Here is a 115,343-nt window from a genome sequence, read left to right as displayed (position 1 = left end):
AGCCCAGCTAGCCCCTGCCAGTATTACCAAAATTGTGCGCGAGTTGATGGAAGCGCATTTGGTCAAGGAAACGGAATATCAGGAGATGGGTAGCCGTGGCCGCCCGGCAATCGGCCTGGTGTTAGATACCGAAGCCTGGCATTACCTGTCCGTGCGCATTAGTCATTTGATAATGACGCTGGCTTTGCGCGATTTAAGCGGGCGTTTAGTGGTTGAGGAAACCGTAGACTTACCACGTGAACATCCGCAGCCGCTTCAGGAGCGGATTTTAAATGAAATCGACCATTTTTTTATTCGTCATCAGCGTGAACTCGAGCGCCTGACCGCTATAGCCATAACCTCTCCTGGTATCGTTGATTCCGCGACCGGCGTTATCCATCGTATGCCATTTTATGATGTAGAAGAGATGGCAATAGGGCCCGCCCTGGCGTTACGAACGGGAGTACCGGTCTATTTACAGCACGATATTTGTGCATGGACGATGGCTGAGGCACTGTTTGGTGCTTCGCGAGGATGCCAGAACGCGATTCAAATCGTCATTGATCACAATGTCGGGGCCGGAATTATTACCGGAGGAAGACTGTTGCACGCCGGTAGCCGCACATTGGTTGAAATCGGTCACACTCAGGTTGATCCCTACGGAAAGCGCTGTTACTGCGGCAATCATGGATGTCTTGAAACGGTTGCCAGTATCGACAACATACTGGAACTGGCACAGCAACGCTTAAAAGGCTCGATGAGTTCGCAGCTTCACGGTTCGCCACTCACCGTGGAGTCGTTGTGTGAAGCCGCCTTGCAGAATGACCCGCTGGCAAAAGATATTATTGTTGATGTGGGGAATAATGTGGGTCGTATTGCCGCTATCATGGTGAATTTGTTCAATCCCGAAAAAATTCTCATCGGCTCACCGCTCAATCAGGCTGCCGACATTCTGTACCCCGCGATTATTGACTGTATCCGCCGTCAGGCCCTGCCTGCATATAGTCATGATCTTCAGGTCATCTCGACCTATTTTTACAATCAAGGCACCGTGCCTGGAGCCGCATTGATTAAAGATGCGCTCTATAACGGTTCACTGTTGGTTAAATTGCTGCAAGGTTGATTCTTTGACGCTCTTCACATTTTCCTGTTCAGGGTCATCGCTAGGCCCTGTCACCTCACTGACCGACAAAACCTTGCGCTAACGCAAGCTGCATTACCGGGGCATCCCCTAGACTTTATTCTTCATAAGCAAGTTTTTTGAGGTTTGTCTTTCAGGTGGGGCCTGCCGGAGTGGTGTTTTCATGTTAAAGCGTATGTTTGTTACAGGAACTGATACGGCTGTAGGAAAAACTGTGGTATCGAAAGCGTTATTGCAAGCGCTGACGAACACAGGCAAAACGGTGGTCGGTTATAAACCTGTTGCCAAAGGCAGTGTAGAGACAGAAGACGGGTTACGCAACAAAGATGCGCTAATCCTATTAGAAGCGTCATCCGTGCCGCTGCGTTATGAGCAGGTCAATCCGGTTGCGTTACCGGAGGATGAAATCAGTGCCAGTGAGCTGAAAATTAACTATTGCGCCATGACCGAAGGGCTAAATGAACTCAACACTATGGCGGACATGGTCATTGTTGAGGGGAGTGGCGGCTGGCGTACTCTAATGAATGACATGCGCACTTATTCTGAATGGGTCGTGCAAGAGCAGTTGCCCGTTGTGCTGGTGGTGGGGATTAAGCTTGGGTGTATTAACCATGCGTTACTCACCGCGCAAGCAATTATTAACGATGGTCTGCCGCTGGTCGGGTGGGTGGCGAATCGCATCAATCCCGGTCTTGCCAATTATGCGGAAATCATTCATGCGCTACGTGAAAAAATTTCTGCACCGCAATTAGGCGAGCTGCCGTATCTACCGCGCGCTGAACAACGAGATTTATCGCATTATATTGATCTATCGGCTATTTCCGACTCGTTTTAACACATGATTGCGTCTGTTCCTCAAACAGGGGCAGACGTCAGAAACGTATGGCCATTCCTTAGCAAGACAAGCCCGTTATGTTATTGATTGTCTTGTATCTTCGATATTCCACGCTAAAGAAAAAGATTGCAGTGCATACTGCGGCACTGCAATCTATTCACTACATTATCGCAAAACTGTCGCGAAATTAAGGCGTTACCTGACGACCGGTGCGGCGATCAAGGCAGCGTGAGGAACTGGCTTCCCAATAGGCGTTGAAGTTAGAGCTGGCTTTACATTTTTCTTCCAGCGCTTCAGCCATTTCAGCTTTATCAAAATCTCTGTCTGCTTTATCTACACGCTTTTCAAGATGTTTGTTGATCTTGCTGCGTAGCGCGCGTTTTTCATTCCAGTCTTCACTGTTTTCACGAGCTTCCTCTCTTGATAATGCACTGTTGCCATTATCAATAATGATGTGCTGTGCGGCCTGAGCTGAGTGCCAGACACTCAGGCTAAACAATGACGAAGTAATGAGAAGAAAGAGTTTACGTGTTTTTTTCTGCATGTTTCACCCAGACTGGACTATCTCGATTAGTACAAAAACGATCGATGCATAAAACTATTAATATTCTTCATTCAAGTGAGGCTGCTTCACTTACACTGTGGCGATATACCCACCGTAAGTCGCGGATGCCCCGCAGAATAAATAGTATAGTCTCACTGAAATCGAACGCTGAACATAGGGTACACCGGAGCCACGACAGTGCAATAAGACTTTCACTGCAACTGAAGCGGACTTGCCCTGAAAAGAGTAACAAATTGAATAATCAGGGAAAATCAATAAATCTTCGATGTATCTCCAGCGAACCGCCTGCCATAACGTTGATAAACACCACGTATCTATGACGAAAATCGGTTCATTATAACTTTTTACCGTTCATTTAGAACACCGTTGTGCGCCGGTGTTCTAAATTATCTTTTTATTACGGGGGCTTAAGCAATTCGCCCGTTATTCATCACGGTTTACTTTCAAACCACCATATGTCTGATTAACAGGCATCATTTCCAGTGTATTGATGTTGACGTGAGCGGGGAGGGCAGCTACCCAAAATACAGCTTCCGCCACATCTGTCGCTGTCAGCGGGTCCGTTTTGTCATATGTCTGGCTCACTTTATTTTCATCACCTTTAAAACGTACGGAGGAGAACTCCGTACCACCCACTAAACCCGGCTCAATATTGGTGACTCGCACTTTAGTACCAGAAAGATCGGCGCGTAAACCTAAGCTAAACTGGCGTACAAACGCTTTGCTGGCCCCATAGACATTTCCCCCCATATAAGGCCAGTTCCCGGCAGTGGAACCGATATTGATAATATGACCCTGGTTGCGTTTTACCATCTCTGGCAATAGCGCATGTGTCATAAAGACCAAACCTTTATTGTTGGTGTCAATCATGGTTTCCCATTCGTCAACACTGGCTCTGTGTGCCGGTTCCAGGCCAAGTGCCAGGCCCGCGTTATTAACCAATACATCAATGTTGCGCCAGTTTTCGGGTAACTCGGCAATGACTCGTTCGATAGCCAGACGATCGCGCACATCAAGGCATAATGGCAGTAACGCCTCACCGAACTCCGCTTGAAGCGCATCCAGCCGCTCTTGACGGCGACCACCGGCGATCACTTTATGGCCTTCCTGAATAAAGCGTCGGGTAATGGCTTCACCAAATCCTGCCGTAGCACCAGTGACAAAAATGATCATTTCGTTTCCCTCATTGATTTGACTGCATATTCTGTTATATCTCCCGGCATCGCACTTTCTGCAAGCCTTGCCGGAGGTATGCTGCAACAATTATCGCAGCATACCGCAACTTGCGGGTTGTCTCTATGTCTTCGCCGTTTTTTCGTCATGCTTCACGTGATAATTCATTGTGTTGCAACATTTACAATCTGTCCTGGCGAGGCTGCGGCCGCCATTAAAAAATGGGGTAGGGGTTGCTGTCCGTGCTGCAGTCGCTGCAATATGAGATATCCAGTATTCGTGGCAATATTGAGTCATATGATGTCAGGACAAAATAGATCAGACAACAATTCGCATGGATTGGCAGACCTCTCTTTTCTGCGGCTTTCAATAACCAATGAAAATGAGTTTCGTATGATGGAGCGCTTAAGTCAGCATAATATGATGACGTATTATCAACAGCATGCGCTCTTGTGGGACGCAGAACACTACCGCGAGACATTAATAACGAATAACACCACCACGATTTACTACAATGATGAGATTGTCGGATTTTTTTGCCTGAAAATTGATATCGATGCTTCATTTTGCTGGATAAAAGACTTACAGCTTTATCCTAAATGGCATAATTACGGTATAGGTAAATGGGCGCTAGAGACGATTGAGTCGACATGTCAACAACAACAGCTATGCTGGCTTCGACTTTGTGTTTTTATTAATAACCCGGCATTAGCACTGTATTATCGCCACGGCTTTATTCTGGTTGATGAAAAGACAGGTATTCTCAGACTGGAAAAACGATTGTCCTCATATTAACCCATCAATCTATAGGAGAAACGGTGATATGGCATTAACCAGTAAAATCACTGCATATAATGCGCAGTGGCCTGCAATGTTTATTGCTGAATGCAAACGCATTACCCCCGCTTTTGGTGACAAATTGGTCGCTATCTACCATGTGGGTAGCACAGCAGTTCCGGGGCTTGCCGCCAAACCTGAAATAGACCTTTTAGTTGAGATAACTCCGGGTCTTTGTGATGTAGCGCTTGATGACTATTTGATGGGGTGTGGATATGTCAGAGGACGCGATCTCTCGTCCGGGCATTATTTTTATAAACGAGATTTTCGTGGTGTAAGAACGCATAAAATCCATGTCTGCCTTACAGGACATGCGCAAATACATGCCATGTTAAAATTTCGCGATGTGCTGATCGCTAACACGGATATCCGGCAGTCTTATCAGGCACTGAAATTGAAACTCGAGTCAGAAAATCAAGATGGCATAAAAGAGTATCTAGACAAAAAAAAGCCATTTATTAGACGCATTCTTGAGATGTCACTATAGCGATATTATCGGTGCCGTTCGATGAATACAGGAATGGTGATACGTACAGTTATAATTACTGGCCTTGGGGCTAATCCGGCGCGGCAGTGTCATAGTGCCGTTCAAGAATATCTCCGGTTATTTATTAAAGGTGAGGAAACAGTGAAGCATAAAATCCGCCGCCGTAACCAGCGTTGGTTGTCAGAGCAATACCGGTACGCCATGCTCAATGATCTGCCGATGTCATTTTTTACTCATATCTCAACGCAACGTGCCGAGATGGATAACGCCATGCGGTTAAAACGTCGCGGGAAGCTGTTGCCGTGTTGGGAGCGTGCTGCGTTTTTTCCTGGCAGCGTATCGTTACCATTCATCAGCTCACGCGGCAAAACTTACTATCATCAGATGTTTTTTGAGAAAGCCGAGATACCTGAGAACTATCAGGCACATTGGCTGGAACCCGTTGATGACGAGGATGATTAACCAGCCCGAATACCAGAACCTGCCTGACCTTACCATGGTTCGCATAATGTATATTATGTTAAATCTTGTTTAATGCACAATTACTTCACGAACCAATTCTCACCACTAAAAATCATGTAGTTAAAGCGCCACTCACCTTTTCATTGCAGTAGTTATGTTTAAGAGTTACTTTCTTCATATCCATGCATTTGATGAGGACTTTATGATGTTTGTAGTCACTCAACTCAATGTTGTACCGCATAAGCGACTGTGGGTTTTGGTCGATTCAGAAACAAGCCTGCCACTTTTGTTTCCACTTAGATTTCTTGTCGATCGCCTGTCTTTGCGTTCTGTGTCCACTCAAGCAACTACCCTCCAGGCGCTAAAGTTTTTCTATGATTTTTGGTTTAATAAATATGGAGTAACTTTTTGCTTCAGTTTTTACCAGTCGGGACATAATCCTCTGATTGCTATTGAAGAGTTGGAAGCTTTTTTCCATTATTTGGAATGCGGAAAATCTAGTGTTCCTATACTTAGGATCGCAAGCCACCAAAAACCTGCTACTCAAAGTTGCACGAATGCAAAGCATGTGCATGCTGTTATTCGCTTTATCACATATATGATTAATACTTATATTTCACCACGGTATATGGATGAATCTCCCAAGGAACTGTCTCGTCTTTCCTCAAGATTGACAAATCGAGTATCGATGATCCGGGAGGAGTTTCAAACTAGTAAAATTAAAAAATCTCATAAACAATTCCGTAGCTTAACGCCAGAGATGGTAAGGTTTTTTTACGAGATTATCAGGCCAAATTCACGTTCCCGAGCGAATCCTCTTAATCCCTTCCCTATCGGCGAAATTCAGTTTCGTAATTATTTAATTTGTCGTCTTTTGCTAAATTATGGCTTGCGTGTTAGTGAACTCCTACTTCTGGAAATAAATTCAATAAAAACCAATATCAAGGGAGACCAGTTCAGTATTATAGTATCATCTGTCGAAGATGATGTCAGGGATCCTAGGCTGTGTCCCTTAACTTAACAACCGCTTTAAAAATAACCTGATCGCTCCCAGTTTTAGGCCGTGTCCCTTAACTTAACAACCGCTTCAAAAATAACCTGATCGCTCCCAGTTTTAGCATACTCAGGTAGTTTCTGGCGGTTTTTTCCGAGCGGGTGGCAATACGGCGATTTTCTTTGAGTATCGCAAAGCAACGCTCCACGACATTGCGTTTTTTGTACAGGCGCGTGTCTCGAGGGGACGACGTCCGTCCCGACTGGCCTTCTCATTCGATTTAAACGGAATAACCGCTTTTATTCCTTTCATTTTCAAATGAATGCGAAGGTTTTTACCTGAATAACCCTTATCCGCCAGCACCGCTTTCGGACGTGATTTCAGGTGCCCGCCTTTTCGGATAATCCCGACCCGGTTGAGCAACGTTTCCGCGTATCGGCTTTCGTGGGCCTGTCCACCGCTCAGGCAAAAACTCAGCGGTAATCCTGTGCCATCTGTCGCCAGATGGATTTTGGTGCCAAAGCCGCCGCGAGAGCGACCCAGCCCATGGTCCTCGCATTCATCGGGATGTTTTTTCGCACCAGCGGCCGCTTTCAGGGCGCGAACGTTACTGCCATCCAGCGCGATAACATCCCAGTCAATCAGCGCTTTTTCATCCAGAATCTGGAGTAATTTATTGAAAATGCTGTTCATTATTCCGGCTTTAGACCACCGATTGAAGCGGTTGTAAATGGTTTTCCATTGACCATAACGCTCAGGTAAATCCCGCCACGGCGCGCCAGAGCAAAGCACCCAAAATATGCCATTCATGACATGTCTGTGCGCAAAGTAAGGACGCCCGCCTCGGGAAGAGCCTCTTTCAGGCGGCAGCATGGGAGAAATCAGCGCCCAAGCGTCATCGGGAAAATCATAACGAGCCAAATTAAAGCACTTCTTGTGATGAAATCATGTCCCTGATTGTACAAAAAACAGTTACGGGACACACCCTAGCATACTCAGGTAGTTTCTGGCCGTTTTCTCCGAGCGGGTGGCAATACGGCGATTTTCTTTAAGTATCGCAAAGCAACGCTCCACGACATTGCGTTTTTTGTACAGGCGCGTGTCGAGGGGGCGACGTCCGTCCTGACTGGCCTTCTCATTCGATTTAAACGGAATAACCGCTTTTATTCCTTTCATTTTCAAGTGAATGCGAAGGTTTTTACCTGAATAACCCTTATCCGCCAGCACCGCTTTCGGACGTGATTTCAGGTGCCCGCTTTTTCGGATAATCCCGACCCGGTTGAGCAACGTTTCCGCGTATCGGCTTTCGTGGGCCTGTCCACCGCTCAGGCAAAAACTCAGTGGTAATCCTGTGCCATCTGTCGCCAGATGGATTTTGGTGCCAAAGCCGCCGCGAGAGCGACCCAGCCCATGGTCCTCGCATTCATCGGGATGTTTTTTTTCGCACCGGCGGCCGCTTTCAGGGCGCGAACGTTACTGCCATCCAGCGCGATAACATCCCAGTCTATCAGCGCTTTTTCATCCAGAATCTGGAGTAATTTATTGAAAATGCTGTTCATTATTCCGGCTTTAGACCACCGATTGAAGCGGTTGTAAATGGTTTTCCATTGACCATAACGCTCAGGTAAGTCCCGCCAGGGTGCGCCAGAGCAAAGCACCCAAAATATGCCATTCATGACATGTCTGTGCGCAAAATAAGGACGCCCGCCTCGGGAAGAGCCTCTTTCAGGTGGCAGCATGGGAGAAATCAACGCCCAGGCGTCATCGGGAAAATCGTAACGAGCCAAATTAAAGGACTTTTTGTGGTGAAATCATGTCCCTGATTGTACAAAAAATAGTTACGGGACACACCCTAGAAAACGGCTGCCAACTCTAAAAAACATTTGGGCAAGTCGAGTGTTGGCTCTTGAATTACATGATTATCAACATTTAATTATCTATATCAATAAGATACGACGTCAGGTGGCGCATGATTTTGTATTTGTTTCTACTGTAAATAATAACGCCCCATTATCCTATCACTCTGTATATAATCTTTTTACTAAAATAGATAAGGTCATTGAGAATAAATTTTCAAAATACAAAAAAACAGAGTATTTTGATTCTGTCTATAATATAACCCCTCATGTCACTCGACACACATGGGCTTACCTGACTTTGCAAAAAATATACCGTGATAAATATCATAAAATTAAACATAACTCACGGCTTTCTGGATTTGATTTCTCCATTGCTGGCTTGATGAGTGAAGCCAAGGATGAGCTAAGAATTCTAGGAGGTTGGAGCCACGACAGTAACATGCCAGATCTTTACGCACGTCGCTTCCTGTCAGAACGAGCGAATATAGCAAATATCAACAGAATTATCACAGATACCTCAGATGACAATCTTTTTGATATTACTGCTAAGGCATTTACGGAAATAAATACATGAATAATAATCAGTTGGAAATTGGTGAGTTTGAAAATAATTTTTATGACGTTAAACAGGTTGAGAAAATCAAGAAACTTAAAATCCCATCAGAAATATACCTGAAATCGGCTGACGTATTTGACGATAAGCATATAATTTCAGAAGGTAACGACTGGATTTTCGACTATTCTGGTAGCCGTTTGTATATTCACTTCAAAAAAGATAAAAAAAGCAACAGATTACTTAAGTACATTCTGTTTCATTATGCTTCAACTAGATCTCCTGCATCATTATATCGAGTATATCAGGCATGGTCAGATGTTATTGAGTATTGCAATACTCAGTCAGCTTTTAACTTTCAGGTCATAAAAAATTATCTTGAATGCAAAGATATTCATTCCACATATTTTTTCTTCATCATTTTTGGTCTCAAGGTGTTCTGTATCGAAGAATTTCCAGGCTTTACCATCGAAGACTATGAAGACCTTGAATTCATTGCTCGTCCACATTCCAACGGCTGGGGAGTCTACCAAGAAATCGATAACGTCTTAGATCCACTCGAAAAAAACATGATCAGTAAGGGACTGTTTGAAATAGACGCTAACATACGCCAAGGCAAGCCCTACAGCCGAAAATTTCTGCGCAATGTCGCCATCCTTGGATTGATCTATGTCACCGGTGCTCGGCCAGTTCAACTGGCTAAACTTGCAGTAAGGGATTTGCGTATTGATACCCGTAGTCTTGATACTGGACTAATTCGCTATAGTATTCTTCTCCCCTACGCAAAGCAGCGTCGTGTCACCACTGAACGATTGTTTTTGGCGATCCCACCGGAAATCGGAGGGCTTATTCGGCACTATATTGAACGTACTCAACTCAAACCAGACGACAAGCTATTTGAGACAGGCTGTTCAGCACCTGAATTTGTTTCCAATGCTATCAACCGCGCCATACTTAACTTCAGTCCGCCAGATTATCAGGCGGCAGTCGCTCGCGGAGATGCTGCCGAACCCATAATTACACCTACTGATTTACGTCACAACGTTGGTCACTCTCTGGCCATGCAAGGTGCAAGCGCTGAGGAAATAGCCCATGTACTTGGACATTCCTCATTGGTGGCCGCAAAACATTATATTTTAGCTACACCAGCGCTGGCATTGATCAGAGCCAAAGCGCTCGGTGTTAATCCTGTCTGGCAAAATATGGTTGCCATGATGTTGACAGGAAAACTGACATCCGCTCAAGATTGGCAAGGTTACCGAGTGACAGGAGTGGTTGGCGACCAATTGCATTATGATATAGGTGGTTGTTCCAGAACTGATGGTAAGTGTCCTTTCTGTGAAGTGCGATGCTGTTACGGCTGTTTGTATTACCGCCCTTTCACTGACGGCGATCATCAGGCAGTTCTGGATAGTGTAATCAAAGAAGTTGATGAATTAATAACCATTTCAGATAGTGTTGGTAACGCGCGTAATCCTCTCATTTCCATCCATGAAACCACGCAATTTGAAATCCAGTCTGTTATTGCTCGTTGCCGTTTTCATCTGAAAAAAGAGGTACATGATGAAAAAAAACTTTGAGCAATTTCAAATGTTCATTACCGAACAACAAACCTGGTTTGAACAACATCTTGCAACTGACTTTGCCCAATCATGGGATGACTCTGCATGGACATGTGGTACTAAAGGTAGCGGTTGGTTACGTGGCAACGGTAAAGGTTCGTTGCAGTTTGATAAAATTGGCCGTTTAAAAGGCATTGAAGGAAGTCTGGCAATAGATGATGCCTATAGACAGTTTATGAAGTCGATGCTGATTCTCGTATATAAAGGAAAAAACCGAAGCATATCTGCTGCTGTAGCAACTGCAACGATGATGATTTTGAAACGCTGGTACCACGCATTGGTGGAAATTACCGGACAAACTCACCCAGTCTATTTGACCACAGACGTTATTCTCCGTGCAATGGATGTCCTCAGTGCCGCATCAACACCAGGCGACCCTAATACGGCTAATTACAAAGGTCGCTGTGTGAGTCTCCAAAAATTTATAAATCATCAGGCATTTACCCTCGTCACTTTGCAATATGTTTCTGATAACCAATATACCAACCAAACGAATTTGACTCGTAAGGCTCAGGAAACCATTGCACTAAAACGCCAAGATAAGCTGGCGGATATGGCGACCGATGGTGAGGATTCATTGATTACTATTCGTGGCTTCTTGAACATTGTTGCTTTAATCCATCAAGTAGAAAGTGATGCCGAGAAGATAGCTCTGAATTGCTTGTTATTACTAATTATTACTGGTTTTCGTTCTGTTGAAGCATTCAACCTCAGACAGGATGCTCTGGTTAAACGCCATATTGATGACTCAGCAGCACGTAAGCGACTTCAGGACAAGGGACTTCCTGATTATTTCCTTGGCATACGTTATGTTGGTGTTAAAGGCGCTGGAGAACGCACGCACTGGATAGAACCGTTAGCGGTACCGTTGGTTGAGAACATATTCAAAGTGGTCAAACAGTTGACCGCTCCGATGCGTCGCCATCTGATCTATTTGCGGGAAAAATCGTTTAGTGATTTTTTGCCAATGGGCATCAGCAACCTGTCCGGTGAGTTAGTCGAATTGGATAATGTGGTAAGACATATCGTCCAAACTTCATCAAATCATCGTGGCCGCGCTGGACGGCGAGATAAGGCTATCAAGGCGCTGACAAAGCGTAGCATTTTTCCTGCTAATGAAATTTTGGAATCGCAAAACAGTAAATCCATTTATTATTTCAAAACAGATCTAGACCGGTACCTAAAAGCTGAATTTGGAGGGGACAATACTCGTTCTCCCTGCACTCACGCTTGGTCCGAGGGCGGCAAGAAGTATACGATCAACTATGAAGAATTGCTGTTCATACATGTAAAAGGATCATTGGCGTTGCGTCGTACCCTAGCATTACTAGCTGTACCCATACCGCTCAGTAACCAGTTAATGAATAAATTTCTGGGCAATGTTGATGCTAATGGGTCGATATTCAGTAAATACAAGTTGCTGGAAGATGACGGCATCCCTACTCATATGCGTACCCATATTCCCCGGCATAATATTAATACCTTCCTCGCTATTGCGGAGGTTTCTGATCATTTACAGGCTATGTTGATGGGACGTGTAGATATTACGCAAAACAGCCATTACCAACATCTGGCACTTGCTGAACGTAGAAAAGTGGCTTCACTGATTGGCTTTCAGTCAACATCCACAGCATTAGCCACTGAACCTCATTCCTCCTCAGTTACAACGCCGCTGGATATTGTAAAACACACGGGATATATGGTGGTCACAGAGAATATGGTGCTTGATAACAACATTAAAGCCAATCTACACACCTTTGATGATCGCAACGATGTGGCTGGGTTTATCGAGGCGTCATTTGCCGATGGTTTATTTGAGGATATTGCCGCAGCTTTTGAAGAAATCAGTAACAATGAAGGCCCAGAACAAGCAACCGAGATGGTGGAAAGACATGCTGTACTACATCCACTGAAATTCGGTTCCTGTACGCGTGCAGTTAATCTCTGGGGGTGTCCTTATCGGCTGAAATGCCAGAGTGTGGCTTTTTGCGAGCATTTCACCCTTACAGGACGCATTGATGAGTTGTCCAACCTCTTCGCGAAAAAACAGGCACTACTGCAATCACACTCAAAACTGACTCAGCTTGCTAAACACCAAACGGATTACCAGTCCAAACTGGCTCAGATCGAACAAAGTTTGCAACATCTGGATACTATTCAATCTCAATGGTTGAGTCGCGCTGAAGCACAACGGTTAATCTCAACAGAAAATGTGCTGTCAGGAGAGATAAAAGTTGAAGGAGAAATAAAGACATTGTCACAACTCTTTGCTTTAGAGCACAAAAAACTGACTAGGGGGAACCTCTGATGCGTGGAAAAGAACTGGACACACTGATTGAACATGAACTACAACTGATGATGATTGAAGGCTTTGATAAATCGCCTATTTCTGCCAAAGCTTTGCATACCCGCCTTAAGGAAAAGGGTATTCTCAACGGAGGTTTAAGCACACTGAGCAGCTTGGAGCGAAAGCGGCTTATTGCAGCCTACGTTGATCAGCAGCTCAATCCCCTGAACTTACGTCCTAAAGAAAAACAGCAATATGTTAACCGTAAAACCCGCCAGGCGTTATTGGCACGAAATCAGCAATTACAGAAGGAAATCAATGAGCTACGCGATCAACTGGCACAAAATACCACTGCCCTGATTGCAATTGTTAAAGCGGTGAAAATTAATACAACGATTCCGGTGGAAAGTCTGCTCGCACCGCACGTAATCAAAGAGTTGCATAAATCGTAATGAAACAATTGGATGAAGGCTATCACTAATAACATGGTGGCTAGTTGTGATGCGCCGAAAGTGCAGTAACTGTTTGAAAAATGCTCTAGTTTTTGATATTCACGACTGTTTAGCTCTGATTTTTCAACCTTTCGATCAACTGGATACGTTCTTCTGGCGTCATCTTAGATATGAGCAATGATAACTCTGCTGTTATCTGGTCGTCGCAAAAAAAGTAGTTCAGAGGAACTCCCAGTTCACTTGCCATACGGCGCAATGTGTCAATGTCAGGGATATGTCTCCCCTTCTCATAATGATTCATGCGACTGCTGGCTGAGGCTGGATCAAAACCGACAAGTATACCCAACGCTCGTTGCGAGATGCCTGCTTTGATACGGGCTTCTTTGAGTCGTTCTGGTATTGGGTTGGTTGTGGACACGTAATCATCTTGAATAGCCTAGTGTTGCTTAGATTGTCTAAGTATCTTGCATTGCTGTATACTTAGTAATCCTAAGCAACAATTTTACAGAACCACATCGCTATGAATACTCGGGTAGCCAATGCTGAAGCTTATATTTATGCTGCAATCAAAAAGGTAGATAGAGATAGCTTCACAGTCAATGAAATTGCATCTATTGTTGTTGGTGAATTCTTAGTCAAAAAAAATGCTGGCAATGCCAGAAATTTTGTATATCACCAATTCCAGAAAATGATCAAAAAAGGTTTACTCGTTAGAAAAAAGATGAAAAGTATCAACCAATTTGAATATACATTAACTAAGCAATTCTTTAACATCGTTTCTGAAATGAGGAGCTCTTCCTTACTTCTAAAGTTTGAATCAGAAAGCCTAAATAATGAACTAAAAACTAACGGAACCGATGAAATATTAAAAAGAAGTTATGCAATTAAGTTGAATCGACACAGAATTAGATATGAAACGGAACTCGCTCATGTAATTGGTGAGAAAGAGGCTTTTGATGAAATAATCACCGATTTTCCAGAGCATAAGCTGGAGTTCACGACAATTTCAGATGAACTTAATAAGCAGGTTTTTCGTTTAATGGGTAAAATTAACGCAATTGGTAGAATAAAATCTCAGATTTCTGACGTTGTATAAAGGAAAACGCGGCTATCCGTTGAGGTCATAGCTTAACTGAGCGATTAGTATACTAATAAGTATAACGTTATTTTTAGTATTAAATTATTATAGGTGTTTTCTATGAAAAAATCAGTGCGAAATTCCACGATGACTGACATTGTCAGCTTGAAAAAAATGACGCTGATTCAGAGGAAAATACACGAAATGACGCTGCTGAAAAAATCATTTGATGACGCATATAAAAAAGACACATTGCGGTCTTCATTGATATCAGAACGTGCGATAGAATTATTTGAGGGCGATGCTGATCTGGCTAAAAAATGGTTAGCGGAGCCAAATCGGGCATTAGGATGGATATCTCCTAATGAAATGTTGCCGGCCCCAACTGGAATAGATACCGTTCTCAGGTTGATCGCTCAGTTGCAGCATGGCGTTTATCCATAAACAGTTTAGACGTAAATAACGTTGCATATAATAGAGTTTGGCCAGACCTTCTTCCATCACTGGCGCACCGACTTTGGTAAGCAAAGATTGATACCACCCCGGGGTACTTAGTTCAGCTTGCACTATGGCAAAGACAATTTGCTCTTCGGTGAATCGTGATTTTTTTCATCGGCACCACCTCCGTTCAAGGGAGTATGTATCATGCCGGAATTCTGTTTCTGAATTACGTAGGATTTTAAGTCAGGGTCATTTTTTGTGGTCAGCTCCCAATATCGGTTTGAGCCGTCAAAGGGCAGGGATTAAATTGATAGAACCATGCTGTTATACGCCTCGTAGACGCCCGCATGGCTCCGGGCACAGGCTTGTAATATGGTCAGAGCATGCTGCATCAGAAGCTCACTTCGTTCTGGTTCAAACCAGCGACCATTAAACTTCCCTCCATGGAAAAGGTTGTTTCGTATTCTGCGAATCAGCAAAAAAACCTGCTGCGCTCTGTTTCTGCCCTGTATGGGCGTTTCATCCCATGAGAGCACACCTCCTCTGACGATCTGCTTTTTAGGAGGATAAGTCAGAATATAATCAATTGCGCCGGCCAGTTCAGTTGTGCCGGGCGAAGCAATGATTTTCTCAACCTCTAACGCGTAGCGATCCCAGTTTGCTTTTGCATTCCCGTCACCCTGCGTAAGACCCGTCATTTTGAGGCAAAATTCATAGCGTGCAAACTCCATGAAAAATTCAAAGCACAGGTCATTCAGTTTGGATCTATCTACGGACATTAACTTTCCCTTTCCATATAACTGTTTCCCGATGTCAGCGAAACGAAGCAGCATAATCAAATATATACCTATGCCGCCCATCCCAAGTAAGTTTTGACAGCATGACAGATTGCTGCAAACAATCTCTGCGGGCGCAGAGATTAAATCACGTCCTTAACTTTGCCTGACAGTTTTGTGGCAAGTGATGACTCACCCAGCCCAAAAAATATCCCGGTTGCCAGCGCAATAATGCCGTTACCCGGGATCATCGCCGTTGAAACTTCTCCGAGTTTGATCTCAAAGAATCCTGCCAAAAGGCAGAATGTGACAGCCAATGACAGCGTACAACAGTAAATCAGCCTCAGTAACAGGCTGCGGTGCTGGCTGATGTTCTCGTAGATTTCATCAAATACGATGTTTCCTGTTTTGATTGAAACAAACAACCATGAACCCAGGCAGGTCCCGATGAGCACTGCGGGGACGTTCTTCAGTTCAGCATGAAAAAAGTACTGCGCCGCACCCAAAATAATTATTAGAAGCAGTGCATACAGACCGTATATTCCCATTATCCGATTTCTGACAAGGATCCATGACGAACTGAGGATGGTTTTTTTCAGCTCATTGAGTGCCTGGCTTGCTGGAACAAAATCACCCTCCCGGCCTGAGAAACAGACCTGCGCGGCCTGAAATATCTGCTCGTAGGCTTCAAGCCGCTTATCTTTATCCTTTTCAAACAGCGCATTGACAGTCTGAACAACACGCTCCACATCAAGACGGAACGCCAGATATTCTTCGGGTACCTTCCCGTCACCAACAGGGGAAAAGCCAATCCCCTTAGGCTCAGAATTATTCGGATATCGCGAGACGATAAAATAGCGTTTCTGTTCACTCATCGCAGAGCACCTGCTTTTTACAGATCGAGCATTCATCGGTTTCTTTGCGGGCAAGCAGGATTGAGGGCTCCAGTGAGAAATCAGGTCTCCCCTTCATTATTTCGATCTGTGCAAGGATCGCACTCACATTTTCCCGGTGCTGCGGCGCTGATTCCAGCAGATCATTAAAATAGGAAGTAAGAACCTCAAGATTTCTGGTTAACATTACTGGCCTGCCCTGATATTGAGATGTTGTTTAACGGTAATATCTTCAAATTCAATGCCATAGGCGCTGAGCTCCTGCCTGACTTCGTTGAAAAGGTCATTTGTTCTGTTCTGTGTGTCTTCGATCGTGAGCAGCGCGGTAAAGCTGACTTCCTCATCGGGGAATTCCCCAGGAGTCCTTTCTATTGAACTGATTTTCAGCCGCCACTGGTCGGAAGCACCGACACCAGCCTTCGTTTTGGTTTCAAATTCATATTTTTTGACGGGCCACCACTTCAGGCCATGTTCAATCTGACTTTTCTCATAGTTAACGTCTTTACCGAGCCGGACTTCCCAGACTGACTGACAGTTTTTCCGGTAAGCCCATTCATTTTTCTTGGTGTCTCGTCTAAATTGCTGAAGCACAGCGTCAACGTTGATGCGGCAATATTCGGCGCCGTAGTTCTGGTTTATGACGGGATCGTAGGCAATGGTCAGCGTGGCTTTACCATGGCATTTTCCGCCTGTTGTGGTCAGGCTGCGAGGCCAGTTGAAATCAAACTCTAGTACTTCGCTGCGCTTGAGGCTTCCGCTCAAAACCAGCGTAATGCTGCTGTCGTCACTGTTAAGCATATCGCGGGAGGTCAACGGCATGCCGAATCCGGCAAATCGCCTCGCTGAAGAGATATCAACGCTTTTGTCCTTAAGCGGCGGCGTCAGGTCTGAGTGATGAACCAGCATGGCGGCAAGGGAATTACGTGACAATTTGCCTGATGTCCTCTGATCCAGACTGGCGAGGATTTTGGAAACCAGAGGCGCGGAGAAGCTGGTACCCGCCTCTTCCACGAGTTCCCCACTGCCGTCAATGGAAACCAGCCCGGTTTTACCCGATTTCAGGGAGGAATACCCTCCATAGTGGATCACATCCGGCTTTACCCCCATAGCTACGCCGGGTCCGCGACGCGTATAGACAGTCGGAGCGCCGTGAACGTTGATGTCACAACCAGGCGGGTTTACCGCACCCACAGTGATAGCGCTGACGGCCTCCGCAGGCTGAGAAAGTCGATCGACGTCCGAAAACTGCAGCGCTGCCGGTCTTGATGCCCAGGAGCCTCTGAAGTCAATGCTGCGTAGGTTCCCGGATGAAACGACAAAGAGCACATCGTATTTTTTTGAGATACGGTCGATTTGCGTGGCGGCAAAACTGTAGGAATCATCGCGGACAAACTCGCGGAAATTGAGACTGAAATTAAAGATGCGGAACCCCTTCCCAACCGCATCGCCAACCTCAATATCCAGCCAGTCAAAGAAATCACCTGGGTCGGAAAAATAGGTGGTGAACGTATTGGATTTACTGTTGTGAACGGGGATCCAGATATCATAGAGCAGGCAACCGTCATCATCGACCTGGGGAAGATCCGGGTTCAGCATGCCCCCGCAGACCAGAAGGCTTGCCACTTGGGAGCCATGGTTTGGATCGCAGTCATCGGCTTCAAAGCCATTGGATACTTCCACACACCACTTGGCCAGTTCGTCATGGTGAATGCCGCTGTCAATAACGCCCACGCGGGGATAATTCTCCCCCTCCGTTCTGACGGGTAGTGAGAAGTCCTGCGCTACCGGGGAATTCGACGGGTGCGCACGGGAAATTTTAGGCGGCAAAGAAATGCGCTTTACCAGCGGGCTGGCGCTGAGAACAGAGAGCAGGATCCGGTGTCTGTCCGAAGAATTATCAACGTCAGATGGTGAAAAATTCAGCTCCAGCCGCTTGTCAAAATCAACCTGAAAATCGTGGCCTGATTCAGGTCTGAGAAGCTGGATCATGATGGTTTTAGATGAGGTCGGGTGACGGCTTAGCTTCGTCGCATAGACGCCAGACCCAAGTGTCTTCAGTTGCTCTTTCAGAGATCGCTTCATTGAGAGTATGGCATCGCTGGTGACGGTAAACTGCATGGCGTCAACGGGTCTGAAATCAACCAGCTCAACCTGGTAGCCGGCAAATCCCTCATCTTTATCGGCATGCCAGGCTGCGTTATCCTCTGGGGAAAAGGCTATTTTCTCTTCGCTGCCATAAAAGCTGATGCGATCTATGGCCCCCGTCTCACTTTTTGCTTCGCTGGGCTTAACAACGATTTTGCCTTGTCTCTCGTCGTACACTTTATTGGTAAATTCTTCAGCGCCATCAATCTTGCTGAACAGATGAACCAGATTTTTGTCTGTCACCTGAATCAGCAGTTCCCCTATTCCCAGTGCGCCCACAACAGGCGCTTTACTTACGGGGAAGAGTCTGTCAACCGGTCGATGGGATTTCGCCAGCGCCTGAGGATTTAGCTCAACTTTCACCAGACCAAGCTCATAGCCTGACCGATGAAGCTGGCTTCTGACATTCCCTACTTCATCAAGGAGGTTCTTTTTATGCTTTTTGAAGGCGTCATCCCGATCGGCGTAAAAATCAGTGTTGCTGCCCCCAACTCTAGGTGGCGGTATACGTTTAAACTGTTCAGATTTTAAAATAACCTGAACTGGATTATTTCTTTTCATATATTACCCCATCCTTAGCAATCAACCTCCCGACGACAGTCAGGATTCTTTAATATTTCTGGAAACTTTTGACTGAGTAACGTCAAAAACAAGCGCAATCTCTTTCTGGGTAAATTCATGTTTTTTGTGCAACAGGCTCATAATTGCAGCATCCTGATTATGCGATAACAACTGCATGAATTCATTGACCTCACTGCCTGCATGAATAACTGCAAAGGACTGAACCATCTCAATAAAAGTCTGAGGGCTTTTACTGATTGCGGCCATTCTCTTGAAATTATTAAGCATTAACTGAATATCAGAACCGTTAAATCCGTCAGTCAGAACGGTCAGAAATTTTATCTCTTCTGGCGTAAAGCTCAAGGGATGAATATATTTTTCAATAATCTTCATTCTCGCCGGATAATTTGGCTTAGGAACCAGTATCCGCATTTCAAATCTTCGCCATACAGCAGGATCCAACAATACCTCGTGGTTAGTAATGGCTAGCGTCATACCACTTTTTGATCTGGCATCGATACACTGCAGCAATGTATTAACGATGCGCTTAATTTCACCGACTTCATGCTTGTCATTTCGCGCCTTTGCTACGGCATCAAACTCATCCAGAAGCAGGAGACAGTCATACTGTGCAGCAAAATCAAACAGGTTATTGATATTTCGGGCACTTGTGCCCAGTAAAGATGAAACAAGTCCATCCAGCCTAGCAAGCACGATAGGTAATTCGAGCATTCTGGCGATATAAAAGGAAAGCATCGTTTTACCCGTTCCCGGCAATCCGAAAAGCAGGCAGCTCAGTGAAGGCATCACGCCATACCGAGCCAGTTTGTCCAGATTGTTCCATTGCTCAATCAGTTGGCTGACTGCTGAAGCCAGCTCATCGGGCATAACCGGGAGTTCTGCCGTCACGAGCTCTTCAGGAAAGATAATCTGTGCAAGTGGCGATCCGCTTTCTTTGTCCACAGGCACTTTGACGTTTTCCCGGAGTTTCTGCTTTCGAAGAAACGAGACTCGAGAGAGTTCAACTCTGGCTGGCTCCAGTGTGTTGAGCGTACTGGCTCTGTTGATGAGCCCTCTGAGCAATTTTGCTTCTGCAGTCTGTTGTCCTTCTCTGAGGGCATCATAAAGGCGCTCCATCTGCTGTAAAGCGCCTGCGGAGGCCCCATCCTTGATAATCTGCCGGCATAAAGCCGCTACGATTTTAAAGTTCTCCACATGACACCTGTATATTTATCCAGTTAAATGGTGTTTTGATTATAGATACCCCTTGTGTCGCATGCAACCGCTTCAGAAGAAAGTCGCATAAAAATCTCTAAATGTGAATCTTCATTAGATAAAAATGCATCAAAACGAAGAAAATTGATTTTTTTTTAGCAAAAATGAATAACCCTGACACTTTCTGGGCATTTTTTCGAGTTTCAAAAATGATAACCGCCCTCATCTGTCAGGTCTTACAGACTTTTCCAGCGCGTTTGAGATAAAAACACAGCGTTTGTGGAAGGTGGCTAAAATGTAAAACAGCTCAAAAACTGGTCGAATTGCATTAGTTCATGAAGTGAACTAGTGAATGGTGATTGCGTAGGTTACAAAATAACATAAAAAAACAAAGAGGTAAGCGCCATGGCATCTATGAACCAAATATGTACTCAACATAAGTTAAATTAGCGATGCCGCTAGCTGAGTCCATGGAGAATCAGCTGTTATCTCATAAAATCAATGCATTGAGAGTTTTAGCCTGTTCTTGCTAAATCCTCTAAATCATGTCTGCCACCCTCTTCCTGTAACCGGCGACAAAGCAGCAAGTCTGATGTTTCTGGGAGCATGGTTGCCCGTTCTACCATCCATCGATAATTCAGCGAAACAGCACCGTGAAAATGAAACGAGTAAAGATGGCCAAGGCCGCCTCAATATTGTGATACGCATGCAACGGAGCCCATCATGCATGCAGCAGAAATTATTATTATACGTAGCGATACGTAAAAATTTTTTCGTACCGGGATACCCGCCCGTTTCCAGAGCGAACATGCCGATGCAGTTGTTATCGCGTCATTGGCAATCGCCGCCATCGAGATCGTCTAGCTGGCCAGGCTTCCGTCTGTTCAGGTCACAGACCACTATTTTTACTGTGGATATCACATATGCAAAAAAATTTTCTTGCGATGTTGATTCCAATAAGTACCCACCAAAAACAGATTGTTTTTCGAACATGTCAAATGGATTCTTATTTTTAATCAACTATATCATTATATTAAATGATTTTTGTCTACTACCATTACCATAAAGAGGTCTATTTATTATTTATTATTGGGTAAGATCAAACCTTGTTAATTAAATAAAATTACCTCTCCCCCCTTTGACATTTCTTTACCGTGCATTTATAAAAAATACACGTTTGGCATTAAATGTTTAATGCTTAAACGTTTAAAGCGATTGGGATTCTTTCACAACAAATCATATATATGGATATAATTATGATGAAGATGAAATTAAAAACCGCTCTGTTAGTATCCTCTGTTTTATTGTCTCCTTTTAGCCAGAGTGTTCAGGCAGCCGCCTGGCAACTTGGCGATATCTGCTACGGCTATGCAACAGCGACCGGCTCTGGTTATTCAGGTGGTGCCGTATTACTGGACCCGATTCCAGCAGATATGGAAATCACTGCACTTAACCCAGCACAGTTAAATTATAAAGGCGTAAAAGCAGCATTAGCCGGTGCTTATTTAAAAGTCACCGGGCCCAAGGGCAGTACAACTGTTTATGTTACTGACCTTTATCCTGAAGGTGGTAATTGTGCACTTGATCTGTCATTTAATGCGTTCAAGAAGATTGGTAATCTTCAGGATGGAAAAATCAATATCCAGTGGGAATTAGTAAAAGGCCCGGTGACAGGAAATGTGGTCTACCGTATTAAAGAGGGTTCTAATCCATACTGGGCTGCGGTACAGATCAGAAATGTTAAGTACCCTATTCTCTCACTGAAATATTTACGTGATGGTAAATGGATCAGTACGCCAAAAACAGATTACAACCACTTCATTTTGGAGAATGTGGGCAAAAACTATACGCCTATTGAATTCACGGATGTTAAAGGTAACATCTTGAGCGATACGTTACCGCCCATGCCGGATAACACATCATCAGCCTATCTTATTAACGGAAAGGTACAGTTACCGTAAAAACAACGCTAGGGTATTACGGTAACGGTGTATTACGGAAATACTGAGTAAATAATATTCACGCTATAAATAACGGGGGTTATCTTAATCGATACCCCCGTTTTAGTTTTTGGTGTGCGGTTAAGGTGTTTTTGCACATAAGAATGCCATGCGCTATACGATAGCTGGAAATATCGATGGCATCACGTCTGAAAGGAGATAACCGTCTACACTGTGATTGCACGACTCCACCTACACACTCACCGGGATGTGCATATGACTCCTACACAGCAAGACAAATCGCCAGGTTTACTGGCAATCTCCGCATTAGGTATTGTATTTGGTGATATAGGAACCAGCCCGCTTTATACCTTTAATACCGTCATTCAATTAGCGGGAGGTAGCGCCCAACCCGAAACCGTTCTGGGTTTACTTTCGCTGCTGTTCTGGACATTGATTATCGTAACATCAATAAAATATGCTCTATTCGCGATGCGTATTGATAATCGTGGCGAAGGTGGCATATTGGCTTTGATGTCATTATTGCTGAATAATCAGTCAAAACGTCAAAAGTGGATCATCGCAACGGGCTTATTTGGCGCCGCTTTCATCTATGGTGATGGCGCAATTACACCTGCCATCTCAGTATTATCGGCACTGGAAGGCGTTGTCCTCGTGGTCCCTGAAATGGCCGACTATATATTGCCGATGACGCTGATAATCTTAATTGTCATCTTTACTATCCAGCCCCTTGGCACCGCCAAAATCAGTCAGTTTTTCGCACCGGTTATGCTGCTGTGGTTTGCCACTCTGGCGATACTCGGCATACGCAGTATTGTGTCGTACCCAACGGTGCTGTTAGCCCTTAACCCCCTCTATGCCGTTGCTTTTTTCTTGCATCACGGGCCGATCGGTTTATTGATTTTGGGTGGCGTATTCTTGTGCGTAACCGGAGCGGAAGCGCTGTATGCCGATATGGGCCACTTTGGCCGTAAACCCATCTGGATAGCCTGGTATGTGATTGCCCTGCCCTGTCTTTTTCTAAATTACGCGGGTCAGGCTGCATTTATTCTTTCAGGCCCGGAGGTAACGACCAATATCTTTTACCGTTTATGTCCCCCCGCCTGGCAAATGCCGCTCATTGTGCTGGCAACGTTAGCAACCATTATTGCCAGCCAGGCGATTATTTCCGGCGCGTTCTCTATGACACGCCAGGCTATCCAGCTCGGGTGGCTGCCCAGAATGAAAATCACCCAAACGGCTGAACAAAGTTATGGCCAGATCTATCTGGGTACGGTGAATTGGCTGCTGATGGCCGTCACCCTTGCTCTGGTCGCGTACTTTCAGTCCTCCGAACGACTGGCGGCGGCTTACGGTATCGCCGTATCGATAACAATGTTGATGACCACACTCTTATTATACGTAGCGATGCGTAAAATTTGGCATTGGGGCAAAGTGGCAAGCCTTGGTGTGACTGCGCTATTCCTTATTATTGATGTTGGCTTTTGCACGGCCAATATGCTGAAATTTTTTGAAGGTGGTTATGTTCCGCTGTTACTGGCATTACTGGTGTTTTGCATCATGTTTATCTGGCGACGTGGCGTTAATCGTGTTTCAGCGAGCGTTGCGGATAAACCATTAAGTGTGGACGAATTTCTTCAGTCATTGCCGCAAAATGGCATTTCGCGCGTGCCCGGTGTCGCCGTATTTCTCACCCGGGTACAGGATGTCGCTCCACCGGTCATGCGCTGGCATGTTAAACGAAACCACGCTTTACACGATAAAATTATCTCACTCACCATTCAGGTGCTGGATGTACCAAGAGTCCGTCATGACGATAAACTGGTACTGACAGAGAAATATGCCGGATTCTGGCAAGGTGTGGCGTATTACGGTTTTATGGAAAAACCGGATATCCCTGCCCTACTACAAAGCGTGACCCCGTTACGACAATGTTCAGACCATGAATCAGTGACGTACTATATTGGCCACGAATCCATTGTGGCTAAAAATAGTACAGATGCGTTACCCCGTTGGCAGTCGTATTTGTTCGCCTGGATGATGCGAAATAGTCTGCATGTGACAGAGTATTATCAATTACCGGGCAATCAGGTCATTGAAATTGGCCGACGTATCGCCATCTGATGTTTTTTACAGCACTCGCTTACCTCGCGAGGAGGAAAGCTGCCCTCCTCGCATTTGCCTTTTCTCCCTTGTTGAAATGCGACAGAGATGATGTTTCAGGCGATCTTTTTCCTTTACATACTTATGTATGTTGTAACTAAAATAAGAGAAAAAAAAGGGCCTCAATAGAGTGCCCTTTGGTTACAACGTTATTTACACAACAAAATCAGCCGTCTGCGATACCTGGCCGACAATCTTCACCAGGAATTCTGGCGAGGTATTATTGTCTAAATTAAGGTATAAATTGCTCACGTTGGATGCTGAATCAAAGTTAAGCAAGACCTCGCCACCGGCACCACTGAACTGATTGACAAAGTGCAGATTGTTGCCCGTGTTCAGTGCAGACAGGTCGATTTTATCCACCCCTGACTGAAAATCACGTATCCAATCCGGCGCGGCCACCTTCGAGTCAGATACAGTGGTATAGACAAAAGTATCGCGTCCACTGCCGCCATAGAGCTGATCGGCACCAGCCCCACCGTACAGAACATCGTCACCGGCTCCGCCTTTCAGAATATTATCGGCATTATTCCCAATCAACAGATCATTGCCTGAGCCGCCAATCGCATTTTCGATAGTGACACCCTGAGCGATAGACACGTTACCTTTCAGCCCCCCTACATCGGAGAAAGAGCCTTCCGTCAGGTTAATGCGCTGATTGTTGCTATAGCCGGAAAAATCAAAGGTGTCATTACCACCCGCGTCCCACGCTGAGAAAATCAGCGCTTTGCTACTGCTGGTCGCAGTGTAAAAATCGCGGTCGGTATTCGAGTTAAAACCGTAGGTCGTGTCGCCGGTACGGGTGGTGGTATTCGCACCATAAAGGCGCTGGATAGCCTCGATATCATCCAACAGCGGGCCGCCCGCATAGTGGCCTTTGAAATCACCGCCGGTATTTTTCTCACTCCAGTAACTCATGATACTGAACTGGCGGGTATCTTCAGCATACGTCACGTTGTTATAGGTCGGGTTGCCTTGTCCGGCATTATAATCGCCGGGATGGCTCAAACCGAGAGCATGTCCGATTTCATGCGTCAACGTTTGGCGGCCATACTCCATCGTATCAGGGCTGCGAATGTTATCGACATTATAGTTATACCAGGTCGTCCCTGATGCACTTCCGCTCCCTGGCAAATACGCGTATGCCTGAGTGCTATTATCCAGACGACCACTGGAATCACGAGTATAGTTACCAAAGGTGACATTAGCAGATTGATTGCCCGTCACTTCGGTAAATTTAATATTAGCCACATCCGCCCAGGATTGTAATGCCAATTTTGCCTGAGCTATCTGTGCTGCATTAAATTTTACAAACCCTGTATCGCCATCCGGCGTAGATTTCGCAGACTGGAGAAATTTGAATGTCAGATTGGCTGATTTACCAAAAACATTCGATCCATTCCAGCTAACATTTTCCCGAGTAATTTGCACACCAGCATCATCAATTGAATAAGATGGTTTGCCATTAATTGTCAATCCATTGCCACGCTCATGATAATGCAACAGGCTATATATAGAATCATAGCTACTGCTCGGCGCAGATAATGCATGTACCGCGTCATCATCATGAGACGACAAAATCTTCTCCATAACACCCTCACTAATATAGATAATTTAAATAAACCATCGCCATTAAGTCACAGGTAAATAAGTCCCTATCAATTTAATGACATTCACGTTAGATCATGGATGAAACGATATACCCAGAGAGAAATGAATTTAATCTCGCTGCTGGATAGCACCAGAAACAGTGCTACCTATTTATATAAGGCAATGTAATGTTTTTGTAAAGAATGAAATTAGTTATTTTTATAAAAATGGACGAGAAATTAGTGGCGAAGTGAAATAGTTTATTTAATACATAACTTATTCAGATAGGAGAAAAGCCTTTGCTTATTAATGAAATCATCAAGAGAAGAAATTATTCGAAATGGAAAGACAAATAAAAAGGGCAGATAAACTGCCCTGAATAATAATCAAGAAAAATAATTACACAATAACATCTGCCTGCGTTGCCTGGCCGACAATACGCACCAGGAAATCAACCGAGCTATGGCCCGCCTCGTGCAACCACAGGTTCGTGATACTGCTGGCCGCATCCCATTGCAGCATCACTTCCTGCCCTTTGCCGGTAAACTGATCCTGAACAAAACTCAGTTGCCCTTCGCTTCTGAAGGCTGACAGGTCAATTTTATCCACACCCTTTTGGAAATCGGTTATCTGATCATAAGCGGAAACGGTTGAGTCCTGGCCGCTGCCATAAACAAAGGTATCTCGCCCGGCACCACCGGTCAGAGTATCGGCACCCGCAGCGCCATAAAGCACGTCGTTTCCGGCGCCGCCCTGCAATACATTATTCGCGCTGTTACCAACAAGAATATCGTTGCCTGACCCACCAATGGCGTTTTCAATGGTCACACCGTGTGCAATAGACACATTGCCTTTCAGCCCGCCAACATCGGAAAAAGACCCTTCATTCAGGTTGATACGTTGATTATTGCTGTAGCCAGAAAAATCGAACGTGTCATTGCCACCGGCATCCCATACGGAGAAGATCAGCGCTTTACTGCTGTCTGTCGCGGTATAAAAATCTCGGCCAGTATTCGAGTGGAAACCATAGACGCTGTCACCGGTTCGAGTAGTCATATTGGCACCATATAACCGCTGGATAGCGGCAATGTCATCGATCATCGGTGCACCGCCGTAATGACCTTTATAATCGGCACCGGTCTCGTTTTCGCCCCAATAACTCATAATGCTGAACTGATAGCTGTCTTCAGCATATACCGCATCGTTATAGCTCGGCTCACCTTCACCGGCATTATATTCTCCGGGATGGGCCAACCCTAAAGCATGCCCGATTTCATGAGTAAAGGTTTGACGACCATACTCTTCCGTCCCCGGATGAACGATATTCGACTGGTTGTAGTTATACCAGCTACTTCCCGCCCCCGAATAATTCCCAGGATAATAGGCGTATGCCTGGGTACCGTAATCCAAATTCCCATTAGCATCACGCGTATAGTTACCGAAAGTAATATTCGCTGATTTATTCCCCGTCACTTCAGTAAAGGTCAGATTAGCCACATCAGCCCAGGATTGCAGTGACAGTTTTGCCTGCTCAATCTGCTCGGCATTGAATTTAACGAACCCCTTATCACCCGCTGGCGTTGCCGTTGCTGACTGGAGAAATTTGAATGTCAGATTAGCCGATTTACCCAGAACATTTGCCCCATTCCAGGTTGCATTCTCCCGGCCAATTTGAACGGCAGCCTCATCAATAGAATAAGATGCCTTTCCATTGATAGTTAATCCATTGCCCCGATCGTGATAATGCAACAGATCATACACAGAATTATAAGCGCTGCTCGCACTGGTGGAAGCCGCTAAGGCCTGTGCATCACTTGAACGTAAAGATAGATTTTTTTCCATAAAATCCTCTGCAATCATTATTAATCACGTTGTCACTCATCATCAGGGCGAAATAACCCCTGCCAGAATGACATCGGCATAAAGAAATTTTCAAAATGCAAAAATGCATTTTTTTCAAAACACAATGTTTTCAAAACGTAATATTTTAAAAAGTAATATTTTAAAAACGTAATGTTGAGCACGTTAAAAACAGGCTCGCGATATACATCGTGATTTAGACGATAATATCCGCCTGTGTTGCCTGACCAACAATACGCACCAGGAAATCAACCGAGCTATGGCCCGCCTCGTGTAACCACAGGTTCGTGATACTGCTGGCCGCATCCCATTGCAGCATCACTTCCTGCCCTTTGCCGGTAAACTGATCCTGAACAAAACTCAGTTGCCCTTCGCTTCTAAAGGCTGACAGGTCAATCTTGTCGACACCTTTCTGGAAATCGGTTATCTGATCATAAGCGGAATACGTTGAATCCTGGCCGCTACCATAGACAAAAATGTCACGGCCTGCGCCCCCCGTAAGGGTATCCGCGCCAGCACTGCCATAAAGCACATCGTTTCCGGCGCCACCCTGCAATACGTTATTCGCGCTGTTACCAACAAGAATATCGTTGCCTGACCCACCAATGGCGTTTTCAATGGTCACACCGTGTGCAATAGACACATTGCCTTTCAGCCCGCCCACATCGGAAAAAGACCCTTCATTCAGGTTGATACGTTGATTGTTGCTATAACCGGAAAAATCGAACGTATCATTACCACCGGCATCCCATACGGAGAAGACCAATGCTTTGCTGCTGTCTGTCGCGGTATAAAAATCTCGGCCGGTATTTGAGTGGAAACCATATGTGGTATCACCGGTACGGGTTGTCATATTAGCGCCGTACAGTTTCTGGATAGCGGCAATATCATCCATCAGCGGCCCTGCGGAGTAGTGCCCCTTAAAGTCGCCACCGGTACTTTCTACATCCCAGTAACTCATGATGCTAAATTGACGGGAGTCTTCAGCGTAAGCAGCGCTATTTTTATAGCTGATATCAGACTCACCGGCATTGTATTCTGCCGGATGACTCAGCCCCAGCGCATGACCGATTTCATGCGTAAATGTCTGACGGCCATATTCCTCGGTATCAGGGTTACGCACAGTGGACTGGTTATAGTTGAACCAGGCGCTACCGGAGACCGGGTGCGTGCCAGGATATGCAGCATAAGCCTGAGTATCGGTATTCAGACTACCATCGGCATTACGCGTATAGTTTGCAAAAGTAATATTGGCTTTCTGTGACGGGTTAACTTCAGTAAAAGTCAAATTCGCCACATCAGACCAGGATTGTAATGACAGTTTCACCTGCTGCATCTGTACAGGGGTAAACTTCACCGGCCCGGTATGTCCGTTCGGTGTTGATGTAAAGGTATTGAGAAACGAATATGTCAGATTCGCCGACTTACCAAATACATTGTCACCGTTCCAGGTGGTGTGAGGACGGGTTAACCCCTGTTCAACGGCTTTGTCCGTCGTGTAAGACGGTTTGCCATTAACGGTTATGCCATCACCACGCTGATGGTAATACCAGAAATCATAGACATCCGCATAGCCGGTATAACCTCCCGGTGCTGCGGCGGCAGAGGTGCTCAACGAAACTTTATCATTTTGTTGCATATTACTTCTTCCATAAAGTCTGACCCGCGAGGGCCAGAATGCCTTGCTTAGTCATTCATCCGCAAAAAACATCCTATCGGGAGAATGACGCCAACTCCTCTGTGACGCTGCACAGAGGAAATCTTGTAAAAATGCAGCTTTTCCAAAATACAGTTCTTGTTCGAAATGCAGTTCTTTTCCGAAATACAATTCTTATCAGAGATACAAGGTGCCAACGGTCTGGCTGGCACCCAAGACTGCACTGTGGCTGTTTGGGCATACAAAACTAATAGGTTTTACGACTGAGTTGTGTGGGCAGATTAGCCTGCTGCCTGGCCGACGGTTGTGCGGGTTGAAACCATGCAGCCAGTTGTATCATGTCTTGTTCGCTTAACGTGCCAGCGGTATAGCGCAAATTGAGCCATGCCTGTAGCCAGCGATACTTGACTTCTGCCAGTTCACGGCGAGCGTTATACCACTCCTGCTCTGCCATCAGCACATCCAGATTAATGCGCTCTCCCCCGGAAACACTCTGTCGCGTCGCGCGAATCGCCTCTTGCGCTGAGGCAACACTCATCTGCCAGGCTTTGATTTTCGCTGAACCATTAGCACATAAATTGAACTGCCGACGTAATTCAGCGAAGGTCTGACGAGTCTGGTTATCCAGTTCAGCCTGACTCTGCTGATATTCGGCAGTGGCCTGACGCATTGATGCCGACACCGCACCGCCTGAGTACAGCGGCACCCTCACCTGCAACCCCACAGTTTGGGTGTCGTACTTCTGGTTATAGTTATACTCAGACTCCGACAGACTGCTACGCGTTGAGGCGACCAGATCCATGGAGGGCAAATGTCCCGCTCGGTTACGCTCAATTTCATAGCGGCTGTACTCCACAGTTTCACGCTGCGCCGCAAGTTTGGCGTTATGCCTGACAGCCAGCTCACGCCATTGCACCAATGAACGATTTTCAGTGACGTTTTCAGGCAAAACGTCCAGCGCCAGCGGCGATAGATCCTGAACCTGTAACGGTTGCCCGGTCATATTCTCAAGCACGGTCATTGCCGCATCTAACGTATCTTGCTGCTCAATACGTTGTGCTTCTATAACCGTATAACGCGCTTCCGTTTCCCGCAGGTCAGTTTGCGTGCCTTCGCCTGCGGCCAGCAGACGGCGATTAAGCGCCAATTGCTCCTGATACGCGCGTCGCTGCGACTCCAGCAGTGTCAATTTTTCTTGCGCCAGTAACGCATCGCTCCAGGATTGGTACAGACGTATCATCAACTCCTGACTTTTATCGCGATAACGCTGATCGGACACCAGCTTGCGTACAATCCCCTGTTGGTAACGCGCCCATGCCGCATAATCCAGCAGAGGCTGCCGTAGCGTCAGTGTCGAAACATAGTTGTCATAATTACGTTTTGTGGTGTTGTCTGTCGTGCGATCGCGCTGCGTCACTTTTGAGTGGCTATAGTTCGCGCCATAGTTATATTGCACAGAAGGCAGCAACCCTGCCCGCCCTATCGCAATCTCTTCCTGACCCGCATCGCGCTCAAAACCGGCTGCACGTAATTGGGCGTCATTACGTAACGCCATTTCCCAGGCATCAAGCAAACCGACGGCATGGGCATTTATCGTGCACAGACCACACATCACCAATATTAACGCCTTCCTTCGCATCGCTTCTTTCCGTTACTCTTCTGTTAACGCCAAATGCATACGATCCATCAGCGGTTTGAACAGATAATTGATAAACGAACGCTCACCGGTACGCACAAAACCTTGCACCGGCATACCCGGTTTAATTTCCAGACCATGCAGCGAGCGTTTACCTTCATCGCTCACCTGAATACGCAGGCTGTAATACGGCGTTCCCTCTTTCTCATCCACCAACCGATCGGCCGATAGCAGTGTCACGGTTCCGGGCACTCGGGGCGTCGTACTTTGGCTAAAGGCGGTAAATTGCAGCTCTACCGGTAAACCGGATCTGACCTTGTCCACCATCTCAACGGGAATGCGCCCATCAACCAACAGCGGCTGATCATCCGGTACGATATCCATCATGACCTGTCCTGCACCAATCACACCGCCTTCGGTAAACACTTTCATATTCACCACGGTTCCCGATACCGGCGCACGAACCTGAACATTGGCCAGTGTGAAATCCGCCTTCTCTCGTTGGCTGACCACCTCATTGAGCCGCGCCTGCACATCAGACAGTTCACTGCTTACGTCCTTGTCGTACTCTTGCTGACGCTGTGCAATGCGCAGTTTCTGCTGTTGTATATCGCGTCGGGTACGCCCAAGATCACCACTGGTTTGCGCAATTTCACCGCTAACCTGTGCAAATAACCGCTCAGTTTCCAGCATCTTGTTACGCGGCACATAATTATCCGCCGCCAACGGCCGCAACCCGCCTAGCTGCTGGCTTAACGCCGCCTGCTGGGATTGCTTACTCGCCAGCATTTTTTGTAACGCACTGACTGAGTTTTCCATACCGTCGATATTGGCCAGAATGCCATCCGTCTCCAGCCGTTGTGCCTGCTGGCGGCTTCTCAGGAGTGACTCTTGTAGCGTAATAATACTTTTCATTTCAGGGCGATGACGTTCTTTTGCCAGTCGCTCCGTTTCCACCAATGATGGCTGGCGACGCTGCTCTGCCAACAGCCGTGCTTCCCGGGCGATCAATTGATCGTATTGTGACCCCAGCCCTTCGCTGGTGGTACGGGCATCCACTTCATTAAGCGTTAACAGCACCTGCCCAGCCGTGACACTGTCACCTTCTTTGACCTGTATCCGCTCAATAATGCCGCCCTGCATATGCTGGATGACTTTGCGATTTCCCGACACAACAACGTTGCCTTGTACTGCAACACCTTTATCAAGCGGCGCTAATAACGCCCAAAGCAAAAAGCCGCCAAACCCGGCAACAACCAGCCACCAGCCTAAGCGCAAAGCATGCGCCTCATCACGATTAGCGTGCTGGTGTATCAGGCTATCGTCCCAGTCATCTAACGTTTGCGTCGATTGTTTTGTTACTTCCATGCTTGTCATTCACGCGCGCCTCATCATTGTGGCATTGCAGCCGACGGTTTTATCTGGGCCTGATTCGCTGCGGTACGCGGCTGCAACTCGGCCAACACATCTCGCGCCAACCCCATACGCTGCTGATTGCCTTGATTCAAAATCAAAATCTTCTGCGCCAGTGTTGTCAGTGCTGGACGGTGGGTTATCAGAACAATGGTAGCGCCGCGTTTTTGCATCGCCACCAGCGCCCGCGTCAATGCCTGATCGCCTTCGCTATCAAGGCTGGCATTCGGTTCATCAAGCACTAATAAACAAGGGTCGCCATACATCGCACGCGCCAGGCCAATACGCTGGCGCTGCCCGCCAGACAAACCACTGCCGCCCTCGCCAAGCTCGGTGTCATACCCATTTGGTAGTGACAAAATGAGCTCATGCACACCGGCAAGACGGGCTGCTGCCACGATTTTTTCCGGGTCAGCGACGCCAAAGCGGGAAATATTCTCTGCCAGCGTTCCTTTAAACAACTGCACATCCTGAGGCAAATAGCCAATGGCCTGACCAAACACGCGCTTATCTACCTGATTGAGATCGGCACCATCTAACCTCACTTTGCCCTGAGAAGGTGCCTGCGCCCCTACCAGTAAACGGGCAAGCGACGATTTACCGGAGCCTGATGCGCCAAGGATGACCAGCGTTTCGCCCGCCTGAAGCGAAAAATGAATGTTTTGCAGGCGAGCATGGCCCTGGGGAGTACGCAGCGAAACTTGTTCAACGCTCAGTTGCCCTTCCGGTGCCGGTAGTGCCATGGACGTGGGCTGAGGAGGATAGGCAATCAGCAATTTGTTCAGGCGCAGCCATGACGTTTTGGCGCTGCTCCACTGTTTCCAGACTGCAATTAACTGATCGATAGGACTTAATACTCTTCCGACCAGAATCGATCCGGCGATCATCATTCCTGGCGTGACTTTCCCCTCAATAGCCAGCAATGCGCCCAACCCCAGCACCAGCGATTGCAAAGCAATACGGCTGTATTTAGATGCACCGCCAACTGCGGCCGCTCGTTCACTCGCCAAATTCTGTAGTGAGATAAAACGGTAATGACTCGCCAGCCAGCGACGCCGTAAATTGCCCAACATGCCCATCGCTTCAATCACATCGGCATTACGCAACTGGGCATCCGCCAGATGGGTCGCCTGTTGCGACTGCTGATTAGCCTGTGTCAACGGTTCTGATGTCAGCCGCTGGTTTAGCCAGGTCAAGGCGACGAGCACGACAGTGCCGCCTAATGCCAACATGCCAAGCCAAGGGTGGAGCAGAAACAATACCAGCAGAAATAAAGGGAACCAGGGGGCATCAAAGAAGGCAAACAGCGCATTACCGGTAATAAACTGCCGCAACACCGTCAGATCGGTTAACGCCAACCCGGCACGGCCATCTCCGGCATCAAGATTACGCGCAAACGCCGCATTAAAGACATCCTGATTGAGCGCCAGATCGATACGTGTGCCAAGCCGCACCACCAACAGGCTACGCACCCACTCCAACGCCCCCATAAAAGCGCACAACCCCACCATTAACAGCGTGAGCATCAATAGTGTCACACCATTACCTGAAGCCAGTACCCGATCATAGACTTGCAGCATGTATATAGAGGGAGCCAGCATCAACAGGTTGATAATGGCGCTGAAGATACCGACGCTCCAAAAACTACGGCGAAACTGCCGCAGTACGGCAAAAAGAGAACGTTCTCGTTCAGAGGAAGCATTCACGGCAGTTTACTCTCCCTCAGATTTTCTTCTTAAGTGTGCGCACGCTGCCATCAGCCAACTGATGTTCATAATGCTGTTGCTGACGACTGAAAAACGCCACAGCAGACCCATCGTGTTGCGTCAGCGTTAATCCATCAGGCGTTGGCCGCCATCCCTGAGGGACGTCTGGCAGCAAATGACGTACACAATCACTGTCTGTGGTTAATCGCCAGGTGGTGCTATCCAGCACATCCGTTTTTAATTGCAACTCACACTGTTTTTCACCGCTACTTAGCACCCATTGGCCGCTCAACTCGGCTGCCGAAGGTAATCTCAGGCTGCTTGCCATACATCCTCCGCTCAACACACTCAATAGTGTGATAAAGATTATTTTTTTCATGATGTTTTCATCATATCGATATCAATACTGACATTTAAACGGGATAAAACAGCAGACATTTTTAATCATCAAATGCCTGCTGTTTTCACTAAAACACTCCGGCTATGAGAATAGCATTTAAACGATAAAGTCTGATGTTTGTAACGGGGCACCTGTTACTTTGATCATAAAATCAGCATTTTCATGCCCATTTAAATGTAGCCATACATTTGTCTGATGGGCTTGTTCATTCCAGTTTAACAAAACCTCATTTTGATTCCCGGAAAATTGGTTAACGAAATTGAGATTATGATTTTTATTAAATGCTGACAAATCGATTTTATCTTCACCACGTTGAAAGTCAGTAATAATATCGGGTGATGAAGATAACGAATCTTTATCAAGTGCATAAACAAAGATATCCTTGCCTTTTCCTCCCGTCAGAATATCAGCGCCGCCGTCACCGAAGATAACATCATTACCCGCACCACCATCAATACGGTTATTTGATACGTTGCCGACAATAACATCATTGCCAGATCCGCCGATCGCGTTTTCAATCACCGCACCAGCGGCAATTGAAACGTTACCTTTTAACCCACCAACGTCTGAGAGTGTGGTGCTAATTAAGCTAATACGCTGATTATCCGCGTAGCCGGAAAAGTCAAAGGTATCATTGCCACCGGCATCCCAGACGGAGAAGACTAATGGTGTTTTGCTGTCCGTTGCCGTATAAAAATCGCGTCCGCTATTGGAATGGAAGCCATATACCGTATCACCTGTACGCGTTGTCAGGTTTGCACCATACAATTTTTGTATAGCAGCAATATCGTCGAGTAATGGTGCCGAGGCGTGATAACCATGAAAATCGCCCCCGGTATAACTTTCATGCCAGTAACTCATAATGCTGAATTGTCGGGTATCTTCTGCATAAGTGACATCTTTATAACCAGGATTGCCATCTGAAGCATCATAATCACCGGGGTGAAATAATCCGAGTGTGTGACCAATTTCATGCGCCAATGTATTTCGGCCAAATTCATTGATATCAGGGCGCTGGTTATCTGCCTGATTGTAATTAAACCATGCAGAACCGGCCCACTTGCTATTACCCGGATAAAAACCAAATGCCTGACTGTTATTATCTATTTGGCCGGAACTGGTGCGCGTATAATTACCAAACCGAATGGTCGCGTGCTGAGAATCAGGCACTTCTTGAAACGTAACATTGGCAACATCAGCCCAGGTCTGTAAGGCAAGCTTTGCATACTGCATTTGTGCGTCATTGAATTTTACAAAGCCGGTAAATTTAGGTGCGCCATTATCCTCTTTCGGCATGTCTGCATCAGAAACAGACTGAAGGAATGAGTACGTCAATGCGGCAGGCTTACCAAAAACCTTCTCGCCATTCCAACTCGTATTACCACGGGTTATTTGATCACGAGCTTGCTCTAGACTATAAGAGGGTTTATTACCAATATCACCGTTACCGCGAGCATGATAATTCCATAGCTGATAAACATCCTCGACACCCGTATGGTTATTTTCTGCACCTAATGATGTAACCACTTTTTTTGCTGATAACGCCATTCTATTTCCTCCATGAAATTATTCCCCACATTAGATGATTATCACTCAATGTCATCATCTAATAATGTAATATCTTTACCCGATACCCAACAGCCACTTTCCATGCGCTGATTTAGCCGGTAAACAAATAAGGCGCTGTTACCGATGTATTCATCTACCGATTGACTCATCGCGAAAAACCGCGCATTCATCAGGTAACTCCCACAGGTTAGTAAAATAGAAATAAAATGACAAGATTCCGTCAAGAAAATTGATTTTTCATTACAACAATGCTCTTGGACGCAAAAAAAAACCAGATAATACGCGTTGCTAGCAAATATCGGCAGGAGAAAAAATGGCACACAGCGGCGTCTGGATAAGCCATAACACGCAGAAAACGGCGACAAAAAAGAGAGTTTAAGACAAATCACAGCGAATATCGCGCATCAATCAGGCTGCGCTACCCGGCGTATTTTCCCATAAATAGCCAGCTTGCCGCCGCTAAATAAAGATTAAATCACCAAGAGTCGATGATAACGTGCCAGCCGAGAGGGTCTGTGGGCAACGGCATTTCCGTTGCCCCAGTTATGACAAGGTTATGATAATTGTGACAAGGTTATGATAATGATGAAAGCGCTGCGCGAATCACTTCAGCATAGGGCGTAGCCGGTCGGCCTAACAACCTCGCCAGATCATTGTCTGAGGCAAATAATCCGCCCTTTTGCGCGCCAGCATCAGAGTCAGCCAGCATTTCGGCCAAGCCATCAGGCAACCCAGCCTGTTTCAGCGCAGCAGCAAATTCATGTTGAGGCAGATTGACATATTGCACCGCCTTACCGCTTTGTTGCGCGATTTGTGCCGTAAACTCAGCCAGAGTGTAACTGTCATTTCCCGCCAGCTCATAGATTTTTCCTTCCTGGCCCGATAACTGTAATACGAGGGCCGCCGCATACGCATAATCACGTCGCGCAGCAGAGGAAATGCGCCCTTCTCCGGCTGCACCAATAAAGGCGCCATGCGCTAGTGCCGGTGCAATGCTGGCGGCATAGTTTTCGGTATACCAGCCATTACGCAAGATAACGTGAGGAATAGCCGATGCTTTTAACGCGGCCTCCGTCGCACGGTGCTCCAGCGCCAACCCCAGCGGCGACGTATCCGCATGCAGCAAACTGGTGTAAGCAATCAGACTCACGCCAGCCTGCCTGGCCGCATCAATCACCGATTTGTGCTGCGCTTCACGACGTCCAACCTCACTTGAAGAAATCAACAATAATTTCTCTACGCCTTGCAGCGCCGGAGCCAGCGTTTGCGGTCTATTATAATCACTGTATCGAATGTGAATGCCGTGCGCGGCCAAATCACTGGCTTTTGCCGGATCGCGCACTAATGCAACAATCCTCTCCGGCGGGATCGACTGCATCAGTGAATCAATGACCAAACGCCCTAACTGCCCGGTTGCCCCTGTAATCGCAAACATCACTGACTCCTGTTTAGGTTGAATACAGCGTTACGCTGAGTATCTGAAAAGGGGCGACTCACTGGCCATACCCCATTGAGAAAGCAGCATACGACCAAAACTAACTTTTAGTAAGTACGAACAAAAATGTTAGCGTACAGCCAGCTATCTCCTGCCACGAAAAATAAAATAGCACGGCGCGAATGCTGTCAGAGGATGTTCCCCGCTCATTAGGCGAAACGCGCCTCCAAAGGCTTTCCCGTTTGCTTTTAATGTTTCAGTCAGTGACAGAGTTATGCGATATTGCTCACTCGGTAAGCTGATGAGGCAAATATTTGTCATATTTGTCACTTCTTTATGTATTTGATTGGTGATCATCAGAATTATAATTGCAGAATAGAACAGCATTTTCTGCTTTGACGGTTTATCACAAAGGGTCTCTTTGGCGTGGCAAAATTATTTTTACGCAGTGGAAATTTAGACGATTTTCTTGCGTTGGGAGAGAACGGCCAGCCCGTTTATGCCTCGGCGCTACAATTACGGGAAACACTGCGTCTTCGCCAACAGCAGCACATTGCTGACTGTCTGGCAATTCCCCAACCTAACGACGAGGGCGATCGCATTGACTGGTATGCCCCGTTTACCGGCAAAATAACCTCCTGGATGGCGGCCAGTGACGAGCAACGTACGGCTGCATTGTCACAACTGGAGCAGTATCTGGTAACGGTAGATGCTCTCAGCGAGCGCGCCAGATTGTCGGATAAACCGGCGCAAAAACGGTTCGGCGTCTTGCTCTCAAAAGCGTTCCAGTTTCCCGGCTCAAACCATGTCTATCTGGTCGATGATAAACCGGTGGTTACGTTCTGGGGGTTCGTCAGTCTGGGGAAAAAATCCCGCAGCGATGTGCTGGAATGTCTGCGCCCTGCCGAACCGGTCATGGCCCCGGAACCCGCCGCCGACCCGCTGCCCATCGTGACCACTCACGAGGCCGAACCGGAGCCGGACGTCAGCGTGGTTGCCGCTGCGGTTACGCCAATCGTCAATGAGGAACCGCCTGCGACCGAGCCCGCAACCAGCCCAGCGCCTGTCGCCGCCAGTACCGATACCAGCACAAGTGGTAGTACAAATGGTGGTACAGGTAGCAGTTGGACGCGTTTTTGGTGGGTAGCGCCAGGGGCGGCATTATTGGTAACGCTGGCCTTCCAGATTCGCAGTTGTGTTTCCAAACCCGACACATTGCCCGGCATTGTCAACGCGATAAAACCGGAAAAACGAGCCCTAAGCCCCTCAGAACCCGCGAGCACAGACAGCCTGCCGCCGCTCAAACTGCCATTAGAGGTTGCGACCCTGCTGCCCTCAGCCACGCCAGTGACGGACGCGCAAAAATCATCGCCACCAGACTCACAGAACACCCCTGCGGCGACACCACAAGCCACACCGACTGCCGCGCTCATTCCTGCGCCCAAAGGCGCGCTGGTGATGCCGGCGGATGCGGTGAAAATTGGCTCGGTACGCTTCCTTGACGGTAACTGGCAGGCGACGCTGATGGCGAAAAACCCGCTGACCGGCGCGCCGCCCGTGTTTCATTATCAGATAAAAGGCGGTAAAGGCCACGTGCGGTTTACCTATAGCGAAGGCGTGATTTGTCAGGCGGAAATTGAAGCTGGCCTGCATCAGTCAGGCAATTTGGCTATCAACAGCCGCTACCGTGCGCGTTGCAGCGATGGTTCCCGCTACCCGATGCCGGAAATCATCTGTACCCGACAAGACGCGAGCGAAGCCGCCGAATGTAATGGCCGCTACGACGCCGATACCGTGTTACCGATGACGATTAAGCGTGAGAGCAAATAACCATGCTGGCAACTCTGACTGACTATAAACACCATATTACGCTTATCCAGAATAGCGGTATTCAATTCCTTGATTTTGCACTCAAGCTGCCGCCATCACGGGCCAGTTTTGCCAATCGATTTGTGCGTAAAAGCGCCAATGGCCCGCTGTTACGGCTCACCTACAATGAAAATAACGGCAAATACGCGCTCCCGAATGCAACGCAGGTGCTGCCGGAGGCGGTCAACCCGGAATCCAGCTATACGCTGGAACAATCCCTGAAGTTGCTGAACAAAGTGTGGCTACCGCTGCCGTTCTTCCGCTTTAACCCACCCAGAACGTTTATGGGCGGGCCGAATAACTGGGCCCGGGTACAGATTCTTGAGCTGGCAGAGCCCGATGATGATGGCCACACTCATCGCCTGTGCCTGGCGTTTGATACCCGAGTCTATGCAGAGCATCAGGATCTCGAACTCCTCGCCCCCTGTGAAACCGATATTCACAGTGGCCGGTTATTCACTCTCGCTCATCATAATGAAGAGCTTGAGGAATTCCTCGACCAAACGTGGGTGGACGGCTGGTTGCGAGAAACATTTTCTCAGCAGGCGATGCAGGTGGAAAACCGTAAACCCCGGGATATTCGCCAGAACCTGCGCGAATTTGAGTATCAGGCACACTACCTGAATCTGCTGGATATCATGGTCACGCTGTTGGATATCCCCGAGATTCGTCTTACCAGCAGCACCTTGCAGGAGCCTGCGATCAACGTTGATCTCATTCTTGATGTCGGCAACTCGCACACGGCGGGTATTCTGGTCGAAGATCATGCCGATGAAAGTAACGGGCTGAAGCAAACCTATGAATTGCAAATACGTGACCTCAGCCAGCCGCATTATCTCTACAATGAGCTGTTTGATAGCCGCGTGGAGTTTGCCCAGGCAAACTTCGGTAAACAGAGTTTTTCCTTCGAAAGCGGCCGCGATGACGCCTTTGTCTGGCCATCGATTATTCGCGTCGGACGTGAAGCCAGCCGTCTGGCGTTGCAGCGTCAAAGTACGGACGGTTCAAGCGGCATTTCCAGCCCGCGTCGTTACCTGTGGGATGAAGAGCCTTACGGGCCGGGCTGGCGCTTTAGTCAAACGGTCAATAGTCGCCAGCCTGAGCCGCTGGCAACGGCAATGCCGCTGACCATGTTAGTCAATGACGAAGGCCAACCCTTGTTTAGCCAGCCTCTTGAGGAACGGCTACCGGTCTTTGACCCTCACTACAGCCGCAGTTCCGTCATGACATTCATGCTAGTGGAACTGCTGGCGCAAGCGTTGATGCAGATGAACAGCGCCGCACAACGCATGAAAATGATCCATACCCATGCGCCGCGCCAGTTGCGTAATATTATTCTGACGCTGCCCTCTGCCATGCCAAAACCTGAGCGCGAGATCTTCCGCCGCCGCATGATAGAAGCCATTGGTCTGGTGTGGAAAGCGATGGGCTGGCATCCGATGGATGAGGATTTCCTCACCCCGGAAGGTCGGCATAAAAGCAGCATGCCTATCCCCGACGTACAGATGGAGTGGGATGAAGCAACCTGTGGCCAAATGGTCTATCTCTATAACGAAGCGCAGGTCAATTTCGGCGGCCGTGCCGAAGCCTTCTTTGCCAGTATGGCAAGGCCGGATAAGGAGTTAGCTGACGACGAGCTGCCGGGTAAAACCTTGCGTATCGCGTCTATTGACATCGGCGGCGGCACCACTGACCTTGCCATCACCCAATATTGGCTGGATGACGGTGTCGGCAGCAACGTCAAAATCATTCCGCGTTTGCTGTTTCGCGAAGGGTTCAAAGTCGCAGGCGACGATATTCTGCTAGATGTCATCCAGCTCTATATCCTGCCTGCTTTGCAGGCCGCGCTGAAGAAAGCGGGCGTCACCAGCCCGGATGGCGTCATGACGCGTCTGTTCGGCAGCGAAGGCCGCATGGACGGCCAGCTCACACTGCGCCAGCAGGTGACATTGCAGATCTTTATCCCAATAGGTCAGGCGGTGCTGGAAGCGTATGAACAGTTTGATCCGTTAGATCTGAACGCGGAAATCGACACGTTGTTTGGCGAGCTGCTGGAGCAGGAGCCTACGCGCAAAGTGCTGGAGTACGTAAACAGCGAAATTCAGCGCGAACGGCCGGATGAAGAAACCCCGTTCGATATTTTGCAGGTGCCGCTGATTTTACGCCTCAGTAAACTGCACGGCGAGTTTCTGTCTAATCGCATGAACATTACTCAGCACCTGCGCCTAATGTCGGAAGTGGTGTCGCTGTATGCCTGCGATATTTTGTTACTGACTGGCCGCCCTTCTCGTTTTCCCGGCATCCAGGCGCTCTTCCGTCATCTGCAACCCTTGCCGATTAATCGCATGATGTCACTTGACGGCTACCACACCAGCGACTGGTACCCGTTTAATAAACGCGGACGTATTGAAAACCCGAAATCTACCGCTGCCGTAGGGGCGATGCTATGCCTGTTGGCACTGGATTTGCGCTTGCCGGGCTTCTATTTTAAAGCGGGCGATTTTGAGCCCTACTCCACGGTGCGCTACCTCGGCATGCTGGATAACGGCAATACCCTGACCACCGATAACGTCTACTATAACGATATCGATCTTGACGACGCTGACTTCACCCTTAACGCCCAGCCGGGCTTTGAAGTCCGTGGTTCGCTGTGTCTGGGCTTTCGTCAACTGGATAACGAACGCTGGCCGGCCTCACCGCTCTATTCGCTCTCGATCGTTGACCCAGAACTGGCTCGCAAAGTGGCAGGGGATAGCGTGTTGCGCGTACGCCTTAATGTCGTTCCGGGCGATACGTACTTTTGTGGTGACAACGTAACGCCGGAGCGGTTTGAAATCGCCGAGGCCGTGTTAGGTTCAGGGCATACCCTTTCGCCACATCAGTTGCGCCTAAAACTCAATACTCTGTCCAGCACGGTATCAGGTATCGCCCATTACTGGATCGATAGCGGGAGCGTCTTTAAGAAATGAAACCATTAACGCCCAAACAGTTATCGGGTCGCCTCAGCCGTCAAGTGTTGTCGGTCGCTCAGGGTATCGACCAAGCGATCGGCTGGGTTGAAGAAACGCGACGTAACGTGCCTCGCCTTGAAATGGAAGCAGACAGGTTAATCATTAAACTACGCCGCTGCCGCAACAAGGCTCGCGGTTTGTCTGACGCCGCGCTCAAAGAGATAGCCATCGGGATGTTCGGGCTGGCCCAGAGTGGTAAAACCTATCTGCTGACGTCGCTGGCGGCGGGAGAAAATGGCCGTATCGAAACCTCCGTCGGCGGGGTCACGCTTGACTACCAAAAAAACCTCAATCCAGATAATCAGCCGCCCGCGTTTGTCACGCGCTTTACCCGGCAGACCGAAGGGAAAAACACCCCCAATCCGGTGCAACTGCAACTGCTAAACGAGGCCGATATCGCACGTATTCTGGCCTACGCGTTTATCCTTGATACCAGCGCCAATACGCACGCGACCACCGGCGCGCCAGAGCTTGATGAACAACACATCACCGATCACCTTAAAACGCTCTCTTTGCACCGCCAGCAAGAATCGGTACCCGGTTTAGACAGCGATGATGTCGTGGCGCTGTGGGACTATCTGGCTCGCCATGATGGTCGGCGTCAAAAACCGCTGGAGCGCAAGTTCTGGCCGTTGGCCGTTGAACTGGCACCGCATTTGAGTCTCGATGACCGCGCCAGCCTGTTTGCGCTCTTATGGGGGGAGCGTTCTGACTACACGGCGCTCTACCGCCATTTTGCACACACGCTGGCCCAACTTTCCGGGGCGCGCAAAGTGCTCGCGCCAATCAGCCTGCTGGTCGATGATGCACTCTTGCCTGACGGCGGCCTGTTTAATACGCAACTGTTTGACAGACTCAATAGCGCATCAGATTTAAGTACCCAGGTTCGCCCGATGATCAATGGACGCGCGGCGAAAGGCGTTGAGCTGTCGATGGCGGAAATGATTATGCTGGTAGCAGAAATCCAGATACCGCTACTGTCCGCACCGAAAGAAGCGCTATTTGAGCAGGCAGACGTACTGGATTTCCCCGGTTTCACCCTGCATGAGGACACCGCTGCGGCTGTTGAGGACGACAACCCTGAGCGACTGTTGCGCATCAAACCCCATCCATTATCGCGCGCTTTGCTGCGCGCCAAACGCGCCTATTTGCTGGAGCGTTATACTGATAATCAGGAAATGAACCTGCTGATGGTGTGTACCGCCGCCGCCAGTAAGATTGATGTGCGTCACGTTGGTCGCGCACTGGATCATTGGGTGCGCCATGTTCAGGGCGAAAACCCGCAGATCCGCAGCCGCAGAAAACCGGGGCTTATCTGGGCCGTCACGCGTCATGACCGCCGCTTTACCCATGGGCAGAACCATGATGAAGCGGTTCAACGTTATGTGGGCACACCTGGCGATGCGTGGGGAACCATGCTGGCGATGGATAAACGGGGCATCAACCGTATGGCGACCTGGCTGGAAGCCGAAGTCCGTCGAGAGGTGAAGCTTGGCCGCATCAGCGAGCAACTCAGCGAATTACAGCGTGAACTGGCGGATAATTTGTTGGGCTGCTGGTATCAACCCGCCGGTGCCGATGACCCGGCGCGTAAACAGCGAATTGCTGAATCCATGCTCAAAGCCTTGCAAACCCGCACCGGTGTACACGGCGAGTTGCTGGAGCGCTTGCTGCCTTCGCGTGATGAGCTGCGCCATTTGTATCTGCAACAGCAGGTGCAACCGCCCCGCGCGTTCGCCCCCTACACTGACACGCAGGATAGCGCCGCGCCGCTGGCCAGCTATGAGCCGTTTGGCGTTGGGCTTGATATCGACCTCTTTAGTACCGATAACGACGACCTCCCGGAAGACCCCTCATTAACCATCGCCATGCCCGATGACGAAGAGGTGGCGGAAAACCACAGCTACGAATCGGAGTTCGCACGACGCGTCTATCACTATTGGGTGAATCATCTGCGTAATTTGCCGGATAATGTTGCCGTGATAGAGCTGCTCGGTATCAACCGCCCCACCATTGAAATGCTGGCCGAAGAGCTGATTACAGCCAGTATTCGGTTGAGAATTGAAGATGATTTGCAAACCATGCTGGTGGATTCAGGGCAATTGGGGCTGAACCGGGAAAGCAAAGCTGACCGTCAGGTTTCCCGCGCACTGAATGTCTTGGGCGATTTTGTCGCCTGGCTCGGCTTTCAACAAATGACTGAAAGCCTGCGGCCTGACAGCCGCGTGAATAAAGGCCAGAAAATCTTCGCTAAACCTGAAAAGCAAGTCGCCAACTTCGGTACGTCGCGCAGGCTCACCAAACTGTCGGCCACGCCGGTGAACAATACCGCGTACTATATCTACGACTGGCTGATTGGGCTCAATGAGATGATTATCCAAAACGCAGGCTATGCCGCCGGGCGTGATATCAAACCCAAGCAGCGCGAGCGACTGGGCTCGATACTGTCACTCATTAAACCGGAACATTGACAGCGGCGACGAACGCCGCCACACCGCCAGCGTGCCACTAAGCGACGCGGCGGTGTTTCCCGCCAGCCAACAATCCGCTCCAATCCAATCCAGCCATGTCACCCCGGACATGTCGCCCCGAATGCCATATCTCAACAACCTTGCAAAAACCGAATGCCCACGCCATAGTTTTTTTAAACGCCATAGTTTTTTAAGCGCAATAGTTTTCCTTTAAGCACACGGGTTTTTCTTTAAGTGCCGTAGCTTTTCTTTGGAATGGTTTTTTTTGAATAGTTTTTCTTTGGAATATTTTTTCTTTGGAATAGCCTTTCTTTGGGTTAGCCCTGACGCCTCTCGCTGTTATTGTCAGGTTTTTTACTGAGATTTCGCCCGGTTTAACACGATATTGTCTACGCTAAAAAGGTCAGGCGCATTTGATGCATAAATATCTTAATTCATAAGCATTGCTATTCAGTTTGTGAGGGAGGACGGCACTGCCGACATCGACAGGCGCGAGCCAATTGCGAGCCCAAATAGCGGTGCCCGTTGTCACCCATCGAGAGCAAGCGATTGTTGTTAAACTGGACAGAATGTGTGCCAGTACACGTTAAATACGAAAAAAACGCTACAAAAGATGATGATATTCAAGATTCATGCTAGGAATAAATGTATAAGACTGATTACAGGCTTCGTCGCTGCTGCAACTGACCAAGACGGAATAACACCATGAACTTAAATCAACAAAATATACAGCAAGACCTGGAAAAGACGTTCAGGGAACATGGTTATGTCAAATTAACCAGCCATAAAGATCTGGCGCATGAACTGGATGACATTCGTGACTTATTGCAAAAGGCAATGGTGCTGGAACATGCGGTTATTCCCCCTTACCTGACCATGCTCTACACCGTTAATGATGATATCGACCCGCGCGTGCCTGAAGTGATTCACTCGGTCGTGGTTGAGGAAATGCTGCATTTTGTGCTGGCAGGTAATTTGCTCAATGCCGTGGGCGGGACGCCGGATATCAGTAGCCCGGCGTTTTTGCCCGACTACCCATCCGCATTACCCTTTGGTATCGAAGATCTTGAGATACAGCTGCACCCCTTCTCTCAGCATGCCATTCATCAGGCTATGCAAATCGAACATCCTAAATATGTTCGCCCGGAAGTGGTTGCCAGCCACGTCTGCAGCGATATGTCGATTGGCGAATACTATATCTACATTGAATCGCGCTTGCGCGCAGCGGTGGAATCCTTTGGCGAGAAGGCCGTATTCTGTGGCGACCCAACCCGCCAAATCGTTACCGAACAGTTCTGCCATGGCTCGTATGGCGAATTGCACCCGATAACCGATCTGGACAGTGCGGTAAAAGCACTGCGCCAAATTTGCGATCAGGGTGAAGGCTCGCCGCATAATATCTGGCAAGGCGATGAGAACGATGTGCCACATTACTATCGGTTCAATGAAATTTACTGTGAGCGGATGTATACCCATGGCGATACCATCGCCAGTGGGCCGACAGGCGATCCGCTGACGATCGAATGGGATAAAGCCGTACGCACTCACAGTGCGGCAAAAATCACCGACTACCCCGAAGGCGAGCTGCGCAAAGCCATCACACGCTTTAACCGTCGCTACTGTGAGGTGTTGGAAAACCTGGAGTTAGCGCTGCGGGGCCGGCCGTTAAAACTGACGCCAGCGATTATGGCCATGGGCGCATTACGTGAAGATTTCCGGGCGATTGTCAACCATCCGTTCCCAGGCGACAGCGCTTATCACGCCGCCCCGACCTTTGAATATACACCGCCGCCGCCGCCACGTTTTCAGGCCAAAAGTCAGGCGGTGACGTTTGCCAATAACCAGTCCACGCTTGAAAAACTGGCTCAGGCTTACGCCGCAGGCGATCTGCAAATGGCGCTGGCTTGTCTTAGTGAACAACTGGTATGGGACATGACCGGCCCGGTTGATGTGCCTTATACCGGCGTCTTTTACGGTCATGAAGGATTCACCCGTTTCTGGTCGCTGATGAGCCAAACCGTTGAATTCAGCAGTGAGGTCGTCGAGAAGGTGTTCTTCAGCGACAACCAGGCGATGGCTTACGGCAGCCAGCAAGGGATAACCCGTTCAACGCGCGTGCCTTACAGTTATGACTGGGCTATTCGGTATGAATTTACCGAAGATCACCGCATCCGCCTGATGCGTAACTACTTTAACCCGATGAAGATTCAGGCAGCGCTAGCCGCTACCCCGCCAAAACCACGTTCGTTTATCAACAAATAACGACGTCCCCCAAGAACTACACCGCCATCTGGCGGTGTAGTTTTATGCATTTTACGCCCTCGAGGTCGTTTATTTTTTAAGTGTCTCTGATGCGATTGCTTCTGATGAGATTGTTTCTGATAGCGTTGCCTCTGATGGAATCGTCTCTGGTGCTATGGCCCGTGGCGCACCGGGAGACGCCGCCTGTATCAATAAATTCGCCAGCATGACAACGGCGGCATCACCCGGCTGGTTTTCTTCCTCTACCACCAGATAGAGCGGCGTAAAACGCCTTCCCCCCTGCGCCAACGCCAGCGGCCTGAGCTCACCGCTGGCAAGCCATGATGCGATGCGCGGCTCTGGCAACCAACCATACCCAACACCGTGCATCACCGCCTCAATCGCCGCTTCAACCGTTGTGAAAGTCCAGTTCTCGGCGCTGACAGGTTTCCGCTGGCTGTCGTTTTGCTGTTGTCTATCCAAAATTTCTATCAGCGGATAGCGTTTTAACGCCTGATACGACAACGGTGACGCGAGCTGGTGCAATGGATGATCGGCCCTGGCGACCGCGACAAATGCCATTTCCATTAGCAGACGTCCCTGATTTAACCCATCCCACGGGTGCGACAGCAGCCAGATATCCGCCTGTCTGTCCAAACGCTGCGCCTGACTTTCACTGCGCAGTACCTCGCTCAGGTGTACCTGGGTATGAGGATAATGTTGTTGGAACTCGCGCAACGCCGCAAACAGCGCCGATTTAGGAAACACACTGTCAACAATTAAATCAATTCTGGCCCGTTCTCCGCGCGTTAACCCTTCCGCCCGCATTTCCAGCGCCTGAAATGCGATCAGTAACGGCGCGGCCTGCGTCAGTAACTGTTGCCCTGCGGCGGTTAATACCGCCTTGCGTCCAGCAGGCTCCAGCAATGACACCCCCAATCGCTCTTGCATCAGCGCCAGCTGATAACTGACCGATGATTGGCTGCGATTAAATGCTTGCGCAGCGGCGGCAAACCCGCCGAGCTCCACCACCGCTTGCAGCAGTATCCATTGTTCCAGTGTGGTCTTCATTTCCCGGCGCTACCTTTGAATATTGATTTAATTTTTGAATTAATTTATGCCAAAAACTGCGTTATTCATCAATTTAATCTCTCTTTATACTGTATCCATAGCACACAAGGAGAAAATATGAACAGTTTCGATAAGCAGGATCTCAGCGGATTTGTCGGCAAACACTTGGTCTACACCTACGATAACGGCTGGAATTATGAGCTGTATGTCAAGAATGACCATACGCTGGATTACCGCATTCATAGCGGTATTGTCGGCAATCGCTGGGTGAAAGATCAGCGCGTCTTCATCGCCCGTGTGGCACGCGACGTGTATAAAATGTCATGGACTGAGCCGACCGGCACCGATGTCAGCCTGATAATCAACCTGGCCGATAATATTTTCCACGGCACGATCTTTTTCCCACGTTGGGTTATCAATAACCCGGAAAAAACGGTCTGCTTCCAGAATGATCATATTCCGTTGATGGAGTCCTACCGTGCCGCAGGCCCGGCCTATCCAACCGAAGTGATCGACGAATTCGCCACCATCACCCTGGTACGTGATTGCGGTGAAAACGATGATACCGTCATCAACTGCCCGGCCAGTGAATTACCGGCAAATTTTCCTGACTCGCTGCGTAGCTAATTCCCACTTCACCACGACATAAAAAACGCGCTGACGCAGGCAATGCCGGTCGGCGCATTTGCATTTCTGCCGCCCTTAAACTGGCTTTCCCGTATTCATCATTTTTATGTGCATCGTTTTTATTGCCCACCTCCAGCGCCGCAAACTTAACTGGAACGAAATGTTAGAAAATGTAAAAATCCCCCGGATTCGGTGACGTCGTCATGATAGCGACACCGGAGAAGGGATTCTGATTGATACGACATCATATAATGGATTGAAAATATGGACATTTTACTCAGCCTGGTCAAAACGCCCGCTGTCATCATCGCCATTGTGGCGTTCCTCGGTTTACTGTTTCAACGCGCGCCGCTCTCCCGCCTGATAACCGGGACTTTTTTATCTTTTATTGGCTTTACCATGATAAAAGTCGGCGGCAGTATTTTGATGAAAGTGCTCACCGCCTTCAGTTCACTGTTTTCTCATGCCTTTCACATTGCGGGCGTTGTTCCCAGTAACGAGGCGATTATGGCGGCAACGCTGGACAAAGTTGGCGCGACCGCCGCGCTTATTTTGCTGTTCGCCATGCTGGTTAATATTCTGCTGGCCCGCTTCACACGCCTAAAATATATCTACCTGTCGCTGCATCTGGTGCTGTTTATGGCCTTCGCGTTCACAGCGGTGCTCATGCCGTTTCATCTCACGCACACCACTATGGTGGCCCTCTCGTCATTACTGATTGGTTTATATATGGCGGCATCGCCGTATATTCTGAGTCACTTTAGCCGCCGCATAATCGGTTCCAATGAATATGCGATTTCTCACGCGGCCATTTCATCGTACGTATTGGGGTCATATCTCGGAAAATGGTTCGGCAATAAAACCCGCGACACTGAACAGTTGGCATTGAGCCAGCGGGTGGATTTTCTGCGTGAGCCAAACGTCGCGACGTTGTTGACCATGCTGGTGTTACTGCTGCTCTCTTGCCTGTTTGCCACCCGCCCGCAAATTCATGAAGCAATGACGATGGTGTATGGTGCAGGCGCGGCAGATAAAAACGCGGTTATTTTTATTCTTGAACAGGCGGCCACGTTTGCCTGCGGGCTCTATCTGGCCAAGGCGGGCGTCAATTTGTTCACTGCCGAAATCGTGCCAGCCTTTAAGGGGTTTGCTAATGTATTCGCCCCCGGCGCTGTCCCCGCCGTGGATGTGATGGTGCTGTTTACCAAAGCCCCCAACGCAACCCTGATTGGTTTTCTGGTGAGCTTTAGCGTCGAACTGGTATGTATCTTACTGTTTCCACTGGTCGGCCTGCCTATTATCGTACCGGGTATCATGGCAAGCTTTATTACCGGTGGCGCGGCAGCCATTTTCGGTAATGCGACCGGTGGCGTCCGTGGCGCTATTCTTGCCAGTAGCGTGAACGGCCTGCTGTTATGCGTGCTACCCGCCTTGACGCTGCCGCTGTTTTCCCACCTGGGCGCACAGGGCGTCACGTTTGCCGACCCCGATTTCACGCTGCCTTCGCTGCTGCTAGACGGGATACTTCGCCTGTTCAGATAGCGGACACGTGGGGGGAAATACACCGGCGGCGAATGCCGCCGGTGTTATTTTTACCGCGTTACTTTTACTGTGTAACGCTTACCGTGTAATTCTTACCGTATTACTTTTACCACTTTGCTTTCAGCGTGCTACCTTCGCTGTGTGTTCGGCCCTGGACGCCTGCACGCACGTCAGTCCGGCAACACTGCACGGGTCAACATAATGCACGGGTCAAAATGATGACCAGTTATCTTTATCTTGCAAACCGGACGCCGTCGAGGCCGGTAGTGAGGCGGTGCGGGTGGCTGAGGCCACGCGATGCGGCGCACGGGCGCTGACAACGCCGCTGGCCTCTTGCGGAGAGACACGGAATACCGCCACCCGCTCAGAGAGTTTCGCCGCTTCCTCTTCCAGCGCATTAGCCGCCGCCGATGATTGTTGCACCATCGCCGCATTTTGTTGCGTGGTGGTATCCATTTCCGCAACCGCTGCGCCAATCTGGGTGATTCCCCGGCTCTGCTCATCCGATGCAGAGGTAATTTCCCCCATAATATCGTGTACCCGCTTCACTGACGCCATCAGTTCATCCATCGCGTGACCGGCATCAGACACCAACACCGTCCCGGTATTGACCCGGGTAACGGACTCTGAAATCAAACTTTCTATCTCTTTGGCGGCCTGAGCGCTGCGTTGCGCCAAATTGCGCACTTCGCCAGCGACAACGGCAAAGCCACGTCCCTGCTCGCCTGCCCGCGCGGCTTCAACGGCGGCGTTTAGCGCCAGGATATTGGTCTGGAAAGCGATGCCGTTTATGACGGTGGTGATATCGGAAATTCGCTTCGAACTACCGGAAATGTCTGCCATGGTCTGAATCACATCATGGATAATCGCACCGCCGCGATCGGCATTGTCGGATGCCTGTTCAGCAATCTGGCTGGCATGCCGCGCATTATCCGCATTGTTTTTCACCGTTGCCGTTAATTGCTCCATACTGGCAGCCGTTTCGACTATCGCTGAGGATTGTTGTTCGGTACGTGAGGACAGGTCGTGATTACCGGCAGCGATTTGCGACGCAGCGCTGGCGACACTGTCAACACTGTGACGAATATCGGCAATTAACTGACGCAATCGGTCTGTCATCACCATCATCGCGTGTGTCAGTTTCCCCAGCTCATCATGGCGAGCAACCACCACGGTTGTGGTTAAATCGCCTGCGGCTATCTGCTCGGCAAGCTTCAGGTTGGCCATCAATGGCCGGGTTATCTGGCGCGTCACCGACCAGGCTATCAGCACCCCAAGTACCATCGCCGCCAGACCAAATAGCGTGGTATATAGCACGGCATTATTGATGACCTCGTTATTACGCGAAGAAAGCGTATTGAGCATCATAGTTATGTCATTAATCAGCTTATCGCCGGTGGTTCTCAACGCGGTATCCGCCTCTTTTAACTGCGTGACACTCTCGTTGTATTTCACACTGATCTGGTTATAACGCTCAATGTGATAGCCAAGCTCACGAACACGCTCACGTTCTTGCGGTGGCAATTGGGCGTTTAACTCATCAAATGCTTTTTTTGCCGCAGTATAAGCGCCCTGCATCGCCTTAAAAGACGCCTCGCTGTTGTCTTTTTGTAGCTGATGGGCGTAATCCACCAGTTGCCAGTAACGCACGCTGGTTTGATGATAGTGACGTAATAGCGCCGGATCGCTAACCGTGGCATAAAATGCCGCGTCCACCCCGGCCAACGGGTCTGACGCCGTTTGCTCACGCGCCTGCGCAACCGCCTGCGCACTGGCTTTAATACGCTCCAGTTGACGGGTATAGTCGCTAAAATCCTGCGCTACTGCGTTGAGCTGTTGCTGATAATCCCCCTCCCACCGCAATGCTCTGGCTTTTTCATTAAGCTGGCGTGCCTGTTCAAGGTACTTGTTTAGGTTCGCTAAATTGTCATTATTCAGCGTGTAGGTGAACTTGATCCGCGCAATACGGGTGAGATCGATGAAATCACCCATTTCATTCATGATGGCGCTTTTGATGTACAGATCGCGAATGGTAAAAAAACGAACCGAACTCAATGCTGACGCCAGCATCACCAGCAGCAGGACAACGCCAAATCCACCATACAGTTTGTGAGCTATCTTGAGATTTCTCACATAATTTACAAACGCACTCATCCTTGCATCTCCAACAGTGAACAAACGGCAACAAAGGTAAACACACCTGTTGGCTTATCGGATTAAAGTGCGTTTTTTTTAGCAAAAAATAGTGATATTAATCACAAATTAAACCAAATTATGCTTTATATTGATCATAAGTGATTTTATTTATTCAGATTGAGCACAAAAAAACCCGGCGAGTGATGCCGGGCTTTCCTTGAGAAGCGAATTGAAAGGCGAACTGAAAGGCCCATTGAGAGGCTGATTGAAAGGCCGATTGAGGAGCAAAAGCCGTTATTTGGCTGACAGCAAACTTTTACCGATAGCCAGTACCATGTCAGCCTGATGCTGTTGGGCGGGCGCGAATTGCTTGTTATCCACCAACGTTACCGGCTGAATTTCCACCACCCGCCCCTTCACTATCGCCGCGCACAACGAATGCACAACCTGATCGTTTAGCAAGGTGAGCAAGCAGCGAAACTTCGGCGCGCCTTCCGCAACCAGCTCTTTTTTCTCAGGCCGTATGCGCTGGCGTAACATCTCTTTTTCCGAGCTGGCTATCACCGCATCTAAATCGCTATCTCCCATCGCAGCCTGCACTTTATCCGCTGGTGACGGCAATGTATAAATCGTGACCAGCGCTTTGCGCCGGGTAGCCGTATCGACATATTCAGCCTGAACCGAATGCGCTTTAGCATCGGCTTCGACGCCCCGACGTTTTAAGCCATCCACCACCGATGGCAGCGCATCCGCCAGTTGTTGAGAGGTATAACCGGCAATTAAATCCGGGTTCGGGTCAGCCTGGCTTGCCAGCGGCATGGCCAGCAGCAAGCCACACAGTCCCCTTTTCATCATGCTGTTAATCATTTTTTTCTCTCCTTAACCACGCATTATTCTGATGTTATTCCATCCCCTCTTAACACTATACCCTAAATTCACTGAATTGCAGGAAAACGCCAACTGTATGAATTTAAAGGCGCATAGCGGCTATCGTCGGCAGCGCGGGCACGGCATGCGACGTCTGTTTTTCGGCGAATTAATTTGTACAAAAATAAAAGTTTGTATAAGTTTGTGCGATTGACTAAGGTTTAAACGGTGAGGGAATTCGGGGTACGACAACGTATGACCACTTACAGTATCAGTGAATTTTCGGCCCGCTGTGGCGTGAATGCCGTGACATTACGGGCCTGGCAGCGGCGCTATGGGCTACTTAGCCCGAAACGTACCGAGGGCGGCCATCGCGTTTACGACGACGCTGACTTGATAGAAGTCGGCATCATTCTCTCGTGGATTCAAAAAGGCGTGCCGATAGGCCAGATAAAACGCCTGCTGGAAGGCCAATCCGTGAGTACGGGGCAAGGCAATACGGATTTACAGGATGCGCTCCTCACGCCGTTACAGTCAGGAGAGCTGTCCCGCTTACGCAGCCTGCTGTATGAAACCGGGCGCGAGTATCCCAGTGATTATCTGGTAGAGAAGGTACTGCGCCCCCTGCGCGCACGTCTTGCCAGCCCCCAGGAGACCATTCAAACGCTGCATCACCTGCTTGATAGCGTCATTATCAGCTATTGTGCGTTTTGTCTGGAAGGGGCGCGTAAACGCGCCGGAACAGATGTCATTGTCGCAGGCTGGCAACTTCAGGACACCACCGAAGTCTGGCTGGAAGCATTACGTCGCACCCCCTCATCACAGCGCTGTAGCGTGGTTCCCCAATCGTTAACCTATCCACGGCCAGAATTGATGCCCGGTTGCAGTTGGCTGTTGGTTAACGCCCAACCCCTGACCGCCGAGCAACATCACCAGCATCAGCAATGGCTGGCCGCTAACCACCGCATCGAGCTCGTTATTCTGAGCCAACAGGAGGTGGCATGACCACGTCCCCGGAGTTGCAAGCGATTATCCAATTCTATCGCCAGCTTGATATCTGCACGCCGGTACAACTGGCGGCGTTCTATCATCAGGATGTGGTGTTACAAGACCCGCTCGGCCAACACCACGGCCTGATGCAGTTGTGCAATTACTTCAATGGTTTACTGGCGAACACTGCCTATTGCCGCTTTGATGTACACCGTGTTCTCAGCGAGGGGCAGCGAGCCACCCTGTTGTGGCGTATGGACTATGCACACCCTCGCCTGCGGCGCGGTGCGGCGTTGACTCTGGAAGGCTGCTCATGGCTGGAATATGACCATGCGCGCATACGCTGGCAGCAAGACTTCTACGATATGGGTGCCCTGCTGTATGAACAGTTGCCTATCATCGGCCCGGCGATCCGCATGCTAAAAACGAGGCTGACACCATGAAGCGCGTCCTCATTACCGGCGCCAGCTCCGGTATCGGTAAACAACTGGCCTGCGATTACGCCGATGACGGCTGGGAGGTGCTGGCGTGTGGCCGCAACGCTCAGGCACTGACAGCGCTCAATCAACCGGGGCGTCATATTCAGCAACGGGTTTTTGACGTCAGCCAATTGGCGCAAACCCGTCATCATTTGACCGACGCCGCCTGCGATTTGGTGATTCTGAATGCAGGCACCTGTGAGTACCTTGACGGCGGGCAAATAGAGATAGACAAAATTCACCGCGTGTTCGCCACTAATCTGTTCGGGCCAATCTATTGCCTCGAAACACTGCTGCCGCAGCTAAACCCAGGGGCGCGAATTGTTGTTATCGGTTCTCTGGCCGGATTGGTGGCGCTACCACGCGCGCAGGCTTATGGCGCATCTAAAGCCGCGCTGACCTATTTCGCCCACAGTCTGCGGCTGGATCTGTCTTCTCGCGGTATCGCCGTGACCGTCGTCATGCCAGGCTTTGTCGATACGCCGCTCACCCAACGCAATGATTTTCCGATGCCAATGCAAATCAGCGTGCAGGCAGCCTCGCGCGCCATTCGCCGTGGCATCGCCGCCGGGCGCGATGAAATCCGCTTTCCCTGTGTCTTTGCCTGGCTACTTGGTCTGTTGGCACGGCTGCCCCTATCACTACAACAACGCATTACACGACGCATGGTGAGATCATGAAAATAGCCATTATCGGCAGCGGTATTGCAGGCATGACCTGCGCCTGGAAACTGGCCGAGCAGCATCAGGTAACGCTATTTGAAGCCAACGACTATCTCGGCGGCCACACCGCCACCGTCGATGTCGCCCTCGATGGACAGACATACGCTATCGATACCGGTTTTATCGTCTATAACGATCGTACCTACCCGCGTTTTATTAACCTGCTTGATGATCTCAACCTTCAGGGTAACAAAACGCAAATGAGCTTTTCGGTTCATAATCAGACCAGCGGCCTTGAGTACAACGGCCATACGCTCGCAACACTGTTCGCCCAAAAGCGCAACGTGCTCAACCCGCGCTTCTGGCGCTTATTATGGGATATTTTGCGCTTTAACCGTTGCTGCAAGCGCTACCTCACGCGCCGCCCGGATAACGCGCTGACATTGGGCGATTTATTGGCGCGTGAGCACTTTAACGACTATTTTGCCCGCCACTATATTTTGCCGATGGGTGCGGCTATCTGGTCTGCGTCAATGGCTGATATGCGCCGTTTTTCTCTGCGCCTTTTCTTGCGTTTTTTCAATCATCACGGCCTGCTCGATATCACGCATCGCCCGCAGTGGTATGTAATACCCGGCGGGTCACGCGAGTACATTCGGCGGATGCAGCAGCAGTTAAATAACCGCATGACATTTTTGTGCCGCACTCCGGTGACGGGAGTGTGGCGCTCCCCGGTTGCCGTACGGGTATTATCTGCGCGCGGCAGTGAATTTTTTGATGAGGTCATCTTCGCCTGCCACGCCGATCAAGCGCTGTCACTCCTGCAAGATGCCACGCCTGCCGAGCGGCATATTCTTGGCGGCCTGCCTTATCAGGCGAACGAGGTGGTGCTGCATACGGACACCCGTTGGCTTCCCCTGCGCCGCAAAGCCTGGGCAAGCTGGAATTACTGGCTTGATAGCGACAACCGGGAAGAGGAACAAACCCAAGCCTGTGTGACCTATAACATGAACATTCTGCAAGGATTACCGCCATCAACGCCGCATACTTTTTGCCTTACCCTCAACCCGACCCGGCCAATTGACGCGCACAAGGTGCTACGGCGTTTCACCTACCACCACCCGGTATTCAGCACCGACAGCCTGTTGGCACAGCGACGCCGCCGTGAAATCAGTGGACGCCACCACACCTGGTACTGCGGTGCTTATTGGTATAACGGTTTTCACGAAGATGGCGTTCGTAGCGCGCTGGATGTGGTCAGCACACTCAACAAGCGGCTGACCGGCAATACGGAGGGAGCATGAACAGCGCACTGTATAGCGGCTGGCTGCGTCATCGGCGCTTTTCGCCCAAGGCGCATGACTTCACCTACCCGATTTTTATGCTGTTGCTCGACCTTGATGAGTTGGCGCTATTAAAAACGGTGGGCATTGGATCACGGCGTATCGCGCTCGCCTCTTTTCAGCCGCAGGATTATCTGACGGGCGGTGACCTCAAACACGCGGTGCGGGAACGTTTAACGGCGCTGACCGGCGAAACCCTGAACGGCAAAGTCTATTTGCTTTGCCAGCTCCGTTATTGCGGGTTCCATTTTAATCCGGTCAATTTTTACTACTGCCATGACGAGTCAGGTCAGTTACGCTGGTTACTGGCTGAAGTTCGTAACACGCCGTGGAATGAGCGGCATGTCTATGCCATCCCCGCAGATAACCCGACGCCGCAGGCCAAGCGCTTTCATGTCTCGCCTTTCAACCCGTTAGAGATGGATTACCATTGGCGTTTTACTGCGCCGGGCGCCTCACTGAGCGTTCATATCGAAAACCATGACCGCCCTGAACCGGGTTCAGACACCACGCTCAATGCCACCAAAGTGCTCGACGCCACATTGCAATTGCGACGCGTCGCACTCACGCGCCGTTCGCTGCACCAGCATATCCGTCGTCTGCCGATGATGACGTTAAAAACCGCCGTGGCGATTTATTGGCAAGCGCTACGCCTGTGGCTAAAGAACGTTCCTGTTTACGCACATCCATCTTGCGGGAGAAAGCACCATGAATAACCCTGCCTACTCACTGAAACGGCCACATCAGCGGTCAGCTTCGCTGGCGCGGCGCGTCGTGTTTCGGCTGCTCAGTCAACTCAGCGATGTCTATCTGCAACTGCATGACGCCGATGGAACACAGCATGCCTTTGGTCATCCGCACGCGGCATTGCAGGCTCATATCACGGTTCATGACCCGATATTTTATCGCCAATGTCTGCTCGGCGGTGGAATTGGGGCGGCTGAAAGCTATCTTGATGGCGCCTGGAGCACACCGGATCTCACGGCAACCTTGCTGGCGTTGGCCAAAAACAGAGCGGTAATAACAGCACTGGAGTCCCGTTTCTCACTGCTGCTATTACCGTTGCAAAAAATACGGCATGCCTTGCGCCGCAATACCCGGCACCAGGCTCGCCGCAATATTGCCGCGCATTACGATTTGGGAAACAGATTCTATGAATGTTTTCTTGACCGCAGCATGCTCTATTCCAGCGCGTTATATACCGATCCCAATGCCACGCTGGAGCAGGCACAGCAAGCAAAACTGCGCCGGTTGTGCGAGCAATTGCAGCTCAGTGAACACGACCATCTCCTGGAGATAGGCAGCGGCTGGGGGGAAATGGCGCTGTTCGCCGCACGGGAATATGGCTGCCGCGTAACCACAACCACCGTCTCGCAAGCGCAGTTTGACTATACACGCCAGCGTGTGCAGCAGGCGGGGCTTGATGATCGCATTACGGTACTGTGCCAGGATTATCGCGACCTGACGGGGCAGTACGACAAAATCGTCTCCATCGAAATGATTGAGGCGGTAGGCAAAGCCTTTCTGCCGGTCTTCTTTCAGCACTGCCAGCAACGACTGAAACCCGGAGGTCGCCTGGTATTACAAGCCATTACCATCAGCGATCAATACTATGCACGCTATAGCCGACGCGTAGACTTTATTCAGCGCTACATCTTTCCTGGCGGCTTTTTGCCCTCCGTGACCGCGCTAAATGAAACCATGACCCGGCACTCTCGCCTGGTGATGCGTGACCTGCATGATATGGGGATGGATTATGCGCGCACGCTGCATGAGTGGCGCAAGCGATTTGTCCAGCATTGGTCTGAAATCGCACCACTCGGTTTTGACGATCGCTTTCGACGCTTATGGTTATTTTACCTGTGCTATTGTGAAGCCGGTTTTCTCGCCCGCACCATCAGCACCGTGCAAATCACCGCCGAGTGCCCGTAGACGCACCGCTTGCGTGACGTTGTCACCGATACGTCAATGGCCAGATACTTCAGGCGCTGGATATTTCAGTGGTTAGATATTTCAGTGGCCAGCTCGGTGACACGTTCTCGCAACGCGGCGAGTTTATCGTCTCTGCCGCCACCGCCCCCTCTCGCTTGCACCTGAACGCAGGCTGTTTGACTTTACATATCTTAAATAATGACTAACTGTAATTAGTTATTACAAAACAGGGATATTTGCCCAATCAAGCCTGTGATCCTGTACACGAAAATGAATTTCCCGACGGATATCACGCTTCGTGGTGATCCTGATCACCTTAAGGCTGTATCGCTTCTCGTAGGATAAATTCACGTATCCCATTAATTAATTTAACCATAGGATGTGGAGATATCATGTCATCTTTCCTGAGTCGTCTCTCAATTCCGGGTTTAAAGAAATCGCGCCCTGCTCGCGGCGTCTATCGGTGTGATGCTTTGCCTTCTTCGCTGTCACAACTGGGATTACCGTCCGCCCCTGGGCTATTGATGGTATTCGTTCCCCCCAATGCCGATTTTGCCGCTGTTAATCGAGCCTGGCAGCGTTTCTCTGCGCCCTATCGTAGTGTTATCACCCTGTCCTCCACGGGTGCGCTTTGCAGCCAGCGCGGTCAATCGACCTACTGTGATATGGAAGGCCCGCAAGGGAGCTGGTTATGGTTGCCGCAATCGCTGATTGCTCGCCATGAGGTGCATTTGGTGGATCTGCATATGCATGATAAACCCAATGCGCGCGTGAGAATTGATGCCATTCGGCGTGAGCTGGAGCGAATGAATGTCAGCATGCCCTTGTCCTCTGACAACACGTTTGCACTCATTTACTGCGATGGGCTGGCCGCCTCCGAAGGCTTTTTAATGCAAGCCTGGTACGCCTGTCGGCGCTTTCCCTGCCTTGCGATTGGCGGCGCGGCGGGCGGAAAACTGGATTTTAGCGGCACCTATATCAGCGCGGATAACAATGTCTTGCAGGGAAAAGCCGTGATTGTGTTTTGCCAGATGGCGCCGGGTAAGTCGTTTGCGCCGTTTAAGAGCCAAAACTTTGCACCCACCAAACAAAGCTGGCTGGTTGCCGAGGCCGACCCTGTCGCCCGTACCGTCAAATCCGTTTTCGATGCTCACGGTAATGAACAACCGTTGATTGACGCTATCGCCAACTGCCTGCGCTGCTCCCCTGACCAAATCAGTCAACATCTGGCTGGTAAAACCTTCGCTGTTAAAGTGAATGATGAATATTTTGTTCGCTCGGTTGCAGCCATCAAGCAAGACCGGATCGCGTTTTTCTGCGACCTCGAATTCGGCGATAGGCTATACCTGATGGAATCGACCGATTTCATCGCCAGTACAGAGCGCGACTGGCAACAATTTGTGTCACAACACGGCAAACCAGAGTTAGTTCTTCTCAATGACTGTGTGTTACGCCGTGCGGGTAACACGCGGTTAAACGAAGCCCAATTCTTCGCGCAAATTCCGGCGGCTGGCTTCTCAAGCTTTGGTGAAATACTCGGAGTACCGATTAACCAAACGCTCTCAGCCCTCGCGTTTTTTAATCATGATGTCAAAGCCATGTCCCACTTCCCGGTCGATTACGCCGCCTATGCCGGCCACTACGCACAACGGGCGCTACGGCGCTGGGAAGCGTTGCATGATATTCAGTCCGCCGTGGTTAAGCAGGTTGTCGAGTATGAACAGGCGTTGGCTCCGTTACTGACAGCCATGCCGCAACTCGAACAAGCGACGTTACGGCAAAGCGATACGCTTGATGTGGCGCAAACCAGTATCCGCGCCATCAGTGACTCTGCGGCGAAAACACAGGAAGCGCAGGGGCGACTTGAGACGGGCCTTAACGATTTGGAGCGTATCTCGATTGGTATTACCCATATTACCAGCGGTATCAATGCCATTGCAGACAAGACCAACTTGCTGGCGCTCAATGCGGCGGTAGAAGCCGCCCGGGCGGGCGAAGCGGGCAGAGGTTTCGCTGTGGTTGCCGAGGAAGTGCGAAAACTTGCCAGCTCCTCGAAAGAGCAGGTGGATGCCACCACCAGCAGCATTCGGGAAGCTGTCGATACTATCGCCCATATACGGGCAATCGCCCAGCAAACCGTCAGCACCACGCAACAAATGGCGGAAAAAAGCATCTCGGCGGCGAACCAGATTGCCAGCATGAGTGCAGAAACAGACCGCGATCGCGCCAATATGACGGCAAACCTCGGTAATCTCAAAGACCTGGCTAAAGGTATGGATGCCATGCAGGACGCCGTTAACCAACTGACCGTGCTGCAAAAACTGGCTTCATCCTAACCCCCCTCATGCCGGAATAAGGCGCAATCCCGCGCCTTATTCCGGCATCGTCTTCCTGCGTCTTCTTTGTTTTGCCCGGCAGAGGTCATGCAGTTTTTGTGTGACAGACTCTGCACTTCAGGCGACAATGCCTCACCCTGCCAAGACCGACGGGTAAGTACCCTTTCGGGTCTTGTCGCGCGGTGACGTTGCGCGATGACGTTGCGCGAAGATGTTGCGCAGCAACGGTTGATTCGCCCGGCCATCGCAAAAGCGCCGCCTATCAACACTCGGGCGCACTCCAGCAATACCTTGCCGAGTCACCACGCATAAACCGGCATACCGCATAGGATATGAAAAATATGCAGATATTTTTATTCGATACCCTGCCCACGCCGATTGGTGAATTATTACTGATCGCCGATGAAGATGAGCAGCTTCGGGCCGTTGAATGGCGCGAATATGAAGAAAGTTTATATCTCTCGCTGAATAAACGTTATCGAGATGATCCTTTCACATTAAAAGCCTGTAACAACCCGGGTGGATTTAGCGACAAATTACGCGCCTATTTTGACGGTGATGTGCATGTTATCGATAACCTTCCTGTCGCGGCTCGCGGTACGGATTTTCAGTTACGCGTCTGGCAGGCATTGCGTACTTTACCCTGTGGCACCACCACCACCTATGGCGAACTGGCTCATCGTCTCGGCAAACCGACCGCTTCGCGCGCCATTGGCATGGCGAACGGCGCGAATCCCATTAGTATTGTGGTGCCTTGCCACCGCGTCATTGGTGCCGGTGGCGCACTCACCGGCTACGCCGGCGGCATTGAGCGCAAGAAGTGGCTGTTAACCCATGAGGGATATTTATCCTGAACCCTTTTATTCTTTTATTCCTTTATTAACCATTCGTTATTAACTTCACGCATAACTATTACGTGATGGCATGACTGATGCCGGGATGTCACAATGCGCCCGGCAAAAAACCGCGCTACCTTTATGACATAAAAGAAAATATTAATAAGCTCACTATTTAATAGTCAGTTCCAAAGATAGCGGATCTTATCAGACACAATAAAAGCTGTTAAAATTGACCAATATCAATTATCGCCTGAGTAAAGCCTATGATTCCTGAAAAGCGAATAATCCGACGCATTCAGTCTGGTGGTTGCGCCATCCATTGCCAGGATTGCAGCATCAGCCAGCTCTGTATTCCTTTCACACTTAACGAGCACGAACTTGATCAGCTCGACAATATTATCGAAAGGAAAAAACCCATCCAAAAGGGTCAGGCGTTGTTCAAGGCGGGAGATGAACTGAAATCACTGTATGCTATCCGCTCGGGTACAATTAAAAGCTACACCATCACCGAACAAGGTGACGAGCAGATAACCGGCTTTCATCTGGCAGGCGATCTGGTGGGGTTTGATGCCATCGGCAACGCACAGCACCCCAGTTTTGCTCAGGCGCTAGAAACCTCAATGGTGTGCGAGATCCCGTTCGAAACCCTGGACGATTTATCCGGCAAAATGCCGAATCTGCGCCAACAGATGATGAGGCTGATGAGCGGCGAAATCCGTGGCGATCAGGATATGATTCTGCTGCTGTCAAAGAAAAATGCCGAAGAGCGGCTCGCGGCTTTTATCTATAATCTGTCGCGTCGTTTTGCACAGCGTGGCTTTTCACCGCGTGAATTTCGTCTGACGATGACCCGTGGCGACATAGGCAACTATCTTGGCTTAACGGTGGAAACCATTAGCCGCTTGCTGGGGCGTTTCCAAAAAAGCGGTATGCTGGCGGTAAAAGGCAAGTATATCACCATTGAAAACATTGATGCGTTAGCCGAGCTATCCGGCACATCTCGTCATAAAGCGTAACGCTCCCGTTATTTCTTTCGCCGGATCAATAATGACACTAAATTATTGTTCCGGCCCCATCACCTGTTGTTCAAAGCGATTTCCATGCGTTACTCTTAACGGGCAGGCTGCGGACTGACAGCCAACAGGAGGCGTTATGGCGAAGTATCAGAACTTACTGGTCGCTATTGACCCAAATCAGGACGACCAACCCGCGTTACGTCGGGCTGTCTATCTGGTTCAGCGACTAGGGGGCAGAATCAAGGCGTTTCTGCCTATCTACGACTTTTCCTATGAAATGACCACACTGCTCTCGCCAGATGAAAGAACAGAGATGAGGCGTGGGGTTATTGCCCAGCGAACCGAATGGATTACGGAACAGTGCAAATACTATCTCGATGCGGGAATTACTATCGACATTAAGGTGGTCTGGCACAACAAACCTTATGAAGCCATTATTCAGGAAGTCATTGCGGGCCAGCACGATTTATTGCTCAAAATGGCGCATCAGCACGATAGGCTGGAAGCCGTGATTTTTACCCCAACTGACTGGCAGTTACTGCGTAAATGCCCCTGCCCGGTCTGGATGGTGAAAGATCAGCCTTGGCCGCAAAATGGTCGGGCGCTGGTCGCCGTCAATCTCGCCAGCGAAGATCCGTACCATGACCCGCTGAACATTAAGCTGGTGTCAGAAGCACTGGAGCTGGCGCATCAGGTTGACCAAACCGAAGTTCATCTGGTCGGTGCCTATCCGGTAACACCGATTAACATCGCCATTGAACTGCCCGATTTTGACCCCGGCGTCTACAATGGTGCCATTCGTGGCCAGCACTTGCTGGCGATGAAATCACTGCGGCAGAAGTTTGGCCTGGATGAACGCGTCACTCATGTGGAAAAAGGCTTGCCGGAGGATGTTATCCCTGATTTGGCCGAGCATCTGCAAGCAGGCGTTGTGGTGTTAGGCTCATTGGGACGTACCGGTTTGTCCGCAGCCTTTATTGGTAATACCGTTGAGCATGTTATCGATCACCTGAAATGCGACCTGCTGGCGATCAAACCAGATGATTTTATCTCACCGGTCACACTCCAGGGTGAAAACGAGACCAAAACAGACGAGGTCTAGTGACAACGGCGGATAGGCAGATGGTGATGGTGGATGAAATATCCTGCGCCACCTCAGCTGTCACCTAATCTACCATCACCCAATAAACAACAAGGGGCCAACTGGCCCCTTGTTACTCGCACTTATCGACCATCAGAAACGCCATTACAGCGCTTTAAGAATGGCCTCAACGCTTTCCTTGGCATCGCCAAATAACATTTGCGTGTTTTCTTTAAAGAACAACGGGTTCTGTACACCAGCATAGCCGGTATTCATCGAACGCTTAAAGACGATAACATTCTGCGCTTTCCACACTTCCAGTACCGGCATGCCGGCAATCGGGCTATGTGGATCTTCCTGTGCGGCCGGGTTTACCGTATCGTTAGCGCCAATCACCAGTACGGTGTCGGTATCAGAGAAATCATCATTGATTTCATCCATCTCCAGCACCACGTCATAGGGTACTTTCGCTTCAGCCAACAACACGTTCATGTGCCCAGGCAAACGACCTGCAACCGGGTGAATACCAAACCGCACATTGATCCCTCGCGCACGCAGCCTGGCGGTAATGTCATGTACCGGGTATTGCGCCTGCGCCACCGCCATGCCATATCCCGGCGTGATTATCACTGAACTGGAGTTTTTTAACAGTTCAGCCACCTCTTCTGCCGTGGTTTCGCGATGCTCACCCACTTCTTCATCCGCACTTGCCGATGAACCATCGGTGCCAAATCCACCGGCAATGACGCTGATAAATGAACGGTTCATCGCTTTACACATAATGTAAGACAGAATGGCGCCCGATGACCCCACCAATGCACCGGTCACGATCAGCAGGTCGTTGCTTAACATAAAGCCAGCGGCGGCAGCGGCCCAGCCAGAATAGGAGTTCAGCATCGACACCACAACAGGCATATCGGCACCGCCGATTGATGCCACCAGATGCCAGCCAAATGCCAGAGCAATAAGGGTCATCAGCAGCAATGCAAATACCTGCATCCCCACACTGTGGGCTTTCACAAACACCAGCAGTAATAAAAACGACAGCACTAACGCTGCCAGATTCATCTTATGGCGATTAGGCAACATCAACGGTTTGGATGAAATCACACCGCGCAACTTACCAAACGCGACCACCGACCCGGTAAACGTGACTGCACCGATAAAAATACCGAGGAACACTTCGGTCAGGTGGATATTTTCCATCACCCGATCGGTGATTTCACCTTCGCCAATAAAGCTGTTAAAACCAACCAAAACAGCCGCAAACCCGACAAAACTGTGCAGGATTGCCACCAACTCTGGCATTTCAGTCATTTCAACTTTACGCGCCAGGTAGACACCAATGGCACCGCCGATCGCCATCGCAACGATAATCCAGCCGACGTTACCGGCATTTGGCCCAAGAATGGTGGCCAACAACGCGATAGCCATACCGCTGATACCGAAAATGTTCCCCTGACGAGAGGTTTCATGCTTGGATAAGCCAGCCAGGCTGAAAATAAATAAAATTGCGGCAACAATATACGCTGCCGTCACTAATCCTCCAGACATCAGCTACCCCTTAATTTTTGCGGAACATTTTCAGCATGCGCTGAGTGACGGTAAAGCCGCCGAAAATATTAACACTGGCAATCAACACGGCAATAAACGAGAAGAATGACACCCAGCCGCCATGCCCAATCTGCAACAATGCCCCGACAACGATAATGCCGGATATCGCGTTGGTGACAGACATCAGTGGCGTATGCAGCGCATGGCTGACATTCCATACCACGTAATAGCCAACCACACACGACAGCGCGAAGACGGTGAAGTGTGACAGGAACTCTTTCGGTGCCACATTCGCCAACCCGCCGAACAACACAATGGCAAGTGCGAGAAAAACAAACTTCCGCCAGGGCGACGTCGGCTGACTTTCCGGTTTTACCGCGCTGGCCGCAGCCGGTTTCGCCTGTTGCGGTTGTGCGGAAACCTGAATGGGCGGTGCAGGCCAGGTGATATCGCCGTCACGAATAACGGTCACGCCACGAATGACCGTGTCGTCAAAATCGATATTGATCTGCCCGTCTTTCTCTTTACAGAGTAATTTCAGCAAGTTAACCAGATTTGTGCCATAAAGCTGCGACGACTGCGTCGGCAAACGGCTAGGCAAATCGGTATAACCGATAATTTTCACGCCATTCTCTGTCACCGTTACCCGATCAGCGACCGTCAGCTCGCAGTTCCCGCCCGTTTGGGCCGCCAGATCCACAATCACACTGCCCGGTTTCATACTGTGTACCATTTCGGCAGTAATCAACTTCGGTGCCGGTTTCCCTGGGATAAGCGCGGTGGTGACAATAATGTCTACCTCTTTGGCTTGTGCGGCGAACAGCGCCATCTCTGCCTTGATAAAGGCATCCGACATCACTTTCGCGTAGCCATCTCCACTCCCCGCCTCTTCCTCGAACGCCAGTTCCAGGAACTCGGCCCCCATGCTTTTTACCTGCTCTTTAACTTCAGGGCGGGTATCAAACGCACGGACGATAGCACCAAGGCTACCTGCGGCGCCGATAGCGGCAAGACCGGCAACCCCGGCACCGATAATCAGCACTTTCGCGGGAGGTACTTTACCTGCCGCCGTTATCTGGCCGGTAAAGAAACGACCAAATTCATGGGCCGCCTCCACAATCGCACGATAACCAGCGATGTTAGCCATCGAACTCAGTGCATCTAACGATTGCGCGCGGGAAATACGGGGCACGGCGTCCATCGCCATCACAGTGACTTGCCTTGCAGCAAGCGCGTCAAGCAATGCCGGGTTTTGCGCAGGCCAAATAAAACTGACGATGGTACTGCCAGCACGCGTTAGCGCCACTTCATCATCCAGTGGCGCATTAACTTTAAGCACAATATCGCTCTGCCAGACCGCCGAGGTATCGAGAATGGTGGCTCCCGCCTGTTCATAGGCTGCATCATCGAAACTGGCAAGTTTACCAGCGCCACTTTCAATGCCGACCTCGAACCCCAGTTTCAGCAGCTGCTCCACCGTTTTTGGCGTGGCTGCGACACGGGCTTCATTGGTCAACCTCTCTCTTGGTACACCAATACGCATTATGAATCCCTTTTCGTTGTCACGAAGGTTTTATATTTGAACTATATCAATTACTTGAAAGAAACCTACCGCGCTATCAAGCACCCATGCAACGGCGGTAAGTACATTTATAACCTACTTAAAATGGAATTAATGATCCACTGTTAAAACCATTAAGTTCTAAAAGCAGAGCGATGATCGCTTCTCATGGCAATTTTTAGCTAAAAATTACCGTTAAAGTTATTTTTTTTAGCATTATTGCTACAACAATATTTCGGGTTACTTCACAAAAAGCCCGTGTTAATGCTTTGTTAATTCAAAAAATGTTAATAAACAACGCTTATGAAATGAATTTCAATATTAACGGTTATTATCTTCACTTTTCTTTTTCCCCTGCCGGGCCGACCTTGCCTTAGCGGATTTAACTTAAAATGCAGAGGCATAACGACAGGTTCCATGCCATAATCAGCGGCTACTATAGAAAACGGCTTGGTACGTATTGACCCGAATTGCGTCAGGTGAAAGGATTTTTTATGAAGCTGAAGAACCGCGTTGTTGCCTCCACTCTTTTATCAATAGTCGCGTTTTCATCGCAGGCTGCACAGGAGTTAACTCCTGAAAAAGCACAGTCACTACAGCCTTTTGAACGAATAACTTTTTTAGGGCGCTATGACGCGATTTATGAAGCGGCCGCTGATGCCTCGAAAAAAGCCGACGCGCGCGGCGCAGCCGCTTTTTATATTCAGAGCACCTCTGAAGTTAACGGCGGGCGCTGGCAGGTTACGGTTGATCTGTACAAAAAAGATGCGCCTGAAGCGGTAAAAGATGCGTCATACCGTACATTCAGCGGCGTGAAAGAGTTACCCAAAGATGAAGCCGTACGTCTGGAGCCTTACGATACCGTGACGGTAACGGGTTCTTTTGGCAACCAGCCTGAGGTAAACGAGGCTATCGGTAAAGCGGCTAAAGCCAAAGCAGCCGATGCGTTTTTTATCGCCCGCCAGGTCGATATCAACTCTAATGGTTCCACCCAATCCATCACCGCTTTTGTGTATAAGAAAGATGCGCCTAAGCGTCAGGTTCAAAGCCCGGATGCGATCCCAGCCAATTCAGAAGCAGGTAAAGCGGCGCTGGCGGCAGGGGGAGAAGCAGCGGCAAAAGTGGAAATTCCGGGCGTGGCAACGTCATCAAGTTTAAGTGACAAGGTCGGGAATTTCTTTCAGACCCAATCCTCAACCGTCGGCTCTCGTTACACTGTCACCATGGCTGATGGCACCCAGGTTCAGGAACTGAATAACGCAACAGCTGCCAAAATGGCACCGTTTGACTCCATCACCTTGCGCGGCAGTTTTAATAGCCCAACGGATATTTCTGAAGCCGTCGCAAAACAGGCTTACAAGAAAGGTGCCAAGTTCTACCACATTACCCGCGAGTGGCAAGAAAAAGGCGACCATTACACTATCGGCGCTGATTTATATAAATAAAACTCGCCATCCAGATATAAAAAAACCGCCATTAACGGCGGTTTTTTTATTACTACCCGATAGCCAAACCTGAAGCAAACGCATTTCAGGTTATCAGCTACGGGTATCAAGCTCTGGGAAGTGTTTCACCAGATCGTCAATCGCTTTCATCTGCATCAGGAAAGGTTCCAGCTTATCGAGCGGTAGCGCCGAAGGGCCGTCGCATTTAGCGCTATTCGGATCGGGGTGCGCTTCAATAAACAGACCCGCTATCCCCACCGCCATACCTGCACGGGCTAATTCAGCAACCTGAGCACGACGGCCACCGGATGCGGCACCAAACGGATCGCGGCATTGCAACGCATGCGTTACATCGAAAATAACCGGCGCACCGTGTGACACCTGCTTCATCACGTTAAAACCCAGCATATCGACAACCAGATTGTCATAGCCGAAGTTACTGCCGCGATCGCACAAAATCACCTGATCATTACCCCCTTCGCGGAATTTATCCACAATATTGCCAACCTGGCCGGGGCTGATGAACTGCGGTTTTTTAATATTGATAACCGCGCCAGTCTTTGCCATAGCCTCAACCAGATCGGTCTGGCGGGCAAGGAATGCAGGTAACTGAATGACATCAACCACTTCAGACACCGGCTGGGCCTGCTGAGGCTCATGTATATCAGTGATGATTTTCACGCCAAACGTCTGTTTTAGCTCTTGAAAAATCTTCATACCCTCTTCCAGACCCGGCCCACGATAAGAGTGGATGGAAGAACGGTTGGCTTTATCAAAAGAGGCCTTGAAAACGTAGGGAATACCTAACTTCTGTGTCACCGTGACATAATGTTCACAGATTCGCATCGCCAGTTCGCGAGACTCAAGCACATTCATGCCACCAAACAGCACAAATGGCAGATGGTTGGCAACCGGGATATCCCCGATGTTAACCACTTTATTGCTCATAAATTTACCTTAATTGTCGGATAAACCAGATGATGGGGTCACGCCGCCCCAATCTCATGCTGCACTGTCTCATCAACAGTCATCTAATGCAGCACAATCTGTTTTTGCTCAATGGAGTGAATCTGAACTTTAATCATCTCGCTGACCGGATCTTCCGGGCACTGTTCAACAAAATAGCTCAGATCGGATAACGCGATGTGATCGCAATCCAGTTGCGCATAAATCAACCCGCGATCGCGAATCTCATACGGATCTTCCGGGTCGAACTGCAATATGGCTTCGCAGGCGCGTAATGCCAGCTCCATCTGTTTTTCTTCCATTAACGCAATTTTGAGCGTATCAAGCAGTTTACGCACAATCATGACGTTCTCTGCTTCATCCAGATCGCTGTCCATCAGCCTTGCCGATACACCAAGATTCCCCTTCAGCCAGACCTCCAGCACATGCTCACTGAGCGTATCGCCATTAAGCGGATTGATGAGCCACATTTCATCATCCAGCCAGTCTGCTCGCAAAATTAACTGCGTGGGAAAAATGACCGGCATCAGCGGTAGCTCAAGCTGATGGGCGATATGTAAAAAGATAATCCCAAGGGAAACCGGCATTCCCTGACGCGTTGCCAGCACTTTATCCAGCCATAATACGTCAGAAAGGCGATAAACCCCGCTGGCACCGCCAAATCCCCAGGTATGAAAGAACAGTTCAATAAGCTGTTCCAGTTGCTGATCCTGCTCCAGATCGCTCGAAATGCTCGCCCGTGCTTCATCAACCAACTTTTGCAGGTGCTGCCTCACCTCTTGGGTGGCAAAATCACGGCGTATTGACTGGGAAACCAACATCACCCCCTCACTCAAGGGCGACTGGTTAAATTCAAAATCGGCAATAGAACTCATAGTGATTCCATCAGCAAAAATAACATCGACAGCGAGCCTAAATACAAGCCAGCCTGCCTGCACTCATCTGCATATATGCTCTGTCAGGCGAATCAGATAATAATGCCAAACCTGCGCGTCGTCAGCAGTCACATACGCACAGATGAAGGATAAATAGGGCTAATCATAGTTAACGTGATCCGGCGCAATACGCGACGGCCATTGTCCCAGCGTCACCCGCTCATTGCCACCATAATCACGCTGAGTATCAATAGCTTCAAAACCCGCTTGCTGCAACAACGCACGCACCGCCCCGGCTTGCTGCCAGCCGTGCTCGAGTAACAGCCAGCCACCGGGCGACAGAAACGCCCCAGCCTGCTGCGTAATCGCGCGTAAATCAGCCAGCCCATTATCATCGGCGATCAGCGCAGTGGCAGGCTCAAATCGCACATCGCCACAGGACAAATGTGGGTCGAGCGCATCAATATAAGGGGGGTTACTGACAATTAACGCGAAGTGCTGGCCCTGTAATGCGCCAAACCAGTCACTGTGCAAGAAACGGGCGTTGCGGATGTTTAGCCGTTCAGCATTATGTTGTGCCAGCGCCACTGCATCAGGCTGAAAATCAACACCGGTTAACTGGCAATCCGGGCGCTCATGCGCAATCGCCAGCGCAATCGCCCCTGTCCCCGTCCCTAAATCCAGCACGTTCGCAGCACGCGCAGGCAGGCGCAGCAACGCCTGCTCCACCAGGCATTCCGTATCTGGCCGAGGAATAAGCGTTACCGGCGACACCGCCAGCGGCAGTGACCAAAACTCTCTCGTCCCGGTCAGATAGGCAACCGGCTCTCCGTTGATACGGCGGGCTAACAGGCCCTCGGCTTGCTGTAATTCGCACGCGCCGAGTTCCGTTTCACCAAACGCCAGCAAAAAGGTGCGATTTTTGCCCGTGACATGCTGAAGTAAAATCTCCGCGTCGCGTTTGGCGCTGTCACTGCCTTGCAGTCTGGCGATTGCCTGTTTCAACCACGCCTGATACGTCATTGATCCTGCTCGGCCAACGCCGCCAATTGATCGGCCTGATATTCCTGCACGATCGGTTGGATAAGCATATCCAGCTTGCCTTCAATCGCTTCATCCAGACGATACAACGTCAGGTTAATGCGGTGATCGGTCACTCGGCCTTGCGGGAAATTATACGTGCGAATACGGTCAGAACGATCGCCGCTGCCTAATAGATTACGTCGCGTAGAGGCTTCTTCTTGCTGACGCTTTTGCATTTCGGCCGCGCGGATACGGGCCGCCAATACCGATAATGCTTTTGCTTTGTTCTTGTGTTGAGAGCGCTCGTCCTGACACTCCACCACAATCCCGGTGGGTAAATGGGTGATGCGGATTGCCGAGTCCGTGGTGTTAACATGCTGACCACCCGCACCGGATGAGCGGAACGTATCGATTTTCAGATCGCCCGGATTAATATCCGGCAATTCCGCTTCTGGCACCTCGGGCATCACCGCAACGGTGCAGGCCGAGGTATGGATACGCCCCTGTGACTCAGTGGCTGGTACGCGCTGCACCCGATGACCACCCGACTCAAATTTCAACTGGCCATAGGCCCCTTCACCAACGACTTTGGCAATCATCTCTTTGTAACCGCCGTGCTCGCCATCACTGGCGCTCATCACTTCGACTTTCCAGCGGCGTGATTCGGCATAACGGCTGTACATACGGAATAAATCTCCTGCAAACAGCGCCGCTTCATCGCCGCCGGTGCCCGCGCGGATTTCCAGAAAGCAACCACGCTCATCGTCAGGATCTTTTGGCAATAACAGCACTTGCAACTGTTGTTCCAGCTCTTCTCCGGCTGCCCTGGCCGCTTTTAACTCTTCTTGCGCCATATCGCGCATTTCCGGGTCATCCAGCATCAGCGTAGCGGTTTCAATGTCCTCCTGGACCTGCTGCCAGCGCTGAAAACACTGGGTAATATCCGTCAATTGCGCATATTCGCGAGACAGCGCCCGAAAGCGGTCCATATCAGCAATGACACTGGGCTCTCCCAGTAACGCCTCGACTTCTTCATGGCGTTCTTGTAATGCTTCTAGTTTGGCAACAATAGAAGGCTTCATGCGGGCAGTTCAATCCTGTAGTGAGTCATTAAGGGGGAAGAAGAATGCTAGTTCAGGCCGAGACTGTCACGTAAAATCTGCAAACGTTCCAGATCGCCGTCACGCGCGGCTTGCTGTAGCGCGCGCGTGGGAGAGTGAATCAGTCGATTCGTCAGTCGATGTGTCAGTTCCTGCACGATGGCTTCAACATCCCCACCGTTGCGTATTGCAGCCAGCGCTTTGGTTGTCATCTCGTCGCGCAAGCTATCGGCCTGATCGCGATAATCGCGGATAGTATCAACCGCCGACTGAGCGCGAAGCCACGCCATAAACTCCGAGCACTCCTGCTCAACAATCGACTCCGCTTGTACGGCGGCAGCCTTACGCTGGGCCAGGTTATGCGCCACAATCGCCTGCAAATCATCAACACTGTAGAGATAAATATTTGGCAAACGCCCGACTTCCGGCTCGATATCGCGCGGCACGGCGATATCAATCATCAACATTGGCTGGTTACGACGGGCTTTCATGGTGCGCTCCATCATTCCCTTGCCAATGATGGGCAGAGTGCTGGCGGTAGAACTGATGACAATATCCGCCAGCGGCAAGTTAGCATCCAGTTCTGCGAGCGTAATCACTTCGGCACCGACTTCGTCGGCCAGAACCTGCGCTCGCTCATGGGTACGGTTGGCAATCACCATCCGTTTCACACGGTGCTCGCGTAAATGGCGAGAGACCAGTTCAATGGTTTCACCTGCGCCAACCAACAGCACATTCACATCCGACAATGATTCAAAAATCTGACGCGCCAATGTACAGGCGGCAAAGGCAACCGACACGGCACTCGCGCCGATGTCGGTTTCAGTCCGCACCCGTTTGGCTACGGTGAACGATTTTTGGAATAACCGCTCCAAATCGCCGGATAACGAACGCTCACGCTGCGAATCGGCAAAGGCCTTTTTCACCTGTCCCAGGATTTGGGGCTCACCCAACACCAACGAATCCAAACCACTGGCAACACGCATCAGGTGGCTGACAGCCGCATTGTCTTCATGCCAGTAGAGGTTTTTACGAATGTCATCCGGGTGCAGTTGATGGTAGTCACACAGCCAGGCTATCAACTGCTCATGGCGATTGTCCTGCTCTGCGACACTCAGGTAGAGTTCCGTACGGTTGCACGTGGACAACACCACACCGCCTTGCACCAGCGGTTGCTGTAATAAACTATGCAGCGCCTGCCCCTGCTGTTCTGGCGAAAACGCAACGCGTTCTCTCAGCGACACAGGAGCCGTTTTATGATTGATACCAAGCGCGAGCAGAGTCATGATTCGCAGAGTAATCCCGGTGTTAGTATGGGTTTCATCTGATGGGCATTCTACTTCAAGCCTGCGTGCAATAAAAGTAACCCCGGCGGCCCCTCTTCAACCGCTGATGGTTCAGCCTTGTGACATATCAAAGATTGACGCTGCCGCCCAACCCCGCTAGCGTGACGCCTAGTTTGCCTCATGATGCTTGAAACAGGATTTTTTCAACATGTTCAAAAACCCCGCCTACGTCTTGCGATTACTGCCTTTGGCCAGTGTATTACTGACAGCCTGCACCCTGACACAACCCACTGCGCCTGGCCAAAAACCCACGTCGCCACAGTGGCTGGCTCACGCGCAAAGCGTACAAAATCTCGACCATTATCAGACCCGAGGCTCATTTGCCTATATTTCTGATAGGAAGAAACTTTACGCCCGTTTCTTTTGGCAACAATCCTCACCGCAACGCTATCGCTTACTGTTAAGCAACCCGCTTGGCGGTACGGAGCTGGAATTACAAGCGGGCTCTGCACTGGTACAAATTACTGATAACCAAGGCAAGCGTTATGTCGGCAAGAATGCGCAACTGATGGTGCAGCAACTGACCGGTATGGCTATCCCGCTCGATAATTTACGCCAATGGATGTTGGGGCTACCCGGTGATGCGCAAGACTTCGAGCTTGATGAACATGCGCGGCTACGTCATGTCAATTATCAGCAAGGCGACCAACACTGGAGCGTTGATTACCTTTCATACACCGACACGCCACTGCCGCTGCCACAAAGTCTGGAACTGACGCAAGGCGAGCAACGCATCAAACTAAAAATGGATAACTGGATAACCGAATAATAACGGCGAATATCGATAATCATGACGGCAAAAACACCGATAGCGATGCCGGCCGCGCATAACGTGGCCGCGTCTACTATTTGGCCTTCACCGGCCAAGCTGAATCTATTTTTATATATCACTGGCCGCCGCGCTGACGGTTATCACAACCTGCAAACGCTCTTCCAGTTTCTGAATTACGGTGACACCGTCACGCTTACGTTACGTCAGGATAACCAGATAGTGCTACAAACCCCGCTAGCTGATGTGGCGGATGACAACAATCTCGCTGTTCGTGCTGCGCGCCTATTACAGCGCCATTGTCAGCAAGCAGGGTTGCCGTTTAGCGGTGCCGATATCGCCATCGAGAAACGTTTACCCATGGGAGGCGGATTGGGTGGCGGCTCCTCAAATGCGGCTACCGTGCTCGTGGCGCTCAATCATCTCTGGGGCAGCCAGATATCGGTTGATGCATTAGCAACAATGGGGCTGACCCTCGGCGCCGACGTACCGGTGTTTGTACGGGGTCATGCAGCCTTCGCCGAAGGGGTCGGTGAACAGTTAACCCCCACGGAGCCACCAGAAAAATGGTATCTGGTCATTCACCCAGGTGTACATATTCCGACACCGCTTATCTTTACTGACCCCGAGTTGACCAGAGACACACCAAAAAGGCCGTTATCACACTTATTGACACAAACTTTCCGCAATGATTGTGAATCCGTCGCAAGAAAACGTTTTCGTGAGGTTGAACAGCTACTTTTATGGCTGTTAGAATACGCACCGGCGCGCCTGACCGGCACTGGCGCTTGCGTGTTCGCCGAGTTCGACACCGAGCATGCCGCCCGTCAGGTGCTAGACCGGGTCCCGGAAGGACAATCGGGCTTTGTCGCTCGCGGTGTGAATATTTCGCCACTGCAACAATGCCTTTCCGGGCTGCTTAAGGGTTGCTAAAAAACCACTGCCCACCGTGGTGTTTTAACGATCTTTTTCCATACACCCGTATGTATATTCTGTTTGCGGCACAACACACGGCTTCCGCATGCAGAATATTTCTCTGGACGCAAGCTTGAGGTTCTTCTCGTGCCTGATATGAAGCTTTTTGCTGGTAACGCTATACCGGAACTAGCACAACGTATTGCCAACCGTTTGTACACCAGTCTGGGCGATGCTGCCGTAGGTCGTTTTAGTGACGGCGAAGTCAGCGTACAAATCAACGAAAATGTACGCGGTGGTGATATTTTCATCATCCAATCTACCTGTGCGCCAACAAACGATAATCTGATGGAACTGGTGGTGATGGTTGATGCCCTGCGCCGCGCTTCCGCAGGACGTATTACCGCTGTTATCCCCTACTTTGGCTATGCTCGTCAGGACCGCCGTGTGCGCTCTGCCCGTGTGCCTATCACCGCAAAAGTTGTTGCTGACTTTCTCTCCAGCGTGGGTGTTGACCGTGTACTGACCGTCGATCTACATGCCGAACAGATTCAGGGCTTTTTCGATGTCCCGGTAGATAACGTGTTTGGTAGCCCTATCCTGCTCGAAGACATGTTACAGCAGAATCTGGATAACCCGATCGTGGTTTCCCCAGATATCGGTGGCGTGGTGCGTGCGCGCGCGATCGCCAAGTTACTCAATGACACCGACATGGCCATTATCGATAAACGTCGCCCACGCGCTAACGTTTCTCAGGTTATGCATATCATTGGTGATGTTGCCGGGCGCGACTGCATCCTGGTCGATGACATGATTGATACCGGCGGCACGCTGTGCAAAGCGGCAGAAGCGCTGAAGGAGCGTGGAGCAAAACGTGTGTTTGCTTACGCCACTCACCCGATTTTCTCTGGCAACGCTTACGAGAACATCAAGAACTCGGTCATTGATGAAGTGATTGTCTGCGATACCATTCCGCTGTCGGAAAACATCAATGTCTCTGCCAAACGTACGTACCCTGACACTCTCAGGTATGCTGGCCGAGGCGATTCGCCGCATCAGCAACGAAGAATCTATTTCTGCGATGTTCGAGCATTAATCGATATTTCGGCTGTAATCACTACGCCACCGAATAATGATTCATTCGGTGGCGTTTTTACTGGCGACGAAGGGCATTTCGGGATGTTTATTGAAATACCCTATTACTCAATCGCAGTCTGAATAGATCTGATGATGGGGTATTGATAAGTGACTATAGAGCCGCTTTGCGCTGAGTCTTGGCTTGTAAGGCTTTAACCACCGCTTCCCCAAGCGCTGTTGCCGAAGCGGGGTTTTGCCCGGTAATTAAGCGCCCATCAACAACCACATTGTTCGCAAATATTGGTGCTTCTTCAAACGTTGCCCCGACTTTCTTCAGGGCGTCTTGCAGTTCAAATGGCACTATCTTATCGTACTGCCGGGAGGCCTCCTCCGCTGCCGTAAATCCTGTGAGACGGCGACCTTTGATTAAGCTTTCACCGTTGCTGAGTTTGACATTGATAAGCCCTGCCGGGCCATGGCACACAGCACTAATCACATTATTGTTTTCGTACAGCGTACGCACAATATTACTAAGCTCAGTATTATTGACAAAATCCCACATCGGGCCATGACCACCGACAAGCAGAATCGCGGAATATTTTGATGGATCAATATCCGATAATTTAATTGTTTGACCAAGCTTATTTCGGTGTTGAGGGTTAGTCCAAAACTCCAGACTAGCCTGATCTTTCAGGTCGAAACCATCGAAAGGAGCCAATCCGCCTTTGGGACTTGCAATATCGAAATCAAAACCCGCTTTATCAAAAACTTTGACGGGATGAGTTAATTCTGGAAACCAAAATCCCCCCACGAGATTTTCTGTTTTTTTATCCAGACTGGAGACGACGATTAATATCTTTTCCTGTTTTTGCGTTTCCTGGGCCGCGCCCGCCAGAGCAGATACCGAGAAGACGGTAATAGCGATGATGAGACGAGCAAAATACGTTGCAAGTGACATAGGATTTCCTTCAGGTTGTTGGTGTGCCTTCACTGTATCTGAGTTCAAAAACCCGAGGTAGACGGTCAAAACGGAACAGATTGTTTAAAAAAACATGCCAATTGGCTTGTATTAAGATGAATTATTGCCACAAAATATCAATACGCGAAGAACCAAAGATAACAAGAGAGAGTTCTGGATGAGCCAGCACAATGATTTTGATGGATTGCCGGAATTTTTGGCTATCTCGAAAAGGCTGAGTATTCGGAAAGCCGCTCTTGATCTTGGCAAAACCCCCGGTTCAATCAGTCAGTCATTGCAGAAACTGGAGCATCGCCTTGGCACGCTACTTTTTCATAGGACTACGCGTAAAATGGCATTGACAGAAGCCGGACAGAACCTGCTTTTAAAGATAGAACCCGCAGCGCGTGCAATCGCCGTCAGTCTCGAAGATGCAGCTCAGTCGTCAAAAGCCCCGGCGGGAACACTGCGGTTAATCGTGGAGCGGTTGGCCTTACCGCATGTTATTGAACCGTTATTACCCGCATTTCGCCAGCAATGGCCAAATGTAAACCTGGATATTACGGTCAGTAATCGCCACGATAATTTTATTTCTGAAGGTTATGATGCCGGTATTTTGATCGGCTCATACATTGAGCAGGATATGATTGCGGTTCGACTTTCCAAACCTTTTCAATGGGCGGTTTTTGGGTCTCCCGCCTATTTCAGGCTTCATGGAAAACCTAAAGTTACCAACGACCTTGTTCATCATGAATGCATTCGATTCCGACGCCCGGAAAAAGGCGATATTTATCGTTGGGAATTTATTGAAAATAATGAAACAGTTCGTATTGATCCGACAGGGTCTATTACTGTTAATGACGGCGAGCTGATGCGTAGCCTTGCTGTTAAAGGAATCGGACTCATCTACTCTTCCACATTCCACAGCTCACGTGAACTGGCGGCAGGAAGCCTGGAGCCCGCACTGCTTGATCGCTCGCCAGGTAATGATGGCCTTTTTCTCTATTTTTCGAAAGCCGGAAGAAACCAACCCAAATTACGTGCTTTTATTGAGACGTGCTCACGCATAATGAATACTTAAAAATTCATCGTATATTTCCATCGCGTACTTCATGCTTAAAATAATTCAAATTGCAGGAAAAGCCCCCCCTTGTAACGCACTCCGGCGTGCCAAGCCATATTGGCGGAGAGGAAAACTAATCCACCTGCAACGTATATAACGGGCATACACAGACCAATACCCTCTCCACCATTTTCCAGCCGATATTTGTTGTATCGCTTCGGCTACAGGCTTATGGATTTCGATGCTGTTCACGGCAGCAGCGTTTATCAAAATGCTTGAGCCACCAATAGCGATCGGTCACAGATTCACGCCCGCCAATACGCGCACCTGTTAACCACAGGATTGCCCCCATAAAAATCGAAACCAGTTCAACATAGTGCGCGGAACCTGGCAGATTTAACTCCGGCAATTGATTGGCGATTGAATACACAATACCCGCAATCATCAGCACCATGCCAATCCCCATTAACGCATTACCCATTCGCATGGCATTTCTACGTTTCATCGTTCACCTCCAGAAACCCAATGAAAACACAGCGCGTGGCGTCTGCACCCACCTGCTAGCATGGTTTACACGACGGCAGGCTCATCCCTGGAATCATTAAAGCAATCATCAAAAGGCACTCGTTGCGTTTAAAAACCGCTGTTTTACACATTTACAGTATTACTCGCTGGAATAACGAATGCGGTTACTGGTTATTCACTTACAAGCAAAGGGCCTATTATTTGTTCACAGTATAACCAGCTGACGGTAGTAGCTATGCGGGCAGGATCACATGTTGGTGATCAACCGCCCCTGCGTTAAACTAACGCGGTTAAAAAGGGTTTCCAGACAGGTTTGTTGTTTATGTGTCATACCTGTCGCTTCCAACAATTCGAGTGAACGGGCATAACTTATCCGGCGCTCTGCCTTGTGAGTTGTATGAAATAATGAGTGGTATAAAACTGATCGTGGGGCTGGCCAATCCCGGCGCTGAATATGCAGCAACCCGCCACAATGCGGGCGCATGGTACGTTGATCAACTGGCTGAAAATTATCGGCAACCCCTGAAAGAAGAGAGTAAGTTTTTTGGCTACACGGCCCGGTTGTCGGTAGCAGGCAAAGATGTCCGTTTGTTGGTACCTACGACATTTATGAATCTGAGCGGCAAAGCGGTATCCGCGATGGCCTCATTCTACCGCATCGAAGCCGATGAAATTCTGGTCGCGCACGATGAGTTAGACCTGCCCCCCGGCGTTGCCAAACTTAAACTCGGCGGCGGCCACGGTGGCCATAACGGTTTAAAGGATATCGTCAGCAAACTGGGCAATAACCCTAATTTTCACCGTTTACGCATCGGCATCGGTCATCCCGGCGATAAAAATAAAGTTGTCGGCTTTGTGCTTGGCAAACCGCCAGCCAGCGAGCAAGGGCTTATCGATCAAGCGATTGATGAATCGCTACGCTGTACCGATATTTTGATAAAAGAAGATATGATCAAAGCCATGAATCGGCTGCATGCCTTTAAGGCGTCATAGCCTTGATGCAGGTAGATCGAGTTCAACCGCTATTGTGTGTATAATTGGCCTCAGGGCTATTTTTTTCATTCTGACGGGTGTTTTTGCAAAAATAACATATTGCAACCAACACCCGATGATTCGTGATTGCTAAGGTGACATAAACATGGGATTCAAATGCGGTATCGTTGGGCTGCCTAACGTGGGGAAATCTACGCTGTTCAACGCGCTGACCAAAGCCGGTATCGAAGCGGCCAACTTTCCGTTTTGTACCATCGAGCCGAACACCGGCGTTGTGCCGATGCCAGACCCGCGTCTGGACAAACTGGCGGAAATCATCAACCCTCAGCGCGTGGTGCCGACCACCATGGAATTCGTTGACATCGCCGGTCTGGTAAAAGGCGCATCCAAAGGCGAAGGCCTGGGAAACCAGTTTCTGACCAATATCCGCGAAACCGAAGCCATCGGTCACGTCGTTCGCTGTTTTGAGAATGAGAACATCATCCACGTCGCGGGTAAGGTCAGTCCCGCCGATGATATCGACACTATCAACACCGAACTGGCGCTGGCGGATTTAGATACCTGCGAGCGCGCACTGCACCGCGTGCAGAAAAAAGCCAAAGGCGGCGATAAAGACGCAAAAATTGAACAGGCAGCCCTCGAAAAATGCCTGCCTCAGTTGGAAAACGCAGGCATGCTGCGCGCGCTGGATCTGAGCGCGGAAGAGAAAGCCGCTATCCGCTACCTGAGCTTCCTGACGCTGAAACCCACGATGTACATTGCCAACGTTAATGAAGACGGTTTCGAGAACAACCCCTTCCTGGACCAGGTGCGCGACATCGCGGCCAAGGAAGGTTCTGTGGTGGTGCCGGTTTGTGCCGCCGTCGAATCTGATATCGCTGAGTTGGATGATGAAGAACGTGAAGAATTTATGGCGGAATTGGGCCTGGAAGAGCCGGGGTTAAACCGCGTTATCCGCGCTGGCTATGAACTCCTGAATCTACAAACCTACTTCACCGCAGGCGTAAAAGAAGTCCGCGCCTGGACTATCCCGGTTGGCGCCACCGCGCCGCAGGCCGCCGGTAAAATCCATACCGACTTTGAAAAAGGTTTCATCCGCGCCCAGACTATCGCTTATGAAGATTTCATCACATTCAAAGGCGAACAAGGTGCGAAGGAAGCGGGAAAAATGCGCTCAGAGGGTAAAGAGTACATCGTTAAAGACGGCGATGTGATGAACTTCCTGTTCAACGTCTAAATAAACTTTGTTGTCTCATGAGGTTTTATCAAATCTCATGAGACTCACAGAACTCTTTAAAATCCACGCAATTGCGTGGATTTTTCAGTTTATAGTGCCCCACGCCCTATCATGGGAAACCCACCTAAATAAACCCAAATAGTAGGGTATCGCGTTAAGTCTAATTAACACTGCACTGCTACCCAGGGCGAGTATGCGAACCATGCTAATTAATTACCAACACAGCAGATAGCACATCAAAAATAAATTAACCCAATAAAAACAAATTGATATAAAAACCCATAACGGCCAAAAATAGAAGAACAGAATAATTAGTCGCAATAAGATTACAGCTAATTCTCAGACTAAAGATGGTGGAATATTTACAACATAATCTCGCTTATTATTTCAATAATGAACTTATCCTATTAATACAGTTCCATTTGAAATATTAAACGTGCATGCATAAAAATATCACCATCACCACCAATGCAAGGTCAACTGTTACGCATTACATAAACATACAATGAAATAATTAAAAACCATAAAACACCTATATTCCTTTCGCATTGCGGCTGCTTTTCTATAATTCACGATGAGCATGAGCAGGCAGGCAATAAATACTCATCTCGCGGGTTACGAATTCGGGCGACGTTACACTCTCTTTCGGGACATGACTTAGATGAGGTTCCCATGAAATCGATTAAATCTATACTGTTCTTATTGCTGCTCGTCGGTCTCGCTTCTGTCATCACGCAGGGAGCCGTTAACTGGTGGTCTGGACAAAAAATGCTCGCACAGGCCAACAAAATCTTCACCGCCAAAGACATCACCGCCGATATTCTGCCCCCTCCTCTGTACCTCATTGAGGCCCGGCTGACCTTATCGCAAGGGCTAGACGGCTCGTTATCACCTGATAAAGCAATAAAAACGTTCGATAAGCTTGCCCAGGATTATGCCGCACGGATTGAATACTGGCGCAAGACGCAAACGTTCGGCATTGAGACGTATCTTTTGGGCGAGCAACACGATGCGGCGCTGAAATTTCTGGAAGCCGCGCGCCATAACGTCCTGCAACCCCTGGTAGCAGGTAATATGGACGCTGCTCGCACAGGTTTACCTGGCGTGCAGCGGCTCTATGAAGCCCACCGCATCGCGGTGGACAAGACGGTGGAGGTTTCCAATGCGTTCGCTGACAAGAACATGGCCGCGTTTAATGCTATCGAGGCATCAAACTCCATCGTCAGTATAGGCGTGTTGGTCGGAGCGCTATGCGCGTGTGTCGCACTCTACATCGGTGCCCATCGTCGGCTGCTCACCGCCGTTTCCTCACCTTTATTAAATGCCTGCGAGGTCGCGCAGAAAATTGCCGAGGGCGACTTAACGTGCGCCATCCAGGTACATGGCCGCGACGAAGCCCAATTGATGCTCAAAGCATTGGCCGACATGAAGAATAGTCTGCAAAGCATTGTCACCAGGGTACGCGACAGCTCCGATGCCATATTCACCGATTCAGCGTTGATGTCCACTGATTATGCCGATCTTAGCAAACGCACCGAGGAACAAGCCTCCAGATTGCAACAAACAACGGCTTCGATGATTGAGATTCGCGCAGCAGTACAAAAAAATGCAGAGACAGCCGAGCAAGCCACCCTGCTGGCATCCTCAACGAGTCAAGCGGTGCAACAAGGCGGCGCAGTGATGCATCAGGTGATTTCAACCATGCAAGACATCACTACCAGCGCCCATAAGATAACGGACATCATTGCCATTATTGACGGTATTGCCTTCCAAACCAATATTCTTGCTCTGAATGCGGCCGTTGAAGCCGCGCGGGCCGGTGAACAGGGCCGAGGCTTTGCGGTTGTCGCAGGCGAAGTCCGTTCACTGGCACAACGCAGCGCCAAGGCGGCAAAAGAGATAAAAACGTTGATTAGCGCCAGTATAGAGAAAGTCGAAAACGGCTCGCGACAAGTCGAGAATGCGGGAGCGTCCATGGAGGGGATCGTCGCACAGGTACACAAAGTCTCTGATTTCATCACAGATATCAGTTCCACCGCAAAGGAACAAGTCTCCTCCATTAGCCATATCGCTGATGCCGTTGGCCAGCTTGACCGGGTGACGCAGCAAAACGCCTCGTTGGTTGAAAAAGGCGTTTCTACCTCTCAAAATCTCACTTACCAGTCACAATTACTTGCAGAGCTGGTAGGCAGATTCCGGGCGGAAAATGACATCACGCCAGCGCGCCTGACATCCTGATCGTAGTCGTCTGCCATAGAGTATATAACCGCACAGTGTGACCGTACGTCCCATCTAATCTACCTTAGTAGCTTAGGGTGGATTAAATGGGCTTATATGCTTGATAGCCGAATTATCTGCAATCACTCATGACGAAACCTTTTTTCTCTTCCATGATCAGATAATTACCATCAAGCTTCAAATAATAAAACCCATCCTTCTCGCCTATCAATGCCGTCTTCCCTTCACTTTTTTTTAGGGTAAGTGGCGGGCTTTTCAGTACGTCATCATTAATGATGACCGAAAATGAAGACCCCGCATCACGCAACTTAATATCTTTACGTATTACTCTCCCAGAAACAGAACCGTCAGATTCAATCGTCTGATACGAGGCTGTACATATAAGATTTTTTATCGTCGCCGCACCGGTTATAGCCGGAAAAATAAACAACACTATGCTGATGATTTTTTTCATAACCTAACCCCATGATATATAATTAGTTAATTATATCATTAGTATTATTCTATGGTCTCTGTATTTCTTTACGCTTATTGTTCGGCTACTCCAATAGCCACTGACATTTCTCGAAATGCGGGGCCTTGCAGGTTGCCTCGACAAAAAGGCTTAAGGACTTCGTTTACCAGTGAAAATGAAAAGACCGGATATTGGTTTTCGTGGGAATGACGTATACTTTCGCGAAAAATAAGATGAATAATTTTAAATCAATGAGATAAAAAAAGACCGAATACGATTCCTGCTCTCGGATAAAATAATTTAAATAATTGATATTTAAATAAAAACAAACAATATCAGATCAAAAAACACTCAAAAATACCGTCTTTATCCGTCCTTTAGTATCATATACATGCGATATTTTTCGGAAATCGACGGACAGGTTTCGGGCGCTAATTTCGTAAAGCTATTTAGAGTGAGAGCCAATGCTTTTCTGTACTCAAATAATTCCACGTTATAACGATACCAGACTTAAAATGCTACTAAAAACCAGTAATATCACCGATAAAATGGGAGAAATATGTCATCCACTATCTTTATTTTTTGCCTCATTCTGACCGCCATTATGATGACCATCCACCCCGCGCTTGCCATCCCGTTCGGGGCGGCTGCGCTGATGATAGCGAAGAAATGCCGAATGGATTTGAATAGCGATGGAAGTATCATTTTGGGGATTATTGTTTTTATTGCACTGCTGACGCTAGCGATGTGCATCAGGAGCTCAATAAGATAAACTCTCGGCAGCAACTCATACTGATTTTTATTAGGGATATAATAATTTACAAGGTAACTAATATGAATAAACTATTTCACTTGATTCCTGTTATTTTACTAACCTCTGCATGTACCCCGCCAAAGCCCCCCACCTGCTGGGGAAAAATAGAAATAGGCAGGCATATATACGACCAGCCAATATATGAAAAAAGAGCAGGCTTTAAACAGCCAGAGTATTTGGTTGGTGATGCATTTAAATATACATGGGTTGAAGGAAGCAAATTCAAAAATTTATCAGACTGTGAGAACAGATTTTCGCAGTAATAAATGGTTTATCAGTATCCCGTAACATCCACGATCATATACTGTGAGTCGGAGCTATTTCGCGTTTGATTAGCTCCTCCGCTTTCATACAGTGACTGCTGATAGAGTTCCATATGTCGTGACATATTTCCTCCTATACTCGCTATTCTTACCCCGTCATAGTACCATGTTGACATAACTTCGCCGCCATTAACTCTTTCTGTGTAAACATACCCTACCTTGTTCGTGACTGCCGCAAACCGCCTCCCCACTGGCAACCCTCTGACAGAATCTGCACCCATCGGCCCAGATAATTCCTCCCAGCCTGATGGGGCATAATTCTCTACTGAATGTATTCGCAAGTATTGATTATCACTGTCAAACGTAACATAACCATCCTTATTTCTGATTATTAACCCACCTGTACCAGACCTCGTTAATGTCCCGGCATCAAAAATATAATAGTCACCAATCACCGTTGAATTAACAGATGATGAATCAACATAGATAATAGTATAGGTATATACATTCCCATTTTTCTTAACCGAAAGCAGTGAAGAGTGATGACTGGAACAGGATATTGCCAACAACGGCGGGAGATTGGATTTTGCATTATAGGTTATGACCATGCAATCACCAATATTCACATCCCAATTCATAGTTAATTGCCCTTTCTGAGATAAATATAAATTAAACACCTCAGAATCGATAAGCGTTACACCGCTGTCGTTTACAACCCGAACAAATGCCATTATTAATAAATCCCGTAAACACAGAAACAACGAACATCCCTGGTTGTCGCCACTGTGATGGTATTCCCGTTAATTACCGCCGAGGGAGGCGTGCTCCAAACGCCAATATCGAATTTTATTTGCTCTGCCGAGACAGACACCCACAGTCGTCCGCCATAAAGATCCGGGACGGTGATAGACTGAGATATTCCCGGTTCAACCGTAAAATATCCCAATGTTTTTGTAATGCTATTTGACAGATCCAGAACAACATTACCCGCCGCATCCCTGATGATAAAAACTGCCACGCCATTTCCCCACCTTCATCGGTCAAAATACGGATTCACTCTTTCTACTGCCTGCTGATAGAGTGTATTTCGCTGGGCCATCATGCGGTTAATGCGCTCTCGCTTCTCGTCTGCCGATAGTGTGCGATCAATTCGCACCATCTCGATACGATCATTCAGTTGGCGAACCGCTTTCTGTGTTTCTGTCATCATTTTCCGTTTTGATAACAGCCCGGCACTTTCGGTCTTCAGGGTGCTGGCATCGTCCTTACGCCCTTGTTCCCGATAGGCATTAATCGTGCGGCTGATCTGATTGGCCTGGTTCATCATGCGATAGAAATCATCGGCGAATTGCGTTGATTTGGCAGGGTCAGAGCCGCGCAGAAACGATTTGATAACCGGCAATTCATCCAGCCGCAGTGCTGGCGTTTCGCCGGCATCACTGAACTGTCGCGCAACAATATTGGTTGCCCCCAACACATACGCCCCTAGCGTGCCAGTGTAGCCCTGAACAATATGGTCGAGCATTTTGGGGGATAACCCGGTCGCCGCACCGATTTCACGCATCAGCAAACTGGTTTGGTCATTGTAGCGCGCGGCAGCAATCAGGTTACTGTCTGCCATGCTCTCAATGGGGCCGCCACGGAAGAAGTCATAATTCACATAGGCTTCTGCCATCGGCTTCACCACCTGTGGGATGGGGTTGAATGCCATCGTTTCAAGAAAATTTCGCGCGATGACTTTGCCGAACTTACCGGGGGAATCTTCACCGCCCAGCATACGCACGAAACGCTCCGGCGTTGTGCCAAACATTAGGCCTATTTCAAAGGGCTTAGGGAAACGAACGTGTTGATCACCTAAAAAGAAATGCCAATAGGCATCTTTATCCCAGTCCGGCAGTTCTTTATAGCGCTTATCGTCCCAGTTCAGCGCCAGAAGAGCTAAAGACAAGCCAGCGATATACCCCCCTCGCTTCAACACCTCTCGTGGGCCGTCCTTTATCGCTCTGCCAAGCTTACTCATCCCCTGCAAGCGCGCATTCAAAAATGGCACCATGTCGGTTAAACCGATAATTAATTTGCTGGAGCCCATCATGCTGAAGTCCATCAAGTCGCGCGCTTCAAACGCCGCCTGTGCCTTACTTTTGCCGGATTTTAATGCGGCATCATAGGTGGCTACGCGGTTAGCATTTTCCACAGCCTCACCTTTTCCCTTGTACCACTCCCAGCCTTTCTCCAGCTTATCCAGTACATCCTTGCCGCTGCGTACCAGCGTCGATTCGAATTCACGCATCTGGCTGTCGCTGTATCCTTTGCGGCGTAGCACTTTGCGGATGTTGGCTGCCGACCCTGCCGGATCGTAAACGTTAAGATAACCGCCGCCAAACGTAGCGCCAGCGGCCATCATGTCCACCAGCGTGTCATCCGTGGCCAGTGCTTTGCGTAGCCCCTGCAACGAGGATGTCACGGCACGAAAACCATCTTTATTGATGGCCCAGGAATGCAGGGAGTCGCGCATAAAGTTGCGCAAAATGAAGTCCGGCATCGCCGTCGTGCCGATAGTCAACACCCGTTTAGCCTGGCGCGCCGCTTTCATGAACACGGAGTTGCTACGCTCCATATCAATCATGGTGAAAGCACGATAGAGGTCTGGATCATTGACCTGCACCAGCTGCTCCTGCCCATCAACGTACACTTTCACCACATTTTTCCCGATGCGTTCGTAATCTATTTTGTTCGGTTTCTCGATCACCTCAACGACGCCGGTATCCGCCAGATTCACCACTGACCGGCGCATCGCCTCGTTTTTCATCGAGGCATCGACCGATTTCGCCACATAGTTGAACAGGTTTTCAATCGGGTCTTTGATAGTCAACTCGCTGCCTTTTAACTTGCGCACCGTGCTGCTTTGGTTGGCCACGCCGCGTGTCGTCCAGGGGCCGTGTGTCTCGCCGTTCTCCGCTTCACGGAAATACGGCAGATACCAGGCATCCTCCCACGTCGCCCGGCTTTCAGGATCAATCAACCCCATGTCCTGTTGCAGATCCAGAATCGACTTGATAAAGGCATCATATTTGCGTTTCTGATCGGCAAACAACGTTTCGTTACCCCGATTCAGGGTTTTCATGTACGCAATTTCGTCTGCCGTGAAGTTGTTTTCACGCCCCTCCGCCATCAACCGTTCAGAGCGGTGCCCGGCTATCCACTTCAGGAAATTTTCGCGCTGGTTGCCCAATGCGTCGAATATCCCCATCAATGAATCGGCTTTGCCCGTTCCCGGGATACGCTCGGTAACGCCCTCTTTTTTGTTGTACCGCACTAAACCGTGTTCCCACACCACGCCAGAAACCGCCCCAGCCCCGGCCGCCATGCGAGCGGCGGTATAACCGGACACACTGGCGTCAAAATCCCCCGCCGCGTCTTCAGCGTATTTCAGCGGTGCCAGGCCATCAAAGGTGCGGGTGTTTAGTTTACGGAAGGTTTCGCGCCACCACTGTTTCAGTTCCGTCCGATCGCTGTCGGCAGACATCTGGTAGAAGTCCTTGGCTTTATCAAACCAACCTTTATCAACGTTAAAGCCCATTTTGCGGCTGGTTTCGGCATCCATTATCGGGTTGCCGGTGCGTGAGTACAGGGCCTTGTTCTTGCGGATATCGGCGGATGAGAGTATATTTTGACTTGAGCCTTGGTCCGGTGAACCACGCTTGGGCAATTGGAGCCCTTGGGTCGTACTGGATTGAGGTTCTGAACCCTGAACGGTGTTCTCCTTGGGCAATTGGAGCCCTCTGGAACGAAGCCATTCAGGGTTTTGTTTTTCTCGGCGATACAGAGTTAACCCGTCACTCTCCATAACTCTTACCTTTTTCCCATCCTCAGAACCATAAACAGACGCGATACGATTCACCTCCAAACGATCCTGCCTTGCGTTCATATGCACAGCGGATACAACCGGATCACCATTGGCATCATTAGCTTCCAACAATGCTACAATCGCATTATCTTCTGTTCGAGAACGATATACTGCCAGTGGGTCATGCATCAGTTCCGGCAATCGTTCAATCACCTCTATTGGCACGTCGTGCTTCACGCCATTAGTCGCCTTGCGCACTGTGTCACGCGAGATCACCATATTTAAATTGGGCGCGCCCAGCGCACGCAGCACCGGCGGAGTTCTACCCATGGTAATAGTCATGTCTCCAGACCGTAGCGACCGCATCACCTTATCCAATTCAGATCGGTAGCGCTCTGCCTCTTCCGGCAGTGGTCGCAGCGGATCGGTGTCGTCTGCTTTCGAATACAGCGCATCAGTGTGTGAAAACGTATCCTCAAACTCGCGCGTGCCGGGCTTCTCATTGGCATACATCGCTGTTTTCTTAAAGCGGCCAGTGATGGTACGCAAGATATTGCGGATTTCCGCCGGCGTGATGTCGGCATGGCTGATTACGCCTGCTTTTCGAAGCCCGGTGGTCAGGAGTAAGATAAAGCGATCCCACATGCCACCAAGCCCGGTAAGCTCGCTGCGCTCTGCCATATGCGCCAGAAATTCATTGGCCTGCTCCTCCAGCGATTCATTGCTGTAGGAGCGTTCCACCTGGTGCCATACCTCTTGAATCGTTTTGTTCTTGCTGTCACGCGTCTGGTGCAGCACCCGCATGATGCGGTCATACTCCACATCACCAATCACTGATGCCAGTCCATGATGGGCGATGATTTCATGGCGCAGCTTGGCGCGCAGCTCACGCGGGCCTGCAATGTTGTCGGCGATGACGATCACCCGGCTGAGTTCTGGCTGATAGATAGCATGGACAGTGCCAAACTCCGCCGGGATGCCGTTTGGCATCATGGCCGCTGCTTCGGCCTGCGTTTGCACCGCCTTCACTTTGATTTTGGCTGCGCCGTTCAGGTGAGAGACGAACAGATCGGAGGCCAGTTGCACCCGGTCGCGCAGCATTCCAGTTTCCGGTTTGTGCCCGTCTCTACTGAAACTGCCATCGTGAATAATGTTGCCGCCGCCAATATCGGCCCCAGAAGCAGCAACGCCCTCACTTTTGGGGGCGTTGTCGTTGAGGGTCTTGCGTAGCTTATCCAGCTTTTCGTCCAACTCGGCACGATTATCTTTCAGATAGGCCCGCGCCTCTGCGCTGTCTTTAAACCCGGCTTTTAACGGTAATATCCGCGTGCTGTCTTTATACCCTAAGAACACCTGCCCATCGGCCTGACGACGAAACACCTCAATCTTTGCCGACTTACCGCTATTCTGTGTGGTACCACGCGGTTCCTCTCCGAAACCGGCAGCCTTTCCTTGTTGTCCATATTCTGGAGCAGGAAGCCGTACCGCATAACCCCCCTCGACCTCTTCGACCGTGGCACCTGGCATTTTCCCCCACTTTGAGTGACGGGCCAGATGTTCACTCGTGAAGGGGCGACTTTTCGTATAGAACTTCAATTCACCGACAGGTTCGCCGCGCGCATAGGCTTCCGTTGTCGCATCGACAGGCACACCCGCAACACGGTGGCGCTGATCGGGCAACGCAGTTTGATTATTGCCACCCATCGCCTCAGTAAACTCTCGCGTCTTGCGCTGAGTGCGCGTTTCACCGGCGGTAAACTGTGGCGGTTGCGCCGTCTGCCCCTCGTCGATTGTCGGCGAACCAGAAAAAATGATGCCTTTATCCTCAATAGCATGAGTCGGCACCGTCTCGCTGTCATAGATTTGGCTGGCTCGCCCCACCTCATTGCCCACCTGTGGGCGTTCGGCGGGAATAAAAGACTGTCCGCGCACCTGCCGCCCGGCATCGAACTGCGGCCCGCTGCCCGCAGCACGTTCATCGCTCATCATCGGGTGAAGCTCCCCGGGCATGGCGATAACAGATGTTTGCCCGGGGGCTGGCAGTCGAGGTGTGCGTGCAGCCCGGATTTTTTCAGCCCGTTCCAGAATAGCCTGCTCTTCTGGCGTATACCCCTGATCGCCCTGCTCCATCTGTTGGCTAATAAGTTCTTCAGCCGATGGCGCGTGTCGCTGCTCTGCCAGCGCACGCTGGACATTACTATCGTCAGCGAACCCCTGAATGCGTGAGTCTTGGCGCAGATACGCCGGCGTATCACGGAATGCGTCCACACGCCCAGAGGAAATGCCATTTGGTGATTGATTATCTGGTGTGGCTGATTGCAGCGATTCCACTTCAGGTGCAGACTGCTGATGGAGGGGCTGGGGCGCAGGCTGTGGCTTTCCTTTGGCATCAATACCGAGACGCTCTGAAAGCACGGTGCGTACAGCCTCATGCTGCAATTGCTCTTCGTCAGAACGCTGAGGGTTTTCATTCAATTTGCGGTATGTCGTCAACAGGTCATCATCCGACTGTTGCTTGAATGCCTCTACCTTTTGAGCAATTCTGTCATGCTGATCCAGTTCATCGAGTCGTTCGCTCGCCGCCCGTTTCAATTCACTGTTATTGGTCAAATCCGCACTGGCATACTCCCGCAGCATGGCAGCACGATCTTGTGTTGCATATCGCTGCTTCGCTTCTTCATAGGGTGACAATGCTGGTTGCGCCGCCCCCTCTGTTACGGAGATAACCGGGCCGCCATCACGCCATTCACCGGTATACCCAGGAGGGGGCGTATCATCCCCCATTTTCACTACCGGGATAGAAGAACCATTATCCTGATTTCCCTCCTGATGGGATGCTTTCCATTCCGGCGTATCTACCGCGCTATCGGGCGATGGATTAGCGTGATTCCCTCGCATCCCCCCAACTGCGCCAATGGCACCACCCATACCCACCCCTACAACGGCATTGTTGGCACCGACCTCCAGCACGTCTTTCATCGGGTCGATTTTCTGCCCGGCGGTGTCGATCAGCTGTTGGTTTTGTACATAACGCTGCCCAGCGCCTTGCGCAAATTCAGTCGCCCCTTCAGAGAGAGCGCCAGCCGCAACACCCGATACCACGCCACTGGCCGCCCCCTTCTTCGTCAATAACGACAGCAGGGTGTGATCGCCGAGGGTGGAAGCAGCAATATTTACCGCCAGCAGTCGTGGGTCTGCCGTCACCGCCGTAGCCGCGCGATCGGCTACCATGTTGCGCGCGAGCGTCAATTTCTGCGTATCATCCAACCTGGCATTCTGCGGATCAGAATCAACGTCTGAAAACGCCTGCTGAAATGTCTTGCTTTGCGTAAGCTCATCGAATGACAGGGCATTGATCTCACTGCGCATGTCAATGCCGCCCTGCCCCTGAGCAGACCCCGCCATGGTGCCAACAAAAGTGCTTTTACCTGCAACGGCCGCCGCACGATCGGCCGTTTCCTTTGCTAACTGACGGGCCGCCTCTTCCGGCATGGATTTGCTGAGACGATTAAAAGCCGCGCGCTCCGCCATCTCTCGCGCAGCGCTGGCCCCAACCTTTGACATGGCTCCACCGCTAATCAATTGCGCGATGGTCGGCACGGCATTGATAAGCCAGGTATCCTTATCGAACAGCCCTTCTCCGGCACGCAACCCGGTAATATTGCCTTCCTTGTTCCGTTCTGTGCTGACAAAATCCAGAGAGGCCGCTTTTTTTGCTCCGTCACTGTAGGAGTCTTTGATCTTCTGTGACGCAGCGCCAGCCAGGCTGCCGACGCCCTGAATAATGGCACTGCCCGCACGGGATAACGGGTTTCCCGCAGTCTGGCGCATAACCGCCATGGTTTGGTCATCAATGCCATATTGTTTTTGGTACTCCCGCGCCTGAGCATCTGCTTTATCATCGAGAAGCTGGTTGCCTGCTCTGAACAACTCGCCACCGGCAGCCACCATATCCAGTGGTGCGGCAATCGCCGCCTTTCCAATATCGCCAAGTGTCACACTGGCTTCGACCGGCTTTTTGTTCCAGTTTTCAGGAGAAAAGAACTGGCGATCGAAATCGGATAGCTCACCGGGTTGCTGAATATTCAGTCCCTGCCGGTTATTGTTCGCCGTTTGCTGTTCAGGGCGCTGCTGCTGTAACTGCTGTGGATCGTAGGCCATTGTCACTCCAGAATTCAGGCATAAAAAAAGCCCCGCTGTTTAGGCGAGGCTTGGTATCTTTGGGGAATTTAGCGCGTATTGGCGCTTAGGGGAAGTACATTGCTGTGTTGGAGCCCATCTTCAAGTTCTGAAATTAGCATCAGGCCCAGCAATGCAGTACGGCGTATTGTTTCCGGATTTACGTCATTATCGATGTTTGTTAGTAGATCGAGTAACCCACGAAGGCTACTCAGTGTTATCTCAGCTCCTAGGTTCATCAGACACCTCCGCATCCAGCGCAAGGCGAATCTCTCCAAACGAATCGCCTACAATACCGATCAATGCGGACAACTGGGGTGAAACCTTCTCTTCTTCAACCATCTTCAAGATAATGTCGAACAACGATGATAATTGCCCTGCTTTATGCGCGGCTAAATCCAGCGGCAACGTGCTATGCATGAGCACCTCCAATAATCTTGGATAGCTGCGTCAACCCCTTAGCGGTGATCAGAACCTGCTCCACCACCTTTTCACTACCATCACTACGGGAAACAGTTGTAATTTTGTGCTCCAGTAATCCACGCTGAATCTTGTCCTGATAACCGAGCCATGATTTCCCACCCGCACGTTTATAGATCCAGTGATTCTGAGACAGAACCTTAAAGGCTTGCTTTGGCTGTAACTGCAAATGCTTGGCCGCATCAGTGATGCACATGCTGCCTTCAGATTTGGTAGCAATGCGATCAAGAGCCTCTGCTTTCGGGGTAAGTGTTTCAACCGCTCCCTTGAGGGCTATCACTGTTTCGGAATAGTTTAAGAGCAACTCGCGCATCGTCGCCGGATCGTTCAGTGCCTGCATCGGGTCAATAACCGGCGTGAGCTTCCCTGTGCGAAAATCAATGAAGGTCTGGTTCACCTGCAAGCGGAACGCAGGAGAAATCCAGCCAGCATATTCAATGGCAAGGAGTTCGTGGGCGAAAGTGCCGGGAGCAGCGCCCCCTTTCACTGTCTTGACTACTTCTTGACCTACCGACAAATTTGCACTTAGCTCACCGATTGAGTTTTGACCTAACCGTAAATTTACGGTTAGCTGCTCGATCAGCTCTTTTGTGCTACTGCGGCGTAGCCATTCGCTGGGGGCCTTATCTTTTCCTGTGCTACTCGCACGATGAAGTGCATTCAAATTGAACCGCCCTTCTGCATCAGTGGTGATTTGAACACCGGCGATCATGGGGACTGTGCTTGTTGATACTTTTGCTGTTAGACTGTTCATGTCTATTTCCTTGTGGGGATTGGACAAATCAGAAGCCCTGACGGTTGCCGCCGCTAGGGCTTCGCTATTTTTACTAATCATTGGCTTTCTCTTTTCTCAGGCTGTGTGCCAGACGTTGCACTATCGCTGAGTTGATAGATAAGCCGTCATTGTCAGCCCTCGCTTTAAGTTCTTTCTTCATCTGCTCCGGCAAGCGCAAAGTGAGCGCGCTGTTCTTAGGACCTGTGTATAGCACGTTGCTCATGTTAACTTCCTCTTTGTTGGTGTTTAGTTGCCACTATAGGGCCAGCTTAACACCATTGATGGGGGTGTCAAGTACCCACTATTATGATGTCAAAGAGTATCATGGGGTTTTCAATGGCTAAGTATCCAAGTCAGTTACAGGACAAATTCAACTTACGGTTTCCAGATGGTATGCGGGATGCCATAGCTGAACGAGCCAAACGCAATGGGCGGTCTATGAATACGGAAATCATCATGATCTTGGAAGAAGCGCTTAAAGCGAACACCACAAGCGACCACATTGATCATACCCTTGATTTTATAGTCACCGATCCTAGGGTAGAAGGTCGACCAGATCCTGCACATTCATCACAAGATTTTTTGCGTGCTGTATTTGAAAAACTAAATAATATTGAGAAGAAAATAGACAAAAAGGATTAGTTATGCACCCAATTAAAAGCATTTTCATTTTGCTCGCTATCTTTGTATCCTCATTATCTTTAGCTGAAACATATGAAATTTCTGTCACTCGAAAAGATAGTAATATTTATCGTATTGATGGAAAAAACATTATTGTCCAGACAAAATACTGTTATGTCTATGCATATTCAGAGAATGCTTACCTACGAACCAATGCATACGATGAGAAACTTATATTCGTAGATAGCCATGATTCATGTGATGTCTCTGGAGTTTATGGGAAAAGCAATATGAAAAATGGAGCTTACAAAGTAAAAGTCAGTCACGAAAATGATAATTGGTATAGTATTTGGGGCACCGATTATTTTATACAAACATCTATGTGTATTGAACTTGCATTATCAGACGATGCCATATTAAAAACTCAAGGTTTAGGCGGAGAGTTGATTTTTGAAAATGGAAATAATTGTACGGTAGAAAACGTATACTCAAAAATTAGGCTATGAAAAGGAATTTTTAAATGAATAATTTTTTTAAAATACCATTAATTATTATTTCAGCATTAACACTATCAGCTTGCGCATCAAATCCACGTATAGAATATTTATCAGGGGAGCAACGCAGCAAAGCCATCAATATGCCCGTATACAAAAATAACCCTCTATCACCTAATGCCAAAACCATAAAAGCTGTTGATGGTCTATCTTGCAACCGAAATAAATATCAAGCGCCGGACATCTCTGAATCTGAAGCGCTTGAAGGTGTAAAAATAAAAGCAGCAATGCTAAACGCTGATGCTGTAGTAAATACTATATGTCAGAAAAACTCCGATACAGACTGGATAAACAACTGCTGGGCATCAGTGAAGTGTATTGGTGATGCCGTTACTATAGTAAAATAATTTCATTAGGCGCAACACTGCGCCTATGTAATCAAGAAGACGTCCTATTTTATTTACTGGCATCTATTTACCTTGCTCTACCTTCTGCATTCCTCGCAAATATTGAGCCGTGTAGCTGTCATTGTTTTTTGGCTGGTTATTCTGAGTATTAGGTGTTACCGAGACGCCTTTTTGATATTCAGCATATTTCGTATCCAGTTGTGCAGGGTTTATATCACCTGTAAACGCGCCGGCAGATAACGCTTTCTGCGCAAACGCCACTTTACCGGGATCATTACCCGCCCATTGCTGTAAGGCTGGGGCCGTTCTATTCTTGGTTTTTTGCCCAAATGACTCAGCAATCTGGTCATCCAGCTTGTCAAACTGGGTATTAATTGTTGAGGCATTATCGGGGTCTTTAGCCAGTGCTTTCGCACGTTCTTTTTGTGAGTTAATGGCCTGGGTGCGATATTCCTTTGCTTCCGCTCGATCTTGCTTAGAACTGCCGTTTACCAGACGATTCATGAATTGTGCCGTTGACGGGTCGCTGTTTATCGCTCCCACCATCTGCCCATAACCTCTGAATTGTGCCATAGCCTTATCAAGAGGGATAACCACAACATTATCCTGCGGATCTGATGAGGCATATCGCGTCATTGGCTTCATTTTTGAAACTGAACCATCATCAAATTTGGTATTCACGGACAGGAAAATGCCTTTTCCATCCTCAGTGAGCCCAATATGGGCCAATTCCTTGTCCTTAATGGTTTTCCCCGTGCTGGGGTCTTTCTCACCTAGCCCACGTTTGATGTACGGTGCCAGAACCTTATCAGCCACACTGACGAATTGGGGATCATTGTAATCCACCTGCCCGCTCATCACCTGTGGCATGATTTTATTCATGTCGCGAACAGTCTGGATTTTGTCCGGACCAATGAATCGCGTGGGGCTGTACGGATTATCATCTGAGATTTGCCCGGCCAGACGTAATGCATCCTCATCCCATTGGCCATTGTTGGTTTTCAGCCGATCATAGAATGCCTGAACGGTTGGCATTTGTTCGTTCATTCGGAGCTGACGATCCCTTTCTGTTCGCTGGTAATCAAATTTCTGTTGTGCCAATCCAAAGCTGCGATCGGCATTCTGTTGTTGCATTTGCATTTGTAAGTGACGTAGCCCCAGCTCCTGCGCCTGTATGCCTACCCCGGCACGCTGAATGCCCAGTCTCTGTTGCTCCAGCGCTTGATTCAATCCAAAACGGCGCGCATCCTCTTTATCCAGACCAGTCTGTCTTTCAAAATTCCGTTTATCAGTTTCCTTTCCGTAATCAAATTGCTGTTGCGCCAATCCAAAGCTGCGATCGGCGTTCTGTTGTTGCTGTTGCATTTGTAAGCGACGTAACTCTGATTCCTCTCTGCGCTGTAGCGCACTGTCCATCGTGTTAAACCCGGCCAGAAAACCATCAGCCAATCCCCGCACATCCGCCATAAATCCCCCAATTATGAAAATAATGAGCCAGCCAACAAACCAACCGCTGCACCAATTGCGGTACCAATGCCGGGAGCAAATGACCCCATTGCTGCGCCAGCCGCCGCCGTTGAGCCCAACGCTGCACCGCCCGCCGCCCCCATTCCAGCCATCGCACCTTTCGTTTGGTTTGCTGCTGCCTTTTGCTGGGCTTTTAACTGCTCATTCGCTGCTTCACGCTGCTGTTCCTGTTCAGCGGCTTGCTGCATACCTTGCATTCCTTGCTGGCGTGTCTGCGCTGCGATATCTATCAGTCCATATCCCATTATGTTTCACTCCCGATTTTGAGAAGCTCACGAAGCCCAGTGGAGCCGCCGGTTAAAATGCTCATCTGCCGATCGGTTTCTGCATCCCGAATACCGTTCTTGGCACCCGCCGTTGCCAGCGCTGTTTTTAGCCCCAGGCTATTATCCGTGCCATTCTGCTGCGTTGCGCCATAGCGAGCCTGCTGATTGGCCGTGCCAACTGTTGCTGTGTTTAGCGCCTGCTGTTGTGTGGCATCCGCCCTGGCCAATTGGTTATTCATCAACTGCCCACTGGTTGATAGCTCCATCAACCCTTGCAGCTTAGGGTAGTAACGCTGCATCCAGTCGTCGTACTGTTTGCGCGTAATATCTGCGAATGTGTCTGACGCTACGCCCATGATTAACCACCTACATTTCTAAAATTCGAGCTCATAAAAGGCACATCCGAAACACCAAATACGCCACTGGAGTTACCACTGCTTAATGTGGTTGTGGGTGTTTTTGCCGGAAAACTGGATAACCCTTTGCTCACCAGCGCGCCGCCAACCGTGCCAATTAGCCCTTTGCTGGCCTGCTGTTTAGATAGTGCGCTCTGCGCATCAGAAATCGCCTTCTGCTGCGATGCCGCTGCGATCCCCTGATACCCCTGCAATGCTTCGGCCTTCTGCCCCGATCCCATCGCCTGAACATCCTGCAACCCAGCAACATACTTATTTTGCTGATCGGTTTGTGCCCGGTTAGTTGCGTCAATCGTTCCCGCCACCTGGTCAGTGGTAATATCTTTCAGTGCTGACTGAAATTTCCCGCTACTCGGATCAACCCCAACGGATGCCAGGCCGTCAGCGGCCTGCCGGCGCGTTCGCGCGAATTCCTGCTGATAGCCAAGATTGACATCCCCTGCGATATTTCCGTACTTCTGCCCGTCATTTAGGGAATCCACTTTCTCCATGAACAAATTTTCATAAGGCTTCAGTTCATTTTGATACAAATTCCATTGCTTGCTGGCCACCTCTGCCGCAGCCATCTGTTGCGTTGTTTCTTTGACTTCGGTGCTACCACCGCCCCCTTTACCCATGCTTCACCTCATACCGCAATTTTGAATTTCATCAGCCCAAACTCGTCTGGCAACCGCTCAAAACCCAGCCGCTGCGCCACCCGGATAAACCCCTTCCTGACCGTATAGAATTCAGCCCAGCGCCCGCCAACCATACGAGTGAGTTCCTGAACATGGGGCAGCCAATACGCGAGCGCATCTTTTTTGGTGCTGACACCCAACCACACCACCACATACGGAATACCGTGGTAACTCCGGGGCCTGAGGACAATCCGCGTATCCTCCGTACCAAAGCAAAACGCCTGCTTTTTACGGCAGGCGTTTTGGATTTTCTCAATGAGATGTTCATCATTGGTATCTATACCCACCTGATGAATTATTTTCGCCAATTCTTTTTTCATTTTATTGAGAGTTTTAAAATTTCATAACCGTAAACACTATTTGAGACGGCGCGTTCTGCCATCTGTCGCTTGTTATTGTCAGCGTTTCATTTTCTTGGATAACCCCTGTTGCCATTGTGTTGTTATTGCTCGCACTTCCCGCGACAGCAGCCATTACATTTGAGCCATTAAAATAAATATTCACTGCACCATTCTGGGCATTCGTTGCCAAAACAACAGGAGATGAAAATATTGTTCTTTTAAACGGTTGTGCGGGAATTACTGTTACTGAACCAACGTTATGAATTATTGGTTTAACGATATCACCCTCTAAATCCTCAACATAAACCTTTCCCCTAAACACACCATTTGTTGCATAAACAGTGCCGCGAAAAACGCCATCATTGGCATAAACCGTCCCCGTGAATGATCCTGATGTGGCAGTTATTTCACCTTCAATCTTGGCGTTTTTAGCCGTCATATTACCGTTCGGGTCAACATTAAAATTACCACTCTCTATTCGTGCCGTTTTAATGTACGGCGACACAATTTGAATACCCGCCCTCACGCTATCGGCAATAATGCTCTGGGCGGCCAGTATTTTTATAACCGCAGTTCGCATCACGGCCTCATCAATCACAACCTTGCCATCTGAAACAGCGAACGGAATAGCGTATGTATTTTTGTCATTCGGGTTATTAGGGTCGAAAATAAAAAACTGACTGGCGGCCACGGCAACCTGACTGATTGTATTACCGTTCGCATCACGACCTGCAACAATGCCAATACCCGCCTTTATATCACCCGCCTGTGCTTTGGTATTCCACAATGATTGATATGCGGCCGACCCGTTTTTATCTATTCGTGAGATAATTTCTTTGTTTGTCTGAACGGCAGCTTTATTTTCTTCCATGCTTCGCGACAGATTTTCTATCAATGGCGAGGCATTTAACTGATCGCGAATAACATCAATAATCACAGCAGGGTCGGGATGCGTTTGCGCGTGAGTCCCTTTAACATCGTTGAATGGGCCGGGGTCGCCTTCAGAATTGACATGGCGAACCCAGTAATAACCACTCCATCCGGGGTCTACCGGGTCGCCGTATACACCAGCTGCCGAGCTGGCAACGAGCACCGCGTCAGCCAAATTATCATCAGGCGATCGGTATATTTCGGTTAATGACCGGCCACGATAATTCGGCATATCCCATTCAAGCAAGACATAAGCAAACCCACCGGTCGCTTTGAAACCTGTCGGTTTAGTTGGCTTCTGCACTCCGCCCCCCGAGCCTGAGCCGCCGGGCCCATTGCCTGGTGATAATGCGACTTTGCCGCCACCCAGTTGGCGCAGATTCGCCAGACCAAGCCCTGCCAAATCACCATACGTAACCGCCCGGTTTCGTCCATCACCGCGCTGCCCCGTTAGCGTTTCAATATTTTCAACAACCGCAGCCTGGTCTCTGCCGGCCCTGAATTTGGTGCTGCTCATGCTGGCATCTCCTGCATTGACGTTGTCAGTGTAATGCGATCGACTGGCGCGTTACCGTACACTTCTATCTGCCAGCGCTTGCCCCGCATTGGCGGTAATTTCAGCAATGTTTCCTTCAGGCTGCCCGGCGGCAATTGCATCACCACTTTCTTATCGGCATACAGAATCACACCGATGGATGGCAGGATATCGCTCATCACACGCAGGCACGAAAATGAGGTATTTGATGGCGCAAGGAACAGCTTGGATCGCCAACGGAAATTCACCGGCACGCCCGTATTTAAGGTATAAAGCTGGCGGCCTTTAGTGATGTAGAGCGTATCGCCCGATTCATCGTTATAGGCTGCATCGAATGATGTCGCCACATAGCGAATATCCATATTTACCGGGTCGAAGATGAACCCGGCAACACCGGAATCCGTGTCATACAGAGCAAAATACTCATTTTCCACCCGCCACGCCCGGATAGACGCCGGGTTAAAGCGCTGCCGCCACTGTTTCGCTTCTATGATATTTGCGGTGGCGATCGCGGCGGCCCCGTCGGCGCTGATTGAAACCAGTCCGTTGGGCGAAGCATATAAGGCAAAGCCGTCCATTGTGACCATACTTTTGCGCGATACACAGGACAGCGCGATCAGGGAGTGGCTGGACGTGATATTGGATGGCGTGATCCCCGAGAACACATACGGTATCCCTTTCGTGCCCACGATAAGCGTTGTACCCACTGGCGTGATTGCAACGATCTCATCTCGCGTTGTTTGCTTGTTCGCATCCTTCCATGCGTATGGTAGATATGCCTCACTGAACATCACCTGATTACCCATGAACCCGGCGGCTATGCCGTTCGACATCATACACAGGCCAATCATGCCATCTGGGGGCATGTTATGGCCGTAGGTTTCTAATGATGCGCTAAGTTGGGATTCAGACAAACTATCGATGAATGTCGCCACAGCAATATCCAATTCCGCAACCAGCAAAAAATCAGCCGACTCGCTACTCGTCGCGGATCGGTATATCCGCCGCTTGGTGATGTTGTGGTTTTGCTGGCCGGGTGGTTGTAGCCGTAACTCCACCGAGCTCCCCGAATAGGCGATCGTCAATTCAGCCGATGCGGGGCCCGGCGGCCCTTCTTCGCCGTATGCGGTTACATACGTCTCGGTGTAATAACGCGTTTCATCATCTTTCGGATCATTACTGCCAACACCTGCTGGTGGTGTTACCGCACCGACCGCAATCGGATTGGCAGGCACGGGAATGCCAAGGCGAAAAAACGCAGCCGGATAATTTCCACCACCCTTTGTGGCGATTAACGCGCTGGTCACTTTCGGAAAATCGCCATCCGTGTAATAAACACGCCCATAATCATCATTCGCCACCGGGCTGCGTATCACGTCAACAGCCTTATTCCAGGCAAACCAAAAATTGTCACGGTAACGAAAGAGCGTTTCCGGCTTGATGGCGAAACTCTTCTGTTGATCGACATCATCCAGCATAGGGGTGATAACGCCATGCCTGAAATGGCAGCCTTGCGCTAACGTTGAGTTGGCATCAGGCAATAGGTGTTCGACAATGCGCGGCATTTCACCACGCATCGCTGTGATATCAATGGTTGCCATGCTAAAGCCTTGGTGTTGGTGCGAGGAGGAAACAAAAAGCCTCGCTGTCAGGCGAGGCTTGGTATCTTTGGGGAATTTAGCGTGCATCCAATTCAGACAACCGTACCGATAGCGCTTCAATTAAACTTTCTTGCTCATTGATTTTGTCAGCCAGCGCCAGTATCGCCTCGTGATGCAGCGCAGCTGCTACGCCATACGTATCTGGGGATAGAGCCCGCTCCACAACATCGCCGTTCGGTAATTTAACATCGTTTGTTTCAATTACGGCCTCAGGAAATACGCGCTGAATATCTTGTGCAGTAATCCCGATACCGAACGCGCCGTTTGTTTTCCATGTCCATGTCTGGCCGCGCATCCGCCGCATTTTTTGCAGTGGCTCGGTGATCGGGCCATCCAGATTTTTTAACCGTTCATCAGATGTTGGAGACCACGATGCGCCAGTCGCTACACCCGAGCTATTAAACATCCAGGCCACATACGTGTTGTCGTGACTCAGTTGGAGTATTCCCGTCTTTGCCGCCGCCGCTGCTTGCTGAACAACCTGCGGATAGATGAAAAATGACACGTCACTATACACTCCAGATAAAAATCTCGATCCCACCGCTACCCCGTTGCTGTATGTTCCCGCCACTGGGGTTGATGCAGGAGATGCGCCACCGGCGATAACCTCTCCTATTACCGCTCCACCGCTTCGACCGCCTATTGTTCCCAGACGAGCATCGTCACCAGCAGCAACTGTCCCACTTGATGTCCCCACATTACGTGTTGAGCTATTCCCCAATCCTAAATTATTGCGAAAACTGGCAGCATTAATTCCTGTGCCATCTTTTTGTGCAAAATTCGACACATCAATTGTTTTTGCCCACACCTCAGCCTGCGTGGCAGATTTTTGAGCCGTTGCTGCACTACCGGCTGCCGATGATGCTGCGTTGGATGCGATACCCGCTGTACTACTTGCATTGTTTGCGGCTTGCAATGCTGACGCCGCTGATGCCGCCGATGCATTCGCGCTATTCGCCGCCGATGATGCTGCGTTGGATGCGGCAGAGAGCTTCTGATTAACATCTGCCTGAATCTCGCGGAAATAGACAATAATTTGCGGCGTAACGGCTTGCTCCAGCCTCGTTTTTTCCAGCAAGTCGTTAATGGTTGTCGGCGTGGTATCCTTGTTGATAGACACCGAGCCGTAAACGGCGTTATTACCCGCGTACTGAACTGAGATGGAATAATCACACAATTCGAGTGAGATGGCGTATTCACCACGACCATTGGTCGTAGCGGATGCGGAAAAACCATTTAGTACAGAACGCCCATTTGTTAAGGCGGTGAAGGTGATTTCAGCACCAGGGATAACCACGCCAGCCGGGTCAATCAACACGCCGCTTATCAATATGCTCATTGTGCTCCCCCGCCAGATTGCACCTGTTTTTTCTGTCCTATTGCCTGATCGGTCTGTGCCTTAACACCCAGCAGATCGACAAATGTTTGGTAATGTTGAGAGGACAACATAGCGTAGTTGCCGTTTTCGCTGTCTTTGCCGTATGCCCGAAACAAAATCCATTCCAGCACCGGATTGATATAGAGCTCATCAAGGGGAAATATCCTGTTAACATCGGCTCTTAAGTCACTAATGATGGCTGCCGGAGGTAAGCGCGACACGCTAATCTCAAGCGAAACACCTGATGTGGCACCGGGGAACAGATAAAACGTGCGCGGGGTTTGCTCATCATAACAATAACGCTCAATCGGCCCAGACAGGGTATGCCAGTCTGGATACTGATAGTCGAGCACATGGCGCGGAATCGCCTGAATGGCTCGCCCACCAACAATGCGTATGACATCTAAAAGACGAAGCGCGCCATCAGGTAATTGCTGCCGCGTGCCCGGTTGACAGGCAAAGGCCTCTACCGATGCGCCAGCATCCGGGCGGATGATAATGACCGCGTTAATCGCATCATTGAAGTAATCCAACAACTCAGATTTCGACCAGCGTAGCCAGTGCGCATCAACTAGCTGGGCATTAGCCCGGCCAATAACATCATTGATTGTGATCATCAGTAGAATTCGTGTCGGCGTACCGGGTTTTGAAAACCGGTAACAGGGGAATTATCCAGAGCATCGCGGTAAGCACGGCGATATCCGTCGGTAAAAATAGCGCGGAAATAGGCGGCACGCTGCGGATCGCTCCATGGTTGCCCAGGCATAATATACAAGTCCTCCAGCGCACCCGCCGCCACCACGTCAGTATAATCATCAGCCAGCGCGTCAGGCACTGCATCAGCATCACGTCGGGGCTCTACCGCAAACAGAGCGGAAACACGGCTATATGCGTGGTTGAATACCAGATGATTGGCAGAAATCACCGTAAAATCGGTGCCAGCATCCAATTCACTGGGTGTGTCAGGGTTGCTTAGATTGGTTATGAGCAAACGCTTGACGCATTTCACCAGCGGGCTCTCGGTTAGCGGATACGCAATGCCAGGCTGCACATTCGTCAGCAGCACAGTGTCACGGCAGATCAGTGATTCCCGGCAAAAGGCGATCGCCGCCTCGCGGATTGATTGCCGCATCATGATATCCAGTGGGCCGGTAATGTGCTTGCGAACCGCCGGGAGAAAAGCGTCAAGCGCGGCCATTACTCTGCGGCCCTTGCTTTGATGGCATCACGAACGCGAACGCGGAATTCATCAGCTTTTTCCTGCGCGCCCTGTTTCAAATCGAGATCTTCCGCTTCAACCAATGTTTTCAATTGAACAGTGGTCAGTTTCGCCAGGTCAACATCATCATTCCCGACCGCCACTACCCAACTGTTGGCCTCGGCCTCAGCTTGCAACCGCGCCAGCTCTTCGGCCATCCGCGCTGTCTTTAGCGCCTCTTCCTCTTCATGTTGTTTAAGCGCTGCGCCAGCATCTGACTCCCGTACCCACACTGTAGGAAACGCGAGCAACTGGTGGGCAATCGCGCTATCAACATCAACCGGGACAAGGCGCGGAAAAATTAGCCGACTATTGGTTATGGTATCGCACTTCTTTTCTTTACTGCCGATGTACACAAGCGAAATGGTATCCGCCATAAAATCAACTCCTTAAAACAGAAAACCCGCCATTGCAGCGGGTTTGGTTATGGGGTAACAGGGATTAGTAGCCAACGACGGTGTACTTGACGAGGACAGTCAAATTGCCGGTAGCGGCAGCACCAGCGATAGTTGCGGTGATCTTCTCACCGTCGGTTGCCGTGCTGTAGGGGGCGACAGGCACCGATTTCGCAACCGCCGCCGAATGTGCCGCCGCGCCAACCAACACCTTGTCACCGCTTTTGATTTCTACCGTTACGTTTGCACCCAGTGCGTCACTGATAACATCAACGCCGTAAATGCGCATACCGATCGGCATTTCAAGCAGCTCGACAATATCATTGATAGCGGCGGCTTTCAGAACCACCTGGCTCTCTGCGATAGAGAAATTCCCACCGGCCCCCTGATAAATAGCATCACGCAACGAGGGCGACTTAATTATTGCCATATCATCTCTCCAAAAAATGAGTAGTTAGCGAGGCGTGGTAATCGCAGAGTCAACCACGATAATGCCGTGGTCGTTGATGCGACCGTCTTTCTGCTTGAAGCGGATTTTTTTCAGCCCGTTAACCCAGCGGATAGAGACCTCGGTGCCGTTGCCGTGATCCACCTTCTCTTCGTTGTAACCGAAGTGGCCGCCGTCCTCACCCGAACCGTAGGCGTTCGCCAGCGCCTGACCGCCCAGCAGCAGCGCACGGTCGATGGTGGTTTTCGCTTCTTTCAGCGCAACCGTTGCCGCCAGGTCATTGTTGGATACCGCAACCTGCGAACCGGTATTGAAACGCACAGGCATCCCGGTGTATTTGCGTACCAGAATGTTGCGCCACATAGCACACTCCCCCTTGAAAAGCGGGTGATCGAAGCCCTTGGAGCGCTGGACTGCACGCGACAGCATGGCCTGCCAGTCCTTACCAGATGTTGAGGTGTACCAGTCATTCCACTGGCGCGGCGTCACGTTCAGCACATAATACGGGTCTTCATTCGCCATCTCGTCTTTCGACATTTTGATCGGCTGAATCGGGTGCGCCATCTCATCGATAAACAGTGACAGGTTATCAACCACACCTAACGTAAACAGGTCGGCAGCGTCCAGCCCTTCAAAACTGGTGGCATCACCGGCGAAGAAGTGGCGGTCATAGGTTGGCGGCAGCACATCGTTGATCATGATTTTGCCGAATTCACTGTGACCGGCCAGCGGCTTAAAATGGTGTCATCGGCAATGAAATCACCGCGTGCGCCAGCCAGATGAACCGTAGCGCACTGGTCTTGCAGATCGTTGAAGTAAGTCCCGAGCAAAACACGCGCGGTCTTGTTCAGGTTGTGCTTGAAACGCTGCTCGCTCATCTTGCCGCCGGCATCTACCAGGTGGCGGCCCTGATTGATTTTGAGTGAGAAGTCAGCAAATGCGAGGTTTTCACCACGGCCAGCCAGCTTCTCATCGCCCATGGTCGGGAGCTTTGACAGCTTGTGGACGATTTGCATGTCCACCTCATCGCCTTTCTGCTTTTGCAAATCGGTAATGCGCACCACCGGAGCCGTGTAACTGGTTTGCTTCACGCCTTTTTGATCCGGCGTTACCGCCTTGGGTGCCTCCTGTTGTTCGGTCATGATATTAACGAACGAGCGATTGCGGTTGGCTGCGGTAAACAGCGCGACCTGCATCAGCTTATTCGCCTGAGAAGAAGTGATTGTTGTCATGTTGATTCCCTAAAAATGAAAAACCCGCACGATGGCGGGTTACAGGATTACGGTGTTCGTCAGATGGCTTGTTCCAGTAACGCTTCAATCTGCGCATCGGTCATGCCGGAAAACATGGCGTGCAGTTGTTCCGGGCTGGCGTTAGCGGCTTGCTCCAGTAGCGAGGGAGATTGCGTTGCAGTCTGGCCGACATCTGACGGTGAGGCCGGGAGCTGTGCGGCGGCGGTCGCCTTTGCCAGCACATCTGCGGCTTTCTGCTGAAGCTCGGCGGTAGTCGATTGTGCTGGCTGCCCTGCGGACGCAGACTGTTGAGGTGCACTCTCAACACTTTCACCGTAGGCAGCACGAGTGCGCTTCACGACTTCACCGAATCGCTCAGTTAATGACTTGTCTTTCCATGCAGGGTCGTGCTTCAGCGTTTCATCGATGTGGATTGCCAGCGTGAAACGATCCGGGTCATCACTCTGCCAGGCTTTCAAATCCGGTGTAGCGTCCAGCGCCATTGACACAGGATTACTCTCATTAGATTGCGTGACAGCAGGTACTGGTTGCACGGCTTGCAAGTGTTCCACTTTCTGCGCCAGTACATCGATGACGTTAGCAACATCGGGAAAACTCTCGCGTAAAACATCAAGCTGCTCCTGAGTAATCTGCGATTTCTCAGGTAATTGCGCAGGCTGCAACCCAGCGGCATTAATCTGGCGCTTAAACACCTCAAGCTGGCGCTGGGCCTCTGCCAGTTCAGTTGCGGTGCGCTGATTGCTTTCCGCCAGACGACGCTTTTCAGCGCGTTCCGCTTCCAGCACGTCATAAGGAATAGCGTGTTTGCCGTCCTTACTGAGCAGGATTTTGGCCGCCGTCGCTTGCTCTGTGTCAGTCGCCTGACCTGAAGCAGCACTTTGTTGCCCTACAGCCACGCCCGGCGTCGGCGTGTTACTACCGTTATCGCCCGTATTTTGCTGACTGGCCGCTGCCTGAACTGTCGCCGTTTGCGCCCCTGTAGTACCAGTGACTGTAGTATCAGTGACTGCTGCTGACGTGTTTCCCGGTGCGGTTTTATCATCAACAGTCACCTCGCCAATTTTTTCCAGCAGTGCTTCCAGTTCTTCCGGGGTTTCATTACCTGTTAAATCGAGTTCCACGTTTATGACTCCTGCATGTCTATTTGTCGGATAGATCCGAGGGATTGAGGCGTATCGCTGCCTGTGCGAATCAGCGCCCTGTCACCAAGGCGCTTACCCGCACAAACAAAAACGCCCACCGAATGGCGGGCGCTGATTTTGTGGCATAAAAAAACCGGAGCAGCTTTTTAAGGCATGCTCCGGCATCTTTCGCGAATTTAGCGCGTATCTCCTCTCAGTGCAATATCTAGACGGCAATCGCGTCGATCTGCGACTGAATTGTCTGCATCATCTGTCCGTGTAGCGCATCCATCTCCCGCGTCGTGTTCTCCATCTCCTGAAGAATACGGCCGGTTTCCGCCTGTGTCTTGGCATCATCAAAGCGTTGGCTGTTGACCAGCGCCTGTTCACGCTGTGCAGCGGCGGCAATGCGCTGCGCCTCAGCTTCGAGTTTCGCGACTTTTCCGGCAATTTCCCGCATCGCCAGCTCCTGCTGCTGGGCTTGCACCTGTTGCTGTTGCTCCGCCACTTGCTGTTCTTCCGGGGTCATTTCATCCGGCGCTTTCGGCGTGCCCAGCGCGCTGCGGATGCGCTCAATGAACTCGGCTTTGCGTGGCACATCAAGCAGTTCCACCCACATATCCAGCACTGTCGCTTGCGCCTGCGGCGGCAAGCCAGTGATCACTTGCGACATGCGTTCCGCCAGCTGCGATTTGTAGGCCGGCGTCTGCTGAATCGGAGCCAATGCAATGTGCGCGCGCAGGCGTGACACGTCATTAGTCATACCGTTGCCGTTTTCTGATTCCTGATTGATGGTGACTGCTCGCCGGCGGCGCGGGTCATCGCGGTTCACCACCACCGTATAATTACGACGGCGGGTCAAATCCTCCAGCAAGTATGACAACAGTAATTGCCCAACCTGTTGGCAGGCAAACTGATAGTTATCGTTGATTTCCGCCAGCGTGGTGGCTCCCTGCTCAACCAGATTGCTGATCGCTACCCCAGAGGACGCACTGGAATCCTGCCCCAGAAACGCCGAATAGACGCCCATGCCATCCTGAATCAGTCGCATACTCTCCTGCATCACCTGAAACTGCTGCTGTGCTACCTGAAAATCCTGCTGAATATTGACGGCATCAGCGGCAGTCGTTTTGTTTTTGCGATCGGGGTTCAGCGTAATCAGGCCATCCGGGCGTTCGGCCTCATCGAGTAACTGCCTATCCGTCATGTTGACCGCATCAGCATCTTTGATAATTCGCTTGGCCTGAAGCAGCCATGTCAGTTTGATGCGGCGAAAATTCACCTCGTCCTGCGCCGGGATAGCGCGGCAGGCCAACCCATACGGAGCACCACTCTTATCCTTGCGATACCCCCAAAACGGCACCAGCGGGAACATGCCCTGTGGTGCCGCGCATGGCCGATCCCCAATAGAATGCGGCCCGACAAACCACGCTTCACGGATCCGGCTCACACGCGACATCACCACTGACACGCGCCCGGATGCCACCGCCACGGCGTGCATGAGGTTGTTTTTGTCATACTGCACCATTCGACCATTCGGCAATTCCAGCACCGGTAATTGCTGGTACGTGCGGTAGTAAATCACCTGGAGCAAGACGCGCTTGCGGTTGGAGGACACCCACTCGGTATCCTTGCGGCTCCACTGCTGATATTCCTCATACGCGCTAATTAGCGCCGATTCTTGCCCTTCGGCAATATCGGTATCCACAAATCCACGCCACGCGTTGATCGAGTAATCAATCACCTCGGCCATATCGGGAAAGGTCGCCTTCACCTCGTCCACATCCAGCCAGCGCTTGCGCATCAACCAGCGACAGTCACTTAAATCCGCTTCCCGACTGTGCCAGTCCCAAAACACTTCATTGCGGTGCACCGTCCCGACCTTATAGCGGGAACCAAACAGATCGCCATTGCGTCGCACTTCTACCCAGCCCAACCCGGCCTTGATCTGCTCGGCATAGGCATCAGAGCGTGCTTTGTTCATATTCGCCAGGCGGCACACATCAGCGAACTCGGCGTTGACCGCATCGGCCAGTTGCTCCATTTCTTCGTCCGGGTCGTCAGCCATCACCATCAGATCGGTACGCGTCTTGGCCTCCATGCCCAACACACCGTCGATGGTTGGCGCAATCAGGTTATGCATGGTCAGCGGCTGCCCGCGCTCACGCAGTTTTGCCACCAGCTCCGGCGCCAGTTGATCGCCGTCGTAATACGCACAGGCTTTATTCGCCGTGGTGCGCCAGTCTGGCTGTGCGTCAATGTCCGATGAGATATCCAGCAGTTGGCGCTGAGTAAAACGATCGCGGTTATCCTGCGGCTGAGACTCGGCCACAGCTTCAATAGCGGCTGTATTCATCAATGTGACATCCAGTGAGTGGGTTTAGAGCGGTCGATAGGTTTCAGTTTCGGGCGGGCTGGCATACGGGCACGCATTTCCTGCGCAATGGCATAGCTCATCACCTGGTCATCGAAACAACCGGTTTGCGCGCCCATGCTGCCCTTGGCGTCATAGACGTAGGTGTTCAATTCGTTGATGGTGCCAACCCAGCGAATGCCGCTGGCCTTTTCACGCAATAGCGTTTTCAGCCCTTCGGTGACAATCGGCTTACTTTGTTTGGTCGTCAGCCAGCCCAGTTTCGGCGTCTCATCGTCGTTATCGCGATCAAGGTGCTGCTCGGCGTAAATAGCTCGGGGCGGGTAGATATCGCGGAGCTTCTGCAATACGGCATGGCCGTGGTTGTTGCGCTCTGGCCCGACGTAGGCGGTGTTGTACCACTTGCCGATGTGTGCCAGCAGTTGCGCAAACAATTCAGCATCCAGATGGCCGAACCAGTGTGCTACCTGCTCCCCGTCGGATTTCTTCACGACATCAAACGACGATCGGTCGCCGTTTTCCAGACCTTCCGCCACGTCAGCACCGATAGCATAATCCTCATCGGGATCGGGCAATTCCCAGACCAGCAAATGATTCAGCAACGTGCGTTGTAGCTCATCTTGACCACCTGCACGTAACGCCTGAACTTTCTCACGTTTGCCCGTTACCGGATCGATATCGTAAACAATGCGCGGCGGGCAGCAGCCGGATTCAGCATTCATCACGTTAATTGCTGGAAACACGCGACGGCCAGAGGTCAGAAATGCTTCCTGTGGCGTGGAAGGAAACTCCTGTTTCATTTCCTCGCCCTGCTCGACCTCTTTACGGATATACCACTGCCGTTGCTCATCACTTAGCGTGACGCGCGTTGCTGCTTCAACCGCAGCAAAGTATTCCTGGTGATATTTACTCAGGCGCAGACCACCGGCCGGAACGGGCGCAACGTATTTCGGATCGTCGAACCATGGATAGAAATGAAACTTGTAATCCTGCATCGTCAGACTGACACCGGATTGCGCCAGCTCAAGCGCTCGGATACTCATGGTATGGAAATCGCCGCCCACGCCTTCCGCTGTGGATTCGTCAAACACGATACAACCATCATGCACGGCGTTCAGCGTACCGGTTCGCACCTCTTTTGCCTTGGCCGGATACTTGGCGCAGATTTTTCCGTGCTCAGAAATGTGCAGCCGCTGGACGGTGCCGGAGCGGAACGACGTGGCCACTTGAATGCTGGAGCCGTGAGAAAACAGGATATAACCGCCATTAGCACCGCTGCGCCGCTCGGTGATTTTGAACGTCGAGCGTAGCCAGCCTGGCAGATTGTCGAACGGTATCGATATCTTAGTACGAAAGATTTCGCCTGCGGCGCTCTTATCCTGCGCAATAATCCCGCACTTGAGATTGGTGTTAAACAGCGCCTGATCCAGCAGGTAGATATCAATCGCCGTGGAGAAACCCAACTGGCGGGCCTTGAGCACAATATTGCGGTAGTGCATGGCCTTGAACAGACGACGCTGCGCCGGGCGCATCCGAAACGTGACCAGTTGGCCCTTTTCGTTCTCTATCTTGTACAGATTGTTGAGCCGCCACCACGGATTGCTCAATTTGGACAAAATAAAAAGGCGCTGCTGCGCCTCGGTCATGCCGTCCAGTTCGTCATCCACCAAACCGGCGTCATATTGCGGTGTCGTCATTGCGCCAACATTCCATCATCCGGCATCGCGTGAATATCACGCACCACATCAGTTAGCGGTGTCGTCACGTCCTTGCTTTCTGCTGTCAGCTTCTCGGTCTCGGCTTTCAGCTTGGCGGTGGCCGCTTTAATGCGCAGCGTATCAGCGCTCAGGCGTGGCACATTCACCGCATCCAGTTGTAATCGGCTCAGGCTGTTCTCAATCGATTCAATGCGGGCAATATTGCGATCAAGCCCCGCCTCAGCTTTGAGCAACTTGTCATACAGTTCGATGCGGGTTTCAACATCTGTCGCGTTGTGCAAATCCTCCATGATTTTGTTCAGTGTCTTAGTGACTGACAGCGCGCGGGCGCGGGTGAATATCAGTTCGTCGCGCAGATCGGATTCTTTGGCCGCGTCGAAAAGTTCATCGGCGTCCAGATATTTGGCGTAGGCGGAATGTTTGCGCGGGATCTGATTGCCAGGCTGGAACGCATTAGCCGGAACACCATAATTCCCACCCAGCTTGTTCCCTTCAGCAAAGCGCCCGCTAGCATCCCGTTGCGGTTCCGTTTCAGGCGGACAATCGCCGGTGTCACTGTTGTCTGCGTCTGCTGATTCCTCCATATCGTTATCACCAGAATCATCGCGCTTGTCCTCGCTTTTGCGATTCGCGCCTTTCTCTTTGCGAATCTGCGAATCACTTTTTTGCGAACTGCGAATTTGCGAATTCAGCGCAATGAAATCCGTTGCAGCCTTTATCGTGATGTAACGCTTCGCCGAGCTATAGGGCACCTCATTCTGAGCGCACCACTCAACTGGAGATATTCCCGTTGCTGAGTATGCAGCGGCATAATCGGCCAGCAGTTTTTTCCAATCGTACTTCGCCATAACGTCCTACTGAATGAGCATTACAGAGCCACCTCTGGGAAGTGGCTCTGTAATGTCTGAATCATTTGAATGCGTGGACTACAGCGCGGAACAGGTAATCCTTCACCTGCTGCTCTTTGGGGAGCTGTTCATATGCGACAAAGCACGGATGCTCTTTCTTCTCTGCGTCTTTCACTGGGCCATACTTCCAGCCTTCCTGTTTTTTGAACTCCAGCCATTTGTTATGGCTGGCCTCTGGCGGGTGATCACCATTGAGGTGGAACACCACGCCTTCAATAGCAGAGTTTTTTTGCCATTGGGGTGCGTCCTCCCATGCTGGTTGACTATCATCACCCAGCGCTGCGCAGTATGCCCGGTTGACTTCGTGGGCAGCACGCGCGGTGCGCTCGATGTTTCGGCCCTCAATCTCCTGCTGGTTGTCATCACAGCGGCAACCGAGTTCTGGTAATGGCTCCGACAATGATTGCTCATAAAGGCATTGCTTCAGTAAATAGCCCTCTAGCTGCCAGATTTTGTTAAGCGCGTTCTGACGGGCAATCTTGCGTCCTATCTCCGCATCGAAATTTTCAGGGCTGGCGCAAGCGCTTTCCCCGGTGACAGTAAAGCCGTTTTTCAGCACTAAAACGCAGAAGGTCAGCAGGTGAAGGTTTCCATTAACCGGGTTAAGGAGTTTGTAACCATCACCGGCCCCACCCAACCCTTCTGCCGCTGAAAAAAAGTGCTCTGCAACAATGATGTCTTCAATATGCTCAGGCGTAACACGCGGCGCGGTTAAGCCTTTGACCTGAATCTCTTTCTCAATGTGTTGATCGGTGACTTGTGTCATGGGGTTACCTTTTGTTGGGACGAAAAAAAGCCCCAGCGAATACTGAGGCTATATAATGGGTTCGCATCAAAACGTCAGCATCAGATCAGAAACAATGTTGTCACTAACGTATTATGGAGAAAATTATGAAAACTCTTGAAGAACAATGCCAACTAGTAATCAAATGGGCTGAAGATAAAACTATTTGGACCGCAATTCACAAAACAAGCGGAGAACCAAGTATAGGAAGCCTTGGAAGAAATAAAATTGTAGGTTATTTGTACCCGAAAAATAAATCATCCCAAGATATAACTGTCATTTATCACTGCGATGTTTCTGTTTCTTATACAAGCCTCAAAGACCGATACCAATTAAGTTCCTTGTGTTTTTCTGACTGGGAAGAACATATGGAACAAGTAAATCCAGACTAAAAATCAAACTCACTATCGCTGTGATTCTTCTATCCGGCGAATCCCCACCAACTGCTCATTCGCCTGGTCAAGCGCAGTCAGAAGAGGATCAACCCAATACACTACCTGCCCATACGTCAATCGGCAGGCGGAGGCAGCGGCACCAGAACCGGCTGAATCAACTCCGCTGGCAGTGGTGTGCATTGATGCTGGCACGTAGACTGTGCGCGTAGTCGAGCAACCTGTTAGCCACATCATCAGGCACGCACTGGCGGCTAGCCGGATCGCGCTTGACGATGGTGCGGTAAATAATCTGTTTCTCATCTGCTTTTGCCTTAATGTTGATGGCGTACTGGCTGGCTTGTCTGGCGATCTCGTTGAAGCGATGGAACGTCAGTGCCTGTGTTGCGATGACGGCCTGCTGCCCTGTGCTTGCCTCCTGTGCCGCCGCCGTTTCCCGGGCCGAAATATCCGCATCCCAGCGCAACCCCTGCACATACCAGCCCGCACCGAATGCAGCAGCCAACCCGCCTCATAACAGCAGCACTTTCATTTTCGTGGTTAACATGATTGTCCTGTTGAAATCAGAAAGGAATTGATGAAGGCGAGCAGCGCAGATTTCACGTAGAGCCACCACTTTCGAACAAAAAGCAATCAATCTTGTGCTAATACCCCACCGGCTTGCTGATAAGCGGCAATCAGTCTCTCAACCTTATGCTCGCGCTGGCCGTAACCAGCACCCGGC

Annotated in this window: 101 protein-coding genes and 3 pseudogenes (2 of these 104 cut by a window edge); 44 read left to right on the top strand and 60 right to left on the bottom strand. The window is 49.9% G+C overall.

Features of this window, described 5'->3' with window-relative positions:
- Positions 1-1,102, top strand: partial view of a sugar metabolism global transcriptional regulator Mlc gene (mlc, locus tag O1Q98_RS01820; RefSeq protein WP_125259532.1) — the 3' portion only. The gene continues 116 nt to the left of window position 1, outside the view; only the last 1,102 of its 1,218 coding nucleotides appear in the window; the start codon falls outside the window, past its left edge; the stop codon is at positions 1,100-1,102.
- Positions 1,103-1,283: 181 nt separating this feature from the next.
- Entirely contained in the window at positions 1,284-1,955 is a 672-nt protein-coding gene (gene bioD / locus O1Q98_RS01815) for a dethiobiotin synthase (protein WP_125259531.1), read from the top strand.
- A gap of 187 nt (positions 1,956-2,142) precedes the next feature.
- Here bioD and O1Q98_RS01810 read toward each other — a convergent pair whose 3' ends face one another.
- Positions 2,143-2,499 (bottom strand): DUF1283 family protein, encoded by a 357-nt coding sequence (locus O1Q98_RS01810; protein WP_125259530.1) that lies wholly within the window; start codon positions 2,497-2,499, stop codon positions 2,143-2,145.
- A gap of 444 nt (positions 2,500-2,943) precedes the next feature.
- Positions 2,944-3,693 carry a bifunctional NADP-dependent 3-hydroxy acid dehydrogenase/3-hydroxypropionate dehydrogenase YdfG gene (ydfG, locus tag O1Q98_RS01805; protein ID WP_125259529.1) on the bottom strand — a complete coding sequence of 250 codons (750 nt, stop codon included), beginning with the start codon at positions 3,691-3,693 and terminating at the stop codon, positions 2,944-2,946.
- 393 nt (positions 3,694-4,086) lie between these two features.
- On the opposite strand from ydfG, the gene O1Q98_RS01800 reads away from it, so the two are divergent.
- The 4 genes from O1Q98_RS01800 (at position 4,087) to O1Q98_RS01785 (ending at position 6,500) form a co-directional block, all read left to right on the top strand.
- The gene (locus O1Q98_RS01800; protein WP_269975690.1) at positions 4,087-4,488 is read left to right on the top strand and encodes a GNAT family N-acetyltransferase; all 402 of its coding nucleotides are present in this window, start codon (positions 4,087-4,089) and stop codon (positions 4,486-4,488) included.
- Positions 4,489-4,516: 28 nt separating this feature from the next.
- A complete protein-coding gene (locus O1Q98_RS01795) occupies positions 4,517-5,017 on the top strand; it encodes a GrpB family protein (protein ID WP_125259527.1) in 501 nt (166 codons plus the stop codon).
- A gap of 21 nt (positions 5,018-5,038) precedes the next feature.
- Positions 5,039-5,479: a hypothetical protein gene (locus tag O1Q98_RS01790; protein ID WP_125259526.1), complete on the top strand. Its 441-nt coding sequence runs from the start codon at positions 5,039-5,041 to the stop codon at positions 5,477-5,479.
- A 202-nt stretch (positions 5,480-5,681) separates the two neighbouring features.
- Complete coding sequence (locus O1Q98_RS01785) at positions 5,682-6,500, top strand: site-specific integrase (RefSeq protein ID WP_240632762.1); 819 nt, start codon at positions 5,682-5,684, stop codon at positions 6,498-6,500.
- 49 nt (positions 6,501-6,549) lie between these two features.
- On the opposite strand, the gene O1Q98_RS01780 is transcribed toward O1Q98_RS01785, so the two are convergent.
- Positions 6,550-7,394, bottom strand: a protein-coding gene (locus O1Q98_RS01780; RefSeq protein ID WP_278142689.1) for an IS5 family transposase whose coding sequence is annotated in 2 segments (ribosomal slippage) — positions 6,550-6,699 and positions 6,702-7,394 — 843 coding nt in all. Because the reading frame shifts where the segments join, the coding sequence is not laid out codon by codon here.
- Positions 7,395-7,445: 51 nt separating this feature from the next.
- Positions 7,446-8,260, bottom strand: a protein-coding gene (locus tag O1Q98_RS01775) for an IS5 family transposase (RefSeq protein ID WP_278142687.1) whose coding sequence is annotated in 2 segments (ribosomal slippage) — positions 7,446-7,915 and positions 7,915-8,260 — 816 coding nt in all. Because the reading frame shifts where the segments join, the coding sequence is not laid out codon by codon here.
- A 109-nt stretch (positions 8,261-8,369) separates the two neighbouring features.
- On the opposite strand from O1Q98_RS01775, the gene O1Q98_RS01770 reads away from it, so the two are divergent.
- The 4 genes from O1Q98_RS01770 to O1Q98_RS01755 are packed head-to-tail and all read left to right on the top strand — an operon-like array spanning position 8,370 to position 13,246.
- On the top strand, positions 8,370-8,906 hold the full coding sequence (locus O1Q98_RS01770; protein WP_125259518.1) for a hypothetical protein: 537 nt from the start codon (positions 8,370-8,372) through the stop codon (positions 8,904-8,906).
- A complete protein-coding gene (locus O1Q98_RS01765) occupies positions 8,903-10,465 on the top strand; it encodes a site-specific integrase (protein WP_125259517.1) in 1,563 nt (520 codons plus the stop codon). Before O1Q98_RS01770 ends, O1Q98_RS01765 begins: the two co-directional genes overlap by 4 nt.
- Positions 10,449-12,815, top strand: coding sequence for a hypothetical protein (locus O1Q98_RS01760; RefSeq protein ID WP_125259524.1), 2,367 nt, complete (start codon positions 10,449-10,451; stop codon positions 12,813-12,815). Before O1Q98_RS01765 ends, O1Q98_RS01760 begins: the two co-directional genes overlap by 17 nt.
- Positions 12,815-13,246, top strand: a complete 432-nt coding sequence (locus tag O1Q98_RS01755) for a hypothetical protein (RefSeq protein WP_125259516.1) — start codon at positions 12,815-12,817, stop codon at positions 13,244-13,246. Before O1Q98_RS01760 ends, O1Q98_RS01755 begins: the two co-directional genes overlap by 1 nt.
- A 109-nt stretch (positions 13,247-13,355) precedes the next feature.
- Here O1Q98_RS01755 and O1Q98_RS01750 read toward each other — a convergent pair whose 3' ends face one another.
- Complete coding sequence (locus O1Q98_RS01750; RefSeq protein ID WP_125259515.1) at positions 13,356-13,664, bottom strand: helix-turn-helix domain-containing protein; 309 nt, start codon at positions 13,662-13,664, stop codon at positions 13,356-13,358.
- Between the two features lie 102 nt (positions 13,665-13,766).
- On the opposite strand from O1Q98_RS01750, the gene O1Q98_RS01745 reads away from it, so the two are divergent.
- Both O1Q98_RS01745 and O1Q98_RS01740 read left to right on the top strand, forming a co-directional pair.
- Complete coding sequence (locus tag O1Q98_RS01745; RefSeq protein ID WP_240632760.1) at positions 13,767-14,342, top strand: hypothetical protein; 576 nt, start codon at positions 13,767-13,769, stop codon at positions 14,340-14,342.
- A gap of 102 nt (positions 14,343-14,444) precedes the next feature.
- Positions 14,445-14,768 carry an MbcA/ParS/Xre antitoxin family protein gene (locus tag O1Q98_RS01740; protein WP_094433190.1) on the top strand — a complete coding sequence of 108 codons (324 nt, stop codon included), beginning with the start codon at positions 14,445-14,447 and terminating at the stop codon, positions 14,766-14,768.
- Positions 14,769-15,067: 299 nt separating this feature from the next.
- Here the strand turns inward: O1Q98_RS01740 and O1Q98_RS01735 are convergent, their stop codons facing one another.
- The 5 genes from O1Q98_RS01735 to O1Q98_RS01715 all read right to left on the bottom strand — a co-directional run bounded on the left by O1Q98_RS01735 (position 15,068) and on the right by O1Q98_RS01715 (position 20,355).
- Complete coding sequence (locus O1Q98_RS01735) at positions 15,068-15,598, bottom strand: hypothetical protein (RefSeq protein ID WP_269975687.1); 531 nt, start codon at positions 15,596-15,598, stop codon at positions 15,068-15,070.
- An 86-nt stretch (positions 15,599-15,684) separates the two neighbouring features.
- Positions 15,685-16,416: a hypothetical protein gene (locus O1Q98_RS01730; protein WP_125259513.1), complete on the bottom strand. Its 732-nt coding sequence runs from the start codon at positions 16,414-16,416 to the stop codon at positions 15,685-15,687.
- The gene (locus O1Q98_RS01725; protein WP_125259512.1) at positions 16,409-16,621 is read right to left on the bottom strand and encodes a hypothetical protein; all 213 of its coding nucleotides are present in this window, start codon (positions 16,619-16,621) and stop codon (positions 16,409-16,411) included. Before O1Q98_RS01725 ends, O1Q98_RS01730 begins: the two co-directional genes overlap by 8 nt.
- Positions 16,621-19,140, bottom strand: a complete 2,520-nt coding sequence (locus O1Q98_RS01720; protein ID WP_125259511.1) for a S8 family peptidase — start codon at positions 19,138-19,140, stop codon at positions 16,621-16,623. Before O1Q98_RS01720 ends, O1Q98_RS01725 begins: the two co-directional genes overlap by 1 nt.
- A gap of 39 nt (positions 19,141-19,179) precedes the next feature.
- Positions 19,180-20,355 (bottom strand): AAA family ATPase, encoded by a 1,176-nt coding sequence (locus O1Q98_RS01715; RefSeq protein WP_125259510.1) that lies wholly within the window; start codon positions 20,353-20,355, stop codon positions 19,180-19,182.
- 1,256 nt (positions 20,356-21,611) lie between these two features.
- On the opposite strand from O1Q98_RS01715, the gene O1Q98_RS01710 reads away from it, so the two are divergent.
- Complete coding sequence (locus O1Q98_RS01710; protein WP_269975686.1) at positions 21,612-22,316, top strand: expansin EXLX1 family cellulose-binding protein; 705 nt, start codon at positions 21,612-21,614, stop codon at positions 22,314-22,316.
- Positions 22,317-22,571: 255 nt separating this feature from the next.
- Entirely contained in the window at positions 22,572-24,440 is a 1,869-nt protein-coding gene (locus O1Q98_RS01705; protein WP_125259508.1) for a potassium transporter Kup, read from the top strand.
- 192 nt (positions 24,441-24,632) lie between these two features.
- Here O1Q98_RS01705 and O1Q98_RS01700 read toward each other — a convergent pair whose 3' ends face one another.
- The 10 genes from O1Q98_RS01700 to O1Q98_RS01655 all read right to left on the bottom strand — a co-directional run bounded on the left by O1Q98_RS01700 (position 24,633) and on the right by O1Q98_RS01655 (position 37,745).
- Positions 24,633-26,069 carry a serralysin family metalloprotease gene (locus O1Q98_RS01700; protein WP_125259507.1) on the bottom strand — a complete coding sequence of 479 codons (1,437 nt, stop codon included), beginning with the start codon at positions 26,067-26,069 and terminating at the stop codon, positions 24,633-24,635.
- A 399-nt stretch (positions 26,070-26,468) separates the two neighbouring features.
- The gene (locus O1Q98_RS01695; protein ID WP_125259506.1) at positions 26,469-27,911 is read right to left on the bottom strand and encodes a serralysin family metalloprotease; all 1,443 of its coding nucleotides are present in this window, start codon (positions 27,909-27,911) and stop codon (positions 26,469-26,471) included.
- Between the two features lie 214 nt (positions 27,912-28,125).
- Positions 28,126-29,568, bottom strand: coding sequence for a serralysin family metalloprotease (locus tag O1Q98_RS01690; RefSeq protein WP_125259505.1), 1,443 nt, complete (start codon positions 29,566-29,568; stop codon positions 28,126-28,128).
- A 265-nt stretch (positions 29,569-29,833) separates the two neighbouring features.
- Positions 29,834-31,225 (bottom strand): TolC family outer membrane protein, encoded by a 1,392-nt coding sequence (locus tag O1Q98_RS01685; protein ID WP_125259504.1) that lies wholly within the window; start codon positions 31,223-31,225, stop codon positions 29,834-29,836.
- Positions 31,226-31,237: 12 nt separating this feature from the next.
- Positions 31,238-32,599: an HlyD family type I secretion periplasmic adaptor subunit gene (locus tag O1Q98_RS01680; protein WP_125259503.1), complete on the bottom strand. Its 1,362-nt coding sequence runs from the start codon at positions 32,597-32,599 to the stop codon at positions 31,238-31,240.
- A 14-nt stretch (positions 32,600-32,613) separates the two neighbouring features.
- Positions 32,614-34,341: a type I secretion system permease/ATPase gene (locus O1Q98_RS01675; protein ID WP_125259502.1), complete on the bottom strand. Its 1,728-nt coding sequence runs from the start codon at positions 34,339-34,341 to the stop codon at positions 32,614-32,616.
- Positions 34,342-34,357: 16 nt separating this feature from the next.
- Positions 34,358-34,720 carry a protease inhibitor Inh/omp19 family protein gene (locus tag O1Q98_RS01670; RefSeq protein WP_240632759.1) on the bottom strand — a complete coding sequence of 121 codons (363 nt, stop codon included), beginning with the start codon at positions 34,718-34,720 and terminating at the stop codon, positions 34,358-34,360.
- A gap of 117 nt (positions 34,721-34,837) precedes the next feature.
- Positions 34,838-36,289: a serralysin family metalloprotease gene (locus O1Q98_RS01665; protein WP_125259501.1), complete on the bottom strand. Its 1,452-nt coding sequence runs from the start codon at positions 36,287-36,289 to the stop codon at positions 34,838-34,840.
- A gap of 41 nt (positions 36,290-36,330) precedes the next feature.
- On the bottom strand, positions 36,331-36,480 hold the full coding sequence (locus O1Q98_RS01660) for a hypothetical protein (protein ID WP_164512987.1): 150 nt from the start codon (positions 36,478-36,480) through the stop codon (positions 36,331-36,333).
- A gap of 404 nt (positions 36,481-36,884) precedes the next feature.
- Positions 36,885-37,745, bottom strand: a complete 861-nt coding sequence (locus tag O1Q98_RS01655) for an SDR family oxidoreductase (protein WP_125259500.1) — start codon at positions 37,743-37,745, stop codon at positions 36,885-36,887.
- A gap of 426 nt (positions 37,746-38,171) precedes the next feature.
- Here O1Q98_RS01655 and O1Q98_RS01650 point away from each other — a divergent pair, with 426 nt between their 5' ends.
- The 4 genes from O1Q98_RS01650 to O1Q98_RS01635 all read left to right on the top strand — a co-directional run bounded on the left by O1Q98_RS01650 (position 38,172) and on the right by O1Q98_RS01635 (position 47,358).
- Complete coding sequence (locus O1Q98_RS01650; protein WP_125259499.1) at positions 38,172-39,575, top strand: SrfA family protein; 1,404 nt, start codon at positions 38,172-38,174, stop codon at positions 39,573-39,575.
- A gap of 2 nt (positions 39,576-39,577) precedes the next feature.
- Positions 39,578-42,583, top strand: a complete 3,006-nt coding sequence (locus O1Q98_RS01645) for a virulence factor SrfB (RefSeq protein ID WP_125259498.1) — start codon at positions 39,578-39,580, stop codon at positions 42,581-42,583.
- Positions 42,580-45,096, top strand: a complete 2,517-nt coding sequence (locus O1Q98_RS01640; RefSeq protein WP_125259497.1) for a putative virulence factor — start codon at positions 42,580-42,582, stop codon at positions 45,094-45,096. Before O1Q98_RS01645 ends, O1Q98_RS01640 begins: the two co-directional genes overlap by 4 nt.
- A gap of 705 nt (positions 45,097-45,801) precedes the next feature.
- Positions 45,802-47,358: a ferritin-like domain-containing protein gene (locus O1Q98_RS01635; protein ID WP_125259496.1), complete on the top strand. Its 1,557-nt coding sequence runs from the start codon at positions 45,802-45,804 to the stop codon at positions 47,356-47,358.
- Between the two features lie 69 nt (positions 47,359-47,427).
- Here the strand turns inward: O1Q98_RS01635 and O1Q98_RS01630 are convergent, their stop codons facing one another.
- Positions 47,428-48,408 carry a LysR family transcriptional regulator gene (locus O1Q98_RS01630; RefSeq protein WP_125259495.1) on the bottom strand — a complete coding sequence of 327 codons (981 nt, stop codon included), beginning with the start codon at positions 48,406-48,408 and terminating at the stop codon, positions 47,428-47,430.
- A 117-nt stretch (positions 48,409-48,525) separates the two neighbouring features.
- On the opposite strand from O1Q98_RS01630, the gene O1Q98_RS01625 reads away from it, so the two are divergent.
- Positions 48,526-49,035: a phenolic acid decarboxylase gene (locus O1Q98_RS01625; protein ID WP_125259494.1), complete on the top strand. Its 510-nt coding sequence runs from the start codon at positions 48,526-48,528 to the stop codon at positions 49,033-49,035.
- Positions 49,036-49,299: 264 nt separating this feature from the next.
- Positions 49,300-50,577, top strand: coding sequence for a PTS ascorbate transporter subunit IIC (locus O1Q98_RS01620; RefSeq protein WP_125259493.1), 1,278 nt, complete (start codon positions 49,300-49,302; stop codon positions 50,575-50,577).
- Between the two features lie 210 nt (positions 50,578-50,787).
- On the opposite strand, the gene O1Q98_RS01615 is transcribed toward O1Q98_RS01620, so the two are convergent.
- Both O1Q98_RS01615 and O1Q98_RS01610 read right to left on the bottom strand, forming a co-directional pair.
- Positions 50,788-52,731 carry a methyl-accepting chemotaxis protein gene (locus O1Q98_RS01615; protein ID WP_125259492.1) on the bottom strand — a complete coding sequence of 648 codons (1,944 nt, stop codon included), beginning with the start codon at positions 52,729-52,731 and terminating at the stop codon, positions 50,788-50,790.
- Between the two features lie 276 nt (positions 52,732-53,007).
- The gene (locus tag O1Q98_RS01610; protein WP_125259491.1) at positions 53,008-53,580 is read right to left on the bottom strand and encodes a hypothetical protein; all 573 of its coding nucleotides are present in this window, start codon (positions 53,578-53,580) and stop codon (positions 53,008-53,010) included.
- Positions 53,581-53,835: 255 nt separating this feature from the next.
- Here O1Q98_RS01610 and O1Q98_RS01605 point away from each other — a divergent pair, with 255 nt between their 5' ends.
- The 10 genes from O1Q98_RS01605 (at position 53,836) to uspE (ending at position 64,279) form a co-directional block, all read left to right on the top strand.
- Complete coding sequence (locus O1Q98_RS01605) at positions 53,836-54,585, top strand: MerR family transcriptional regulator (RefSeq protein WP_125259490.1); 750 nt, start codon at positions 53,836-53,838, stop codon at positions 54,583-54,585.
- On the top strand, positions 54,582-55,013 hold the full coding sequence (locus O1Q98_RS01600) for a nuclear transport factor 2 family protein (protein WP_125259489.1): 432 nt from the start codon (positions 54,582-54,584) through the stop codon (positions 55,011-55,013). The genes O1Q98_RS01605 and O1Q98_RS01600 overlap by 4 nt, the downstream gene beginning before the upstream one ends.
- Positions 55,010-55,729, top strand: a complete 720-nt coding sequence (locus O1Q98_RS01595; protein ID WP_125259488.1) for an SDR family NAD(P)-dependent oxidoreductase — start codon at positions 55,010-55,012, stop codon at positions 55,727-55,729. Before O1Q98_RS01600 ends, O1Q98_RS01595 begins: the two co-directional genes overlap by 4 nt.
- Complete coding sequence (locus O1Q98_RS01590; RefSeq protein WP_125259487.1) at positions 55,726-57,015, top strand: NAD(P)/FAD-dependent oxidoreductase; 1,290 nt, start codon at positions 55,726-55,728, stop codon at positions 57,013-57,015. Before O1Q98_RS01595 ends, O1Q98_RS01590 begins: the two co-directional genes overlap by 4 nt.
- Positions 57,012-57,770 (top strand): DUF1365 domain-containing protein, encoded by a 759-nt coding sequence (locus O1Q98_RS01585; RefSeq protein WP_125259486.1) that lies wholly within the window; start codon positions 57,012-57,014, stop codon positions 57,768-57,770. Before O1Q98_RS01590 ends, O1Q98_RS01585 begins: the two co-directional genes overlap by 4 nt.
- On the top strand, positions 57,763-58,986 hold the full coding sequence (locus O1Q98_RS01580; protein ID WP_125259485.1) for an SAM-dependent methyltransferase: 1,224 nt from the start codon (positions 57,763-57,765) through the stop codon (positions 58,984-58,986). The genes O1Q98_RS01585 and O1Q98_RS01580 overlap by 8 nt, the downstream gene beginning before the upstream one ends.
- A 392-nt stretch (positions 58,987-59,378) precedes the next feature.
- Positions 59,379-61,322, top strand: a complete 1,944-nt coding sequence (locus O1Q98_RS01575; RefSeq protein ID WP_125259484.1) for a methyl-accepting chemotaxis protein — start codon at positions 59,379-59,381, stop codon at positions 61,320-61,322.
- Positions 61,323-61,663: 341 nt separating this feature from the next.
- Positions 61,664-62,176 (top strand): methylated-DNA--[protein]-cysteine S-methyltransferase, encoded by a 513-nt coding sequence (ogt, locus tag O1Q98_RS01570; protein ID WP_125259483.1) that lies wholly within the window; start codon positions 61,664-61,666, stop codon positions 62,174-62,176.
- Between the two features lie 248 nt (positions 62,177-62,424).
- Positions 62,425-63,177: a fumarate/nitrate reduction transcriptional regulator Fnr gene (gene fnr, locus O1Q98_RS01565; RefSeq protein ID WP_125259482.1), complete on the top strand. Its 753-nt coding sequence runs from the start codon at positions 62,425-62,427 to the stop codon at positions 63,175-63,177.
- Positions 63,178-63,313: 136 nt separating this feature from the next.
- The gene (gene uspE / locus O1Q98_RS01560) at positions 63,314-64,279 is read left to right on the top strand and encodes a universal stress protein UspE (RefSeq protein ID WP_125259481.1); all 966 of its coding nucleotides are present in this window, start codon (positions 63,314-63,316) and stop codon (positions 64,277-64,279) included.
- A 144-nt stretch (positions 64,280-64,423) separates the two neighbouring features.
- On the opposite strand, the gene pntB is transcribed toward uspE, so the two are convergent.
- Positions 64,424-65,812, bottom strand: coding sequence for a Re/Si-specific NAD(P)(+) transhydrogenase subunit beta (gene pntB, locus O1Q98_RS01555; RefSeq protein ID WP_125259480.1), 1,389 nt, complete (start codon positions 65,810-65,812; stop codon positions 64,424-64,426).
- A 10-nt stretch (positions 65,813-65,822) separates the two neighbouring features.
- Positions 65,823-67,355, bottom strand: a complete 1,533-nt coding sequence (pntA, locus tag O1Q98_RS01550) for a Re/Si-specific NAD(P)(+) transhydrogenase subunit alpha (RefSeq protein WP_125259479.1) — start codon at positions 67,353-67,355, stop codon at positions 65,823-65,825.
- A 512-nt stretch (positions 67,356-67,867) separates the two neighbouring features.
- Between pntA and ydgH the strand changes: the two genes are divergently transcribed.
- Complete coding sequence (gene ydgH / locus O1Q98_RS01545) at positions 67,868-68,818, top strand: DUF1471 family protein YdgH (protein WP_125259478.1); 951 nt, start codon at positions 67,868-67,870, stop codon at positions 68,816-68,818.
- Between the two features lie 93 nt (positions 68,819-68,911).
- Here the strand turns inward: ydgH and kdsA are convergent, their stop codons facing one another.
- From kdsA to hemA, 5 genes are all read right to left on the bottom strand, one after another.
- Positions 68,912-69,766, bottom strand: a complete 855-nt coding sequence (kdsA, locus tag O1Q98_RS01540; protein WP_125259477.1) for a 3-deoxy-8-phosphooctulonate synthase — start codon at positions 69,764-69,766, stop codon at positions 68,912-68,914.
- 83 nt (positions 69,767-69,849) lie between these two features.
- Positions 69,850-70,659 (bottom strand): invasion regulator SirB1, encoded by an 810-nt coding sequence (sirB1, locus tag O1Q98_RS01535; RefSeq protein ID WP_125259476.1) that lies wholly within the window; start codon positions 70,657-70,659, stop codon positions 69,850-69,852.
- Positions 70,660-70,818: 159 nt separating this feature from the next.
- Positions 70,819-71,682: a peptide chain release factor N(5)-glutamine methyltransferase gene (gene prmC / locus O1Q98_RS01530; RefSeq protein ID WP_125259475.1), complete on the bottom strand. Its 864-nt coding sequence runs from the start codon at positions 71,680-71,682 to the stop codon at positions 70,819-70,821.
- A complete protein-coding gene (prfA, locus tag O1Q98_RS01525; RefSeq protein WP_125259474.1) occupies positions 71,679-72,764 on the bottom strand; it encodes a peptide chain release factor 1 in 1,086 nt (361 codons plus the stop codon). Before prfA ends, prmC begins: the two co-directional genes overlap by 4 nt.
- 47 nt (positions 72,765-72,811) lie before the next feature.
- Positions 72,812-74,068: a glutamyl-tRNA reductase gene (hemA, locus tag O1Q98_RS01520; protein ID WP_125259473.1), complete on the bottom strand. Its 1,257-nt coding sequence runs from the start codon at positions 74,066-74,068 to the stop codon at positions 72,812-72,814.
- 208 nt (positions 74,069-74,276) lie between these two features.
- On the opposite strand from hemA, the gene lolB reads away from it, so the two are divergent.
- The 3 genes and pseudogenes from lolB to prs all read left to right on the top strand — a co-directional run bounded on the left by lolB (position 74,277) and on the right by prs (position 76,908).
- Complete coding sequence (gene lolB / locus O1Q98_RS01515) at positions 74,277-74,897, top strand: lipoprotein insertase outer membrane protein LolB (protein WP_125259472.1); 621 nt, start codon at positions 74,277-74,279, stop codon at positions 74,895-74,897.
- 45 nt (positions 74,898-74,942) lie between these two features.
- Positions 74,943-75,830 carry a 4-(cytidine 5'-diphospho)-2-C-methyl-D-erythritol kinase gene (ispE, locus tag O1Q98_RS01510; protein WP_125259521.1) on the top strand — a complete coding sequence of 296 codons (888 nt, stop codon included), beginning with the start codon at positions 74,943-74,945 and terminating at the stop codon, positions 75,828-75,830.
- Between the two features lie 129 nt (positions 75,831-75,959).
- A pseudogene (prs, locus tag O1Q98_RS01505) lies at positions 75,960-76,908 on the top strand (ribose-phosphate diphosphokinase).
- A 153-nt stretch (positions 76,909-77,061) separates the two neighbouring features.
- Here prs and O1Q98_RS01500 read toward each other — a convergent pair.
- Entirely contained in the window at positions 77,062-77,847 is a 786-nt protein-coding gene (locus tag O1Q98_RS01500) for a type 1 glutamine amidotransferase domain-containing protein (protein ID WP_125259471.1), read from the bottom strand.
- 178 nt (positions 77,848-78,025) lie between these two features.
- Here O1Q98_RS01500 and O1Q98_RS01495 point away from each other — a divergent pair, with 178 nt between their 5' ends.
- Positions 78,026-78,928, top strand: coding sequence for a LysR family transcriptional regulator (locus O1Q98_RS01495; RefSeq protein WP_125259470.1), 903 nt, complete (start codon positions 78,026-78,028; stop codon positions 78,926-78,928).
- 211 nt (positions 78,929-79,139) lie between these two features.
- On the opposite strand, the gene ychH is transcribed toward O1Q98_RS01495, so the two are convergent.
- Positions 79,140-79,415 carry a stress-induced protein YchH gene (gene ychH / locus O1Q98_RS01490; protein WP_125259469.1) on the bottom strand — a complete coding sequence of 92 codons (276 nt, stop codon included), beginning with the start codon at positions 79,413-79,415 and terminating at the stop codon, positions 79,140-79,142.
- Positions 79,416-79,840: 425 nt separating this feature from the next.
- Between ychH and pth the strand changes: the two genes are divergently transcribed.
- The 3 genes from pth to O1Q98_RS01475 all read left to right on the top strand — a co-directional run bounded on the left by pth (position 79,841) and on the right by O1Q98_RS01475 (position 83,903).
- Positions 79,841-80,428: an aminoacyl-tRNA hydrolase gene (gene pth, locus O1Q98_RS01485; RefSeq protein ID WP_125259468.1), complete on the top strand. Its 588-nt coding sequence runs from the start codon at positions 79,841-79,843 to the stop codon at positions 80,426-80,428.
- Between the two features lie 145 nt (positions 80,429-80,573).
- Complete coding sequence (gene ychF, locus O1Q98_RS01480; RefSeq protein ID WP_125259467.1) at positions 80,574-81,665, top strand: redox-regulated ATPase YchF; 1,092 nt, start codon at positions 80,574-80,576, stop codon at positions 81,663-81,665.
- 672 nt (positions 81,666-82,337) lie between these two features.
- Positions 82,338-83,903 carry a methyl-accepting chemotaxis protein gene (locus tag O1Q98_RS01475; protein WP_125259466.1) on the top strand — a complete coding sequence of 522 codons (1,566 nt, stop codon included), beginning with the start codon at positions 82,338-82,340 and terminating at the stop codon, positions 83,901-83,903.
- 112 nt (positions 83,904-84,015) lie between these two features.
- Here the strand turns inward: O1Q98_RS01475 and O1Q98_RS01470 are convergent, their stop codons facing one another.
- Positions 84,016-84,357, bottom strand: a complete 342-nt coding sequence (locus O1Q98_RS01470) for a hypothetical protein (RefSeq protein ID WP_125259465.1) — start codon at positions 84,355-84,357, stop codon at positions 84,016-84,018.
- Positions 84,358-84,916: 559 nt separating this feature from the next.
- Here O1Q98_RS01470 and O1Q98_RS01465 point away from each other — a divergent pair.
- Positions 84,917-85,129, top strand: coding sequence for a hypothetical protein (locus O1Q98_RS01465; protein WP_125259464.1), 213 nt, complete (start codon positions 84,917-84,919; stop codon positions 85,127-85,129).
- Positions 85,130-85,191: 62 nt separating this feature from the next.
- Positions 85,192-85,434, top strand: a complete 243-nt coding sequence (cor, locus tag O1Q98_RS01460) for a phage exclusion lipoprotein Cor (RefSeq protein ID WP_125259463.1) — start codon at positions 85,192-85,194, stop codon at positions 85,432-85,434.
- An 11-nt stretch (positions 85,435-85,445) separates the two neighbouring features.
- On the opposite strand, the gene O1Q98_RS01455 is transcribed toward cor, so the two are convergent.
- The 6 genes from O1Q98_RS01455 to O1Q98_RS01430 form a co-directional block, all read right to left on the bottom strand.
- Positions 85,446-86,165 carry a hypothetical protein gene (locus O1Q98_RS01455; RefSeq protein ID WP_125259462.1) on the bottom strand — a complete coding sequence of 240 codons (720 nt, stop codon included), beginning with the start codon at positions 86,163-86,165 and terminating at the stop codon, positions 85,446-85,448.
- Between the two features lie 2 nt (positions 86,166-86,167).
- Positions 86,168-86,452, bottom strand: coding sequence for a hypothetical protein (locus O1Q98_RS01450; RefSeq protein ID WP_125259461.1), 285 nt, complete (start codon positions 86,450-86,452; stop codon positions 86,168-86,170).
- 15 nt (positions 86,453-86,467) lie between these two features.
- A complete protein-coding gene (locus tag O1Q98_RS01445) occupies positions 86,468-93,442 on the bottom strand; it encodes an LPD38 domain-containing protein (RefSeq protein WP_125259460.1) in 6,975 nt (2,324 codons plus the stop codon).
- Positions 93,443-93,682: 240 nt separating this feature from the next.
- Complete coding sequence (locus tag O1Q98_RS01440; protein WP_125259459.1) at positions 93,683-93,880, bottom strand: hypothetical protein; 198 nt, start codon at positions 93,878-93,880, stop codon at positions 93,683-93,685.
- Positions 93,873-94,775: a phage antirepressor KilAC domain-containing protein gene (locus O1Q98_RS01435; protein ID WP_240632758.1), complete on the bottom strand. Its 903-nt coding sequence runs from the start codon at positions 94,773-94,775 to the stop codon at positions 93,873-93,875. Before O1Q98_RS01435 ends, O1Q98_RS01440 begins: the two co-directional genes overlap by 8 nt.
- Positions 94,768-94,938 carry an Arc family DNA-binding protein gene (locus tag O1Q98_RS01430; RefSeq protein WP_125259458.1) on the bottom strand — a complete coding sequence of 57 codons (171 nt, stop codon included), beginning with the start codon at positions 94,936-94,938 and terminating at the stop codon, positions 94,768-94,770. Before O1Q98_RS01430 ends, O1Q98_RS01435 begins: the two co-directional genes overlap by 8 nt.
- Positions 94,939-95,051: 113 nt before the next feature.
- On the opposite strand from O1Q98_RS01430, the gene O1Q98_RS01425 reads away from it, so the two are divergent.
- From O1Q98_RS01425 to O1Q98_RS01415, 3 genes are read left to right on the top strand one after another with little or no spacing between them, the layout of a single operon-like run.
- A complete protein-coding gene (locus O1Q98_RS01425) occupies positions 95,052-95,357 on the top strand; it encodes an Arc family DNA-binding protein (protein WP_125259457.1) in 306 nt (101 codons plus the stop codon).
- A gap of 2 nt (positions 95,358-95,359) precedes the next feature.
- Positions 95,360-95,842: a hypothetical protein gene (locus O1Q98_RS01420; RefSeq protein WP_125259456.1), complete on the top strand. Its 483-nt coding sequence runs from the start codon at positions 95,360-95,362 to the stop codon at positions 95,840-95,842.
- A 14-nt stretch (positions 95,843-95,856) separates the two neighbouring features.
- Positions 95,857-96,237, top strand: coding sequence for a hypothetical protein (locus O1Q98_RS01415; RefSeq protein ID WP_125259455.1), 381 nt, complete (start codon positions 95,857-95,859; stop codon positions 96,235-96,237).
- 63 nt (positions 96,238-96,300) lie between these two features.
- On the opposite strand, the gene O1Q98_RS01410 is transcribed toward O1Q98_RS01415, so the two are convergent.
- The 19 genes and pseudogenes from O1Q98_RS01410 to O1Q98_RS01320 all read right to left on the bottom strand — a co-directional run.
- Positions 96,301-97,704, bottom strand: coding sequence for a hypothetical protein (locus tag O1Q98_RS01410; protein ID WP_125259454.1), 1,404 nt, complete (start codon positions 97,702-97,704; stop codon positions 96,301-96,303).
- Positions 97,705-97,715: 11 nt separating this feature from the next.
- Positions 97,716-98,009 carry a bacteriocin gene (locus O1Q98_RS01405; protein WP_125259453.1) on the bottom strand — a complete coding sequence of 98 codons (294 nt, stop codon included), beginning with the start codon at positions 98,007-98,009 and terminating at the stop codon, positions 97,716-97,718.
- Positions 98,009-98,386: a hypothetical protein gene (locus O1Q98_RS01400; RefSeq protein WP_125259452.1), complete on the bottom strand. Its 378-nt coding sequence runs from the start codon at positions 98,384-98,386 to the stop codon at positions 98,009-98,011. The genes O1Q98_RS01405 and O1Q98_RS01400 overlap by 1 nt, the downstream gene beginning before the upstream one ends.
- A 2-nt stretch (positions 98,387-98,388) precedes the next feature.
- The gene (locus tag O1Q98_RS01395) at positions 98,389-99,063 is read right to left on the bottom strand and encodes a hypothetical protein (RefSeq protein WP_125259451.1); all 675 of its coding nucleotides are present in this window, start codon (positions 99,061-99,063) and stop codon (positions 98,389-98,391) included.
- A gap of 8 nt (positions 99,064-99,071) precedes the next feature.
- Entirely contained in the window at positions 99,072-99,431 is a 360-nt protein-coding gene (locus tag O1Q98_RS01390) for a hypothetical protein (protein WP_240632757.1), read from the bottom strand.
- Positions 99,432-99,456: 25 nt separating this feature from the next.
- Positions 99,457-100,911, bottom strand: coding sequence for a phage tail tip fiber protein (locus O1Q98_RS01385; protein ID WP_164512986.1), 1,455 nt, complete (start codon positions 100,909-100,911; stop codon positions 99,457-99,459).
- Positions 100,908-102,530: a hypothetical protein gene (locus O1Q98_RS01380; protein ID WP_125259449.1), complete on the bottom strand. Its 1,623-nt coding sequence runs from the start codon at positions 102,528-102,530 to the stop codon at positions 100,908-100,910. Before O1Q98_RS01380 ends, O1Q98_RS01385 begins: the two co-directional genes overlap by 4 nt.
- Before the next feature lie 76 nt (positions 102,531-102,606).
- A complete protein-coding gene (locus O1Q98_RS01375; RefSeq protein ID WP_125259448.1) occupies positions 102,607-103,929 on the bottom strand; it encodes a prophage tail fiber N-terminal domain-containing protein in 1,323 nt (440 codons plus the stop codon).
- Complete coding sequence (locus tag O1Q98_RS01370; RefSeq protein WP_125259447.1) at positions 103,926-104,585, bottom strand: phage adaptor protein; 660 nt, start codon at positions 104,583-104,585, stop codon at positions 103,926-103,928. Before O1Q98_RS01370 ends, O1Q98_RS01375 begins: the two co-directional genes overlap by 4 nt.
- Positions 104,585-105,166 carry a hypothetical protein gene (locus O1Q98_RS01365; protein ID WP_125259446.1) on the bottom strand — a complete coding sequence of 194 codons (582 nt, stop codon included), beginning with the start codon at positions 105,164-105,166 and terminating at the stop codon, positions 104,585-104,587. Before O1Q98_RS01365 ends, O1Q98_RS01370 begins: the two co-directional genes overlap by 1 nt.
- The gene (locus tag O1Q98_RS01360) at positions 105,166-105,603 is read right to left on the bottom strand and encodes a hypothetical protein (protein ID WP_125259445.1); all 438 of its coding nucleotides are present in this window, start codon (positions 105,601-105,603) and stop codon (positions 105,166-105,168) included. The genes O1Q98_RS01365 and O1Q98_RS01360 overlap by 1 nt, the downstream gene beginning before the upstream one ends.
- Positions 105,604-105,667: 64 nt before the next feature.
- Positions 105,668-106,051, bottom strand: coding sequence for a hypothetical protein (locus O1Q98_RS01355; protein WP_125259444.1), 384 nt, complete (start codon positions 106,049-106,051; stop codon positions 105,668-105,670).
- Positions 106,052-106,075: 24 nt separating this feature from the next.
- Positions 106,076-107,301, bottom strand: a pseudogene (locus O1Q98_RS01350) (N4-gp56 family major capsid protein).
- Between the two features lie 59 nt (positions 107,302-107,360).
- Entirely contained in the window at positions 107,361-108,443 is a 1,083-nt protein-coding gene (locus tag O1Q98_RS01345) for a hypothetical protein (RefSeq protein ID WP_240632756.1), read from the bottom strand.
- Positions 108,444-108,669: 226 nt separating this feature from the next.
- On the bottom strand, positions 108,670-110,799 hold the full coding sequence (locus tag O1Q98_RS01340) for a portal protein (protein ID WP_125259442.1): 2,130 nt from the start codon (positions 110,797-110,799) through the stop codon (positions 108,670-108,672).
- Complete coding sequence (locus O1Q98_RS01335; RefSeq protein WP_164512988.1) at positions 110,799-112,463, bottom strand: terminase large subunit; 1,665 nt, start codon at positions 112,461-112,463, stop codon at positions 110,799-110,801. Before O1Q98_RS01335 ends, O1Q98_RS01340 begins: the two co-directional genes overlap by 1 nt.
- 47 nt (positions 112,464-112,510) lie before the next feature.
- Entirely contained in the window at positions 112,511-113,383 is an 873-nt protein-coding gene (locus O1Q98_RS01330) for a terminase (RefSeq protein WP_125259440.1), read from the bottom strand.
- Positions 113,384-113,444: 61 nt separating this feature from the next.
- On the bottom strand, positions 113,445-113,558 hold the full coding sequence (locus tag O1Q98_RS01325; protein ID WP_240632761.1) for a hypothetical protein: 114 nt from the start codon (positions 113,556-113,558) through the stop codon (positions 113,445-113,447).
- Between the two features lie 288 nt (positions 113,559-113,846).
- Positions 113,847-114,209, bottom strand: a pseudogene (locus O1Q98_RS01320) (Gp49 family protein); the annotation flags it as partial.
- A 125-nt stretch (positions 114,210-114,334) separates the two neighbouring features.
- On the opposite strand from O1Q98_RS01320, the gene O1Q98_RS01315 reads away from it, so the two are divergent.
- A complete protein-coding gene (locus O1Q98_RS01315) occupies positions 114,335-114,619 on the top strand; it encodes a hypothetical protein (RefSeq protein WP_125259439.1) in 285 nt (94 codons plus the stop codon).
- Between the two features lie 157 nt (positions 114,620-114,776).
- On the opposite strand, the gene O1Q98_RS01310 is transcribed toward O1Q98_RS01315, so the two are convergent.
- Together O1Q98_RS01310 and O1Q98_RS01305 are read right to left on the bottom strand one after the other, a co-directional pair.
- On the bottom strand, positions 114,777-115,124 hold the full coding sequence (locus tag O1Q98_RS01310; RefSeq protein WP_278142648.1) for a hypothetical protein: 348 nt from the start codon (positions 115,122-115,124) through the stop codon (positions 114,777-114,779).
- Positions 115,125-115,252: 128 nt separating this feature from the next.
- Positions 115,253-115,343, bottom strand: the 3' portion of a protein-coding gene (locus O1Q98_RS01305) for a glycoside hydrolase family 24 protein (RefSeq protein WP_125259437.1). Its footprint extends 416 nt past the window's final position; the window shows 91 of its 507 coding nt (coding positions 417-507); its start codon lies beyond the right edge, outside the window; the stop codon is at positions 115,253-115,255.

The organism is Dickeya lacustris (assembly GCF_029635795.1).
GTDB classification, from domain to species: Bacteria; Pseudomonadota; Gammaproteobacteria; order Enterobacterales; family Enterobacteriaceae; genus Dickeya; species Dickeya lacustris.
This window is presented reverse-complemented; position numbering and strand designations above follow the sequence as displayed.

What these genes read in the sequence shown, in the direction of transcription:
- ogt (WP_125259483.1), top strand. Translation starts at nt 61,664, where the DNA reads ATGCAGATATTTTTATTCGATACCCTGCCCACGCCGATTGGTGAATTA.
- O1Q98_RS01445 (WP_125259460.1), bottom strand. Translation starts at nt 93,442, where the DNA reads ATGGCCTACGATCCACAGCAGTTACAGCAGCAGCGCCCTGAACAGCAA.
- O1Q98_RS01695 (WP_125259506.1), bottom strand. Translation starts at nt 27,911, where the DNA reads ATGGAAAAAAATCTATCTTTACGTTCAAGTGATGCACAGGCCTTAGCG.
- O1Q98_RS01420 (WP_125259456.1), top strand. Translation starts at nt 95,360, where the DNA reads ATGCACCCAATTAAAAGCATTTTCATTTTGCTCGCTATCTTTGTATCC.
- O1Q98_RS01335 (WP_164512988.1), bottom strand. Translation starts at nt 112,463, where the DNA reads ATGACCGAGGCGCAGCAGCGCCTTTTTATTTTGTCCAAATTGAGCAAT.
- O1Q98_RS01660 (WP_164512987.1), bottom strand. Translation starts at nt 36,480, where the DNA reads ATGAATGCGCGGTTTTTCGCGATGAGTCAATCGGTAGATGAATACATC.
- O1Q98_RS01740 (WP_094433190.1), top strand. Translation starts at nt 14,445, where the DNA reads ATGAAAAAATCAGTGCGAAATTCCACGATGACTGACATTGTCAGCTTG.
- O1Q98_RS01600 (WP_125259489.1), top strand. Translation starts at nt 54,582, where the DNA reads ATGACCACGTCCCCGGAGTTGCAAGCGATTATCCAATTCTATCGCCAG.
- bioD (WP_125259531.1), top strand. Translation starts at nt 1,284, where the DNA reads ATGTTAAAGCGTATGTTTGTTACAGGAACTGATACGGCTGTAGGAAAA.
- O1Q98_RS01355 (WP_125259444.1), bottom strand. Translation starts at nt 106,051, where the DNA reads ATGGCAATAATTAAGTCGCCCTCGTTGCGTGATGCTATTTATCAGGGG.
- O1Q98_RS01705 (WP_125259508.1), top strand. Translation starts at nt 22,572, where the DNA reads ATGACTCCTACACAGCAAGACAAATCGCCAGGTTTACTGGCAATCTCC.
- O1Q98_RS01640 (WP_125259497.1), top strand. Translation starts at nt 42,580, where the DNA reads ATGAAACCATTAACGCCCAAACAGTTATCGGGTCGCCTCAGCCGTCAA.
- O1Q98_RS01745 (WP_240632760.1), top strand. Translation starts at nt 13,767, where the DNA reads ATGAATACTCGGGTAGCCAATGCTGAAGCTTATATTTATGCTGCAATC.
- O1Q98_RS01595 (WP_125259488.1), top strand. Translation starts at nt 55,010, where the DNA reads ATGAAGCGCGTCCTCATTACCGGCGCCAGCTCCGGTATCGGTAAACAA.
- O1Q98_RS01575 (WP_125259484.1), top strand. Translation starts at nt 59,379, where the DNA reads ATGTCATCTTTCCTGAGTCGTCTCTCAATTCCGGGTTTAAAGAAATCG.
- O1Q98_RS01720 (WP_125259511.1), bottom strand. Translation starts at nt 19,140, where the DNA reads ATGAAAAGAAATAATCCAGTTCAGGTTATTTTAAAATCTGAACAGTTT.
- O1Q98_RS01755 (WP_125259516.1), top strand. Translation starts at nt 12,815, where the DNA reads ATGCGTGGAAAAGAACTGGACACACTGATTGAACATGAACTACAACTG.
- O1Q98_RS01370 (WP_125259447.1), bottom strand. Translation starts at nt 104,585, where the DNA reads ATGATCACAATCAATGATGTTATTGGCCGGGCTAATGCCCAGCTAGTT.
- lolB (WP_125259472.1), top strand. Translation starts at nt 74,277, where the DNA reads ATGTTCAAAAACCCCGCCTACGTCTTGCGATTACTGCCTTTGGCCAGT.
- O1Q98_RS01585 (WP_125259486.1), top strand. Translation starts at nt 57,012, where the DNA reads ATGAACAGCGCACTGTATAGCGGCTGGCTGCGTCATCGGCGCTTTTCG.
- O1Q98_RS01375 (WP_125259448.1), bottom strand. Translation starts at nt 103,929, where the DNA reads ATGAGCATATTGATAAGCGGCGTGTTGATTGACCCGGCTGGCGTGGTT.
- O1Q98_RS01625 (WP_125259494.1), top strand. Translation starts at nt 48,526, where the DNA reads ATGAACAGTTTCGATAAGCAGGATCTCAGCGGATTTGTCGGCAAACAC.
- O1Q98_RS01645 (WP_125259498.1), top strand. Translation starts at nt 39,578, where the DNA reads ATGCTGGCAACTCTGACTGACTATAAACACCATATTACGCTTATCCAG.
- O1Q98_RS01680 (WP_125259503.1), bottom strand. Translation starts at nt 32,599, where the DNA reads ATGACAAGCATGGAAGTAACAAAACAATCGACGCAAACGTTAGATGAC.
- fnr (WP_125259482.1), top strand. Translation starts at nt 62,425, where the DNA reads ATGATTCCTGAAAAGCGAATAATCCGACGCATTCAGTCTGGTGGTTGC.
- hemA (WP_125259473.1), bottom strand. Translation starts at nt 74,068, where the DNA reads ATGACTCTGCTCGCGCTTGGTATCAATCATAAAACGGCTCCTGTGTCG.
- O1Q98_RS01635 (WP_125259496.1), top strand. Translation starts at nt 45,802, where the DNA reads ATGAACTTAAATCAACAAAATATACAGCAAGACCTGGAAAAGACGTTC.
- pntB (WP_125259480.1), bottom strand. Translation starts at nt 65,812, where the DNA reads ATGTCTGGAGGATTAGTGACGGCAGCGTATATTGTTGCCGCAATTTTA.
- sirB1 (WP_125259476.1), bottom strand. Translation starts at nt 70,659, where the DNA reads ATGAGTTCTATTGCCGATTTTGAATTTAACCAGTCGCCCTTGAGTGAG.
- prmC (WP_125259475.1), bottom strand. Translation starts at nt 71,682, where the DNA reads ATGACGTATCAGGCGTGGTTGAAACAGGCAATCGCCAGACTGCAAGGC.
- O1Q98_RS01790 (WP_125259526.1), top strand. Translation starts at nt 5,039, where the DNA reads ATGAATACAGGAATGGTGATACGTACAGTTATAATTACTGGCCTTGGG.
- O1Q98_RS01605 (WP_125259490.1), top strand. Translation starts at nt 53,836, where the DNA reads ATGACCACTTACAGTATCAGTGAATTTTCGGCCCGCTGTGGCGTGAAT.
- O1Q98_RS01785 (WP_240632762.1), top strand. Translation starts at nt 5,682, where the DNA reads ATGATGTTTGTAGTCACTCAACTCAATGTTGTACCGCATAAGCGACTG.
- O1Q98_RS01620 (WP_125259493.1), top strand. Translation starts at nt 49,300, where the DNA reads ATGGACATTTTACTCAGCCTGGTCAAAACGCCCGCTGTCATCATCGCC.
- O1Q98_RS01360 (WP_125259445.1), bottom strand. Translation starts at nt 105,603, where the DNA reads ATGGCGGATACCATTTCGCTTGTGTACATCGGCAGTAAAGAAAAGAAG.
- O1Q98_RS01415 (WP_125259455.1), top strand. Translation starts at nt 95,857, where the DNA reads ATGAATAATTTTTTTAAAATACCATTAATTATTATTTCAGCATTAACA.
- O1Q98_RS01760 (WP_125259524.1), top strand. Translation starts at nt 10,449, where the DNA reads ATGAAAAAAAACTTTGAGCAATTTCAAATGTTCATTACCGAACAACAA.
- O1Q98_RS01685 (WP_125259504.1), bottom strand. Translation starts at nt 31,225, where the DNA reads ATGCGAAGGAAGGCGTTAATATTGGTGATGTGTGGTCTGTGCACGATA.
- ispE (WP_125259521.1), top strand. Translation starts at nt 74,943, where the DNA reads ATGCCGGCCGCGCATAACGTGGCCGCGTCTACTATTTGGCCTTCACCG.
- O1Q98_RS01580 (WP_125259485.1), top strand. Translation starts at nt 57,763, where the DNA reads ATGAATAACCCTGCCTACTCACTGAAACGGCCACATCAGCGGTCAGCT.
- O1Q98_RS01670 (WP_240632759.1), bottom strand. Translation starts at nt 34,720, where the DNA reads ATGAAAAAAATAATCTTTATCACACTATTGAGTGTGTTGAGCGGAGGA.
- O1Q98_RS01410 (WP_125259454.1), bottom strand. Translation starts at nt 97,704, where the DNA reads ATGGCGGATGTGCGGGGATTGGCTGATGGTTTTCTGGCCGGGTTTAAC.
- O1Q98_RS01500 (WP_125259471.1), bottom strand. Translation starts at nt 77,847, where the DNA reads ATGTCACTTGCAACGTATTTTGCTCGTCTCATCATCGCTATTACCGTC.
- O1Q98_RS01395 (WP_125259451.1), bottom strand. Translation starts at nt 99,063, where the DNA reads ATGGGTAAAGGGGGCGGTGGTAGCACCGAAGTCAAAGAAACAACGCAA.
- O1Q98_RS01475 (WP_125259466.1), top strand. Translation starts at nt 82,338, where the DNA reads ATGAAATCGATTAAATCTATACTGTTCTTATTGCTGCTCGTCGGTCTC.
- O1Q98_RS01440 (WP_125259459.1), bottom strand. Translation starts at nt 93,880, where the DNA reads ATGCATAGCACGTTGCCGCTGGATTTAGCCGCGCATAAAGCAGGGCAA.
- prfA (WP_125259474.1), bottom strand. Translation starts at nt 72,764, where the DNA reads ATGAAGCCTTCTATTGTTGCCAAACTAGAAGCATTACAAGAACGCCAT.
- O1Q98_RS01710 (WP_269975686.1), top strand. Translation starts at nt 21,612, where the DNA reads ATGATGAAGATGAAATTAAAAACCGCTCTGTTAGTATCCTCTGTTTTA.
- O1Q98_RS01400 (WP_125259452.1), bottom strand. Translation starts at nt 98,386, where the DNA reads ATGGGCGTAGCGTCAGACACATTCGCAGATATTACGCGCAAACAGTAC.
- O1Q98_RS01455 (WP_125259462.1), bottom strand. Translation starts at nt 86,165, where the DNA reads ATGGCATTTGTTCGGGTTGTAAACGACAGCGGTGTAACGCTTATCGAT.
- O1Q98_RS01810 (WP_125259530.1), bottom strand. Translation starts at nt 2,499, where the DNA reads ATGCAGAAAAAAACACGTAAACTCTTTCTTCTCATTACTTCGTCATTG.
- ychH (WP_125259469.1), bottom strand. Translation starts at nt 79,415, where the DNA reads ATGAAACGTAGAAATGCCATGCGAATGGGTAATGCGTTAATGGGGATT.
- ydgH (WP_125259478.1), top strand. Translation starts at nt 67,868, where the DNA reads ATGAAGCTGAAGAACCGCGTTGTTGCCTCCACTCTTTTATCAATAGTC.
- ydfG (WP_125259529.1), bottom strand. Translation starts at nt 3,693, where the DNA reads ATGATCATTTTTGTCACTGGTGCTACGGCAGGATTTGGTGAAGCCATT.
- pntA (WP_125259479.1), bottom strand. Translation starts at nt 67,355, where the DNA reads ATGCGTATTGGTGTACCAAGAGAGAGGTTGACCAATGAAGCCCGTGTC.
- O1Q98_RS01655 (WP_125259500.1), bottom strand. Translation starts at nt 37,745, where the DNA reads ATGTTTGCGATTACAGGGGCAACCGGGCAGTTAGGGCGTTTGGTCATT.
- O1Q98_RS01495 (WP_125259470.1), top strand. Translation starts at nt 78,026, where the DNA reads ATGAGCCAGCACAATGATTTTGATGGATTGCCGGAATTTTTGGCTATC.
- O1Q98_RS01800 (WP_269975690.1), top strand. Translation starts at nt 4,087, where the DNA reads ATGATGGAGCGCTTAAGTCAGCATAATATGATGACGTATTATCAACAG.
- O1Q98_RS01665 (WP_125259501.1), bottom strand. Translation starts at nt 36,289, where the DNA reads ATGGCGTTATCAGCAAAAAAAGTGGTTACATCATTAGGTGCAGAAAAT.
- O1Q98_RS01610 (WP_125259491.1), bottom strand. Translation starts at nt 53,580, where the DNA reads ATGATTAACAGCATGATGAAAAGGGGACTGTGTGGCTTGCTGCTGGCC.
- O1Q98_RS01470 (WP_125259465.1), bottom strand. Translation starts at nt 84,357, where the DNA reads ATGAAAAAAATCATCAGCATAGTGTTGTTTATTTTTCCGGCTATAACC.
- O1Q98_RS01405 (WP_125259453.1), bottom strand. Translation starts at nt 98,009, where the DNA reads ATGGGATATGGACTGATAGATATCGCAGCGCAGACACGCCAGCAAGGA.
- O1Q98_RS01315 (WP_125259439.1), top strand. Translation starts at nt 114,335, where the DNA reads ATGAAAACTCTTGAAGAACAATGCCAACTAGTAATCAAATGGGCTGAA.
- O1Q98_RS01430 (WP_125259458.1), bottom strand. Translation starts at nt 94,938, where the DNA reads ATGAGCAACGTGCTATACACAGGTCCTAAGAACAGCGCGCTCACTTTG.
- O1Q98_RS01385 (WP_164512986.1), bottom strand. Translation starts at nt 100,911, where the DNA reads ATGAGCAGCACCAAATTCAGGGCCGGCAGAGACCAGGCTGCGGTTGTT.
- O1Q98_RS01615 (WP_125259492.1), bottom strand. Translation starts at nt 52,731, where the DNA reads ATGAGTGCGTTTGTAAATTATGTGAGAAATCTCAAGATAGCTCACAAA.
- O1Q98_RS01690 (WP_125259505.1), bottom strand. Translation starts at nt 29,568, where the DNA reads ATGCAACAAAATGATAAAGTTTCGTTGAGCACCTCTGCCGCCGCAGCA.
- O1Q98_RS01340 (WP_125259442.1), bottom strand. Translation starts at nt 110,799, where the DNA reads ATGAATACAGCCGCTATTGAAGCTGTGGCCGAGTCTCAGCCGCAGGAT.
- kdsA (WP_125259477.1), bottom strand. Translation starts at nt 69,766, where the DNA reads ATGAGCAATAAAGTGGTTAACATCGGGGATATCCCGGTTGCCAACCAT.
- cor (WP_125259463.1), top strand. Translation starts at nt 85,192, where the DNA reads ATGAATAAACTATTTCACTTGATTCCTGTTATTTTACTAACCTCTGCA.
- O1Q98_RS01435 (WP_240632758.1), bottom strand. Translation starts at nt 94,775, where the DNA reads ATGATTAGTAAAAATAGCGAAGCCCTAGCGGCGGCAACCGTCAGGGCT.
- O1Q98_RS01735 (WP_269975687.1), bottom strand. Translation starts at nt 15,598, where the DNA reads ATGCTGCTTCGTTTCGCTGACATCGGGAAACAGTTATATGGAAAGGGA.
- O1Q98_RS01380 (WP_125259449.1), bottom strand. Translation starts at nt 102,530, where the DNA reads ATGGCAACCATTGATATCACAGCGATGCGTGGTGAAATGCCGCGCATT.
- O1Q98_RS01765 (WP_125259517.1), top strand. Translation starts at nt 8,903, where the DNA reads ATGAATAATAATCAGTTGGAAATTGGTGAGTTTGAAAATAATTTTTAT.
- pth (WP_125259468.1), top strand. Translation starts at nt 79,841, where the DNA reads ATGAGTGGTATAAAACTGATCGTGGGGCTGGCCAATCCCGGCGCTGAA.
- O1Q98_RS01795 (WP_125259527.1), top strand. Translation starts at nt 4,517, where the DNA reads ATGGCATTAACCAGTAAAATCACTGCATATAATGCGCAGTGGCCTGCA.
- O1Q98_RS01700 (WP_125259507.1), bottom strand. Translation starts at nt 26,069, where the DNA reads ATGGAGAAGATTTTGTCGTCTCATGATGATGACGCGGTACATGCATTA.
- O1Q98_RS01330 (WP_125259440.1), bottom strand. Translation starts at nt 113,383, where the DNA reads ATGGCGAAGTACGATTGGAAAAAACTGCTGGCCGATTATGCCGCTGCA.
- O1Q98_RS01730 (WP_125259513.1), bottom strand. Translation starts at nt 16,416, where the DNA reads ATGAGTGAACAGAAACGCTATTTTATCGTCTCGCGATATCCGAATAAT.
- O1Q98_RS01590 (WP_125259487.1), top strand. Translation starts at nt 55,726, where the DNA reads ATGAAAATAGCCATTATCGGCAGCGGTATTGCAGGCATGACCTGCGCC.
- O1Q98_RS01725 (WP_125259512.1), bottom strand. Translation starts at nt 16,621, where the DNA reads ATGTTAACCAGAAATCTTGAGGTTCTTACTTCCTATTTTAATGATCTG.
- O1Q98_RS01630 (WP_125259495.1), bottom strand. Translation starts at nt 48,408, where the DNA reads ATGAAGACCACACTGGAACAATGGATACTGCTGCAAGCGGTGGTGGAG.
- uspE (WP_125259481.1), top strand. Translation starts at nt 63,314, where the DNA reads ATGGCGAAGTATCAGAACTTACTGGTCGCTATTGACCCAAATCAGGAC.
- O1Q98_RS01365 (WP_125259446.1), bottom strand. Translation starts at nt 105,166, where the DNA reads ATGGCCGCGCTTGACGCTTTTCTCCCGGCGGTTCGCAAGCACATTACC.
- O1Q98_RS01425 (WP_125259457.1), top strand. Translation starts at nt 95,052, where the DNA reads ATGGCTAAGTATCCAAGTCAGTTACAGGACAAATTCAACTTACGGTTT.
- ychF (WP_125259467.1), top strand. Translation starts at nt 80,574, where the DNA reads ATGGGATTCAAATGCGGTATCGTTGGGCTGCCTAACGTGGGGAAATCT.
- O1Q98_RS01465 (WP_125259464.1), top strand. Translation starts at nt 84,917, where the DNA reads ATGTCATCCACTATCTTTATTTTTTGCCTCATTCTGACCGCCATTATG.